This window comes from Comamonas sp. MYb396 (assembly GCF_037479555.1).
In the GTDB taxonomy this organism is placed as follows: Bacteria; Pseudomonadota; Gammaproteobacteria; order Burkholderiales; family Burkholderiaceae_C; genus Comamonas.
The window spans coordinates 485,376-599,657 of the sequence record NZ_JBBGYU010000001.1 but is presented as its reverse complement, the minus strand read 5'-3'; the positions used below and the strand labels follow the sequence as shown (position 1 = coordinate 599,657).

At 63.6% G+C, this 114,282-nt stretch carries 102 protein-coding genes, 2 tRNA genes and 2 riboswitches (1 of these 106 cut by a window edge); of the genes, 58 read left to right on the top strand and 46 right to left on the bottom strand.

Features of this window, described 5'->3' with window-relative positions; genetic code table 11:
* The 14 genes from bamA to WH265_RS02790 form a co-directional block, all read left to right on the top strand.
* On the top strand, positions 1–1,059 hold the 3' end of the coding sequence (gene bamA, locus WH265_RS02855; protein WP_373604917.1) for an outer membrane protein assembly factor BamA. 1,182 nt of this gene lie to the left of the window's left edge; 1,059 of the gene's 2,241 nt are visible here — the last part of the coding sequence; its start codon lies beyond the left edge, outside the window; the stop codon is at positions 1,057–1,059.
* Entirely contained in the window at positions 1,059–1,580 is a 522-nt protein-coding gene (locus tag WH265_RS02850) for an OmpH family outer membrane protein (protein WP_339557251.1), read from the top strand. The genes bamA and WH265_RS02850 overlap by 1 nt, the downstream gene beginning before the upstream one ends.
* A 13-nt stretch (positions 1,581–1,593) precedes the next feature.
* Entirely contained in the window at positions 1,594–2,580 is a 987-nt protein-coding gene (lpxD, locus tag WH265_RS02845; protein WP_339557250.1) for a UDP-3-O-(3-hydroxymyristoyl)glucosamine N-acyltransferase, read from the top strand.
* A 12-nt stretch (positions 2,581–2,592) separates the two neighbouring features.
* Positions 2,593–3,033, top strand: coding sequence for a 3-hydroxyacyl-ACP dehydratase FabZ (gene fabZ / locus WH265_RS02840; RefSeq protein ID WP_021026566.1), 441 nt, complete (start codon positions 2,593–2,595; stop codon positions 3,031–3,033).
* Positions 3,034–3,039: 6 nt separating this feature from the next.
* Complete coding sequence (gene lpxA, locus WH265_RS02835; protein ID WP_021026567.1) at positions 3,040–3,840, top strand: acyl-ACP--UDP-N-acetylglucosamine O-acyltransferase; 801 nt, start codon at positions 3,040–3,042, stop codon at positions 3,838–3,840.
* Positions 3,840–5,021, top strand: a complete 1,182-nt coding sequence (gene lpxB / locus WH265_RS02830) for a lipid-A-disaccharide synthase (protein ID WP_339557249.1) — start codon at positions 3,840–3,842, stop codon at positions 5,019–5,021. Before lpxA ends, lpxB begins: the two co-directional genes overlap by 1 nt.
* The gene (gene rnhB / locus WH265_RS02825; RefSeq protein ID WP_027010822.1) at positions 4,993–5,628 is read left to right on the top strand and encodes a ribonuclease HII; all 636 of its coding nucleotides are present in this window, start codon (positions 4,993–4,995) and stop codon (positions 5,626–5,628) included. The genes lpxB and rnhB overlap by 29 nt, the downstream gene beginning before the upstream one ends.
* Before the next feature lie 51 nt (positions 5,629–5,679).
* On the top strand, positions 5,680–6,468 hold the full coding sequence (locus tag WH265_RS02820) for a TrmH family RNA methyltransferase (protein WP_339557248.1): 789 nt from the start codon (positions 5,680–5,682) through the stop codon (positions 6,466–6,468).
* Positions 6,469–6,775: 307 nt separating this feature from the next.
* Positions 6,776–7,963: a glutamine-hydrolyzing carbamoyl-phosphate synthase small subunit gene (gene carA / locus WH265_RS02815; protein ID WP_021026571.1), complete on the top strand. Its 1,188-nt coding sequence runs from the start codon at positions 6,776–6,778 to the stop codon at positions 7,961–7,963.
* Positions 7,964–8,024: 61 nt separating this feature from the next.
* Positions 8,025–8,384, top strand: a complete 360-nt coding sequence (locus WH265_RS02810) for a hypothetical protein (protein WP_027010823.1) — start codon at positions 8,025–8,027, stop codon at positions 8,382–8,384.
* A 65-nt stretch (positions 8,385–8,449) separates the two neighbouring features.
* Entirely contained in the window at positions 8,450–11,698 is a 3,249-nt protein-coding gene (carB, locus tag WH265_RS02805) for a carbamoyl-phosphate synthase large subunit (protein ID WP_339557247.1), read from the top strand.
* Positions 11,699–11,881: 183 nt separating this feature from the next.
* Positions 11,882–12,358, top strand: coding sequence for a transcription elongation factor GreA (greA, locus tag WH265_RS02800; protein ID WP_027010824.1), 477 nt, complete (start codon positions 11,882–11,884; stop codon positions 12,356–12,358).
* 30 nt (positions 12,359–12,388) lie between these two features.
* Positions 12,389–12,808: a DUF4149 domain-containing protein gene (locus WH265_RS02795; RefSeq protein ID WP_021026575.1), complete on the top strand. Its 420-nt coding sequence runs from the start codon at positions 12,389–12,391 to the stop codon at positions 12,806–12,808.
* Positions 12,809–12,854: 46 nt separating this feature from the next.
* Complete coding sequence (locus WH265_RS02790; protein ID WP_339519897.1) at positions 12,855–13,739, top strand: Kdo hydroxylase family protein; 885 nt, start codon at positions 12,855–12,857, stop codon at positions 13,737–13,739.
* A gap of 87 nt (positions 13,740–13,826) precedes the next feature.
* Here WH265_RS02790 and WH265_RS02785 read toward each other — a convergent pair whose 3' ends face one another.
* Positions 13,827–14,546 carry a glycosyltransferase gene (locus WH265_RS02785; RefSeq protein ID WP_339557246.1) on the bottom strand — a complete coding sequence of 240 codons (720 nt, stop codon included), beginning with the start codon at positions 14,544–14,546 and terminating at the stop codon, positions 13,827–13,829.
* A 25-nt stretch (positions 14,547–14,571) separates the two neighbouring features.
* Entirely contained in the window at positions 14,572–15,045 is a 474-nt protein-coding gene (locus tag WH265_RS02780; protein ID WP_021026578.1) for a YhbY family RNA-binding protein, read from the bottom strand.
* A gap of 32 nt (positions 15,046–15,077) precedes the next feature.
* Here WH265_RS02780 and WH265_RS02775 point away from each other — a divergent pair, with 32 nt between their 5' ends.
* From WH265_RS02775 to WH265_RS02750, 6 genes are all read left to right on the top strand, one after another.
* The gene (locus WH265_RS02775; protein ID WP_339557245.1) at positions 15,078–15,746 is read left to right on the top strand and encodes an RlmE family RNA methyltransferase; all 669 of its coding nucleotides are present in this window, start codon (positions 15,078–15,080) and stop codon (positions 15,744–15,746) included.
* A 196-nt stretch (positions 15,747–15,942) separates the two neighbouring features.
* Positions 15,943–17,865, top strand: coding sequence for an ATP-dependent zinc metalloprotease FtsH (ftsH, locus tag WH265_RS02770; RefSeq protein WP_021026580.1), 1,923 nt, complete (start codon positions 15,943–15,945; stop codon positions 17,863–17,865).
* A gap of 66 nt (positions 17,866–17,931) precedes the next feature.
* The gene (gene folP / locus WH265_RS02765; RefSeq protein ID WP_445228476.1) at positions 17,932–18,789 is read left to right on the top strand and encodes a dihydropteroate synthase; all 858 of its coding nucleotides are present in this window, start codon (positions 17,932–17,934) and stop codon (positions 18,787–18,789) included.
* Between the two features lie 108 nt (positions 18,790–18,897).
* Positions 18,898–20,232, top strand: a complete 1,335-nt coding sequence (gene glmM, locus WH265_RS02760; RefSeq protein WP_339557244.1) for a phosphoglucosamine mutase — start codon at positions 18,898–18,900, stop codon at positions 20,230–20,232.
* A gap of 208 nt (positions 20,233–20,440) precedes the next feature.
* Positions 20,441–21,271 (top strand): GNAT family N-acetyltransferase, encoded by an 831-nt coding sequence (locus WH265_RS02755; RefSeq protein WP_021026583.1) that lies wholly within the window; start codon positions 20,441–20,443, stop codon positions 21,269–21,271.
* Positions 21,272–21,469: 198 nt separating this feature from the next.
* Positions 21,470–22,441, top strand: coding sequence for a 2-hydroxyacid dehydrogenase (locus WH265_RS02750; protein ID WP_445228475.1), 972 nt, complete (start codon positions 21,470–21,472; stop codon positions 22,439–22,441).
* Between the two features lie 52 nt (positions 22,442–22,493).
* Here the strand turns inward: WH265_RS02750 and WH265_RS02745 are convergent, their stop codons facing one another.
* Entirely contained in the window at positions 22,494–24,002 is a 1,509-nt protein-coding gene (locus WH265_RS02745; protein ID WP_445228305.1) for a Ppx/GppA phosphatase family protein, read from the bottom strand.
* Between the two features lie 259 nt (positions 24,003–24,261).
* On the opposite strand from WH265_RS02745, the gene pstS reads away from it, so the two are divergent.
* The 7 genes from pstS to phoR all read left to right on the top strand — a co-directional run bounded on the left by pstS (position 24,262) and on the right by phoR (position 30,993).
* Positions 24,262–25,299 (top strand): phosphate ABC transporter substrate-binding protein PstS, encoded by a 1,038-nt coding sequence (gene pstS, locus WH265_RS02740; protein ID WP_021026586.1) that lies wholly within the window; start codon positions 24,262–24,264, stop codon positions 25,297–25,299.
* 113 nt (positions 25,300–25,412) lie between these two features.
* The gene (gene pstC, locus WH265_RS02735; protein WP_043339725.1) at positions 25,413–26,384 is read left to right on the top strand and encodes a phosphate ABC transporter permease subunit PstC; all 972 of its coding nucleotides are present in this window, start codon (positions 25,413–25,415) and stop codon (positions 26,382–26,384) included.
* Positions 26,381–27,262, top strand: a complete 882-nt coding sequence (gene pstA, locus WH265_RS02730) for a phosphate ABC transporter permease PstA (RefSeq protein ID WP_312986472.1) — start codon at positions 26,381–26,383, stop codon at positions 27,260–27,262. The genes pstC and pstA overlap by 4 nt, the downstream gene beginning before the upstream one ends.
* 19 nt (positions 27,263–27,281) lie before the next feature.
* The gene (gene pstB / locus WH265_RS02725) at positions 27,282–28,073 is read left to right on the top strand and encodes a phosphate ABC transporter ATP-binding protein PstB (protein ID WP_021026589.1); all 792 of its coding nucleotides are present in this window, start codon (positions 27,282–27,284) and stop codon (positions 28,071–28,073) included.
* A gap of 42 nt (positions 28,074–28,115) precedes the next feature.
* Entirely contained in the window at positions 28,116–28,817 is a 702-nt protein-coding gene (gene phoU, locus WH265_RS02720) for a phosphate signaling complex protein PhoU (protein WP_021026590.1), read from the top strand.
* Positions 28,818–28,827: 10 nt separating this feature from the next.
* Positions 28,828–29,535 carry a phosphate regulon transcriptional regulator PhoB gene (phoB, locus tag WH265_RS02715; RefSeq protein WP_021026591.1) on the top strand — a complete coding sequence of 236 codons (708 nt, stop codon included), beginning with the start codon at positions 28,828–28,830 and terminating at the stop codon, positions 29,533–29,535.
* A 108-nt stretch (positions 29,536–29,643) separates the two neighbouring features.
* A complete protein-coding gene (gene phoR, locus WH265_RS02710; RefSeq protein WP_021026592.1) occupies positions 29,644–30,993 on the top strand; it encodes a phosphate regulon sensor histidine kinase PhoR in 1,350 nt (449 codons plus the stop codon).
* On the opposite strand, the gene WH265_RS02705 is transcribed toward phoR, so the two are convergent.
* The 4 genes from WH265_RS02705 to WH265_RS02690 all read right to left on the bottom strand — a co-directional run bounded on the left by WH265_RS02705 (position 30,990) and on the right by WH265_RS02690 (position 35,766).
* Positions 30,990–32,369 carry an MATE family efflux transporter gene (locus WH265_RS02705; RefSeq protein ID WP_339557242.1) on the bottom strand — a complete coding sequence of 460 codons (1,380 nt, stop codon included), beginning with the start codon at positions 32,367–32,369 and terminating at the stop codon, positions 30,990–30,992. The genes phoR and WH265_RS02705 overlap by 4 nt on opposite strands.
* An 8-nt stretch (positions 32,370–32,377) precedes the next feature.
* On the bottom strand, positions 32,378–34,090 hold the full coding sequence (locus tag WH265_RS02700) for a hypothetical protein (protein WP_339557241.1): 1,713 nt from the start codon (positions 34,088–34,090) through the stop codon (positions 32,378–32,380).
* Between the two features lie 195 nt (positions 34,091–34,285).
* A complete protein-coding gene (locus WH265_RS02695; protein WP_021026595.1) occupies positions 34,286–34,531 on the bottom strand; it encodes a type B 50S ribosomal protein L31 in 246 nt (81 codons plus the stop codon).
* A gap of 203 nt (positions 34,532–34,734) precedes the next feature.
* Positions 34,735–35,766, bottom strand: coding sequence for a methyltransferase (locus WH265_RS02690; RefSeq protein ID WP_339557240.1), 1,032 nt, complete (start codon positions 35,764–35,766; stop codon positions 34,735–34,737).
* A gap of 221 nt (positions 35,767–35,987) precedes the next feature.
* On the opposite strand from WH265_RS02690, the gene WH265_RS02685 reads away from it, so the two are divergent.
* Entirely contained in the window at positions 35,988–36,953 is a 966-nt protein-coding gene (locus tag WH265_RS02685) for a helix-turn-helix transcriptional regulator (protein WP_339557239.1), read from the top strand.
* Positions 36,954–37,008: 55 nt separating this feature from the next.
* On the opposite strand, the gene rho is transcribed toward WH265_RS02685, so the two are convergent.
* Positions 37,009–38,271 (bottom strand): transcription termination factor Rho, encoded by a 1,263-nt coding sequence (gene rho / locus WH265_RS02680; RefSeq protein ID WP_021026598.1) that lies wholly within the window; start codon positions 38,269–38,271, stop codon positions 37,009–37,011.
* A gap of 363 nt (positions 38,272–38,634) precedes the next feature.
* Entirely contained in the window at positions 38,635–38,967 is a 333-nt protein-coding gene (gene trxA / locus WH265_RS02675) for a thioredoxin TrxA (RefSeq protein WP_027010832.1), read from the bottom strand.
* Positions 38,968–39,227: 260 nt separating this feature from the next.
* Between trxA and WH265_RS02670 the strand changes: the two genes are divergently transcribed.
* The 9 genes from WH265_RS02670 to WH265_RS02630 all read left to right on the top strand — a co-directional run bounded on the left by WH265_RS02670 (position 39,228) and on the right by WH265_RS02630 (position 48,906).
* The gene (locus tag WH265_RS02670; protein WP_339557238.1) at positions 39,228–39,719 is read left to right on the top strand and encodes a hypothetical protein; all 492 of its coding nucleotides are present in this window, start codon (positions 39,228–39,230) and stop codon (positions 39,717–39,719) included.
* A 171-nt stretch (positions 39,720–39,890) separates the two neighbouring features.
* Positions 39,891–40,340 (top strand): dUTP diphosphatase, encoded by a 450-nt coding sequence (dut, locus tag WH265_RS02665; protein ID WP_021026601.1) that lies wholly within the window; start codon positions 39,891–39,893, stop codon positions 40,338–40,340.
* A gap of 81 nt (positions 40,341–40,421) precedes the next feature.
* Positions 40,422–40,970, top strand: a complete 549-nt coding sequence (locus tag WH265_RS02660) for a glycine zipper 2TM domain-containing protein (protein WP_339557237.1) — start codon at positions 40,422–40,424, stop codon at positions 40,968–40,970.
* 163 nt (positions 40,971–41,133) lie between these two features.
* Entirely contained in the window at positions 41,134–41,922 is a 789-nt protein-coding gene (locus WH265_RS02655) for a transporter substrate-binding domain-containing protein (protein WP_339519879.1), read from the top strand.
* A gap of 509 nt (positions 41,923–42,431) precedes the next feature.
* Positions 42,432–44,636 (top strand): TonB-dependent hemoglobin/transferrin/lactoferrin family receptor, encoded by a 2,205-nt coding sequence (locus tag WH265_RS02650; RefSeq protein WP_339557408.1) that lies wholly within the window; start codon positions 42,432–42,434, stop codon positions 44,634–44,636.
* A gap of 64 nt (positions 44,637–44,700) precedes the next feature.
* Positions 44,701–45,870 (top strand): hemin-degrading factor, encoded by a 1,170-nt coding sequence (locus tag WH265_RS02645; RefSeq protein WP_339557236.1) that lies wholly within the window; start codon positions 44,701–44,703, stop codon positions 45,868–45,870.
* 10 nt (positions 45,871–45,880) lie between these two features.
* Positions 45,881–46,825 (top strand): heme/hemin ABC transporter substrate-binding protein, encoded by a 945-nt coding sequence (locus WH265_RS02640; protein WP_339557235.1) that lies wholly within the window; start codon positions 45,881–45,883, stop codon positions 46,823–46,825.
* Positions 46,822–48,027 (top strand): FecCD family ABC transporter permease, encoded by a 1,206-nt coding sequence (locus tag WH265_RS02635; protein WP_445228474.1) that lies wholly within the window; start codon positions 46,822–46,824, stop codon positions 48,025–48,027. Before WH265_RS02640 ends, WH265_RS02635 begins: the two co-directional genes overlap by 4 nt.
* Positions 48,028–48,039: 12 nt before the next feature.
* Complete coding sequence (locus WH265_RS02630; RefSeq protein ID WP_339557234.1) at positions 48,040–48,906, top strand: heme ABC transporter ATP-binding protein; 867 nt, start codon at positions 48,040–48,042, stop codon at positions 48,904–48,906.
* A gap of 40 nt (positions 48,907–48,946) precedes the next feature.
* Here WH265_RS02630 and WH265_RS02625 read toward each other — a convergent pair whose 3' ends face one another.
* Together WH265_RS02625 and ppsR are read right to left on the bottom strand one after the other, a co-directional pair.
* Entirely contained in the window at positions 48,947–49,402 is a 456-nt protein-coding gene (locus WH265_RS02625) for a hypothetical protein (protein WP_148293148.1), read from the bottom strand.
* A gap of 297 nt (positions 49,403–49,699) precedes the next feature.
* The gene (gene ppsR / locus WH265_RS02620; RefSeq protein ID WP_021026838.1) at positions 49,700–50,512 is read right to left on the bottom strand and encodes a posphoenolpyruvate synthetase regulatory kinase/phosphorylase PpsR; all 813 of its coding nucleotides are present in this window, start codon (positions 50,510–50,512) and stop codon (positions 49,700–49,702) included.
* Between the two features lie 568 nt (positions 50,513–51,080).
* Here ppsR and ppsA point away from each other — a divergent pair.
* Complete coding sequence (gene ppsA / locus WH265_RS02615) at positions 51,081–53,474, top strand: phosphoenolpyruvate synthase (protein WP_021026839.1); 2,394 nt, start codon at positions 51,081–51,083, stop codon at positions 53,472–53,474.
* 415 nt (positions 53,475–53,889) lie between these two features.
* Here ppsA and wrbA read toward each other — a convergent pair whose 3' ends face one another.
* Positions 53,890–54,489, bottom strand: coding sequence for an NAD(P)H:quinone oxidoreductase (gene wrbA / locus WH265_RS02610; protein ID WP_339557233.1), 600 nt, complete (start codon positions 54,487–54,489; stop codon positions 53,890–53,892).
* Positions 54,490–54,674: 185 nt separating this feature from the next.
* Positions 54,675–55,565 carry a LysR family transcriptional regulator gene (locus tag WH265_RS02605; protein ID WP_339557232.1) on the bottom strand — a complete coding sequence of 297 codons (891 nt, stop codon included), beginning with the start codon at positions 55,563–55,565 and terminating at the stop codon, positions 54,675–54,677.
* 163 nt (positions 55,566–55,728) lie between these two features.
* Here WH265_RS02605 and WH265_RS02600 point away from each other — a divergent pair, with 163 nt between their 5' ends.
* Positions 55,729–57,204, top strand: coding sequence for an MFS transporter (locus tag WH265_RS02600; protein WP_339557231.1), 1,476 nt, complete (start codon positions 55,729–55,731; stop codon positions 57,202–57,204).
* Between the two features lie 53 nt (positions 57,205–57,257).
* Here the strand turns inward: WH265_RS02600 and WH265_RS02595 are convergent, their stop codons facing one another.
* Positions 57,258–57,896, bottom strand: coding sequence for a helix-turn-helix transcriptional regulator (locus tag WH265_RS02595; RefSeq protein ID WP_339557230.1), 639 nt, complete (start codon positions 57,894–57,896; stop codon positions 57,258–57,260).
* 88 nt (positions 57,897–57,984) lie between these two features.
* On the opposite strand from WH265_RS02595, the gene WH265_RS02590 reads away from it, so the two are divergent.
* Positions 57,985–59,439 (top strand): MFS transporter, encoded by a 1,455-nt coding sequence (locus tag WH265_RS02590; protein WP_339557229.1) that lies wholly within the window; start codon positions 57,985–57,987, stop codon positions 59,437–59,439.
* A gap of 65 nt (positions 59,440–59,504) precedes the next feature.
* On the opposite strand, the gene WH265_RS02585 is transcribed toward WH265_RS02590, so the two are convergent.
* From WH265_RS02585 to WH265_RS02565, 5 genes are all read right to left on the bottom strand, one after another.
* On the bottom strand, positions 59,505–60,299 hold the full coding sequence (locus tag WH265_RS02585; RefSeq protein WP_339557228.1) for an ABC transporter ATP-binding protein: 795 nt from the start codon (positions 60,297–60,299) through the stop codon (positions 59,505–59,507).
* Between the two features lie 13 nt (positions 60,300–60,312).
* The gene (locus WH265_RS02580) at positions 60,313–61,197 is read right to left on the bottom strand and encodes an ABC transporter permease (protein WP_312986445.1); all 885 of its coding nucleotides are present in this window, start codon (positions 61,195–61,197) and stop codon (positions 60,313–60,315) included.
* Between the two features lie 116 nt (positions 61,198–61,313).
* Positions 61,314–62,282 (bottom strand): ABC transporter substrate-binding protein, encoded by a 969-nt coding sequence (locus WH265_RS02575; protein WP_021025994.1) that lies wholly within the window; start codon positions 62,280–62,282, stop codon positions 61,314–61,316.
* 343 nt (positions 62,283–62,625) lie between these two features.
* Positions 62,626–63,303, bottom strand: coding sequence for a lipocalin family protein (locus tag WH265_RS02570; protein ID WP_339557227.1), 678 nt, complete (start codon positions 63,301–63,303; stop codon positions 62,626–62,628).
* Between the two features lie 211 nt (positions 63,304–63,514).
* Entirely contained in the window at positions 63,515–65,221 is a 1,707-nt protein-coding gene (locus tag WH265_RS02565; protein WP_339557226.1) for an electron transfer flavoprotein-ubiquinone oxidoreductase, read from the bottom strand.
* 244 nt (positions 65,222–65,465) lie between these two features.
* On the opposite strand from WH265_RS02565, the gene WH265_RS02560 reads away from it, so the two are divergent.
* Positions 65,466–65,888 (top strand): acyl-CoA thioesterase, encoded by a 423-nt coding sequence (locus WH265_RS02560; RefSeq protein WP_021025991.1) that lies wholly within the window; start codon positions 65,466–65,468, stop codon positions 65,886–65,888.
* A 242-nt stretch (positions 65,889–66,130) separates the two neighbouring features.
* Here the strand turns inward: WH265_RS02560 and WH265_RS02555 are convergent, their stop codons facing one another.
* Positions 66,131–68,572, bottom strand: a complete 2,442-nt coding sequence (locus WH265_RS02555) for a membrane-bound PQQ-dependent dehydrogenase, glucose/quinate/shikimate family (RefSeq protein ID WP_339557225.1) — start codon at positions 68,570–68,572, stop codon at positions 66,131–66,133.
* 273 nt (positions 68,573–68,845) lie between these two features.
* On the bottom strand, positions 68,846–69,205 hold the full coding sequence (locus WH265_RS02550; RefSeq protein ID WP_021025989.1) for a hypothetical protein: 360 nt from the start codon (positions 69,203–69,205) through the stop codon (positions 68,846–68,848).
* 250 nt (positions 69,206–69,455) lie between these two features.
* Here WH265_RS02550 and WH265_RS02545 point away from each other — a divergent pair, with 250 nt between their 5' ends.
* Together WH265_RS02545 and WH265_RS02540 are read left to right on the top strand one after the other, a co-directional pair.
* Complete coding sequence (locus WH265_RS02545; protein WP_339557224.1) at positions 69,456–70,619, top strand: saccharopine dehydrogenase family protein; 1,164 nt, start codon at positions 69,456–69,458, stop codon at positions 70,617–70,619.
* 494 nt (positions 70,620–71,113) lie between these two features.
* Positions 71,114–72,151, top strand: a complete 1,038-nt coding sequence (locus WH265_RS02540; protein ID WP_339518723.1) for a TRAP transporter substrate-binding protein — start codon at positions 71,114–71,116, stop codon at positions 72,149–72,151.
* A 112-nt stretch (positions 72,152–72,263) separates the two neighbouring features.
* On the opposite strand, the gene WH265_RS02535 is transcribed toward WH265_RS02540, so the two are convergent.
* The gene (locus tag WH265_RS02535) at positions 72,264–74,120 is read right to left on the bottom strand and encodes an AMP-dependent synthetase/ligase (protein WP_339557223.1); all 1,857 of its coding nucleotides are present in this window, start codon (positions 74,118–74,120) and stop codon (positions 72,264–72,266) included.
* A 257-nt stretch (positions 74,121–74,377) separates the two neighbouring features.
* The gene (locus WH265_RS02530; protein WP_339557222.1) at positions 74,378–74,920 is read right to left on the bottom strand and encodes a putative signal transducing protein; all 543 of its coding nucleotides are present in this window, start codon (positions 74,918–74,920) and stop codon (positions 74,378–74,380) included.
* A gap of 405 nt (positions 74,921–75,325) precedes the next feature.
* Between WH265_RS02530 and WH265_RS02525 the strand changes: the two genes are divergently transcribed.
* The 3 genes from WH265_RS02525 (at position 75,326) to WH265_RS02515 (ending at position 78,342) form a co-directional block, all read left to right on the top strand.
* Entirely contained in the window at positions 75,326–76,213 is an 888-nt protein-coding gene (locus WH265_RS02525; RefSeq protein WP_339557221.1) for a 2-keto-4-pentenoate hydratase, read from the top strand.
* 246 nt (positions 76,214–76,459) lie between these two features.
* Entirely contained in the window at positions 76,460–77,374 is a 915-nt protein-coding gene (locus WH265_RS02520) for an alpha/beta hydrolase (protein ID WP_339557406.1), read from the top strand.
* A 59-nt stretch (positions 77,375–77,433) separates the two neighbouring features.
* On the top strand, positions 77,434–78,342 hold the full coding sequence (locus WH265_RS02515; protein WP_339557220.1) for a YbgC/FadM family acyl-CoA thioesterase: 909 nt from the start codon (positions 77,434–77,436) through the stop codon (positions 78,340–78,342).
* Positions 78,343–78,656: 314 nt separating this feature from the next.
* On the opposite strand, the gene ygfZ is transcribed toward WH265_RS02515, so the two are convergent.
* Positions 78,657–79,577, bottom strand: a complete 921-nt coding sequence (gene ygfZ / locus WH265_RS02510) for a CAF17-like 4Fe-4S cluster assembly/insertion protein YgfZ (RefSeq protein ID WP_339557219.1) — start codon at positions 79,575–79,577, stop codon at positions 78,657–78,659.
* Between the two features lie 61 nt (positions 79,578–79,638).
* Between ygfZ and mltG the strand changes: the two genes are divergently transcribed.
* Positions 79,639–80,613: an endolytic transglycosylase MltG gene (gene mltG, locus WH265_RS02505; protein WP_339557218.1), complete on the top strand. Its 975-nt coding sequence runs from the start codon at positions 79,639–79,641 to the stop codon at positions 80,611–80,613.
* A gap of 88 nt (positions 80,614–80,701) precedes the next feature.
* Here the strand turns inward: mltG and WH265_RS02500 are convergent, their stop codons facing one another.
* The 10 genes from WH265_RS02500 to WH265_RS02455 form a co-directional block, all read right to left on the bottom strand.
* Positions 80,702–82,693: a diguanylate cyclase domain-containing protein gene (locus tag WH265_RS02500; protein WP_339557217.1), complete on the bottom strand. Its 1,992-nt coding sequence runs from the start codon at positions 82,691–82,693 to the stop codon at positions 80,702–80,704.
* A gap of 246 nt (positions 82,694–82,939) precedes the next feature.
* Positions 82,940–83,692: a sulfite exporter TauE/SafE family protein gene (locus WH265_RS02495; RefSeq protein ID WP_339557216.1), complete on the bottom strand. Its 753-nt coding sequence runs from the start codon at positions 83,690–83,692 to the stop codon at positions 82,940–82,942.
* A 119-nt stretch (positions 83,693–83,811) separates the two neighbouring features.
* Positions 83,812–86,712, bottom strand: a complete 2,901-nt coding sequence (gene gcvP / locus WH265_RS02490; protein WP_339557215.1) for an aminomethyl-transferring glycine dehydrogenase — start codon at positions 86,710–86,712, stop codon at positions 83,812–83,814.
* Positions 86,713–86,858: 146 nt separating this feature from the next.
* Positions 86,859–87,233 (bottom strand): glycine cleavage system protein GcvH, encoded by a 375-nt coding sequence (gene gcvH / locus WH265_RS02485; protein WP_021028599.1) that lies wholly within the window; start codon positions 87,231–87,233, stop codon positions 86,859–86,861.
* 70 nt (positions 87,234–87,303) lie between these two features.
* Complete coding sequence (gene gcvT, locus WH265_RS02480; protein ID WP_339557214.1) at positions 87,304–88,437, bottom strand: glycine cleavage system aminomethyltransferase GcvT; 1,134 nt, start codon at positions 88,435–88,437, stop codon at positions 87,304–87,306.
* 51 nt (positions 88,438–88,488) lie between these two features.
* A riboswitch (glycine riboswitch) is annotated at positions 88,489–88,600 on the bottom strand.
* A 17-nt stretch (positions 88,601–88,617) separates the two neighbouring features.
* Positions 88,618–88,737, bottom strand: a riboswitch (glycine riboswitch).
* Between the two features lie 97 nt (positions 88,738–88,834).
* The gene (locus tag WH265_RS02475; protein WP_339557213.1) at positions 88,835–90,109 is read right to left on the bottom strand and encodes a TRAP transporter large permease; all 1,275 of its coding nucleotides are present in this window, start codon (positions 90,107–90,109) and stop codon (positions 88,835–88,837) included.
* Positions 90,106–90,600, bottom strand: coding sequence for a TRAP transporter small permease (locus tag WH265_RS02470; protein ID WP_027011305.1), 495 nt, complete (start codon positions 90,598–90,600; stop codon positions 90,106–90,108). Before WH265_RS02470 ends, WH265_RS02475 begins: the two co-directional genes overlap by 4 nt.
* 160 nt (positions 90,601–90,760) lie before the next feature.
* Entirely contained in the window at positions 90,761–91,738 is a 978-nt protein-coding gene (locus WH265_RS02465) for a TRAP transporter substrate-binding protein (protein WP_339557212.1), read from the bottom strand.
* A gap of 311 nt (positions 91,739–92,049) precedes the next feature.
* Complete coding sequence (locus WH265_RS02460) at positions 92,050–92,805, bottom strand: nucleotidyltransferase family protein (RefSeq protein WP_339557211.1); 756 nt, start codon at positions 92,803–92,805, stop codon at positions 92,050–92,052.
* A 48-nt stretch (positions 92,806–92,853) separates the two neighbouring features.
* Positions 92,854–93,978 (bottom strand): sterol desaturase family protein, encoded by a 1,125-nt coding sequence (locus tag WH265_RS02455; protein WP_021028605.1) that lies wholly within the window; start codon positions 93,976–93,978, stop codon positions 92,854–92,856.
* A 479-nt stretch (positions 93,979–94,457) separates the two neighbouring features.
* Between WH265_RS02455 and WH265_RS02450 the strand changes: the two genes are divergently transcribed.
* A complete protein-coding gene (locus WH265_RS02450; RefSeq protein WP_043341700.1) occupies positions 94,458–94,919 on the top strand; it encodes an Lrp/AsnC family transcriptional regulator in 462 nt (153 codons plus the stop codon).
* A gap of 132 nt (positions 94,920–95,051) precedes the next feature.
* Here the strand turns inward: WH265_RS02450 and hemP are convergent, their stop codons facing one another.
* The 8 genes from hemP to WH265_RS02410 form a co-directional block, all read right to left on the bottom strand.
* Positions 95,052–95,252, bottom strand: coding sequence for a hemin uptake protein HemP (gene hemP / locus WH265_RS02445; RefSeq protein ID WP_021028607.1), 201 nt, complete (start codon positions 95,250–95,252; stop codon positions 95,052–95,054).
* Positions 95,253–95,474: 222 nt separating this feature from the next.
* Positions 95,475–96,524 carry a Bug family tripartite tricarboxylate transporter substrate binding protein gene (locus WH265_RS02440; protein WP_339557210.1) on the bottom strand — a complete coding sequence of 350 codons (1,050 nt, stop codon included), beginning with the start codon at positions 96,522–96,524 and terminating at the stop codon, positions 95,475–95,477.
* Between the two features lie 235 nt (positions 96,525–96,759).
* Positions 96,760–97,173, bottom strand: coding sequence for an ExbD/TolR family protein (locus WH265_RS02435; protein ID WP_339557209.1), 414 nt, complete (start codon positions 97,171–97,173; stop codon positions 96,760–96,762).
* A 2-nt stretch (positions 97,174–97,175) separates the two neighbouring features.
* Complete coding sequence (locus tag WH265_RS02430; RefSeq protein WP_021028610.1) at positions 97,176–97,901, bottom strand: MotA/TolQ/ExbB proton channel family protein; 726 nt, start codon at positions 97,899–97,901, stop codon at positions 97,176–97,178.
* A gap of 23 nt (positions 97,902–97,924) precedes the next feature.
* Positions 97,925–98,653 carry an energy transducer TonB gene (locus WH265_RS02425; protein ID WP_312986414.1) on the bottom strand — a complete coding sequence of 243 codons (729 nt, stop codon included), beginning with the start codon at positions 98,651–98,653 and terminating at the stop codon, positions 97,925–97,927.
* Between the two features lie 102 nt (positions 98,654–98,755).
* Positions 98,756–99,028, bottom strand: a complete 273-nt coding sequence (locus WH265_RS02420; RefSeq protein ID WP_021028611.1) for a (2Fe-2S)-binding protein — start codon at positions 99,026–99,028, stop codon at positions 98,756–98,758.
* A 514-nt stretch (positions 99,029–99,542) separates the two neighbouring features.
* Positions 99,543–99,830 (bottom strand): SWIB/MDM2 domain-containing protein, encoded by a 288-nt coding sequence (locus WH265_RS02415; protein ID WP_021028612.1) that lies wholly within the window; start codon positions 99,828–99,830, stop codon positions 99,543–99,545.
* Positions 99,831–100,080: 250 nt separating this feature from the next.
* On the bottom strand, positions 100,081–101,049 hold the full coding sequence (locus tag WH265_RS02410) for a DMT family transporter (protein ID WP_339557208.1): 969 nt from the start codon (positions 101,047–101,049) through the stop codon (positions 100,081–100,083).
* Positions 101,050–101,463: 414 nt separating this feature from the next.
* Here WH265_RS02410 and aceA point away from each other — a divergent pair, with 414 nt between their 5' ends.
* Positions 101,464–102,795 carry an isocitrate lyase gene (gene aceA, locus WH265_RS02405; protein WP_021028615.1) on the top strand — a complete coding sequence of 444 codons (1,332 nt, stop codon included), beginning with the start codon at positions 101,464–101,466 and terminating at the stop codon, positions 102,793–102,795.
* Positions 102,796–102,971: 176 nt separating this feature from the next.
* A complete protein-coding gene (locus WH265_RS02400; RefSeq protein WP_339536506.1) occupies positions 102,972–103,367 on the top strand; it encodes a cupin domain-containing protein in 396 nt (131 codons plus the stop codon).
* 98 nt (positions 103,368–103,465) lie between these two features.
* Here the strand turns inward: WH265_RS02400 and argG are convergent, their stop codons facing one another.
* The 4 genes from argG to WH265_RS02380 form a co-directional block, all read right to left on the bottom strand.
* Positions 103,466–104,803 (bottom strand): argininosuccinate synthase, encoded by a 1,338-nt coding sequence (argG, locus tag WH265_RS02395; protein WP_021028617.1) that lies wholly within the window; start codon positions 104,801–104,803, stop codon positions 103,466–103,468.
* Positions 104,804–104,931: 128 nt separating this feature from the next.
* A complete protein-coding gene (gene ppnP / locus WH265_RS02390) occupies positions 104,932–105,249 on the bottom strand; it encodes a pyrimidine/purine nucleoside phosphorylase (protein ID WP_021028618.1) in 318 nt (105 codons plus the stop codon).
* A 201-nt stretch (positions 105,250–105,450) separates the two neighbouring features.
* On the bottom strand, positions 105,451–106,239 hold the full coding sequence (locus tag WH265_RS02385; RefSeq protein WP_339557207.1) for a glycine zipper 2TM domain-containing protein: 789 nt from the start codon (positions 106,237–106,239) through the stop codon (positions 105,451–105,453).
* A 201-nt stretch (positions 106,240–106,440) separates the two neighbouring features.
* Positions 106,441–106,803 carry an ArsC family reductase gene (locus WH265_RS02380; protein WP_339557206.1) on the bottom strand — a complete coding sequence of 121 codons (363 nt, stop codon included), beginning with the start codon at positions 106,801–106,803 and terminating at the stop codon, positions 106,441–106,443.
* 46 nt (positions 106,804–106,849) lie between these two features.
* On the opposite strand from WH265_RS02380, the gene folC reads away from it, so the two are divergent.
* The 8 genes from folC to WH265_RS02340 all read left to right on the top strand — a co-directional run bounded on the left by folC (position 106,850) and on the right by WH265_RS02340 (position 114,281).
* Positions 106,850–108,169, top strand: coding sequence for a bifunctional tetrahydrofolate synthase/dihydrofolate synthase (gene folC, locus WH265_RS02375; RefSeq protein ID WP_339557205.1), 1,320 nt, complete (start codon positions 106,850–106,852; stop codon positions 108,167–108,169).
* A 62-nt stretch (positions 108,170–108,231) separates the two neighbouring features.
* On the top strand, positions 108,232–109,188 hold the full coding sequence (locus tag WH265_RS02370; protein WP_339557204.1) for an SPOR domain-containing protein: 957 nt from the start codon (positions 108,232–108,234) through the stop codon (positions 109,186–109,188).
* A 127-nt stretch (positions 109,189–109,315) separates the two neighbouring features.
* Positions 109,316–109,855, top strand: a complete 540-nt coding sequence (locus tag WH265_RS02365) for a CvpA family protein (RefSeq protein WP_021028622.1) — start codon at positions 109,316–109,318, stop codon at positions 109,853–109,855.
* 19 nt (positions 109,856–109,874) lie between these two features.
* Entirely contained in the window at positions 109,875–111,386 is a 1,512-nt protein-coding gene (gene purF / locus WH265_RS02360; RefSeq protein ID WP_021028623.1) for an amidophosphoribosyltransferase, read from the top strand.
* 30 nt (positions 111,387–111,416) lie between these two features.
* On the top strand, positions 111,417–112,631 hold the full coding sequence (locus WH265_RS02355; protein ID WP_312986398.1) for an O-succinylhomoserine sulfhydrylase: 1,215 nt from the start codon (positions 111,417–111,419) through the stop codon (positions 112,629–112,631).
* The gene (gltX, locus tag WH265_RS02350) at positions 112,628–114,028 is read left to right on the top strand and encodes a glutamate--tRNA ligase (RefSeq protein ID WP_339557203.1); all 1,401 of its coding nucleotides are present in this window, start codon (positions 112,628–112,630) and stop codon (positions 114,026–114,028) included. Before WH265_RS02355 ends, gltX begins: the two co-directional genes overlap by 4 nt.
* Before the next feature lie 64 nt (positions 114,029–114,092).
* Positions 114,093–114,168, top strand: a tRNA-Ala gene (locus tag WH265_RS02345).
* A 37-nt stretch (positions 114,169–114,205) separates the two neighbouring features.
* Positions 114,206–114,281 (top strand) — tRNA-Glu (locus WH265_RS02340).
* The last annotated feature ends 1 nt before the right edge of the window (position 114,282 follow it).

Genomic DNA, 114,282 nt, shown 5'->3' with positions numbered 1-114,282 from the left:
CCCGGCGCGCCCGACCAGGTTGACGTCAACGTCACCGTGCAGGAAAAGCCCACCGGCTCGCTGCAGCTGGGTGCGGGTTACTCCAGCGCTGAAAAGGTCTCGCTGACCTTTGGTATCAAGCAGGAAAACGTCTTTGGCTCGGGCAACTACCTGGGTATCGATGTCAACACCAGCAAGTACCACCGCACCCTGGTGGTGAGCACGACCGACCCGTACTTCACGCCGGACGGTATCTCGCGTACCTACGACATGTACTACCGTACCGACCGTCCTTATGACGAGCAGGGCGGCAACTACCAGATCGTGACCACCGGTGCCAGCGTGCGCTTTGGTATTCCGTTCAGCGAACTCGACACCATCTATGTCGGCGGCGGCTTGGAAAACACCCGCATCAAGCTGGGTACCAACATGCCGGCGGCCTACCTGGATTACGCCACCCGCTACGGCGACACGAGCCTGAACTTTCCGCTGACCCTGGGTTGGTCGCGCGACAGCCGTGACAGCGCACTGGCGCCCAATTCGGGCCGCTTCCAGAAGCTGAACTCGGAATGGTCGCTGTTTGGTGATGCCCGCTATCTGAAGGGCAACTACCAGATCCAGCAGTACCTGCCGCTGAACAAGCGCTACACCATTGCGCTGAACGGCGAGGCCGGCTGGGGCAAGGGCATGGGCGGCAAGGTCTTCCCCGTGTTCAAGAACTACTTCTCCGGTGGTCTGGGCTCGGTGCGCGGCTTTGAGCAAAACACCCTCGGTCCCCGTGACGTGACCGGCGCGACGCTGGGCGGCTCCAAGAAGGTCACCTTGAACGCCGAGTTCATTGGCCCGATGCCCGGCACCGGCAATGACCGCACCTTCCGCTGGTTTGCCTTTGTGGACGCGGGCAATGTCTGGGGTGACGAGCAGGATTTGAAACTGAATGAAATGCGTGCGTCTGCAGGTATCGGGTTGAGCTGGATTTCCCCACTGGGACCGCTGCGTTTGGCGTATGCTCAGCCATTTCGCAAATTCACAGGCGATAAAATCCAGAAATTGCAATTCCAAATCGGAACATCTTTCTAATGAAAACCGTATCTCGTTCTTTCCCATTGCTGGTATTGGCAGCAGCGCTGTCCTTTGGCGCTGCAGCGCAGGCCCAAGAGTTCAAGGCAGGTTTTGTCAATACAGATCGCATCTTCCGCGAAGCCAACGCCGCCAAGGCTGCGCAAACCAAGCTGGAGTCCGAGTTCTCCAAGCGTGAAAAGGACCTGCTGGACCAGGGCAATGCCCTGAAGACCGCTGGCGAAAAGTTCGAGCGTGACGCGCCAACGCTGTCCGAGAGCCAGCGCGTGACGCGCCAGCGTCAGCTGGTGGACCAGGACCGTGAATTCCAGCGCAAGCGCCGCGAATTCCAGGAAGACCTCAGCGCCCGCAAGAGCGAAGAGCTGTCCCAGGTGCTCGAGCGTGCCAACAAGGTCGTCAAGCAAGTGGCCGAGCAGGAAAAGTACGATGTGGTGCTGCAAGAAGCGGTCTACATCAACCCCAAGTTCGACATCACCGAAAAGGTTCTGAAGGCCCTGAACGCTTCTGCCCCTGCCAAGTAAGACAGAGGTACGCGTGAGCCTGCAGCTAGTTCAGATCATTGAGGTCCTGGGAGGGGCGCTTCGGCAAGGAGATCCAGCGATGGAGATCCAGGCGATTGCCTCGCTCGAAGATGCCGGTCCGCAGGACTTCAGTTTTCTCAGCAACCCCAAGCTGCAGGCCCAGATGCTGGCCTCCAAGGCCGGCTGCATCGCCGTCAGTGCGCAGATGCAGGAGCAGGCGCGCCAGCGTGGCGGCGCCTTCCTGGTGGTGGACAACCCCTACCTCTACTTTGCGCGGCTGACGCAGCTGTGGCGCAAGCACCATGCGATACGCCCGGTGCCCGCCGGTATCCACCCCTCTGCGGTGGTGGAAGAGGGTGCCATCGTGCACCCTTCTGCGTCCATTGGGCCGCTGTGCCATGTGGCCAGCGGGGCCGTCATCGGTGCCGATTCGGTGCTGACCTCGCGCGTGACCGTCGGGGCCGACTGCGTGCTGGGCGAGCGTGTGCTGGTGCAGCCCGGTGCGGTCATCGGCGGCGACGGCTTTGGCTTTGCCAATGAGGGCGGGCGCTGGATCAAGATTGAGCAACTGGGTGGTGTGCAGATCGGCGATGATGTCGAGATCGGCTCGAACACCTGCATTGATCGCGGAGCGCTGCGCGACACGATCATTGCCAATGGCGTGAAGATCGACAACCAGGTGCAGATCGGCCATAACGTCGAGATTGGTGAGCATTCGGCCATGGCCGGCTGCGTCGGCATCGCCGGAAGCGCCAAAATCGGACGCCAATGCACGATTGGAGGGGCTGGAATGATTCTGGGCCACCTGGAAATCGCCGACAATGTACATATTTCGGCGGCCACCGTGGTCAGTCGCTCGATCAGGCAGCCCGGTCAGTACACCGGCTTCTTCCCCATCGACGACAATGGCAGCTGGGAAAAGAACGCCGCTACCCTAAAACATCTCCATGCGTTGAGGGACCGAATCAAGGCCTTGGAGCAAACTCAGAAAAACGGCTAAGCCGAGTTCACAATGATGGATATTCAAGCAATTCTCAAGCAGCTGCCTCACCGCTACCCCTTCTTGCTGGTGGATCGCGTGCAAGAGCTTGAGCGCAACACCCGCATCAAGGCAATCAAGAACGTCACCTTCAATGAGCCGTTCTTTACCGGTCACTTCCCGGGCCGCCCTGTGATGCCTGGTGTGCTGATCCTGGAAGCCCTGGCGCAGGCCGCTGGCCTGCTGGCCTTTGATGCCATGGGCCAGGTGCCCGATGAAAACAATATCTACTACTTCGTCGGTATCGACTCGGCGCGCTTCAAGCGCCCGGTGGTGCCGGGAGACCAGCTGGTGCTGGAGATCACCATTGACCGCGTGCGCGGCGGTATCTGGAAGTTCAATGCCGTGGCCAGCGTGGAAGGCGAAGTCGCCGCAGAAGCACAGCTGATGTGCACCATGCGCCACGTGGAATAACGGTAGATGACGGCGGTCAGTCCCATCCACCCCACGGCGATCGTTGACCCTGCGGCCCAGTTGCACCCCACGGTGTCAGTTGGGCCGTACGCAGTTATTGGCCCCCAGGTTTGCATTGGCGCCCACACCAAGGTGGGGACGCACTGCGTGATCGAGGGTATCACCACGATCGGTGAATCCAATGTGATCCATTCGCATGCTGCTCTGGGCGGCGTGCCGCAGGACAAGAAATACGCAGGCGAGCCGACTCGGCTGGAGATTGGTGACCGCAACACCATTCGCGAGTTCTGCACCTTCAACACCGGCACCGCCCAGGATGGCGGCGTAACCCGTGTCGGCGACGACAACTGGATCATGGCCTATGTGCATATTGCCCATGACTGCCAGGTCGGCAACCAGACCATCCTGGCCAACAATGCCACCTTGGCCGGTCATGTGCATGTGGCCGACTGGGCCATCATCGGCGGTCTGTCGGGCGTGCACCAGTTCACCAAGGTCGGTGCCCATGTGATGGCCGGTTTTGCCAGCCATATCAGCCAGGATGTGCCGCCGTTCTGCATGGTCGACGGCCACCCGCTGGCGGTGCGCGGTCTCAACCTGGAAGGCCTGCGCCGGCGCGGTTTCAGTGCCGAGCGCCTGGCGGTCATCAAGCAGGCCTACCGGCTGCTGTACCGCAGCGGCCTGACCTTGCAGGCGGCCGTTGAAGCGCTGGACAACCTGCAGGGCAGCTGCGAGGCCGAAGCCCAGGCCGATGTGCAGCTGATGCTCGACTTTCTGCAGCAATCCAAGCGCGGCATCGTGCGCTGATGGCTGTGCCTGCCGTCATGGACCCGCAGCAAGAGATGTTTTTGGCCATGGTGGCCGGCGAGACCTCGGGCGACCTGCTCGCTGGCCTGGTGCTGCAGGGCCTGGCTATGGATTTTCCCGGCATGCGCTCGGCCGGTATTGGCGGCCCCCGCATGGCCCAGGCCGGCTTTGAGGCCTGGTGGCCCAGCGAGCGCCTGGCGGTGCATGGCTACAGCGCCGAGCTGGTACGCCGCATCTGGGGTATTTTGCGCATCCGCAAGCAGTTGGTGCAGCGTTTGACGGCAGAGCCGCCCCGGTTGTTTGTCGGCGTCGATGCACCCGATTTCAACCTGGGTGTCGAAGAGCGCCTGCGCGCCCAGGGCATCAAGACCGTGCACTTTGTCTGCCCCTCGATCTGGGCCTGGCGCCCTGAGCGGGTCGAGAAGATCCGCCGCTCGGCCGACCATGTGCTGTGCATTTTCCCGTTTGAGCCCGCGTTGCTGGCCCAGCACGGCATTGCCGGCACCTATGTGGGCCATCCGCTGGCCAATGTGATCCCGCTGCAGCCCAACCGTGCAGCGGCACGCCAGCAGCTGGGCTTGCCGCTGGAGGGCGAAGTGCTGGCCGTGCTGCCGGGCAGCCGCGCCTCGGAAGTCAGCTACATCGCCAAGCCATTCTTTCTGGCCGCCGCGCGCCTTTTGCAGGCGCGACCTTCGCTTACAATCGTCGTCCCTGCCGTTCCGGCTTTGCGCGCACGCATTGATGCGCTGGCTGCTGAATGCGGGATATTGGAGCGCATCCGGGTACTGGATGGCCAGTCGCATCTGGCGCTGGAGGCCTGTGACTGCACCTTGATCGCCAGCGGTACCGCCACCTTGGAGGCGGCGCTGTTCAAGCGGCCCATGGTCATCAGCTACCACATGCATGCCATCAGCTGGCGTTTGATGCGCCGCAAGCAGCTGCAGCCCTGGGTGGGCCTGCCCAATATCCTGTGCCAAGACTTTGTCGTGCCCGAACTCCTGCAAGAGGCGGCGACGCCAGAAGCCTTGGCCGAGGCAGTGGCGCAATGGTTGGACGCGCCACGCCTTGATCCAGCACGCCTGGCCCAGTTGGAGCAGCGTTTTCATGACCTGCACCTGGAACTGCGCAGGGATACCCCAAAGCTTGCTGCCGATGCCATCCAAAAAATTCTCTCTGCCTGACCAGGCCTCCTTGCCTTGGCATCCGCCGGGCTTGGTTGCGGGTGTGGATGAGGCAGGGCGGGGCCCCTTGGCGGGCCCGGTGGTGGCGGCAGCGGTCATTCTGGATGAGCGCTCGCCCATTGCCGGGCTGGCCGATTCGAAGAAGCTCACGGCGCGCGCCCGCGAGCGCCTCTATGACGAGATCTGCGGCAAGGCACTGTGCTGCTCGATTGCACAGGCCTCCGTCGAAGAGGTCGATGGCCTCAATATCCTGCAAGCCACGATGCTGGCCATGCAGCGCGCGGTCAACGGCCTGCGTCTCAAGCCCGTGCGCGTGCTGGTCGATGGCAACCGCATTCCGCGCCTGGAGATGCCGGCTGAGGCCATCGTCAAAGGCGATGCGCTGGTGCAGGCCATCTCGGCGGCATCGATCCTGGCCAAGGTGCACCGGGACCGCTGGTGCCAGGACATCGACCGGCTCTACCCGCAGTACGGCTTTGCCGCGCACAAGGGCTATGGCACCGCCGTGCACCTGGCGGCGCTGCAGAGCTTTGGCGCCTGCCCGGAGCACCGGCGTTCGTTCTCTCCGGTGGCCCAGGCAATGGCCTTGGTCAAGACGGGCGCCTAAACCTCCGCCCTCGCTGTTTGCAGGCGCCAAGCCTGCGCAAAGGAATCATCTGTGTCCCCTGCTGCGCATCCTCCCGTTTTTATCCAGTCGCGTGACAATGCCTTGGTCAAGGATTTGCGCCGTTTGATGGAAGAGGGTGCGGCCTACCGCAAGCAGGGGCGCTACTGGATCGAGGGCGACCACCTCTGCCGCGCAGCGCTGACGCGTGGCGTCAAGCCGGCGGTGGCTGTGTTCTCCGAAAAATTCTGGCAGTCGCCAGAGAACGTCTATGCCCATGCGGCCGCTCGCAACATCGTCATCGACACGGCCTTGTTGGCCAGCCTCAGCCCGCTGCCATCGCCGGCGCCCTTCGGCTTTTTGATGGACCTGCCCACGCAGCAGGCGGGTATCCAGCCCGGCGTGGCGGCGGTGGTGCTTGACCGTGTGCAGGATGCCGGCAATGTGGGCTCCATCTTGCGCAGTGCCTCGGCTTTTGGTTTTGGCCAGGTGATTGCGCTCAAGGGATCGGCTGCGCTGTGGAGCGGCAAGGTGCTGCGTGCCGGCATGGGCGCGCATTTTGCGCTGCACCTGGTCGAGAATGCCTCGCAGGACGATGTGCTGGCCTTGCAGCAGCCGCTGCTGGTCACCAGCTCGCACCAGGGCGACTGGCTGCACCGCGCCGCCTTGCCCTGGCCTTGCACCTGGGTCATGGGCCATGAGGGGCAGGGCGTGTCCGAGCCCTTGCAGGCGGCGGCCCACCAGCACATCCGTATCACCCAGCCTGGAGGGGAGGAGTCGCTCAACGTGGGCGCGGCAGCGGCCATTTGCCTGCATGCCAGCGCGGCAGCGCGCGCCGATTGATGCGGCTGCAGCGGGCACTGGGGTAGGCTCCGCCAGTAATAACGAGTATGCGCATTGCGTAATTTTGCTGTTGCAACTACGCTCTGCGTTGGTATGCTTCTGCGCAGAGTGTGTAATTTTTAGCGATTTGACCCTCAAATCATCCCCTGCCTCCACTCAGATTGCAGCTTGCACGCTACAATGGGTGGCTTTCAAGTAATCACGTCGCCCGGCTGCACTCAAAGCAATCTCTCATACGCACAGTCTTCGCGGTGATCCTCAGGGACACCACAGACTCCGGGCGACCCGTAACCATCCGGAGAACCCAGTGTTTTTGTCTCAACAGAGCGCGTTTCCTCCCGCCATCCTGGCGCTCGCAGACGGCACGGTCTTTATTGGCAACTCAATCGGTGCGCAAGGCACCACGACCGGCGAAGTGGTGTTCAACACCGCGATGACCGGTTACCAGGAAATCCTCACCGACCCCAGCTACTGCCAGCAGATCGTGACACTCACGTATCCGCACATCGGCAACTACGGGATCAATGCGGAAGATATTGAGTCCGACAAAGTCTTTGCTGCTGGCCTGATCATCAAGAATCTGCCACTGCTGGCCAGCAATTTCCGAAGCACGGAAACCTTGTCGGAATACCTGGTCCGGAGCAAGACGGTCTCCATCGCCAACATCGATACCCGCAAGCTCACCCGCCTGCTGCGCGACAAGGGTGCGCAAAACGGCGCCATCGTGGGTCTGGCCGCTGGCGAGCAGGTCTCGCAGGCGCGCATCGACGAAGCCATCGCCGCCGCCCAGGCCGCGCCCAGCATGAAGGGTCTGGACCTGGCCAAGGTGGTCAGCGTCTCGCAGTCCTACGAATGGGTGCAGACCGAGTGGCAACTGGCGCGCGCCGATGGCACGCCCGGCTACGGCAAGCTGCAGGACCATGCCTTCCACGTGGTCGCCTATGACTACGGCGTCAAGAAGAACATCCTGCGCATGCTGGCCGAGCGCGGCTGCCGCGTGACGGTGGTGCCCGCCCAGACGCCTGCGGCCGAAGTGCTCAAGTACCAGCCCGATGGCGTCTTCCTGTCCAACGGCCCTGGCGACCCGGAGCCCTGCGACTACGCGATCGACGCTGCGCGCACCATCATGGACAGTGGCGTGCCGACCTTTGGCATCTGCCTGGGCCACCAGATCATGGCGCTGGCCTGCGGTGCCAAGACCTTCAAGATGCAAAACAGCCACCACGGTGCCAACCATCCGGTCAAGGATCTGGACTCGGGCCGCGTCTGCATCACCAGCCAGAACCATGGCTTTGCCGTGGACCTGGACACCTTGCCGGCCAACACCCGTGCCACGCATGTGAGCCTGTTCGATGGCACCTTGCAGGGCATGGAGCGCACCGACCGCCCGGCCTTCTGCTTCCAGGGCCACCCCGAAGCCTCACCAGGCCCGCATGACGTGTCGTACCTCTTCGACCGTTTTGTGAACCTGATGCGCGAGCACAAGAAGGCCTGATGCCAGGCGCCTGTTGCCCGCGCCCGAACCTGCACACGATGAACCCAAGGAATCTGCTGCCGTGAAACTGTTTTCTTTTCCTGTCGCCACCTTAGAGAAAGCGATCAGCAAACGCATCATGACCTTGCCTGCCGAGCACAAGGAATGGTTCATGGCGCGCTGGCAGCAAAAGCCCTACAAGAAATCGTTCCTCGACAACAAGGCCTTGCCGCTGGTGACCATCGTGTCCAAGTGCAAGACCATGACGGACGAGGAATTCGACCAGGTGATGGCCGAGTGGGACGCCAAGTTCTACGAAGCCGAGGCGCAGGTTCTGCGCCCCATGGTGCAAGGGGATGGCCTGCTGCAGCTGATGCAAAAGAGCCTGCCCGAGGCCCGTGTCCTGGCCATTTTGAACAAATTAGATACCGATCGCGTATAAAACCAGCGCTGGGCGGCTGCCCACCAGGACAGCCAGCCAGCGCGCGCGACTGCAAGGCGAGCCTCATGTCTAAACGCACCGATCTCAAAAGCATTCTCATCATTGGCGCTGGCCCGATCATCATCGGCCAGGCCTGCGAATTCGACTACTCCGGCGTGCAAGCCTGCAAGGCGCTGCGCGAGGAGGGCTACAAGGTCATCCTGATCAACAGCAACCCTGCGACGATCATGACCGACCCGGCCACAGCCGATGTCACCTATATCGAGCCCATCACCTGGCAGACGGTCGAGAAGATCATCGCCAAGGAGCGCCCCGACGCCATCCTGCCGACCATGGGTGGCCAGACCGCGCTGAACTGCGCGCTGGACCTGTGGAAGAACGGCGTGCTCGACAAGTACAAGGTCGAGCTGATCGGCGCCAAGCCCGAAGCCATCGACAAGGCCGAAGACCGTCTCAAGTTCAAGGACGCGATGACCAAGATCGGGCTGGGTTCGGCCCGCTCGGGCATCGCGCACAGCATGGACGAGGCTTGGGATGTGCAGCGCCAGGTGGGCTTCCCCACCGTGATCCGCCCCAGCTTCACGCTGGGCGGCACCGGTGGCGGCATTGCCTACAACCCCGAAGAATTCGAAGTCATCTGCAAGCGCGGTCTGGAGGCATCGCCCACCAACGAGCTGCTGATCGAAGAATCGCTGCTGGGCTGGAAAGAGTACGAGATGGAAGTGGTGCGCGACACCGCCGACAACTGCATCATCGTCTGCTCGATCGAGAACCTGGACCCGATGGGCGTGCACACCGGTGACTCGATCACCGTGGCCCCTGCCCAGACCCTGACCGACAAGGAATACCAGATCCTGCGCAATGCCTCGCTGGCCGTGCTGCGCGAGATCGGTGTGGATACCGGTGGCTCCAATGTGCAGTTCTCGATCAACCCCAAGGACGGCCGCATGGTCGTCATCGAGATGAACCCGCGCGTCTCGCGTTCGTCGGCGCTGGCCTCCAAGGCCACGGGTTTCCCGATTGCCAAGATCGCCGCCAAGCTGGCCGTGGGCTTCACCTTGGACGAGTTGAAGAACGACATCACCGGCGGCAAGACCCCCGCGTCGTTCGAGCCGACCATCGACTACGTGGTCACCAAGATCCCGCGTTTCGCCTTCGAGAAATTCCCGACGGCCGACAACCGCCTGACCACGCAGATGAAGTCCGTGGGTGAAGTGATGGCCATGGGCCGAACCTTCCAGGAGTCCTTCCAGAAAGCGCTGCGCGGCCTGGAAGTGGGCGTGGACGGCATGAACGAAAAGACCCAGGACCGCGAGATCCTGGAAAAGGAGCTGGGCGAGCCCGGTCCCGACCGTATATGGTATGTGGGCGATGCCTTTGCCGCCGGCTGGTCGCTCGATGAAGTGCACAACATCACCAAGATCGACAAATGGTTCCTGGTGCAGATCGAGGAGATCGTCAAGCTCGAGTTGGCACTGGACAAGCACACCGAAGCCCAGGGCGACGACAAGGCGCTGGCCGCACTGTCGGCCGATGATCTGCGCAGCCTCAAGCAAAAGGGCTTCTCCGACCGCCGCCTGGCCAAGCTGCTGCACACGAGCGACAAGGCCGTGCGCGAAGCGCGCCATGCGCTGAATGTGCGCCCCGTGTTCAAGCGGGTGGACACCTGCGCGGCCGAGTTCTCGACCAACACGGCCTATATGTACTCGACCTACGACGAAGAGTGCGAAGCCCAGCCCAGCGACAAGAAAAAGATCATGGTGCTCGGTGGCGGCCCCAACCGCATCGGCCAGGGCATCGAGTTCGACTACTGCTGCGTGCATGCAGCGCTCGCGATGCGCGAGGATGGTTATGAAACCATCATGGTCAACTGCAACCCCGAGACCGTCTCGACCGACTACGACACCTCGGACCGCCTCTATTTCGAGCCCGTGACCCTGGAAGACGTGCTGGAGATCGTGGCCGTTGAAAAGCCCGTGGGCGTGATCGTGCAGTACGGCGGCCAGACGCCGTTGAAGCTGGCCCTGGCGCTGGAAGAGGCCGGTGTGCCCATCGTCGGCACCACGCCGGACATGATCGACGCGGCCGAAGACCGCGAGCGTTTCCAGCAGATGCTGCAGACGCTGAACCTGCGCCAACCGCCCAACGCCACCGCGCGTACCGAGGCGCAGGCGATGGAGCACGCCCGCGAGCTGGGCTACCCGCTGGTGGTGCGTCCCAGCTACGTGCTGGGCGGCCGCGCGATGGAGATCGTGCACGAAGAGCGTGACCTGGAGCGCTACATGCGTGAAGCGGTCAAGGTCTCCAACGACTCGCCCGTGCTGCTGGACCACTTCCTGTCCAACGCCATCGAGTGCGATGTGGACTGCGTGCGTGACCGCACCGGCAAGGTGTTCATCGGCGGCGTGATGGAGCACATCGAGCAAGCGGGCGTGCACTCCGGTGACTCGGCCTGCTCGCTGCCGCCTTACTACCTGAGCAAGGCGACGGTCGACGAGATCAAGCGCCAGACCGCAGCCATGGCCGAAGGCCTGAACGTGGTGGGCCTGATGAACGTGCAGTTCGCGATCCAGGAGCGCGACGGCAAGGACATCATCTATGTGCTGGAAGTGAATCCTCGCGCATCGCGTACCGTGCCTTTTGTCTCCAAGGCCACCGGCATCCAGCTGGCCAAGGTGGCCGCACGCTGCATGGTGGGCGACACGCTCGAAGAGCAGGGCATCACCCAGGAAGTGACGCCACCGTACTTCAGCGTCAAGGAAGCGGTGTTTCCCTTCGTCAAGTTCCCCGGTGTGGACACCATCCTCGGCCCCGAGATGAAGTCCACCGGTGAGGTGATGGGTGTGGGCAAGACCTTCGGCGAAGCCTATGTCAAGAGCCAGCTGGGTGCAGGCACCAAGCTGCCCCGCTCGGGCAAGGTGTTCCTGACCGTGAAGAACGCCGACAAGCCACGCGCCGTGCAGATTGCCAAGGAGCTGGCGAGCATGGGCTTCCAGCTCTGCGCCACCCGTGGCACTGCGGCTGCGATTGCCGATGCCGGTATCGAGGTGCAAACGGTCAACAAGGTGACCGAGGGCCGCCCCCACATCGTGGACATGATCAAGAACAATGAAATTGCGATGGTCATCAACACCGTGGAAGAGCGCCGCAACGCCATTGCCGACTCGCGTGCGATCCGCACCAGTGCTTTGCTCGCCCGCGTGACCACCTTCACGACCATCTTTGGTGCCGAGGCCGCTGTCGAAGGCCTGCGCAACATGGATGACCTGGAGGTGTACTCGGTGCAGGAGCTGCACGCCAGCTTGCAGCACTGATCGCATCGCCGTTGGCCGATTTTTGTTGCAAGGCTCAAAAATCGGCATAATAGAGACTGCCTCGCAACCGCCGCGCTCCCCAGCGCGGCGGTTTGCTTTTGAACCCCCGCCGCATAGCAGGCGGATGATGTCTATCAGATGCCAGCCACAGCGCTGGCATCGCGACTGTTTGTGGAGACCGAGATGGCCACTATCCCCATTACCAAGCGCGGTGCAGAAAAGCTCAAAGAAGAGCTGCAACGCCTCAAGACCGTGGATCGTCCCGGCGTCATCGCGGCCATTGCGGAAGCTCGCTCGCATGGCGATCTGAGCGAAAACGCCGAATACGATGCGGCCAAAGACCGCCAAGGCTTTATCGAAGGCCGTATCCAGGAAGTGGAGGCCAAACTGTCGGCCGCCCAGATCATCGACCCCTCGCAGCTCGACGCGGGCGGCAAGGTGGTGTTTGGTGCGACCGTTGACCTGGCCGATGAGGACAGCGGCGATCCGGTGACCTACCAGATCGTCGGCGAAGACGAGGCCGACCTGAAGCAGGGCCTGATCAATGTCTCCAGCCCGATTGCCCGCGCGCTGATCGGCAAGGAAGAGGGCGACACCGCCGTCGTGCAGGCCCCCGGTGGCGAGCGCCGCTACGAAGTCGTGGCCGTGCGCTACCTCTAAAGCGATCGGCCACTGCGCACCCAGCCCGCGATGAAAAACCGTCTGCCCGTTTTCGCAGCCGCCCTGTGGTGGGGCAGCCTGTCGGCCATCGGCTTCATGGCCGTGCCGATGCTGTTTGCCAACCTGCCGCAGGCATCGATGGCGGGCTTCATGGCCGCCAAGCTGTTTGCAGCGCAGACCTGGGTGTCGCTGGCCTGCGGCCTGGTGCTGCTGGTGCTGGCCAAGGACAAGGCCAGCAACACCATCGAGCCCTGGGCGCGCGCGGCACTGGGCTTTGTGCTGGCCGGCATGCTGATGGCGCTGGTCGTGCAGTACGGCATCTCGCCCAAGATCGTGCAGCGCGAGAACCTCAAGCTCTGGCACGGCCTGGGCACCTTGCTGTATGCGCTGCAGTGGCTGTGCGCGGCCCTTGTGCTGTGGCGGACATCCGCACCCGCACCACGGGCTTGATCTGGCCCAAGGCGATTGCCCGCCGCCGCGCTACACTGGGCGGGCCATGCAATCTCCCATCGTTTCCATCGACGCCAATGACTGGCGCAACACACCGGGCCGTCCGGAATGGACGGCCGCCGTTGAATCGGGCAAGGTGCTGTATTTCCCCCAACTCGCGTTTGCGCTCTCCGAGCAGGAAAAGACGCTGCTGCGCCCCGATGTGCGCGACCCCAAGTCGCGCAACATCAGCCTGAATGTGGATGGCAGCATCAAGGGCGTGGCCGGTGATGCCGCCACGCAGGCTGCCGTGGCGGCCATGGTCACGCGTTTTCGCGCGCAGGCCACCGCGCTGATTGCCGGTCTGTTCCCTGACTACATGCCGCTGGTGCGCATGGCGCCCACGAGCTACCGGCCCTCACAGGTCGAGACCCGTGCCCAGTCCTGGCGTGCCGATGACAAGCGCATGCATGTCGACGCCTTTCCATCGCGGCCCAACTACGGCGAGCGCATCCTGCGCGTGTTCAGCAATGTCAATCCCGATGGCCAGCCCCGGGTCTGGCGCGTGGGTGAGCCTTTCGAGGATGTGGCGCGCAAGTTTTTGCCACGCGCCAAGCCTTATGTGGCCTGGCAGGCCAAGGCCTTGGCGATGCTGCATGTGACCAAGTCGCTTCGCAGCGAGTACGACCATCTGATGCTGCAGCTGCACGATGGCATGAAGGGCGACATGGACTACCAGCGCAACGCGCCGCAGGAGACGGTGCCCTTTGCTGCCGGCTCCAGCTGGGTCTGTTTTTCGGACCAGGCGGTGCATGCAGTGATGTCAGGCCAGTACATGCTGGAGCAGACCTTCTTCCTGCCCCCGGGCAAGGAGTACAACCCCGATGCAAGCCCGCTGGCGATCTTGACGCGCATGCAAGGCCATGCGCTGGTGGCGGCAGACCAGCGCTAAACCTGCTGGGCCCAAGCCCGCTGCGGGCTACAAAAAAGGCGTGGATCGCAGGGATCAACGCCTTTGGTTTTTTATGCGGAAGCTCGCCTAGCCCCAGGCCTTTTCAATCCAGCGGGCCGGCTGGATATGGTGGAAGCGCTTGTTGCGCAGGCCTTGCAGCGCGTCGGGCGGGTTGACCTCGCCGTGGAAGATGACGATGCGCGCATCGGCGGGCGGCACCGGCTCCCTCCAGTAGTTGCTCGGCCAGGTGGGGATGCAGTAGTACTTGAAGCTTGGGCACCAGGCAGCCGGCCAGTAATCGAGCTTGCCCTGCTGGTGCAGAAAATGCGACAGGTACTCCTGCTCATTGCGGTACTGGGCGCGCAGCTGCTCGGTGTTGGCACGGAAGTTGGCCAGCACATCGGCATGGGCGCCCAAGGTGAAGCGGTAGACCGAGGAGTTGCCGACAATGCGCTCGCCAAAGCGCCAAAAACGCGGGTAGTCATGGATGATGCGAAATTCACCCGGCAGGGTGAAGAACTCATCGATGCTGCCGACGATCACCACATCCAGGTCCAGGAACAGCGCCTGGCCTTGCAGACCATACAGATCCTGCTCGAAGGTGGTGAGCTTTTTCCAGGCGCCATCACGCTGGCCGGGGGCCAGATGGATGTTCAGGTCCGGAATCGGGTGGCATTCCACTTCGCTGCGAATCCCTTGCGTGTCATCGGTCAGGCAGACAAAGCGAAAATCGCCACTCAGATGGCGGCGAACCATGGCGTACAGCCGATTGACATAGTCGGGGCCATATTTGGTACCCCATTTCATGCAAAGGATGTGGCGATCGGTCACACTAGCTGCCCTGCTGCTTTTTGATCGACTTTTGCTTGGGCTTGGCGCGCTTGACCTGGCCGCCGGCCGTCAGGCGCTGGTTACCCAGGATGCGGATCTGCTTGACTTCGGGCTTTTGCCAGACGTTCTTGCTGAACTTGAGCACCTTGACTTCGCGCGGACCGGCCTTGCGGTCTTCGTCGAGTTGCTTTTCCTTCTCGGGCATCGGGCGCCACAGGACCAGCAGCTTGCCGATGTGCTGGATAGGCGCTGCATTGAGCGAGTCGGTCAGCTTCAGGAAGATGGCCTCGCGGTTGGCGCGGTCATCGGAGAAAACACGGATTTTGATCAGGCCATGGGCATTCAGGGCCAGATCGACCTCTTTTTCGACGGCTTCGGTCAAGCCGTCACCGCCAATCAGAACCACGGGGTCGAGGTGGTGGGCTTCGGCGCGGTGCTCGCGACGTTGGGCGGGAGTGAGTTGTATTTGGGGCATAGCCCGTATTATCGGGGCTCCGGGGAGAAAACATGAAAGTAAGTACTAAAACCAAGAAGGTCAACAAGACTTGGCTCAATCAGCACATCAACGACCCCTATGTGCGTGCCGCGCAAAAAGACGGCTACCGCGCCCGTGCGGTCTACAAGCTCAAGGAAATCGATGAGCATTTCAAGCTGATCCGGCCGGGCGATGTGGTGGTCGATCTGGGCTCCACGCCGGGCGCCTGGAGCCAGTATGTGCGCCGCCGCCTCTCGCCCGAGGGCGCTGCGGTGGGCGAGCTCAATGGCGCGATTATCGGGCTGGACATGCTGCCGATGGAGCCCATCGAGGGCGTGGACTTCATCCTGGGCGATTTCCGCGAGCAGGAAGTGCTGGACCAGCTGGAGAAAACCTTGGCCAAGCGCCGCGTCGATGTGGTGATCTCGGACATGGCGCCTAACCTGTCAGGGGTGGAGACCGTGGATGCCGCCCGTATTTCGCATCTGATCGAGCTGGCCGTGGACTTTACCTGCCAGCACATGAAGCCCGAGGGAACCTTGGTGGTCAAGCTGTTCCACGGCAGTGGTTACTCGCAACTGGTCGATTTGTTCAGGCAGACCTTCCAGGTGGTCAAGCCTTACAAACCCAAGGCCTCGCGCGATAAATCCTCGGAGACCTATTTGATCGGCATGCGCCTCAAGCCCGAGGCGCAGCGCTGAGCACCCTTGGCAAACTGCCTGCTTTAGTGCGGCATGCACAGAGGGCGCTGAAACACTGAGACAATAGGCTTTACTGAGCAATCCTGCGTGCCACCAAGGGGAAAGCGCAAGCATTGACCCTTGAAAGTCCTAAAATAGTGCATATCTGACATAACAGATTCTGTGTCTTTCCCGATTTCCTACTACTGGAGCCCCCTTGAACAATCAGTGGTTTTCTAAGATCGCCGTATGGCTTGTCATTGCCATGGTGCTGTTCACCGTGTTCAAGCAATTGGACAACCGTGCAGGCGCCAGCGCGAACAAGATCCCGTATTCCGAGTTTTTGCAAGACGTCCGCAATGGCCGCATCAAGACCGCGACCCTGCAGGAAAGCCCTGCCGGCACGGTGATCACGGCGACCACGGGCGACGATCGCAAGCTCCAGACCACGGCGACCTACATGGACCGTGGCCTGATTGGCGACCTGATCAACAACAACGTCAAGTTTGACGTGAAGGAGCGCGAAGAAGGCTCCCTGCTGATGAGCCTGCTGATCAGCTGGGGCCCGATGCTGCTGCTGATCGGCGTCTGGGTCTACTTCATGCGCCAGATGCAAGGCGGCGGCAAGGGCGGTGCGTTCAGCTTTGGCAAGTCCAAGGCGCGCATGCTCGACGAAAACAACAACAGCGTCACCTTTGCCGATGTGGCCGGTTGCGACGAGGCCAAGGAAGAAGTCAAGGAAGTTGTCGACTTCCTCAAAGACCCCAACAAGTTCCAAAAGCTCGGCGGCCGCATCCCCCGTGGTCTGCTGCTGGTCGGCCCTCCCGGTACCGGTAAGACCTTGCTGGCCAAGTCCATTGCCGGCGAAGCCAAGGTGCCGTTCTTCTCGATCTCGGGTTCGGACTTCGTCGAAATGTTTGTCGGCGTGGGCGCGGCCCGCGTGCGCGACATGTTCGAGAACGCCAAGAAGAATGCGCCTTGCATCATCTTCATCGACGAAATCGACGCCGTCGGCCGCCAGCGTGGCGCCGGCATGGGCGGTGGCAACGACGAGCGCGAGCAGACCCTGAACCAGATGCTGGTCGAGATGGACGGTTTCGAGACCAATATGGGCGTGATCGTGGTGGCTGCCACCAACCGCCCCGACATTCTCGATGCCGCCTTGCTGCGCCCCGGCCGCTTTGACCGCCAGGTCTACGTGACCCTGCCCGATGTGCGTGGCCGCGAGCAGATCCTGAACGTGCACATGCGCAAGATCCCGGTGGGCCAGGATGTGAACCCCAACATCATCGCCCGTGGCACGCCCGGCATGTCCGGTGCCGATCTGGCCAACCTCTGCAACGAAGCTGCGCTGATGGCCGCACGCCGCAATGCGCGCACCGTGGAGATGCAGGACTTCGAAAAGGCCAAGGACAAGATCTTCATGGGCCCCGAGCGCAAGTCTGCGGTGATGGACCCCGAAGAGCTGAAGAACACCGCCTACCATGAAGCCGGCCACGCGCTGATCGGCAAGCTGCTGCCCAAGTGCGACCCGGTGCACAAAGTCACCATCGTGCCGCGTGGCCGTGCGCTGGGCGTGACCTTCACGCTGCCCGAGAAGGACCGCTACGGTTACGACAAGGAATGGGCACTGAGCCGTATCGCGATGCTGTTTGGCGGCCGGATTGCCGAAGAAGTCTTCATGAACCAGATGACCACCGGTGCATCGGACGACTTCAACAAGGCCACCCAGCTGGCGCGCGACATGGTGACCCGCTACGGCATGACCGATGCGCTGGGCCCGATGGTCTACGCCGAGCAGGAAGGCGAGCCCTTCCTGGGCCGCTCGATGAGCAAGCCCAGCAACATCAGCGAAGAGACCATGCAGAAGGTGGACGCCGAAGTGCGCCGCATCATCGATGAGCAATATGGTCTGGCACGCCGCCTGATCGAAGAGCACAGCGACAAGATGCATGCGATGGCCAAGGCCATGCTGGAGTGGGAAACCATCGATGCCGAGCAACTGGACGACATCATGGCGGGCAAGGCACCGCGCCCGCCCAAGGACTGGACGCCACGCAACCCACCGTCGAGCAGCAATGACGGCGGCGCAGGCGGCAGCCCCACCGTGGTGACGGAGCCGGCACACACCCCGGTCTGATCACGACAGACCCTGGCGAAAAGCGCTCTGCCCGAGCGCTTTTCTTATTTTTAAAGGACAGCTCTGATGCGCCACTGGCAAACCACCCGCTTTCGTATTGACCTGACCGCGCCGCAAGTGATGGGCATCGTCAATGTCACGCCGGACTCGTTCTCGGACGGCGGCAGCCACGAGGGCGTCTCGGCCGCGATGATCCATGCGGAAAAGCTGCTGGCCGATGGCGCGCATATCCTGGACATTGGCGGTGAGTCCACCCGCCCGGGCAGCCCTGCGGTGCCGCTGGACGAAGAGCTGCGCCGGGTGCTGCCGGTGGTCAAGGCTGCGGTGGCCTTGCAGGTGCCGATCTCGGTCGATACCTACAAGCCCGAGGTGATGCAGGCGGTGCTGGATCTGGGCGCGGACATCATCAACGACATCTGGGCGCTGCGCCAGCCAGGCGCGCAGGCGGTGGTGGCGGCCCACCCGCAATGCGGCGTCTGCCTGATGCACATGCATGCCGATCCGCAGACCATGCACCAGGAGCACATGGCCGCTCGGGGCGATGTGGCGGCCGAGGTGCTGGACTTTTTGCAGGCCCATACCCGCAGCCTGGAGGCGCTGGGCGTGCAGGCCGAGCGCATTGTCTGGGATGCCGGCACCGGCTTTGGTAAAAGCCCGGGCCAGAACTTTGCGCTGCTGCAGCAGCAGCCCCGGCTGGCGGCAGCTGGCTACCCGCTGCTGGCGGGCTGGTCGCGCAAGGGCTCGCTGGGCAAGGTGACAGGGCGGGTGGTGGCCGAGCGCATGCCTGCCAGCATTGCTGCGGCCCTGCTGTCTGTAGAGCATGGCGCGGCCATTGTGCGTGTGCACGATGTGCGCGAGACCTGCGATGCACTGGCCGTGCTGCAGGCGATGCGCGCCCCGCAATCTTTGGATACCCAAGGCTGACGCGGTTTGCGCCTGGCATCGTTGGTCAGGCGCTACACTGCTACTGCGCCATAAACCACCGATGGCGCCTTTTCACTTTCTCTCAGGCCCCCAACAAGCAAGAACACTATGGCACGACAGTATTTTGGAACCGATGGCATTCGTGGCACGGTAGGCAAGCCACCGATCACCCCTGACTTTGTGCTGCGCCTGGGCCATGCCGTGGGCCGGGTGCTACGCCGCGAGCAGGAGCGCCCGACGGTGCTGATCGGCAAGGACACGCGCATCTCGGGCTATATGCTCGAGAGCGCACTGGAGTCGGGTCTCAATTCGGCCGGTGTCGATGTGGTGCTGCTGGGCCCCTTGCCGACCCCGGGTGTGGCATACCTCACGCGCGCCCAGCGCGCCAGCTTGGGCGTGGTCATCAGCGCCAGCCACAACCCCTTTGACGACAACGGCATCAAGTTCTTCAGCGCCGAGGGCGCCAAGCTGCCTGACAGCTGGGAAGAGTCGGTGGAAGCGGCGCTGATGGAGGGCTTTGACTGGGTGCCCTCTGCGGCGCTGGGCAAGGCCCGCCGCCTCGACGATGCTGCAGGCCGCTATATCGAATTTTGCAAGAGCACCTTTGACCACCGGCTGACCTTGCGCGGCCTCAAGATCGTGGTCGATGCGGCCCACGGCGCGGCCTACCATATTGCGCCCAAGGTCTTCCATGAGCTGGGCGCCGAGGTCATCACCATTGGCTGCAATCCGGATGGCCTCAACATCAACCAGGATGTGGGGGCCACCCATCCCGATGCGCTGGTGCGCTCGGTGCGCTCCAATGGCGCCGATCTGGGTGTGGCGCTCGATGGCGATGCCGATCGGCTGCAACTGGTCGATGCCAAGGGCCGGCTCTACAACGGCGATGAGTTGCTCTACCTGATGGCCATGGACCGCCTGCGCCGGGGCAAGAAGCTGCCAGGTGTCGTGGGCACCTTGATGACCAACCTGGCCGTGGAAGCGGCCTTGCAAAAGCAGGGCGTGGAGCTGGTGCGTGCCAAGGTCGGTGACCGCTATGTGCTCGAAGAGCTGCAGCGCCGCAACTGGGTGCTGGGCGGTGAGAGCTCGGGCCACCTGCTGGCGCTGGACAAGCACACCACCGGCGATGGCCTGGTGAGTGCCCTGCAGGTGCTGCAAGCCTGCGTGAGCCGCAACCAGAGCGTGGCCGAGCAGCTCGATGGCGTGGATCTGTGCCCCCAGGTGCTGCTCAATGTGCGGCTGCAGCCGGGCCAGGACTGGCGCAACAACAACAAACTGTTTGAGTTGGAGCGCAGCATCACCGACGACTTTGCCGGCCAGGGCCGGGTGCTGATTCGGCCCAGCGGCACCGAGCCGCTGCTGCGCGTGATGGTCGAGGCCTTTGATGCGGCCCAGGCCAGCCGCTGCGCCGAGCAACTGGCAGAAGTGGCCCGCCAGTCCTGATGGGCAGCGGCCGCCGGGCGGCCGGGCCCACGGGTGGTGAGGGAGGTGTTGCAGGTGCACAGCTTCATGCAACTGTCATGTTTTGCACATGGCGCTGTCATCTTCGGGCAGGACACTGAAAGCGCTCTGTATCAGCCCGTCGAGCAGCCGGGGCCGCACGGCGGTCTGGCACCATGCAAGGGCGGCAGGGCGCTACAGGAGCTCTGCCATGCACAACAAACACAGCTTTTTCAGCGCATCCGAGACCGCCATTGTCACGCCCTCGGCGCCGAAACCGCAGGCGACCCTGCCTGCAACCGCCGCGGCGGCCAACCCGCTGGACATCGAGGTCTCCTGGGCCTGCCACCTTGACGAGGTGCGCGAAGCCCAGCGCCTGCGCCACCAGATTTTTGCCGGCGAGATGGGCGCGCAGCTGCAAACCAGCCTGGAAGGCCATGATGTCGACGGCTTTGATGACTACTGCGAGCACCTGCTGGTGCGCCAGGGCCAGAGCAAGCAGGTGATCGGCACCTACCGCCTGCTGACCCCGGCCCAGGCCTTGCGGGCCGGCCGCACCTATTCTGACGGAGAGTTTGACCTGAGCGCCATTGATGCATTGCGCCCGCGCATGGTGGAACTCGGCCGCAGCTGCGTGCATCCGGACTACCGCCAGGGCGGGGTGATCATGGCGCTGTGGGGCGCGCTGGCCAGCTTCATGCTGCGCAACAAGCTCGATGTGATGATGGGCTGCGCGAGCATCCCCATGTGGCACAACGGGATTGTCAGTGGCGATGCCGCTGCCAGCATCTGGCGCCAGCTGTTGGCCAAGGGCCAGATCTCGCAGGAATACAGCGTCGTGCCCCACCTGCCGCTGCCGCTGGAGCAACTCAACGACCAGGTCGATGTGGAGCCGCCTGCGCTGATCAAAGGCTATCTGCGCGTCGGCACCGAGGTGATCGGTGCGCCGGCCTGGGATCCGGACTTCAATACCGCCGATCTGCCGATGCTGATGCAGCTCGACCGCCTGCCTGCGCGCTACCGCAAGCATTTTCTGGGTTGATGGCGCAAGCCGCTTGCAAGCGCTGCGCATCCCCTTCTGAAGGATGCCGGGCGCAAGTGACGGTTCACCTCCCGAGTCCATTCCAAGGCGGCAACGTAGGCATACAGATGGGATGCATATAGGCCTAGTGGAAAGTCCTCATAATCAAAACACTGCTTGTGCTGCAAGCGGTGTTTTTTGCAATCCAAAGGACCTATGGTGAGCTCTCTCTCGCAATCCCCACAACCGCTGATTACCTTGCTGGTGTTCAACCCCATGGCCGAGCCGCTGCTCGACCAGATCCGCGCACATGCTGAGGTGGTGTATGCCCCCACCCCCGCGCTGCGCGCCAGCGCGGTGGCCTCGCACGGCGCCCAGGCGCAGGCCGTGTTGACCATTGGCTCGATTGGCCTCACGGCCGAAGAAATCGCCCAGATGCCGCAGCTGCGCCTGGCCTGCACCTTGGGCGCGGGCTATGAAGGCTTGGCGCTGGATGCGCTGCGCGCGCGCGGCATTGTGCTGGCGACCGGGGCGGGCACCAATGACACCAGCGTAGCCGACCACAGCTTTGGTCTGATTCTGGCGTCGATGCGCAATTTCCGCACCCTGGACCAGCAGGCCCGCGCTGGTGTCGACCGCTACAGCCTGGCCCATCCGCCCAGCGTGTCGGGCAAGAAGCTGGGCATTCTGGGCCTGGGCCATATCGGCCTGAAGATCGCCAGGCGTGCCGAGGGCTTTGACATGCCCGTGGGCTACCACAACCGCCAGCCCAAGGCAGGGGTGGGCCAGCGCTATTTCGATTCGCTGCATGCGCTGGCCAGCTGGGCCGACATCCTGGTCTGCGCCACGCCGGGCGGCCCGGGCACCAAGCACCTGGTCAATGCCGAGATTCTGCAGGCGCTGGGCCCCCAGGGCTACCTGATCAATATTGCGCGGGGCTCGGTGGTGGATACGCTGGCGCTGGCTGCGGCCTTGAAGGACGGCACCATTGCCGGTGCCGGCATCGATGTCTATGAGAGCGAGCCGCATCGCCCCGAGCCGCTGATCGACCTGCCCAACATCCTCATCACGCCCCATGTGGCGGGCTGGTCGCCAGAGGCCACCCAGGCGAGCCTGACGCAGTTCATCGGCAACCTGACGGGTGTGTTCTCGGGCAAGGGCGCCGTCGCGCCCGTGAATCTGGGCGCTTAAGGCTCGGAAGAAAAAAACACCCAGGCCGTCACCGGCCTGGGTGCGCTGCGCCTTATTTGGCGGTAATGCCCAGCGCCTGCTTGAATTGGAAGGGGTAGGGCGTCTTCTGCCAGGCCAGCACTTCCTCGCCCAGCAGGTAGGCCGATTGCGGAAACTGCTCGGCCCAGCCGGGGGCCACCTTGAGCGACCATTTTTCGGTCTTGTCGCGCAGGCAGATCTGGTCGAGCGCCGGGTCGCGGCGCGCATGGCACAGCAGGGTGGCGAGGCGCAGGCACAGCAGCTCCAGCGCAAAATCGCGGTCCTGCAAGAAGGCATCGACCTTGCGCAGCTTGCCCCTCTGCGCCAGCACCAGGGCTGCCAGGTGGGACAGCTCGGTTTGGGTAAAGCCGGGCACATCGCTGTGGCCCAGCACATAGGCGCCGTGGTGGTGGTGGTCGGTGTGCGAGATAAGGCAGCCGATCTCATGGAGCTGGCTGGCCCAGTCGAGCATGGGCGACTGCAGCTCGGCCGGCGCGGTTGCTCCCGCATAGCGGCGTGCCTGCTCGTACAAGGTGGCGGCAGTGCGCTGCACGCGGCCCGCTTGTGTGCGATCGACCTGGTAGCGCTCCTTGAGCGCGGCGATCGTGCGGTGGCGGATATCGCTGAATTCCTCGTGCTGCACCATGTCGCGCAGCAGGCCTTGGCGCAGCGCGCCGCTGGCAATGCGCAGCTCCTGGATCTGCAGCAGATCAAACACTGCGCACAGCACGGTCACGCCGCCGCCAATCACCGCCCGGCGCTCTTCCTTGAGGCCTTCAAGCCGCAGCTCGCTGGCATTGCCGGCAGCCAGCAATTGGTCGCAGAGCCAGTGCAGCTGCTCGCGCGTCACCACGTCGGGCTGGCCGCCGTGCAGCGCCAGCACATCGGCAATCGCGTTGGCCGTGCCCGAGGTGCCATAGGCGCAGTCCCAGCTGCCGGGCACAAAATGGTGGGCTGCTTCTTCCATCACCGCCTGCGCGGCGATCTGCGCGGTTTTCAGCGCCGATTTGCTGAATTCACCCTGGGGAAAATAACGCAACGACCAGGCCACGCTGCCCACGGGGAAGGAGGCCACGCGCTGCGAGCTGTAGCGCTGGCCCAGGATCAGCTCGGTGGAGCGGCCGCCGATATCGACCACCAGGCGGCGCTCGTCCGACGGGGGCAGCGAGTGGGCCGCGCCCTGGTAGATCAGGCGCGCTTCTTCGGGCCCGGAGATGATGCTGATCGGGTAGCCCAGAATCTGGTTGGCGCGCTGGATGAAGACATCGCTGTTGCGCGCTTCGCGCAAGGTCTGGGTGGCTACGGCGCGCACATGGGCGGCAGGAAAGCCCTGCAGGCGCTCGGCAAAGCGGGCCAGGCAGTCCCAGCCGCGCTGCATGGCCTCGGCCGTCAGCAGGCCTTGCTCATCGAGGCCGGCGCCCTGGCGCACCATCTCCTTGAAATATTGCACGCGTTCAATATGGCCAGCGGCATAGCGGCCAACTTCCAGGCGGAAACTATTGGATCCCAGATCCACCGCGGCAAGCAAGGTGCCATCAAGCATAAGTGTCGTCATCTATCGGTTCTGCAGTCGAGGCAGGCAGCATAGCACCTGACTCTCTAGGTGACTCCGCTATACAGCGGCATGCTGACAAAACTTTAAAAGTAAGTCTTTCGCGTGAATCTAATATGACAATCCTGTGCGCTGTTGTTGTGTGACATCGACCCCCGTACGAGGCAAATTGGGTGAAAAATGTCATGCCAGTGTCATATACATTTTTTACAGTTCACTCCATTGCGTTTCATCACCAACAGGAGTTTTCATGAAAGTGTCCGCGATTCGAGTGCTGGTAGCTGGTCTGGTTGCCGCCGGTGCGTTTGCCCAGGTGCACGCCGAAGAGGCTACCGGTGCCGGTGCAAGCTTCCCAGCTCCACTGTATTCCAAGTGGGCTGCTGACTACAACAAGGCCACTGGCGTCAAGATTAACTACCAATCGGTGGGTTCGAGCGCCGGTATCAAGCAAATCGATGCCAAGACCGTGGACTTCGGTGCCTCCGACATGCCTTTGAAGGACGAAGAGCTGGCACAAAAGGGTCTGGTGCAGTTCCCCACCGTGATCGGCGGCATTGTGCCCGTGGTCAACATCAAGGGCATCACCCCCGGTCAACTCAAGCTCAACGGCCAAGTGCTGGGCGACATCTACCTGGGCAAGATCACCAAGTGGAATGATCCAGCGATCACCAAGCTGAACCCCGGCGTGGCTCTGCCAGACGCCACCATCGCTCCCGTGCGCCGCGCTGACGGCTCGGGCACGACCTTCGGCTTCACCAACTACCTCTCCAAGGTCAACACCGAGTGGAAGGAAAAAGTGGGTGAGGGCGCTGCCGTGAACTGGCCTACCGGTGCCGGTGGCAAGGGCAACGAAGGCGTGGCCGCCTATGTGGGCCGCCTGCCTAACTCCATCGGCTACGTGGAATACGCCTACGTCAAGCAAAACAAGATGGTCTTCGCCCAGCTGCAAAACGCCGATGGCAACTTTGTCAGCCCAGAAAGCGCCAACTTCAAGGCCGCTGCTGCCGGTGCCGACTGGAACAAGAGCTTCTACCAGATCCTGAACAACCAGCCTGGCAAGGATGCATGGCCCATCACCTCGGCTACCTTCATCCTGATGCGCAAGCTGCAGGAAAAGCCAGCCCAGGGCACCACCTCGCTGAAGTTCTTCGAGTGGGCTTACACCTCCGGTGACGGCACTGCTGACGGCCTGGACTATGTGCCAATGCCTGCCAGCGTCAAGGACATCATCTACAAGTCCTGGGGCGAGATCAAGGACGGCAGCGGCAAGGCTGTGTTCGCCAAGTAAGTCGAAAAATGATGGGCCGCTCGGGTAGCGGCCCTTTTCCACACTGAATGGAATCAAACGTGTCGACATCCTTTCCTGTTCAAAACAAAACGGTTGCCGCCGGCAAAGCGCAGATGCAATCCAGCCAACCGCCAACGCGCAAGCCTTGGCTCTCCAACTCCGTCGCTGACGGCTTTTTTGCGTTCCTCGCGCGCGGTGCTGCGGTGCTGACCCTGGCCCTGCTGTTGGCCATCATGGGCTCGCTGATCGTCGGCGCCTGGCCTGCCATCCGTGAATACGGCATCGGATTTTTCTTCAACAGCGAGTGGGATCCTGTCCAGAACCGTTACGGCGGTCTGGTGATGATCTATGGCACCTTGGCCACCTCGTTCATTGCGATGCTGATCGCCGTGCCCGTGAGCTTTGGCATTGCACTGTTCCTGACCGAGCTCTCCCCCGTCTGGCTCAAGCGCCCGCTGGGTACCGCCGTGGAACTGCTCGCTGCCGTGCCATCCATCGTCTACGGTATGTGGGGTTTGATGGTCTTTGGCCCCTTGCTGGCCACCTATGTGCAGCAACCGCTGCAGAACCTGTTTCAAGGCGTTCCTTACATGGAAGCCTTCTTCTCCGGCCCACCTGTCGGTATCGGTATTTTCTCGGCCGGCGTGATCCTGGCCATCATGGTGATCCCCTTTATCGCATCGGTGATGCGTGATGTGTTCGAAGTCACCCCCGCGCTGCTCAAGGAATCGGCCTATGGCCTGGGTTCCACCACCTGGGAAGTGATGTGGAAAGTCGTGCTGCCCTACACCAAGACTGGTGTCTTCGGGGGCGTGATGCTGGGCCTGGGCCGCGCACTGGGCGAGACCATGGCCGTCACCTTCGTGATCGGTAACATGAACCAGCTCAACTCGCTGTCCATCTTTGAAGCGGCCAACAGCATCACCTCGGCGCTGGCCAATGAGTTCGCCGAAGCCGGCGAAGGTCTGCACCAGGCATCGCTGATCTACCTGGGTCTGGCCCTGTTTTTCATCACGTTCATCGTCCTGGCCTGCTCCAAATTTATGCTGAGCCGCCTGCAAAAGAATGAAGGAGCCCGTTCATGACCACCGGAGAAAGCTTGATCCAGGCATCCGATCTGGCCAGCCAGCGCGCTGCCAAGTACCGTGCACGCAACCGCGTCAACCAAGTCGCGATTGCCCTGTCCCTCGCAGCCATGGCCTTTGGCGTGTTTTGGCTGATCTGGATTCTGTGGGAAACCCTGCGCCTGGGCGTGGGCGGTCTGAGCGTGGCCCTGGTCACCCAGATGACCCCGGCTCCCAATGAAATTGGCGGTATCGCCAACGCCATCTGGGGCTCGCTGGTGATGGTGACCCTGGCCACCTTCGTGGGCACGCCCATCGGTGTGATGGCCGGTATCTACCTGGCCGAGTACAACAAGACCGGCTGGCTCGCATCGGTGACCCGCTTTGTCAACGACATTCTGCTGTCGGCTCCGTCGATCGTGATCGGTCTGTTCGTCTACTCGATGATCGTGATCCGCTTCAAGAGCTTCTCGGGCTATGCCGGTGTCATCGCGCTGGCGCTGATCGTGATTCCGGTGGTCATCCGTACCACCGAGAACATGCTGATCCTGGTGCCATCGAGCCTGCGTGAAGCGGCCTACGCACTGGGCACGCCCAAGTGGAAGGTGATCAGCATGGTGACCTTGCGTGCCGCCCGTGCCGGTGTCATCACCGGTGTGCTGCTGGCCGTGGCCCGTATCGCTGGTGAAACCGCTCCGCTGCTGTTCACCGCACTGAACAACCAGTTCTGGAACACCGACTTGTCCAAGCCGATGGCGAGCCTGCCGGTCACCATCTTCAAGTTTGCGATGAGCCCTTATGAAAACTGGCAGCAACTGGCCTGGGCAGGTGTCTTCCTGATCACGCTGGCGGTGCTGGGTCTGAACATTCTTGCGCGCAGCATGGCGCGCCAAAAATAAGTATTCACAGGTGAACCCTATGTTGACAAAAACCAATGCGGCTAACGCCAATGCACTGAACTCCAAGATCTCGGTGCGCGACCTGAACTTCTACTACGGCAAGTTCCACGCGCTCAAGAACATCAACCTGGAAATCCCGGAAAACAAGGTCACCGCCTTCATCGGCCCGTCGGGCTGCGGCAAATCGACCCTGCTGCGTACCTTCAACCGCATGTACGAGCTCTACCCCGAGCAGCGCGCCGAAGGCCATATCGGTCTGGATGGTGAAAACCTGCTGACCAGCAAGCAGGACGTGGCCCTGATTCGCGCCAAGGTCGGCATGGTCTTCCAAAAGCCCACGCCGTTCCCGATGTCCATCTACGACAACATCGCCTTTGGCGTGAAGCTGTTCGAGGACCTGAGCAAGAGCGACATGGAAGAGCGCGTGGAATGGGCGCTGCGCAAGGCCGCGCTGTGGACCGAAGTCAAGGACAAGCTGGGCCAAAGCGGCTCGGGCCTGTCCGGCGGTCAGCAGCAGCGTCTGTGCATTGCCCGCGGTATCGCGATCAAGCCCGAAGTGCTGCTGCTCGATGAGCCTTGCTCGGCGCTGGACCCCATCTCTACGGCCAAGATCGAAGAGCTGATCGCTGAGCTGAAGGACGACTACACGGTGGTGATCGTGACCCACAATATGCAGCAGGCCGCCCGCTGCAGCGATTTCACCGCCTACATGTACCTGGGCAGCCTGATGGAGTTCGGTGCCACCGAACAGATGTTCTTCAAGCCCCAGCGCAAAGAGACCGAAGACTACATCACCGGTCGTTTCGGCTAAGCCGCGCGGTCACGCCAACCACTACAACGAAAAGAGCCTGATATGACAGAAAAACATCTCTCATCACAGTTCGACAGCGAGCTCAACAGCATCTCCTCGCGGGTGATGGAGTTGGGCGGCCTGGTCGAGTCCCAGATCCAGCAGGCCATCTACGCGCTGTCGCAGTTCAGCACCGAGGCCGTCGAGCGCGTTGAAGAGCAGGAAAAGCGCGTCAACCAGCTGGAAGTGGACATCGACTACGAACTCTCGACCATCATTGCGCGCCGCCAGCCCACGGCCCGCGATCTGCGCTTGCTGATAGCTTTTTCCAAGGCCACGGCCAACCTGGAACGCATGGGTGACGAAGCCCACAAGATGGCCCGCATGGTCGGCTCCATCATCGACAGCGGCGCCGCCCGCTCGCTGCCGACCTCGGACCTGCGTGTGGCCGCCGAGCTCGCCTCGGGCCTGCTGCGCAAGACCTTGGATGCCTTTGCCCGCCTGGACACCACGGCGGCCGTGTCGATCCTCAAGGAAGACGACCTGATCGATGCCGAGTTCGACGGTTTTGTGCGCAAGCTCATCACCTACATGATGGAAGATCCGCGCAAGATCTCGCCGAGCCTGGACCTGCTGTTCCTGGCCAAGGCCATCGAGCGCATCGGTGACCACTCGAAGAATGTTGCCGAGCTCATCATCTACCTGGTCAAGGGTATCGATGTGCGCCACACCACCATGCAAGAAATCGAATCGAGTGTTTTGTAGAGTCTGAGTTATGAAAAAACTGCCACGCGTTCTCATTGTCGAAGACGAGCCCGCGATTGCCGAGCTGATCGCGGTGAACCTGCGACACAACGGCTGCCTGCCGATCTGGGCAGAGGATGGTGATGCTGCACAGCGCGAGTTGGACGCGGTGCTGCCCGATGTGATCTTGCTGGACTGGATGCTGCCTGGCCAAAGCGGCCTGTCGCTGGCGCGCAAATGGCGTGCGGATGCCCGCGTCAAGGGCATCCCCATCATCATGCTGACCGCCCGCGGCGATGAGCCCGACAAGATCGCCGGGCTCGATGCCGGTGCCGATGACTACATCACCAAGCCTTTTTCCACGCAGGAGCTGCTGGCCCGCATCCGTGCAGTGCTGCGCCGCCGCATTCCCGAGCAGGTCAACGACAGTGTGACGATTGGCGAGCTGGTGCTGGACGCGGCCACGCACCGCGTGACCTTCCAGGGTGAGCTGCTCAAGCTCGGCCCCACCGAGTTCAAGCTGCTGCACTTTTTGATGAAGCATGCCGAGCGTGTGCACTCGCGCTCGCAGCTGCTCGACAAGGTCTGGGGCGACCATGTCTTCATCGAGGAGCGCACCGTGGACGTCCACGTCAAGCGTCTGCGCGAGGCCTTGGGCGCTGCCAATGTGATGGTGGAGACCGTACGTGGTGCCGGCTACCGCATCACCGGCCAGCCCCAGGCGCTGCAGCGCGCTTAGCTTGCAGCCTGCCTGTGATGCGGGGATACTTCCGCATTCGGGCAGCTTGCTCTTTTTTTGTAGGCTGCGCTGGTCGCAGCTTTTTTTGTTTTTGAGCGTTAGGCCTGCATGCTGTTTCGCATTGTCAGTTTTTTGTTTTTTCAGGCCCTGGGCGCGGCCCTGGGCTGGTGGCTGGGGCAGTTGCCCGGCGCACTGTTGGCGGCCATCATCGGGGCCTGGTGCTGGTTTGTCGTCGATGTCTGGCGCGGCAACAAGGTGGTGGGCTGGCTGCGGCACGGCGACGCGGACAGCGCCCCGCAGCTGATGGGCATGTGGGGCGAGGCGGCCGACCGGGCGCGGCGCCTGGTGCGCCAGCTGCAAAAGAACGAGGCGCAGTCCGATGACCGGCTGCACCAGGTGCTGACGGCCATCCAGGCCTCGCCCAATGGCGTGGTGCTGCTCGACGAGCACAGCCATATCGAGTGGTGCAACCAGACTGCGTGTGACCACTTTGGCTTCAATCTGGAGCGCGACCATATGCAGGTCATCACCAACCTGGTGCGCGCGCCGGAGTTCATCGGCTATTTCAACGCCAACAATTTCAGCAAGGATGTGGTGATGGTCAGCCCGGTGATGCGCGCGGCCAGCCCGATGCGCATGTCGGTGCAGATGTTCCCCTATGGCGGCAACCGCAAGCTGCTGCTCTCGCGCGATGTCACCTCGATGGAGCTGGCCGATGCAATGCGGCGCGACTTTGTCGCCAATGTCTCGCACGAGATCCGCACCCCGCTGACGGTGCTGGCCGGCTTTATCGAAACCTTGCAGACCCTGCCGCTGAGCGCCGAGGAGCGCACCCAGTACCTGGCGCTGATGTCCAACCAGGCCCACCGCATGCAAGGCCTGGTGGTCGATCTGCTGACCTTGTCGCGCCTGGAGGGCAACCCACCGCCCAGCCTCAATGAATGGGTCAGCGTGGGCAGCCTGCTCAAGCGCTGCGAAGAAGATGCGCATGGCCTGGCGCGCATGATTGCCAAGGATGGCGACAAGCCCTTGCAGCTGTTCTTTCCGCAAGAGGATGCCGATGCCGGCCACTACGAGCTGGCCGGTGCCGGCAATGAGCTGCAAAGCGCGCTGTCCAACCTGGTCAACAACGCCGTGCGCTATACGCCAGCGGGCGGCGAGATCCGTGTGCAGTTCATGCGCCAGCCCGATGGCTCGGGGCGCGTCAGCGTCACCGACACCGGGCCGGGCATTGCGCCCGAGCATATCCCGCGCCTGACCGAGCGCTTCTACCGCCTCGACCGCAGCCGCTCGCGCGATACCGGCGGCACGGGCCTGGGTCTGGCCATCGTCAAGCATGTGCTGCAGCGCCACGGCGCGCAGCTGCAGATTCGCAGCACGATCGGCAAGGGGTCGGAGTTCAGCGTGGTGTTTCCACCGTCACGCGTGCGCCAGCAGCTGACGGAAGAACTGGTCTAAGCGCTCATCCGCACCGCGTTTTTGGTGACGCGGTGCAGCAAGACCAAAAAGCAGGCCGCCGCCAGCACCAGCGCATAGGCGGCGCACATCCAAAAAGCGATGGGGGAATCCATCGCCGGGCGGCCGGCGATGCCGTGGTAGGCCAACTGAAAACCACCCCACAGGCCCACACCCCAGAGCAGGCTGCAGTACACCAGCAAGGGCGTGACGGTGATGCGGTAGCTGCGCAGCACAAAGATGGATACGGTCTGGCTGGCATCGGCCAGGTGGTAGAGGCTGACCCAGCCCAGCAGGCCCAGCGCGATGGCCGCCACCTCGGGCGTAGCGGTGTAGATCGGCACAATCCAGCCCTTGGCGAGCCAGACCAGCAGCGACAGTGTGGCAGCCAGGCCCATGGCCGAAAACAGGCCCAGAAACACCACCTGGCGCGCCCGCGTCTCATCACCCGCGCCGCGCCAGTAGCTGGCGCGGGCGCTGGTGGCAATGGCCAGCGACAGCGGCACCATGTACATCAGCGCCGTGACATTGGCCGCAATCTGGTGCGCAGCCGACGAGGCCGTGCCCATGCGTGCCACATAGAGCGCCATCAAGGTAAAGGAGGTGATCTCGACCAGGATCGACAGGCTGGCGGGCACACCCAGCTGCGCAAACTGGGCCAGGGTGGGCCAGTGCGGCCGCTCCATGCGGCGCCAGATATCGGCTGGCGCATAGACGGACTGGCTGCGCAGCAGCCACCAGCCCAGGCCGCAGAGCAGGAAATTGACCACAAAGGTGGCCCAGGCGCAGCCCAACACGCCCATCGGCGCCAGGCCCAGGCCGCCAAAGGTGAACCAGATGGACAGCGGCAGTTTGACCAGCAGGGACATGGCCTGCAGCCAGGTGACCATCTTGGGTTTGCCCAGCGACTGGCTCAAGGTGCTGAAAATGCGGAACAGCAGCGCGGCCGGCAGGCTCCAGCCGATGATGGCCAGGTAGCTTTTGACCAGCGACTGCAGCTCCTGCGGCACCTCGGTCCAGCGCAGGATGGGCGCGGGATTGAACAGCACGGCCCAGCCCAGCAAGGTAGCGGCCAGGCAGATGTAGAGGGACTGGCGCAGCGAGGCGCCAATGTCGGCATGGCGGCGCGCGCCGTGCATCTCCGACCAGATCGGCATCAGCGCCTGCAAGAGGCCCATCAGCGAGACATAGACGGTCACAAAGATGGCCGAGCCCACCGACAGCGCGGCCAGCGAGGCCTCGGCATGGCGGCCGGCGACGATGGTGTCGACCACGCCAAAGCCCATCACGGCAATCTGGCCGACAAACACCGTGCCCGCATGCTTGGCCAGCACCCGCATATCGCGGCCTGCCAGCAGGCGCGTCAACATCTCCCGCATACGCGCCTTCAACCCGGTTGACGACGGTAGATGACGATCTCCGCGTTCTTGTCGGTCGGGCGGGCCACGGCGGCCATGCGCTTCCACTCAGGGCCCAGCACCTCGTTGCTCGGGGTGCGCTGCGATTCGAGCGGCATGGCCAGCCAGTTGCAGGATGCGCTGGTCGGGTCCGTCAAGGTCTTGAGCTGCCAGCCGCCCTGGGCCTGCATGGCCACAATCTGCGAGCGGCTCAGGCCCCAGGCGGCCACGCAGCCGGCCGAGGCGGGGGCGGGCAGCACCTTGGCCAGCGCCTGCACCTGGGCGGTGTAGCTGCGGCCATAGTCCAGCATCGGCATCCAGATGCTCATCAGCAAGATCCAGCTGAGCACGGTGCCGCCCGCTGGCAGCACCAGGCTGCGCCAGATCTCGGGCCGGTTGCGGCGTGCGCGCCAAAAGGCCAGCGCGCACCAGGCCAGGGTGGCCAGTGCGGCAATGACAAACTGCGGCAGCGAAAACTGCGCGACAAAATCAGGCGCGATACGGGCCACATTGGCGGCCGGCTTGGCCGGCGTGCCGGTGTAGACCGCCAGCCAGATCACCCAGATGGTGATGGCCGCTGCGCTGAAAAACAGCAGGGTGAACCAGTCGATCAGCGCCGCCATCGCGCGGCGGAAGGTGGGCAACGCAAAGGCGGCCAGTGCGGCAAATGCGGGCAGGCCCAGCAGCAGCGCACGGTCAGACGGGGTGGTGATGACGGTGTTGACCAGCGCCAGGGCGCCCAGCAGGATAGGCAGCCACAAATGGCGGTGCACAAAGCGCCAGTCGGCTACCTGGCGGCGCCAGATCCACAGCGACCACAGTGCCAGCGGCCAGGCCGGCCACACATACCAGACCACCAGCTCAAACAGCGGGCGCAGCTGGCGGAAATGCTCGGCCGGCAGGATGCGCCATTGCCACTGGTGCAGGTAGACGGCCAGCAGCAAGGCGGCCACGCCCAGGATGGCAAAGGCACCGGCCGCCTGCAGGCTGCGCGCGCGCAGCTTGGCATCGACGGGGGTGAGCGCCAGGATCAGGGCCACGCCCAGACCCAGGCAGACCGCATAGGTGGGCGCGCCGCTCAGCGCCAGCATCACCAAGCCTACCGCGCCTATGCACAGCGGCGTGCCAAAGCGGATGGGGATGCAGGCAGCCGCATAGAACACAAAGCACACGCCCGACAGCTGCACCACATAGCTGCTGGCCTCGTGCGAAGGCTGGGCCAGGCCCAGGCAGGCAATCAGCGCGAGCAGGCCGCCATCGGCCATCGCACGCGCATAGTCAATCTCGTTGGCCTCGCCGCCAAAGGCAAAGGCGACGGGGCCGGCGCCCGGGCTGCGCGCCAGGTAGTACACGGCATACCAGGTGGCCATCAAGGCCAGCCACAGCAGGGCGGCAAACGGCAGGCGGCTGGCCAGCTCGGGCGAGATGAAGTCGCCAAAAGCCTGGATCGCCCAGGCGCCCAGCCAGTAGGGAATCAGGCCCTCGGTGTCCGGGCTCAGGCCCAGGATCTCCGGCGCCAGCCACGGAGTCCGGCCTTCTGCCAGCGCCAGCGCGTAGCCATAGCTGGTGATGTCCAAGGTCTTCCAGGGCGCGCGGGCGATAAAGCCGGGCACCACATAGGCCAGGCACAGCAGCAGCAAAAGTGCACGCGGCAGAGGGCGTACAGCGGCTTGGGAGACGATGGCTGGGGTTGGAAAATTCACACAGGATTACCAGAGGGAGCAAGGCTCAGCAGCTTATCAGGCCCTGCACCAGAAATGTAGGAGAACCGCGCATTGTCTGCGCGTCCACCAGGCGGGTCAATGAAAAAAGGCAGTACGGTGTCGCACTGCCTTTGGGTTGCCAAGACAAAAAGGGCGCCAGGCCTTGCAGCCCGAAGCCCTTTTGCCAAAAGCAAATTACTTCTTGCCGAAACGGTTGCGGAAACGCTCCACACGGCCGCCCATGTTGTCCACCGACTTTTGGGTGCCGGTGTAGAAAGGGTGCGACTCAGACGAGGTATCCAGCTTGAACAGCGGGTATTCCTTGCCTTCGAAGGTTTCGGTTTCCTTGGTGTTCACGCAGGAGCGGGTCACAAACTTGAAGCCGTTGGACAGGTCCACGAACAACACTTCGCGGTAGTCTGGGTGAATGCCTTCTTTCATGATTCTTCCTTAGGTCAAGTGCGGGAGCCGTGCCAAGCCGGATGCAACCTCTGCATCCCAGTAAACTGGGCGTACTTTCCGCAATAAAAGCCCTCCATTATTGCATAGGATGGGTTTGTTTTCAGCAAAACCTCGGGTTTCAGTCGGCTGATGGCCTTGGCAGCCTGAGGCTAAAGCATTGCAATGCTTTGATTTAGCGAGTTTTAAACCGGCTTGCGCCCCGCATGCAGCCAGACCGGCGCCATTGGAAAATCCAGCCGCCCCAGCGCGCGGATCTGGCCAAAGCCAGCTGCTGCCATGTGCTGGGCGATATCGCCCGGGCGCGGCAGGTAATGGCCGCGCAGCACCAGGCCGGCATAAAACGGCCAGACGCAGGCGGCCATCGCCGGGTCATCGGGCCGCTCGGCATGGGCCAGCAGCAGCAGGCCGCCGGGCTTCAAGGCCTGCCACATGCCGCGCACGGCCTGGGCCGGGTCCGGCAGAAAGTGCAGCACCGACGAGCACCAGATCAGGTCATAGCCCTGGCCATAGTCCTGCTGCTGCACATCGCAGCCTTGCGCAGCCATGCGGCCCTGCAGTCCGGCCTTGGCAATGTTCTCGGCGGCCACGGCGGCGGTGGCTGGCTCATCGCAGACCAGCCCCTGCCAGTGGGGTAGCTGCTGGGCCAGTGCCATGCCGATATGGCCGGGGCCGCCGCCCAGATCGAGCAAACGTCCTGTGGCGGGCAGGGGGCCCAGTTGCGCCAGCAGGTGCGCCATCGCTGGCACGGTGATCGCGCGCTGCTCTTGCCCGATCTGCACGCGGGCCGCCTGGGCCCAGCTGCCGGGCGGCGCGGTCATGGCCACGCTGCCTTTTGCCAGCCACTGCGGCCATTGGCTGGCCAGGCCGGACAAGGCCTGTTGCCGGTACTGCCAGGCCTGCGCGCAGTAGTCGGCTGCGTCCGTCAGAAAATAGCGCTGGGCCAGCGCCGAGCTGGCAAACAGGTCATCGCCTTGCGCATGGTTTGCGTGCTGGCGGTCAAGCAGGTCCATGCTCCACAGCAGCTCCAGCCAGACGGCGCAGGCCCCTGCATGCAGCCCCAGGCGTTCTGCCACCGCCTGGGCGCTGGCGGGCTCGCGCAGCTGGTCAAACAGCCGCTGCGCCAGCGCTTGCTCCAGCGCTTGGCTTTGCAGTGGAATCGCAGCCAGGCGCCACAGTGGCTGCAGCGGATGCTCGGTCTGAAAATCCATGCGCATGGTCAGGTCTCCGCTGTGCAGTGAAACGGAGGAGGGTTGTTTGTCGATAAGAGGGGGTGTGCCATGGTTGCGGTCCGGGTGCTTGGAATTGACTACAGAGCCTTCACTATAAATTTCAAATGCAAATAGGTATCATTTGAAATTTAGGCAAAACGGAGCATTGCTTTGGCAGGGCGGATTCATTCGCGATGCTGCCGCGTGCTGCGGCCAGAAAGGCAAACTTGGTCTACCGAATCAGCAGCGCAGATGCCAGCGCACCCCAGCGCCTGGGGCCTTCAGCCTGGTGGCGCTCCAGCCTGCCCGCGCAGCTGGGCCATTGCGCCACCGACCGGCTGCAGATCGAGCCAGGCCTGGCGCTGGTCTATATGGATTACCAGCCCAACCGGCCCTTGCTGGAAGCCAGCCTGCTGGAGCGTGAGAGCCGCTGCCTGACCTTGACGGTGGCGCTGCAAGGGCAGTCCAGCACCACCGGTGTGGATGGCCAGCGTTTTGATTTTGTCGCCGGCCACAGCACCTTGGCCGCTTTTGCCTCCGTGCGGGGCGAGCGCTGCTTTCCGGCCGGGCTTGCCCTGCGTCAGCTGCGGCTGGTGGCCGATGAGGCCTTGCTGCAGCGCTATGGACTGGCCGATCTGCTGGAGGGTGTGCGCTTTGACCAATCGGCACGCGCGCTGCATTTTGGCGCCTATGGTGCGAGCACCGCGCAATGGGCGGCGGCCTTGCTGCCCAGGCATGCGCAAGAGGGGCGGGATGAGCGAGGTGCGTTGCTGGGCATGCAGATCGCCGCGCTCAGCCTGCTGTCCGAGCAGACCCGCCAGCTGCGCCCGCCGCCAGCCACGGCGGCCCCATTGCGGCCCGCAGACCAGGACAAGATTCTCCAGGCGCGCGACATCCTGCTGCGCGACTATGCCCAGCCCTTGACGGTGGCCTACCTGTGCGCAGCGGTGGGCACCAACGCCTTTGCGCTGAAAACCGGCTTTCGCCAGCTCTTGGGCACCAGCCCCCACCGCATGCTGACCCGCATCCGCATGGAGCGCGCCTGGGCATTGCTGGACAGCGGCCAGCGCGTCTCGGCGGTGGCCTACCAGGTGGGCTACCAGCATGTCTCGAGCTTCAGCACGGCCTTTGAGCGCCACTTTGGCCGGTCGCCCAAAACCGTGGCGGGAGAGCGCTGGCGCACGCGGGCATGAAAAAACCCTCCGTGTTGAGTGGAGGGTTGGCAGGCCGGTGGGCGCAGGGCGGGGTTTAGCCGCCGCGGCGCATCATGTCGAAGAACTCGACATTGCTCTTGGTCTGTTTCATGTTCTTGATCATCAGCTCCATGGACTCGATCTCATCCATGTTGTACATGAACTGGCGCAGGATGCGGGTCTTTTGCAGGATCTCGGGAGCGAGCAGCATCTCTTCGCGGCGCGTGCCGCTCTTGTTGAGCTCGATGGCCGGGAAGACGCGCTTTTCGTACAGGCGGCGGCTCAGGTGCAGCTCGCTGTTGCCGGTGCCCTTGAATTCTTCAAAGATCACTTCGTCCATGCGGCTGCCGGTGTCGACCAGCGCGGTGGCGATGATGGTGAGTGAGCCGCCTTCTTCGACATTGCGGGCCGCGCCAAAGAAGCGCTTGGGGCGCTGCAGCGCATTGGCGTCCACACCGCCGGAGAGCACCTTGCCTGACGAGGGCACCACGTTGTTGTAGGCGCGGGCCAGACGGGTGATGGAGTCGAGCATGATGACGACATCCTGGCCCATTTCCACCAGGCGCTTGGCGCGCTCGATGACCATCTCGGCCACGTGCACGTGGCGGGCGGCGGGCTCGTCAAAGGTCGATGCAATGATCTCGCCCTTGACCGAGCGCTGCATTTCCGTCACTTCTTCCGGACGCTCGTCGATCAGCAGCACCATCATGTGCACATCGGGGTAGTTGGCGGTGATGGCGTGTGCAATGCTTTGCATCATCATCGTCTTGCCGCTCTTGGGGGCGGCGACGATCAGTGCGCGCTGGCCACGGCCAATCGGCGCGATGATGTCGATCAGGCGGCCGGTGATGTTTTCCTCGGCCTTGATGTCACGCTCCAGACGCATCTGTTCCTTGGGGAACAGCGGCGTCAGGTTCTCGAACATCATCTTGTGCTTGTTCTGCTCGGGTGGCAGACCATTGACCTTGTCGAGCTTGGTCAGTGCAAAGTAGCGCTCGCCATCCTTGGGCGTGCGCACTTCGCCTTCAATCATGTCGCCGGTGTGCAGGTTGAAGCGGCGCACCTGGCTGGGGGAGATGTAGATGTCATCGGTGCTGGCCGTGAAGCTCGTGTCGAGGCTGCGCAGAAAGCCAAATCCGTCGGGAAGGATTTCGAGAACGCCATCGGCAAAAACCTGTTCACCGGCCTTGGCCCGCTTCTTGATGATCGCAAACATCAACTCCTGTTTGCGCATGCGACCAGTATTTTCAATTTCAAGCTCTTCTGCCAGCTTGAGGACTTCAGACACATGCAGTGCCTTGAGCTCATTTAAGTGCATGGATAGACTCCAGAACGGAGTAACTGTTAGAGGTAGGGGGAATGCAGAGCCGGTGCAATAAGCGGGAGACCGCGAAGCCGGAGACCATGCTTGATCTATTCTTGGTCGGAATACGATCGGTGATCTAAATGTCGATTATAGACAGGTTGCTGCAGGAACATCCTGCCTGAATTATCAACTATATGTATCAGGCGGGACAGTGAGCGGCTAGGTTTTTTGATTTTTTTATAAAAATACAGAAAAATCAAATGCTTGAAAAATGCAAAAAGCACGGCAGAAACCGTGCTTTGTTGGCGATGGCCGCCAGATTGGGCCAGCCATGCCGGGATGCAGACGCGCGGGCCGCGCATCCAGGGGCTGGATTTAGGCCAGTTGCTCGTCCAGGAAAGCCGTCAGTTGGGCCTTGTTCAGCGCGCCCACCTTGGTGGCGGCCAGTTCGCCGTTCTTGAACAGCATCAAGGTGGGGATGCCGCGGATACCGAACTTGGCCGAGATGGCGCGGTTCTCATCGACATTGACCTTGGCGATCTGCAGCTTGTCCTTGTAGCTGACCGACACTTCTTCCAGCACCGGAGCGATCTGCTTGCAAGGGCCGCACCATTCGGCCCAGAAGTCCACCAGAACATTGGTGTTGGGTTGCAGAACATCGCCTTCAAAGCTGGCTTCGTTGGTGTGCTTGATCAGGGATTCCGACATGGCAGGTTCCTCGTTAAATTTTGGGTTTTTTGGCGCCAGGGGTTGCGCCATGGACAAAAGTTGAGGCCATTGTGACAGAAAGCAAGGCCGGGTGCAGGCAGCGCGCGCTGCATCTGACGCGTTGTAGGGGCGCAGGATGTCAAGCACAATGCGCTCTCAGAGGGACAAGAGGGTCCGGGCATGCAGCCTTGCTATGCCGGAGTTTGAAACTATCAATCGCTGCTGCCGCTTGCAAGCGACGGCGGCAAGAGGAGATGCCATTGGCACTGCTGAACAGGGACAGCGCATCTGTCTATGACACACCACCGCACGGCGACTTTGTGCGCTATGTGGACCAGCTCATCGCCCGGCAGAACCCCGGTGCCCCTCATACCATGGGCAGCATGCAGCGCCCGGCGCGGCCAGGCCACGGCCAGTCGCCAGCGGCTCCATCCGGCCAGACGAGCAGCAACCCGATCGCCGACCAGGCCCAGGAGCTGCTCGACCGCATCCGCCAGATGGACCAGGTGCGCAAGGACAGGCGCCAGGGCGCGGCGCAGACGCTGACCACTACAACGCGCAGCAGTGCAGGCGCAGCCACCACCTCGATTTTTACCTCTGCCGGCAGTGGCAGTACAGCCAGCAAGAAGCCGTTCAGCGGTTTCAAGCTCATCGGGGTGCTGATCGCCGCGATCCTGGGCATCATGTTTCCGCCACTGGGCATCGTGATGCTGATTGCGGCCTTCAAAAAGGGCTGGTCGCAAAAGAACTAGGCGGCCACAGAACACGGCCCCAGCCGGATGCCGCAGGGGGACAGGGTGGGGGTGGTGCAGTTCCTTGCATTTGTATGCATACGGTAAATGCCTGTAGGCCGGTGCACCAACTGCGCTGGCGGGCGTTGTGTATATGCTAGCCTTCGCTGCATTGATAGCTGAACCACCACCATGATTGTTGACCTGAAGATTCTCGACCCCCGCATGCAAGAGCAGCTGCCCCAGTACGCCACCCCTGGTAGCGCCGGCCTGGATTTGCGTGCCTGTCTCGATGCCCCTCTGACCCTGGAGCCCAATGCCTGGCAGCTGGTGCCTACCGGTCTGGCCATCCATTTGCGCGACCCTGGCTATGCCGCGATGATCCTGCCGCGCTCGGGCCTGGGCCACAAGCATGGCATCGTGCTGGGCAACCTGGTCGGCCTGATCGACAGCGACTACCAAGGCCAGCTGATGGTCAGCGCCTGGAACCGCAGCAGCCAGCCCTTTGTGCTGCAGCCGATGGAACGCCTCGCGCAAATGGTGATCGTGCCGGTGGTGCAGGCGAGCTTTCAGGTGGTCGAAGATTTTGGCGATGTGTCCGAACGCGGCGCCGGGGGCTATGGCTCCACCGGCACCAAGTAAGCCACCGCAAGCTACTGAACCTGGCGGGCCCTTGGTGGCCCTGACCCCCTCGTCATTTTTGTGATCTGAAAGGAGAGCGCAATGTCTCAAACAAATCCAAGCTCGCGCAGCCTGCTGCAACGTGCAGGCAAGCTGGGCCTGGCCCTGGCGGCCGCCTCGCTACTGGTGGCCTGTGTGCAGGCACCTCCCCGTTATGACAACCGCTACCCGCAAGGCCCGGCGCCCCAGCAACAGGGCAGCTACCCGCAGCAGGGCGGCTATCCGCAGCAGCAAGCACCGTACGGTATGGAATACGGCACCGTGGGCAATATTGAAGAGCTGCGCTCGCAGTCGCGCAGCACCTCCGGCGTAGGCGCCATCTTGGGCGCCGTGGTTGGCGGTGTGCTGGGCAACCAGGTCGGCGGCGGCTTTGGCCGCATGGCCGCCACTGCAGCCGGTGTGGCCGGTGGCGCAGCGGCCGGCAATGCGCTGGAGCAGTCGTCGGGCAGCGGCCGCAGCACCGTCAGCGGCTACCGCATCCATATCAACCTGCAAAACGGCGGCCAGCGCATTTTTGATGTGCCCAACCCCGGCGATCTGCGCCCGGGCGACCGCGTGCAGATCAACCAGGGCCAGATCTCGCGTTATTGATCGGCGCAGCGCCTGCCAGGCTTGGGTGAACCCCGATGGGCAGGCGGCTGGCGCTGGGACACAATGGCGCCGCGTGTCTCAAAAAGCGTGTACACCGCAACGGTGTGCACGCTTTTTTTGCGTGATCTTCCCTCCCGATTGTCGACCACACCAAGGTGCCACCATGTTCCAGAAGAAAACCAACACCCTCGCCGCCATGGCCCTCAGCGCGACGGCGCTTGCAGCGCTGTCTCTGCCTGCCCAGGCGGGCCCCCGGCTCGATGCCATCATGCAGGCCAAGGTGCTGCGCGTGGGCACCCCGGGCGACTACCGCCCCTTTGCGATGAAGGCCGATGGCAAATACGCCGGCCACGATATCGAGGTGGTCGAGGCCATGGCCAAGGAGCTGGGGGTCAAGGTCGAGTATGTGGACACCAGCTGGCCCAAGCTGATGCAGGACCTGCAGGACAACAAGTTTGATGTGGCCGTGGGCGGCATCACGCGCAATGTGGCGCGCCTGAGCAAGGTGCAGATGCTGCCGGGCTACGCGCCGTTTGGCAAGGTAGCCCTGGTGCGTGCGGCCGACAAGGACAAGTTCACCACGCCCGAAAGCCTGAACCAGGCCAGCGTGCGCGTGATCAAGAATCCCGGCGGCACCAACGAGGCCTATGTGCTGCAGAACCTGAAGAATGCCCAGGTCAGCACGCATGACAAGAACGCCGAGATTCCGGGCCTGATCGCCGACGGCAAGGGCGATGCGATGATCACCGAGACCTATGAGGCGCTGCACTACAGCAAGGCCGACCCGCGCCTCTACGCCGCCTACCTGGACAAGCCGCTGACCCCCGTCAACCAGCTGGGCTTTATGCTGCCGGTGGACGATGCCGACTACCAGCGCGTGATGCAGTTCACCTGGGATGTGCTGGCGCTGCGCGGCGTGTTGCAGCAAGAGGCGCAGAAATGGCTGAAATAAGCCGCTAAGCCGCCAGCAAGGCCAGCGCGCAAGCCGCCTGGTCTGCATGCCGTTGCCAAGGTACAGGGCGCCCAGGGGGTGCTCCACCGGTGCAGGCGTTGCAGACCAGGCGGTTTTTTTGTTGGTGCGTGCCGGCTGCAAAAGCTTCGCGGGGGTTGCCGATGACGGCTCGAGCAAGCGCAGATCTTGCGTATTCCGCTGCAACTGTCGCTATTTCGAAGCAGCACCCAGTCGTTGCAGGGCTATTGCCTCGATAAATAAGAACTATTCTCATATAATTGTTACATCGCCAGCCTGTGACCCGCACGCCAGCCGTGCTGCCGCCCCTGCCCTTGCAGCGGGCCGTCATTGCCAGCTTCTTTGTTCAACCCTGTTGTCTGAAAGCTCGGCCCGTGGCTGCTCATCCCCCTTGCGACACGCATCGCGTGTCTTCGTCCCTCCCTGTGTCGCGCCTCTCCAGTGCCGCGCGCCAGCCGTTGGCCTTGCAACCCCTGGCACTGGCTGCACTGATGTGTGTGGCCCAGGCAGCACAGGCCCAAAGCCCTGCAGCGGCCAGCTCCGGTCAGGCGACTGGCGCCGTGCAGGTGGCTGCGGCCGATGCGCCCTTGCTCAAGGAAATGGTGGTCAGTGGCTCGCGCTACGAGCAGGACCCCGATGAGCTGCCGATGAGCATTGATGTCATCAATGCCCGGCAGATGGAAGAGCAGCAGATGCGCGATATCCGCGATATTGCCCGCGACATGCCCAATGTCTCAGTCAAGCGCGCACCGGCGCGCTTCACCCTGGCGTCCAGCCCCACCGGCCGCGACCAGAACGCTGGCTTCAATATCCGGGGCTTGGACGGCAACCGCGTGCTGATGCTGGTCGATGGCATCCGCCTGCCGCGCAGCTATGTGTTCAGCGCCAATGCCTTTGGCCGTGACTACCTGGATGTCGGCATGGTCCAGCGGGTGGAAGTGGTGCGGGGGGCCACCTCGGCGCTGTATGGCTCCGACGGCATGGCAGGCTTGGTCAACTTCATCACCAATGATCCCCGCAACCTGCTCAAGGACGGCCAGACCTTTGGCGGCCGTGCCAGCGTAGGCTATGACAGCGAGAACACCGGCAAGAATCTGGGCCTGACCCTGGCTGGCAAGCCCAATGAGACGGTGGAATGGCTGCTGGGCGTGAATCTGGGCCGCAGCCATGAACTCAAGAACATGGGCGATATCGACACGCTCGATACGCGCCGTACCACACCGAATCCGCAGCGCGACAAGGATGCCTCGGTGCTGGGCAAGGTGGTGGTGCGACCCAATGCGGACCAGAAGCACACCTTCACCGTCGAGCATGTCGACAAGAAAGCCGACTACCAGCTCTACACCGCACGCACGGCGCCGCCGGTCACCGCCGCTACGGCCGTCATCGATTCCGGATCTTCAACAGACATGAAGCGCACGCGCGGCAGCTGGACGGGCGAGTGGCGCAACCTGAGCACGCCCGCGTGGGATGACATCAAGGCCAGCCTGAGCTACCAGAACGCCGATTCGCGCGAGTTCATCTACGAAGACCGCCTGACGGCGGCCGACCGCACGCGCGATGTGACCTACCAGGAAAAGACCTGGCAGGCCAATGTGCAGGCCAGCAAGCTGCTGCGCGGCGATGCGGGCCTGGCGCAGAAGATCACCTACGGCATCGACTATGTGCGCAGCGATGTCGAGAACCTGCAGACGGGTATCACGCCGCCGGTGGGCGAGACCTTCCCGCTCAAGCGCTTTCCCGATACCACCGAATCGAGCTGGGCCCTCTATGCGCAAGATGAGCTGGTGCTGGGCAACTGGACCTTCACGCCCGGGCTGCGTTACGACCACTTCAGCATCAAGGCCGACCAGGCCGGCTTTGGCGCCAATGCGGTGTCACTGTCGGGCAATGCCACCTCGCCCAAGCTGGGTGTGATGTACCGGGTCGATCCGGCGTGGAGTGTGTTCGGTAACTACGCCAAGGGCTTCCGCGCGCCCAACGCCGGCCAGGTCAATGCCTTCTTTGAAAACCCGGTGGCCAACTACAAGACCATCCCCAACCCCGACCTGAAACCGGAATCCAGCCAGAACCTGGAGTTTGGGGTGCGTGGGCGGCTGGGCAATGTGGCGCTGGATGTGGCGGCATTCACCGGCCGCTACAAGGACTTTATTGACGACCTGGTGCAGGTGGGTGGTGTGGGTACCGCTGCGGATCCACTGGTGTTCCAGTCGGTCAACCGAGGCAAAGTCAACATCAGTGGCTTTGAAGTCAAGGGCGATGCCGATTGGGGGCGCTACGCCGGCATCGGCTGGAGTACGCCGTTTTCCTGGGGCCGTACCCAGGGCCGTGACCGTACCAGCGCCGAGCCGCTGTCGTCCATCGATCCGCAGCGCTTTACCGTGGGCCTGCGTGCCGAAGCCGCCGTCTGGACAGCGCAGCTGGGTCTGAACTACACCCAGGGCAAAAAGGCCAAGGACACGACCAACCCTAGCGGTGGCACCCAGTTCCTGAACCCATCGGCCACCTTGGTGGACCTGACAGCGCAATGGCGCATCCGCAAGGACCTGCGCTTGAACGTGGGTATCTACAACCTGACCGACAAGAAGTACTGGCGCTGGTCCGATGTGCGTGGTCTCGCGTCCAGCTCAGGCGTTATCGATAGCTACACCCAGCCGGGCCGCTCGGCCAAGGTCAGCCTGGTCGCCGAGTTCTAAATCTGCCTCTGAGGGCAGCGTGCGCGGTTTGCACGCTGCCGGTTTTTCCATAAGGAGTCCCCCCATGAATCCGTCTCTTTCTCCCGCCGCTGCGCCAGCCGCCTTGAGCGCGGCCCGTGCCGCAGACATCCGCCAGGCCTTTGCCGCAGAACGTGCCAAGGGCCTGCGCGCCAAGGAAGCGGCCGAAGCTGCCGGCACCAGCGAAGGCGAGGCGATTGCCGCCCATGCCCAGCAGTGGCAGCCGGAGGGCAGCAGCTTGCAGGTGCAGGTACTGGCAGCACCCGAGGGCGCTTGGGTAGAGGTGCTCAAGGCGCTGGAAGCCTGCGGCCCGGTGATGGCCTTGACCCGCAATGCCAGCACCGTGCATGAGAAGACCGGCGTATATGCCAACCTCAGCGCGGGCGGTGAGCTGGGGGCCCAGGTGGGTATTGCGCTGAACGAAGACATTGACCTGCGCCTGTTTTTTGCCAGCTGGCATGCCGGATTTGCGGTGACCGAGACCTCGGCCCATGGCGGCAGCACGGTGCTGCGCAGCCTGCAGTTCTACAACCGGGCAGGCCGGGCAGTGCACAAGGTCTATGCCCGCGACGCCAGCGATCTGCAGGCCTGGCAGGCGCTGGTGGAGCGCTTTGCGGTGGCTGCTGGCGGCAGCGTGCCCGGCTTTGATGCGCCAGAGGCACGCAAGCCCGTCAGCGTGCCGGCCGATAGCAGCGTCGATGTGCCCGCCCTGCAGGCCGCCTGGGCCGGCATGAAGGACACGCATGAGTTCTTCAGCATCATCAAGAAGGCCGGGGCCGAGCGCCAGCAGTCCTTCCGCCTGGTGCAGGGCCAGTTTGCCTGGCCCCTGGCCAAGGACAGTGTGACCGCCTTGCTCAACGAGGCCAGCTTCTCGGCCACGCCCATCATGGTGTTTGTCAGCAGCGGCGGCTGCATCCAGATCCACAGCGGCCCGGTGCAGCGCATCGAGCCGATGAGCAGCCCCAATGCCGAGTGGATCAATGTGCTGGACCAGGGCTTTAACCTGCATCTGCGCACCGATCTGATCGCCCATGCCTGGCTGGTGGAGAAGCCGACCAGCGATGGCACCGTCACCTCGGTCGAGCTGTTCGACGCCTATGGCGACCTGATGGCCATGTTCTTTGGTGCCCGCAAGCCCGGCAAGCCGGAACTGGCTGGCTGGCGCGCGCTGGCGACCGGCCTGCCGCGCCTGAACGCCGAGCCGGTAAGTGCTTGAGGAGTGCAAGATGGCTTTATTGAATCGCCGTGATTGCCTGACCTGGGCTGCTGGTGCTGCCGCTGCAACCATGGCGGGCCCGCTCTGGGCACAGCCCGCCCGGCCGGTGGCCGATGCGGGTGCCAAATCGGTGCTGCAGCCCTTTGTCGGCGTGCAGCCCCAGGTGGCGGCCAAGCGCCTGATCAGTTTGAGCGGCGCGCTGACCGAAATCATCTACCTGCTGGGCGCCGAGCAGCTGCTGGTGGGCAGTGACAGCACCAGCAACTACCCGGAGGCCGCCGACAAGACGCCCAAGGTGGGCTATGTGCGTCAGCTGGCCGCCGAGGGCGTGCTCTCGCTCAAGCCCGATACGGTGATCGGCACGACCGAGGCCGGCCCGCCCGTGGTGCTGCAGCAGATTGCGCAGGCCGGGGTGACCGTGGCCCTGGTGCAGTCCGACCATAGCTGGGACGAGGTGCTGCGCAAGATCCGCCTGGTAGGCCAGGCCACCGGCAAGCAGGCCCAGGCCGAGCAGCTGGCGCAGCACTTGCAGACCGACTGGGACCAGACCCAGGCCCAGGTGCGTGCCAGTGTGGCTGCCGGGCGCGCGCCGCGTGCGCTGTTTGTGCTGTCGCACAGCGGATCGCCCCAGGTGGCAGGCCAGGCCACGGCAGCTGATGCGCTGCTGCGCCTGGGCGGCGCGACCAATGTGATGCAGGGCTTCCAAGGCTACCGGCCGTTGACGGCCGAAGCCATGGCGCAGGCGGCGCCGCAGGTGATTGTGACCACCACCCAGGGCCTGGAGGCGGTGGGCGGTGCGGAGAAGTTCTGGGCGCGGCCTGAGCTGGCGCTGACCCCTGCGTTCAAGAACAAGACCATGGTGGCGCTGGAGGCAAGCCAGCTGCTGGGCTATGGCCCGCGCCTGCCGCAGGCCGTGCAGGCGCTGCACCAGGGCTTGCTGGCCATCCAGCCATGAGCGAAGCGGCGCGTGTGCGCGTCAGCGCGGACGCCCCGCACAGCCAGCCGGCAGCAGCGGGTTTGCATGCGGTGGCGCCATCGCCAGCCCCCGCTGCGGGGGCGGCTGGCAGCGCCGCGCGCAAGCCCAGTCGGCGCCCGGCGCAGCGGCGCCTGGGCAAATCCAGCACCCTGGGCCTGATGGCCTTGCTGGTGCTGGCGGCCTTTGTGTTTGCGGCCGGGCAGGGCGCGTTTGCGATCGATGCGGCGCGCCTGCCGGGCATCACCTGGAACGCCTGGCTGCACTGGTGGCAGGGCGCGGGCGCTGCCAGCCCGGGCGCCAGCACCGAGCAACTGGTGTTTGCCACCATCCGCCTGCCGCGTCTCATCCTGGGCCTGGCAGCCGGTGCGGGCCTGGGGCTGGCCGGGGCGCTGATGCAGGGGCTGTTTCGCAATCCGCTGGCCGACCCGGGCCTGATTGGGGTCAGCAGCGGCGCGGCCTTGGCGGCGGCTGCGCTGATTGTGATGGGCGCGCTGTGGTTTCCGGCGCTGCCGCGCAGCCTGGGCAGTTGGCCGCTGATGCTGACCGCGTTTGGCGGCGGCCTGGTTACCACGTTTTTGATCTATGGCCTGTCCCAAACAGGGGGCGGCACGCGCATTGGCGTGATGCTGCTGGCGGGCGTGGCCATCAATGCGCTGGCGATGGCTGGGCTGGGCCTCCTGAGTTTTCTGTCCACCGATGAGCAGCTGCGCAACCTGCAGCTGTGGCTCATGGGCAGCCTGGGCAGCACGCGCTGGCCGGTGGCCTTGGCGACCTGCGCCGTGGTGGCCGTGGCCTTGCTGATCGCCCAGCGCCTGGCCCAGTCTCTCAATGCCATTGCCTTGGGCGAGGCCCAGGCCAGCCTGATGGGCGTAGGGGTGGAGCGCACCAAGCGCCTGGCCGTGGTGCTGGCCGCTCTGGTCGTGGGTTGCATCACCGCCGGCTGCGGCATGGTTGGCTTTATCGGCCTGGTGGCCCCGCACTGGGTGCGCATGCTGGCCGGGCCGGACCACCGGGTGGTGCTGCCCGCATCGGCCTTGCTGGGCGCTGCGATGGTGGTGTTTGCCGATGCCTTTGCGCGCACCGTTGTGGCGCCGGCCGAGCTGCCGCTGGGCGTGCTGACTGCTCTGGTCGGCGTGCCGCTGTTTTTGGCCATGCTGCGCCAGTTCCGGCGCCAGCTCTGAGCGAGGCTGCCGATGTTTTATCCCTTCAAAACCTGGGGCGCTGCCAAGCGGCTTGCGCCGCAGTCCGCATCCTGCGGGCCCGTCAGCAGCTGGCGCCTGGAGCACCTGGCCGTCGGCGTGCCCGGTGGCGATACCCTGCTGAGCCTGCACACCCGCATTGAGGCAGGCCGGGTCACCGCCATCGTCGGGCCCAATGGCGCGGGTAAATCCAGCCTGCTGAGCACGATGACGGGCCAGTGGCAGCCCCATGGTGGTCAGCTGCTTTTTGATGGGCAGCCGCTGGCACGCTGGTCGTCCGAGCAGCTGGCGCTGCGCCGCGCGATGATGATGCAGGACGGTGGCGTGGCCTTTGACTTTACGGTGCAGGAGGTGGTGGAGCTGGGGCGCTATACGCACCGGCTCCAGCCCAGCGCCGATGAGGCCGGCATTGTGGAGCGTGCGATGGCGCTGACCCAGGTCAGCGCCTTTGCCCAGCGCAGCGTGCGCAGCTTGTCAGGTGGGGAGCGGGCGCGCACGCATCTGGCGCGGGTGCTGGCCCAGCTCTGGGAGCCGGCCGCATGCGGCGGCGCGCGCTGGCTGCTGCTTGACGAGCCCACCGCTGCGATGGACCTGGCCTGGCAGCACCAGACCATGGCTTTGCTGCGCGACTGGGCGCATGCGGGGCCGTCTGCCGGGGTGGGGGTGATTGCCGTGGTGCATGACATGAACCTGGCATTGCGCTATGCCGACGATGTGCTGCTGGTGCATGGTGGCGGCTGCCTGCATGGCACCGTACATGAGGTGTTGACACCCGAGACCATTGCCCAGGTCTGGGGCGTGGGCTGCTTTGCCACCCAGGCGCCGGATGGCACGGCCCAGTATCTGTTCGCGCAAACTTAAGCGGGCCTCAGCCCGCCGAGTTGGCTGATTGCGTGCTTGCTTATTCCAGCGGCTCGTCGTCGGGCGTGCACTGGCGCTTCAAGCTCTGCGCCTCATAGTCCAGCGTCTGCTTCATCGCGCCGCCCAGCAGGGCTGCATCGATGTGCAGATGAAAGTTGTCACCGGTATTGGTTTGCTTGGCCTGGGCGGTCAGCATCTTGCCGCAGGTCACCGTCCAGCTCTTGTTGTTCTTGTCCAAGAGCTTGCTGTCCTTGATGCGGCACTGGCTGAAATGCTTGGACAGGATCAGATCGGGGTAGAGAAAGCCTTCCTTGTCCACCAGCTCGGGGCCGATGCAGCGGTCCTTGGTGCGGGGGGCCTTGGCGGGTTTGTTGCCGATGGCCGATTTGGTCTCGGTCACGGAAAAAGCGCCCGGCTGGGCGGCTTGGGCGGGCAGGGCGGCCAGCAGCGCGGCACAGAGGCCGGCGCTGGCGATCCAGGTCAAAGTTGTGTTCATGCTTGAACTCCTGAGCGGCGGCCCATCCACACGGGGCCGTGATCGCTTGGTTATAGCAGGCGCGCATGCGGCCTGCTGTAAAGCTGTGCGAAGCAAGGGTAACGTTGCGCATCCCTACCGCGCAGCGTTAGGGAAAAAGCCAGGGGCCGCGATGGGCAGCCATCAGCAGTCATCAGCAGCCATCAGCAGTCATCAGCAGCCATCAGCAGCCATCAGCAGCCATCAGCAGCCATCAGCAGCCATCAGCAGCCATCAGCAGCCATCAGCAGCAATGGGCAGCGATTGGCTGCGCGCCGCTCACTCGTCCTGCTTGAGGTCCTGCAGCACCACGGCGGCAATCTCTTCGATGGACTTGTGCGTGGTCGACAGCCACTGGATGCCGGCGCGGCGCATCATCGATTCGGCCTCGGCCACTTCCATGCGGCAGTTCTGCAGGCTGGCGTAGCGCGAGTCGGGGCGGCGCTCATTGCGGATCTGGGACAGGCGCTCGGGGGCAATGGTCAGGCCAAAGATCTTCTTCTTATAAGGCAGCAGGGCCGGTGGCAGCTGCTGGCGGTCAAAGTCTTCGGGGATCAGCGGGTAATTGGCCACCTTCAGGCCAAACTGCATCGCCAGGTAGAGGCTGGTAGGCGTCTTGCCGCTGCGGCTCACCCCCACCAGGATCACATCGGCACCGGCCAGGTCATGGTTGGTCTGGCCGTCATCGTGCGCCAGGCTGAAGTTGATCGCCTCCATGCGGTCAAAGTATTCCTTGCTCTCGCTGATATCGGTAAAGCGGCCAATGCGGTGGTGCGACTTGGCGCCCAGCTCGTCTTCCAGCGGCTGGACAAAGGTGGCAAACATGTCCATCACCAGGCCCTTGCAGTGCTCATGCACCACCTTGACCGTCTCGGGTTCGACCAAGGTTGTGAAAACAATGGGCTTTTTGCCTTCCTTGTCGGCCGTGTGGTTGATCTGGTGCACGGCCTGGTGGGCCTTGTCGACCGTGTCCACAAAGGGCAGGCGCACCGCACGGGTGGTGATGTCGAACTGCTTCATGATGGCGCGGCCAAAGGTCTCGGCTGTCACGCCGGTGCCATCAGAGATAAAGAAAATGGTGCGTTGGTGCATGTTGGGCCTAAGAACCTGTTTACGATCTCCTCGCGCCGCGACAGTGTCTTTGCGAGATGGGATGCGAGGCGCAATACCGCAGCAATAGCCATGCTATTGCGAGGATTTGCAACGACGCAGACCGCTCGCAAAGCCACTGTCCCGAAGGGTTGGAGTGAAATCGGGCGATTTCTGCGCGCTGGCTCTTGCTTGCACCCCGGTGCAAGCTGCGAACCAGCCCTTCGAACTCATCCCGATTGCACTCCAACGCGGCTGCGTAGAGATCGTAAACAGGTTCTAGGGCTACATCGGCGGTAACGGGCGAATTCTGTCGCAGGCGGTGGACGGCTGCCTGCGGGGTTTGTCATTGTTGACCACGGTGTTCAGCAAGTCGCAAGCAAAACGGCGGCGGCACGCCTACAATGACGCCCATTATTCACATTTCCCGCATGTACTCCGGCCTACCAGTACAAATACAAAGCCAGATGTCCGAGCCCGCAGCGGCCGGGCAGGAGTCTATGCGTGCGTGCCATTGCCCCCACTGCGGCCATGGGCGCCCGAGCCAGTTTTTAACTTCCGGAGCTTCACCATGTCCAACCTCTACAGCGCGACCGCCCTGGTCGTACCGTTTGAGAACCTGAGAATGACCGACGTCGAGGTCGTAGGCGGCAAGAACGCCTCGCTCGGCGAAATGATCTCGCAACTGCCGCAAGGCGTGCGCGTGCCGACCGGCTTTGCCACGACGGCCCACGCCTTCCGCGAGTTCCTGGCCCACGAAGGCCTGGCTGACAAGATCAGCGCCAAGCTCGCGGCGCTGGATGTGGACGATGTGCGCGCGCTGGCCCAGGTCGGCGCCGAGATCCGGGCCATGGTCGAGGCCCAGCCTTTCCCGCTCGATCTGCAAAAAGCCATTGCCGAGGCCTTTGTGACTCTGCAAGCGGGCAATACCGAGGCCTCCTTTGCCGTGCGCTCGTCAGCTACCGCAGAAGACCTGCCTGACGCCTCTTTCGCCGGCCAGCAAGAAACCTTCCTCAACGTGGTGGGCATCGACGATGTGCTGCACAAGATGAAGGAAGTGTTTGCCTCGCTCTACAACGACCGCGCCATCTCCTACCGCGTGCACAAGGGCTTTGAGCACGACGTGGTGGCCCTGTCGGCCGGTGTGCAGCGCATGGTGCGCTCGGACAAGGGTGCCGCAGGCGTGATGTTCACCATTGACACCGAGTCGGGCTTTGACCAGGTGGTCTTCATCACCTCCAGCTACGGCCTGGGTGAGACCGTGGTGCAGGGCGCCGTGAACCCGGACGAGTTCTATGTGCACAAGCCCATGCTCGAAGCGGGCAAGCAGGCGCTGATCCGCCGCAACCTGGGCTCCAAGCTGCTGCAGATGGTGTTTGCAACGCCTGAAGAAAAAGCCGCCTCCGGCAAGCTGGTGAGCACCACCGATGTCAGCCCCGAGCTGCGCAACCGCTATTCGCTCACCGATGCCGAAGTGCAGGAGCTGGCGCAGTACGCGCTGGTGATCGAGAAGCACTATGCCCGCCCGATGGACATCGAATGGGGCAAGGACGGTACCGACGGCAAGCTCTACATTCTGCAGGCACGCCCTGAGACGGTGAAGAGCCAGTCCAAGGGCCAGGCCGAACAGCGCTACAAGCTCAAGGGCAGCGGCACCGTGCTGGCCGAAGGCCGTGCGATTGGCCAGAAGATCGGCACCGGCCGCGTGCGTCTGGTCTCCGACATCTCGCAGATGGACCAGGTCGAAGCCGGTGATGTGCTGGTGACCGACATGACCGACCCGAACTGGGAGCCGGTGATGAAGAAGGCAGCTGCCATCGTCACCAACCGCGGTGGCCGTACCTGCCACGCCGCGATCATTGCGCGCGAGCTGGGCATCCCTGCCGTCGTGGGCTGCGGCAATGCCACCGAGCTGCTGAAGAACGGCACCCTGGTGACGGTCAGCTGCGCAGAAGGCGATACCGGCCGCATCTATGACGGCCTGCTCGAGACCGAAGTGACCGAGGTCAAGCGCGGCGAGATGCCGCCCATCAAGACCAAGATCATGATGAATGTGGGCAACCCCCAGTTGGCCTTTGACTTTGCCCAGCTGCCCAACGACGGCGTGGGTCTGGCACGTCTGGAATTCATCATCAACAACAACATCGGCGTGCACCCCAAGGCCATCCTGGACTACCCGGCTGTCGATGCTGATTTGAAGAAGGCCGTTGAATCCGTGGCCCGTGGCCATGCCTCGCCACGCGCTTTCTACGTGGACAAGATCACCGAAGGTGTGGCAACGATCGCTGCGGCGTTCTATCCCAAGCCGGTCATCGTGCGCATGTCGGACTTCAAGTCCAACGAGTACCGCAAGCTGATCGGTGGCAGCCGCTACGAGCCCGATGAAGAAAACCCAATGCTGGGCTTCCGTGGTGCAGCGCGCTATATCTCCAAGGATTTTGGCGAAGCCTTCAAGATGGAATGCGAGGCCTTGAAGCGCGTGCGCAACGACATGGGCCTGACCAATGTCAAGATCATGATCCCCTTCGTGCGTACCCTGGACCAGGCCAAGCGCGTGACCGAGCTGCTGGCGGCCAATGGTCTCCAGCGCGGCGAGAACGGCCTGGAAGTCATCATGATGTGCGAAGTGCCCTCGAACGCCATCCTGGCCGATGAGTTCCTGGAGTACTTCGACGGCTTCTCGATCGGCTCGAACGACCTGACCCAGCTGACCCTGGGCCTGGACCGTGACTCCGGTCTGGAGCTGCTGGCTGCCGACTTTGACGAGCGCGACCCTGCCGTCAAGAAGATGCTCGAGCGCGCCATCACCGCCTGCCTGGCCCAGAACAAGTACGTCGGTATCTGTGGCCAGGGCCCTTCGGACCACCCGGACTTTGCCCAGTGGCTGGCGGACAAGGGCATTGCCTCGATCTCGCTGAACCCCGACAGCGTCATCGACACCTGGCAGCGCCTGGCCGCCAAGTAAGCGGCACTGCCCTGCCACCAGCACGGTGGCAGGCACCCCACAAGGCGTCAAAATCAAAAAGCCAAAAAACCTAAAAGCCAGTCAGAACCTCTGACTGGCTTTTTTACGTTCTAAGACGGCTGCAGCCGGCCGGGCCGGCTAAGAACCTGTTCAAAGTCTCTACGCAGCCGCGTTGGAGTGCAATCGGGATGAGTTCGAAGGGCTGGTTCGCAGCTTGCACCGGGGTGCAAGCAAGAGCCAGCGCGCAGAAATCGCCCGATTTCACTCCAACCCATAGGGACTGTGACTTTGCGAGCGGTCTGCGTCGTTGCAAATCCTCGCAATAGCGCGGCTATTACTGCGGTGTTGCGCCTCGCATCCCATCTCGCAAAGACACTGTCGCGGCGCGAGGAGACTTTGAACAGGTTCTAAAGGCTCAGGCGCTCAGCTTGGCGGCCAGTGCGGCGACCTTGGCGCCCTGGGCAAAGGCCAGTTCCAGCTCGGGGGCGGAAGGCTGGCGCGAGCCATCGGCACCGGCCAGCGTGGCGGCGCCGTAGGGCGAGCCGCCCTTGGCCTGCGACAGGTCAAACTGCGAGGGCAGGCCAAAGCCGGCGGGCACGATCACCATGCCGTGGTGGGCCAGGGTGTTCCAGAACGAGGTGACGGTGGTTTCCTGGCCACCCAGGGTGCCGGTGGAGGTGAACACGCTGCCGACCTTGCCCGACAGCGCGCCCTTGGCCCACAGGCCCCCGGTCTGGTCGAGGAAGCTGCGCATCTGGCCGCTCATATTGCCAAAACGGGTGGGGGTGCCAAAGATGATGGCGTCGTACTCTGCCAGCTCGGCGGGCGTAGCCACGGCAGCGGTTTGGTTGACCTTGCCGCCGGCAGCCTGGAAGGCTTCCTGGGGCATGGTCTCGGGCACGCGCTTGATGACGACCTCGGTGCCCGCCACGCTGCCTGCGCCTTCGGCGATTTTGCCGGCCATGGTCTCGATGTGACCGTACATGGAATGGTAGAGAACCAGAACTTTAGCCATGGTGAATATTTCCTCAATCGTTGAATACGGACCGCAACCGCGGTGAAGAGCGCCTGCTTGCCATTGGTTGTTGGCGCTTGTATCCACTGTAGGGCTTGGCTGCTGGTTTGGGGTGCCGCTGGTTTGAACGCAGCGTTGCATGGATTTGAACAATCGCTGCCAGCCCGCCTGGCGGCCGGCCGCCATCACCAGGCGCTGCGCCCCAGCAGCAGCTTGCACAGCGCCTGTACCTTGGGCGAGGCATGGCGTGTGCGCGGGTAGACCAGGGAGAGCTCGCGGCTGCGGCCTTCCAGCGCGGGCAGCAGCCGTTCCAGCCGGCCATCGGCCAGCGCATCGCGCACCGCAAAGCCCATCACCTGGGCCACGCCCAGGCCGGCAATCGCGCCTTCGATCAAGGGGTCGCCACTGTCAAAGCGGATGGCATGGGGCGCGGGCCAGTCGATGGTGCTGCCATCGGGCAGGCGAAACTGCCAGGGCACGGCAAAACCCCGGTAGTGGTTGTAGACCGACAGGCAGCGGTGTGTGGCCAGCTCTTCCAGGTTTTGCGGCCGGCCATGGCGGGCGGTGTAGGCGGGAGAGGCCACTGTCACCCAGTGCAGCGGCGGCAGTGGCCTGCCGATCATGCGGCTGTCGAGCAGGGGGCCAATGCGCACCGCTGCGTCAAAGCCCTCGTCCACCATGTCCACCAGGCGGTCGGTAAAGCTGGCCTCGATCTGCAGGCCCGGGTGCTGCTCTAGTAGCTGGCCGAGCAGGGGCGTCAGCACCACACGGCCCAGCACCGAGGGTGCTGTCATGCGCAGCACGCCGGTGGGCTCGCAGCGCCGGTCCAGCAGCTGCTGCCTGGCATCGTCCAGCCCGGCGATCAACGCGGCACTGCGGTCCACCAGCAGGCAGCCATCGGGAGTCAGCGACACATTGCGGGTATTGCGGTGCAGCAGGCGCGTGCCCAGCTCGGCCTCCAGCTGCGCAATGGCGCGGGAGATGCGCGACTGCGTGGTACCCAGGCAGTGCGCGGCCTGGGTAAAGCTCTTGTGCTCGGCCACCTTGATCAGCATCTGTACCGCGTTCAAATCCATGGGGCTGCTCCTGCCAAACTATTGATTCATTTTTGCATAAGTAAAAGATAGATTTTCTGTTTATCTTCGTTATTGATTTAAATACCATGTCGCCATGACCGGTCATCACCCGCCTGCAGCTGCTGCCCCAGCACTGCAGGTCCGTATGTTTTGGAGTGATGAAGTGACCCTTGAAAAACCTGTGCACCCAACCGTGGTGCTGCGCCATCCGCGTGCCGCGCTGGCCTTGCTGTCGTTTGCGCAGCTGCTGATTGCGCTCGATGCGACGATTGTCTTTGTTGCGCTCGACGCCATCGGCCAGCAGCTGCAGCTCGATGCCCGCCACCTGCAGTGGGTCATCAGCGGCTACAGCGTGGCCTTTGGCGGCTGCCTGCTGCTGGGCGGGCGCTTTGCGGACCTGCTGGGCCAGCGCCGCATGTATGTGGTGGCGATGGCGCTGTTTGGCCTGGCCTCCTTCGCTGGCGGCTTTGCGCATCTGCCCTGGCAATTGGTGGCGGCGCGTGCCGGGCAGGGCGTGGCAGCGGCGCTGCTGTTCCCGGCCACCTTGTCGATGATCAATACCTTGTATGCCGCAGGCGCTGAGCGCAACCGCGCGCTGGCGGTGTGGAGTATGGCCAGTGCCGGCGGGCTGGCGGCCGGTGCCCTGCTGGGTGGCTTGCTGACCCAGACCCTGGGCTGGAACTGGGTGCTCTGGGTGCTGGTGCCGATTGCCTGGCCTTGTGCGATTGCCGCAGGCCGCTACCTGCCGGCGATGCCTGCAGTGCCCGCTGCGCAGCGGCGTTTTGACCTGCTGGGCTGCATCAGCGTGACCGTGGGTGCCAGCGCCTTGGTGGCGCTGCTGGTGCAGGGCCCGCAATGGGGTTGGGCTGACTGGCGCACGGCGGGCCTGCTGCTGCTGGCGCTGGCCGCGCTGGGCCTGTTCTGGCGCACCGAGGCGCGGGTGGCAGCGCCCTTGATGCCACTGGCCATGCTGCGGGTGGGCAGCTTGCAGACCAGCATGCTGCTGGCCATGCTGTTCATGAGCAGCTATGGCGTGCAGTACTACTTTCTGGGCCTGTATTTCCAGCAGGTGCTGGGCTGGAGCCCGCTGCAGGCCGGCCTGGCCTTTGTGCTGCCAACGGCGGTGTGCACCTGGGGCATACGCCTGGCCGAGCGCGGCCTGGCGCAGCACGGTGTGCGTACGGTTCTGCTGCGGGGCTGGGCCGCCGGTGTGCTGGGCATGGTTTGGATGGCAGCGGTGCTGCCGCTGGCCGGCAACTATGCCTGGCTGGTGCCCGGCTTTGTGGTGATGAGCCTGAGCCAGGGCGCCAGCTGGACCGGCATGTGGGTCCTCGTGGGCCAGGGCATTGCACCTGCGCGCCAAGGCGTGGCATCGGGGGTGGCCGCCACCGCGCAGCAGGTGGGCGCGGCGCTGGGCCTGGCCTTGCTGGTAATGCTGGCAGCAGCGCCGCTGGCCGGCCTGGAAGGGGCCAGCGCCGAGACCCTGCGCCAGGCCAATGCCCAGGGCCTGCAGCATGCGCTCTGGGGCGCAGCGGGCCTGGCCTTGCTGGCCTGGTTGGTCTGCCTGCGCATGGCCAAGCCGCAGACCCAAGCCCGCAGCGCATCCCAGGGGGGCGACGAAGCAGCGGCTTGCGCCTGAGCCAGCTGTGCCGCGTCAGGCGGCGGCCTGAGGTGGTGGTGTCGCCGGTGGACTTACAGCGGCTGCACCAGATACACGCAGCGCTGGCCGCCTTCGAGCAGGTATTCGCTGCGCTCCAAGGTCGCGAGGCCTTCGACCACCTCCTGGAACAGCGCTTGTTCCGAACGGCAAAAGCCCCGGCAGCTTTGCGCCGCCGCGCAGATCGGGCAGTGGTGCTCCACCAGCAGCCAGCCTTGCGGGTGGGGCTCGACATGGGCCATATAGCCCTCCTGGGTGCGGACCTCGGCCAGCTGGGCCAGGCGCTCGGGCAGGCCGGGGGCGGTGCAGGCCTGGCGGTAGCGGCAGCGTGATTGCGCTTCGCGCTCGCTGATCATGCCGTCCATGCCCTGCTGGCCAAACAGTTTTTCGATCGCGCCAATCAGCTGCACCGTGAGCTGGGCATGGGCGTCGGGGAAGTAGCGCTGGCCCGCTGCGGTCAAGGTCCACAAATGGCGCGGCCGGCCCGCACCGGCCGGCTTTTGCAGATCGGCCTGCACGAGGCCCTGGTCGGCCAGCTTGTTGATCTGCTGGCGCGCGGCCTCGGCCGTCATCTGCAGCGCGCGCGCCAGGTCGGCGGTGCTGGCGGGGGCCTGGCGCTTGAGGGCCTCGAGCATGCGCATGGTGGACGAGGGATCGATGGGGGTCGATGGCATTTATTTATACAAGTGATAGCTTGTTTTATTGTTTGGGACGGGGAATTATCAAAGACAATGCTTGCATTATTTCATAACCAGGAATGGCATGGCATCGTCCTCTTCATCACCCCTCACCACGGCCGCTGTGCCGGTGCCCGAAGCACCTGCCGGCTGGGCCCAGCTGCTGGGCCGGCCCCATGGTCTCAAGGCGCTGGCGCTGACCGGCGCGGTCGCCATGCATGCGATCAATGTGCATATCGTCACTACCATCCTGCCTTCGGTGGTGCAGGAGATTGGCGGCCTCGCCTGGTATGCCTGGAGCACCACCTTGTTTGTCGTGGCCTCGATCATTGGCGCGGCGCTGGCGGTGCGCATGCTGGCCCGCTGGGGCGCGCGCGGCGCCATGCTGGCAGGCCTGCTGGTGTTTGGCCTGGGCAGCTTGCTGTGCGCGACGGCGCCATCCATGCCGATGCTGCTGCTGGGCCGCGCGGTGCAGGGCCTGGGCGGTGGCGCGGTGGGGGCACTGAGCTATACCTTGATCCGGCTGGTGTTTCCGCCCGCGTTATGGCCGCGTGCCATTGGGCTGATCTCGGCCATGTGGGGCGTGGCCACGCTCAGCGGTCCCGCGGTGGGCGGACTGTTTGCCCAGGCCGGCCAATGGCGCCTGGCCTTTGGCGCCTTGCTGCCCTTGCTCGTGCTGCAGATGCTGCTGGTGCAGCGCCAGCTGGCCCCGCAGCGTCTGCTGCGCAGCACACCCGCGCAGGACGGCGGCATTGCCGGCTTGCAGATTGCGCTGCTGGCGCTGTCGGTGCTCTTGGTGGCTGCCGCCAGTGTGGTGACTGCGCCGCTCTGGCAATGGCTGCTGGGCGCAGCCGGCTTGCTGGCCGGTGCGGCCGCGATCTGGCATGAGCGCCGCGCCCGCCGCCGCTTGCTGCCCCAGGGCGGCACGGCGCTCGGCCAGCCGCTGGGCATGCTGTACGCCGCCGTCGCCTTGCTGCTGGTGGGTACGATGACGGAGGTGTTTGTGCCCTATCTGCTGCAGCACCTGCATGGCCTGCAGCCTTTGACGGCCGGCTATGTGACGGCCTTGCTTGCGGGCGGCTGGTCCGTGGCCTCGGTGCTGTTCTCGGGCAAGAGTGGCCGGGCGGGCCGGGCGCTGATGCTGATCGGACCGGTGCTTTGCACCTTGGCCTTGGTGGCCTTGGCGCTTGCGATGCCCTGGCAGGGGATGGCGGCCCTGGTGGTCTGCGGCATCGCGCTGGCGCTGCTGGGTCTGGGCGTGGGCATGGCCTGGCCCCATGTGCTCAATGCCATCATGCACAGCGCCAGTGCGCAGGAGGCCGACAGCGCCGCATCGGGCATCACGACGGTGCAGCTCTATGGCATGGCGGTTGGCGCGGCGCTGGTGGGCCTGGTGGCCAATGCGCTGGGGCTGACCGCCCTGGCCGAACCGGCAGCGCTGGGCCGCTCGGCGCTCTGGTTGTTTGCGGTGTTTGCGCTGTTCCCAGCGCTGGCGGCCTGGTCGCTGCGGCGGTTTTTGCGCCGTGCTGCAGCGCTCTGAGGCATAAAAAAACAGCGGAGCCACCTGGGTGGTCTCCGCTGTTGTGGCGGTGCCGGAGCGGCTGTTTAGCCCAGCAGCAGCGCATCATCGGCGAGCTTTTCGCCGCGCACCTTCTCGAACATCTGCAGCAGATCGGGCACGTCCATCTGGGCGCGCTCCTCACCGCTGACGTCGAGGACCACCTGGCCCTGGTGCAGCATGACGGTGCGGTCGCCCACGTCGAGCGCCTGGCGCATGCTGTGGGTCACCATCATCGTGGTCAGCTGGCCTTCCTCGACGATGCGGGCGGTGAGCTTGAGCACAAAGTCGGCGGTGCGCGGATCGAGCGCGGCGGTGTGCTCGTCGAGCAGCAGAATGCGCGAAGGCTGGAGCGCTGCCATCAGTAGGCTCACGGCCTGGCGCTGGCCGCCCGAGAGCAGGCCGATGCGGTCGGTCAAACGGTTTTCCAGGCCCAGGCCCAGGGTGGCGAGCTTTTCGCGGTAGAGCGCACGGTTGGCTTGCTTGACGGCCTTGGACAGGCCGCGAAAGTTGCCGCGCTCATGCGCCAGGGCCATGTTCTCTTCGATCGACAGGTCTTCGCAGGTGCCGGCCATCGGGTCCTGGAACACGCGGGCCACCTTGTGCGCGCGGTCCCAGACGGGCTTGCGCGTCATGTTTTCACCGTCGATGACGATGCTGCCCGAGTCGACCATCAGGTCGCCGGAGATGGCGTTCAAAAAGGTCGATTTGCCCGCGCCGTTCGAGCCGATGACGGTGACGAACTGGCCGGCGGGAATATCCAGCGCCATGCCACGCAGCGCGCGGGTTTCGATGGGGGTGCCGGGGTTGAAGGTGATCTTGAGGTCTTTTGCGCTCAGCATGTCTCTCTCCTTGTCAGTGCTTTTTCGCAAAACGACGTTTGAGCTGGGGGATGACCAGCGCGATCGTGACCAGCAAGGCGGTCACCAGGTTCAGATCCTGGGCCTTGAGGCCGATGAAATCGCTGTTGAGTGCCAGTGCAATGAAGAAGCGGTAGACGATGGCGCCGAGGACCACGGCCAGGGTGGCCCAAATCAGCTTGCGCGAAGGCAGGATGGATTCGCCCACGATCACTGCTGCCAGACCGATCACGATGGTGCCGATGCCCATCGAGCTGTCGGCGCCGCCCTGGGTCTGCGCAAACAGTGCACCGGCCAGGCCGACCAGGCCGTTGGAGACCGCCATACCCAGCAAGATCATGCCGCCGGTGTTGACGCCCTGCGCGCGGGCCATGCGGGCATTGGTGCCGGTGGCGCGAATGGCCAGGCCCCGTTCGGTCAGGAAGAACCAGTCCATCGCCAGCTTGGCGAGCACCACAATCACGCACATCAGCAGCGGGCGGAACACATAGTCTTCGATGCCGGCCGGCTGCAGCTGGTTGAAGAGGGTGGGGTCGTTGATCAGCGGCACATTGGGGCCGCCCATGATGCGCAGGTTGATGGAGTAGAGCGCGATCATCATCAGGATCGACGCGAGCAGGTCCATGATCTTGAGCTTGACGTTGAGCCAGCCGGTGATCAGGCCGGCCACTGCGCCGGCCAAGGTGGCGCCGATGGTGGCCAGAAAGGGGCTGTAGCCGCCGGTGATCATCACCGCGCAGACGGCCGCGCCCAAGGGGAAGCTGCCATCGACCGTCAGGTCAGGAAAGCGCAGCAGGCGAAAGGAAATGAACACACCGAGCGCGACCAGCGCAAAGATCAGGCCGATCTCGATGGCTCCCAAAAATGAAAATAAGGTCATGGAGTTTTCTTATCAGAGCTAGTCCGGATAACAAACAAGCCCCGCTTCTGGCGGGGCTGCGTCTTGTCACCCCCTGGGCTGTGCGGGTTGCACAGCCACAGGTGAGGCGGCATCCATCACTGAATGACTTTGGCAGCCGACTTGATCAGCTCGTCGGACAGCTTGATGCCTTGCTTCTCAGCGGCACCGGGGTTCACATGCAGTTCCATCTTGCTGGAGACTTCGGTCTTGATGTCGCCGGGCTTTTCACCCTTGAGGATACGCGCCACCATGCGGCCGGTCTGCTCGCCCAGATCGCGGTAGTTGATACCCAGGGCCGCCACGGCGCCACGGGCGACGGAATCGGTGTCCGAGGCCACCAGCGGCAGCTTGGAATCCTGGCCGACCTTGACCAGGGCTTCATAGGACGACACCACGTTGTTGTCGGTGTTGGTATAGATCACATCGGCCTTGCCCACCAGCGAGCGCGCTGCGCTGGAGACATCGACCGAGCGGGGCGCGGCTGCTTCGACCAGGGTCATGCCCATCTTGGGCAGCAGCTCCTTGAGTTCCTTGACCACCACGGCAGAGTTGGCCTCGCCGGGGTTGTAGACCATGCCCACGCGCTTGGCATTGGGCACCACTTTCTTGAGCAGCTCCATCTGCTTGTCCAGCGCCAGCAGGTCGGAGACACCGGTCACGTTGTTCTTCGATGGCTCCCAGCTGGGCACCAGCTTGGCGGCCACGGGGTCGGTCACCGCAGAGAACACCACCGGCACGGTCTTGGTGGCGGCGACGACGGCTTGGGCCGATGGCGTGGCGATGGCAACGATGGCATCGGGCTTGTCACCGACAAACTTGCGGGCGATCTGCGCGGCGGTGCCAGGGTTGCCCTGGGCGCTTTGGTACTGCCACTTGAGGTTCTTGCCTTCTTCGAAACCCTCGGCCTTGAGTGCCGCCTTGACGCCGTCGCGCACGGCGTCCAGCGCAGGGTGTTCCACGATGGCCGTCACGGCCACCGATTTCTGGTCTGCTGCCTGTGCGGGCGCGATGGCCGCGATTGCCAGTGCCACTGCGCCCAAGGGGGCCCAAGCCAATTTCTTCATGCGTATATCTCCGCCAAATATGTTGAATTGCGTTTGCAGCACTGCTGCTTGATCCGCCACCTGTAACAACAGGTGGCAAACAGGTAGCAGCAGTCTACACCCCACCACCCATGGGATGACACATTTGTGATCTATGGGATTGCCCTAGTTGCAGCCCTGCCTGAAAAGCTGTGTTGGCTTGCGCAAGTGGGCGCATGCTTGCAGCTAAATTTCATTTAATAGTCTTTTGGATCAATAAAAATGTGTTTGGCTGAAAAATATGCAGCGCTCTGGCAATAAAACTGTGTCTGAAATTTGGCCTGCGGCAAGCCTGTGACCTGCCGATTTTGCGCACCCAGGGTATTCACCGAGGCGGGGCTTCCTGGTCGGGCGCGGCCCATTGCAAGGCGGCCTTGAGCAGGTTCTGGCGTGTCGCCAACTGCTCCAGGGCTGTGCGCAACTCCGGCTCCAGCTCGCTGCGGCGGCTGAGGATGGAAAAGGACTTGGGGCCGGGGCCCGCCACCATCGCCCATTGGTAGTGGGGGTCGAGTGCCACGACGTAGTAGCTGACACCAAAGGGCCCGAAGCGGCTGATGCTGAAATGCACCGGCATCGGCAGCTGGTAGTGGCTGCTCAGCGCCGCGCCCTTGGCATCGACCGGGGCCATATAGTCCTGCCGGCGGTCCCAGCGGTTGGAGAGCGGATCGTAGGAAGTGGCGATCACCCGCACGCCGCCGTCGTAGCGTTGCAGGAACTCATAGCGCTCGCGCGTGCGCAGCGCATCTTGCGGCTCCTCGACCTTGGCGACCTTGTACCACAGGCCCATAAAGCGCTCCAGATCGAGGTCGGTGGCCGATACCAGAGGCGCGGGGGCGGGCGCTGCTGCGGGCGCGGATGGCGCTGCGGCCTTGGGCGCTGCGGGTGCTACAGGTGCAGGGGGGCGCTTGGCGCGTTTGCTGGGCGCTGCGGGCGCTGTGCCGACGGCCGCAGGGGCTGCGTGGCTGGCACTGGCCCAGACCAGGCCGGCCAGCAGTGCACACATGAGCTTGCGCAGATGAGGGGTCTGGGCAACACCCGCCAGATCCCGGACCTGGCAGGGCCCGGGTCGGGCTGAACGGCGGGAAAAGCGGGACCAGACAAACATAGGCCATTGTCCGCACGCCCGTCAGGGCGCGCTTGTCGGCCAAATTCGGCAATCCATTGCGGGCCGGCCCGTGTTTGCCCTGCCATGGAAACCCGAGCAAGCCCGGTCTTTACATGCCCGTGTAGTTCGGTCCGCCGCCACCCTCGGGCGTCACCCAGACGATGTTCTGGGTTGGGTCCTTGATATCGCAGGTCTTGCAGTGCACACAGTTTTGCGCATTGATCTGCAGGCGCTGGGCGTTGCCGCCCTGGCTCTCGTCGGCCACGAACTCATAGACACCGGCCGGGCAGTAGCGCTGCTCGGGGCCGGCGTACTTCGCCAGGTTGATCTGCACCGGCACGCTGGCATCTTTCAAGGTCAGGTGGGCGGGCTGGTCTTCGGCATGGTTGGTGCCGCTGATGAAGACGCTCGAGAGCCGGTCAAAGGTCAGCTTGCCATCGGGTTTGGGGTAGACGATGGGCTTGCATTCCGACGCGGGCTTGAGGTAGGCGTGGTCGGGCTTGTCGCGGTGCAGGGTCCAGGGCATGTTGCCGCGCAGCACAAACTGCTCGAGGCCATTCATGATGGAGGCGGTGACCAGGCCCTTCTTGAACCAGCTCTTGAAGTTGCGGCTCTTGTTGAGTTCTTCGTACAGCCAGCTCTTCTCAAACGCAGCGGGGTAGGCGCTCAGCTCATCGCCCTGGCGGCCTGCAGTAATCGCGTCAAAGGCGGCATCAGCCGCCAGCATGCCGGTCTTGATGGCCGCGTGGCTGCCCTTGATGCGGCTTACGTTCAGGAAACCGGCATCGCAGCCCACCAGCGCGCCACCGGGGAACACGGTCTTGGGCAGGCTCATCAGGCCGCCGGCGGTGATGGCGCGGGCGCCATAGCCAATGCGCTTGGCCGGCTTGATGCCCTTGGACTCGTCGCCTTCGAGGTAGTAGCGGATGTTGGGGTGGGTCTTCCAGCGCTGCATCTCCTCGAACGGAGACAGGTAGGGGTTGGAATAGTCCAGACCGGTGATGAAGCCCAGGGTGACCTTGTTGTCATCAAGGTGGTAGAGGAAGGCGCCACCGTAGGTGTCGTTGTTCATCGGCCAGCCGGCGGTGTGCATCACAAAGCCGGGCTGGTGGCGCTGCGGATCGATCTCCCACAATTCCTTGACGCCCAGGCCATAGGTCTGCGGGTCCTTGCCCTCGTCGAGCTTGAACTTGGCGATCAGCTGCTTGCCCAGGTTGCCGCGCGAGCCTTCGGCAAAGATGGTGTATTTGCCATGCAGCTCCATGCCCAGCTGGAACTCGCCGGTGGGCTCGCCATTCTTGCCGACGCCCATGTTGCCGGTAGCCACGCCCTTGACCGAGCCGTCTTCGTTGTAGACCACTTCAGCGGCGGCAAAGCCGGGGAAAATCTCGACGCCCAGGCTCTCGGCCTGCTCGGCCAGCCATTTGACGACAAAGCCCAGCTGCACGATGTAGTTGCCTTCGTTGTGAAAGCAAGGGGGCAGCAGCCAGTTGGGGGTGCGCAGACCGGATTTTTCGCTGAGGAAAATCATCGCATCTTCGGTCACCGGCTGGGTCAAAGGCGCGCCCTTGGCTTTCCAGTCGGGGATCAGCTCGGTCAGCGCGCGCGGGTCCATGATGGCGCCCGACAAGGTGTGCGCGCCAGGCTCGGAGCCTTTTTCCAGCACGACGACGGAGACATCGCTGCCTTTTTCCGCTGCGAGCTGCTTCAAACGGATGGCCGTGGCCAGGCCGCCTGGGCCGCCGCCGACGATGACAACGTCGTACTCCATCGACTCGCGGGGGCCATATTGGGCCAGTATTTCTTCGTTGGTCATCGGGGCTCCGTACAAATTCTTTTCAAGCGGGTGGCAGGCATGCGGCAGATCTGAGCCTGGGTTGCATGCAGTGCCATGGATTTTATGAGGATGTTGCAGTGCGGTAACCGCCCTGATCCTAGGGTTAGCCCTAGATTTAGGCGCTTCTCCGCTCTGATTTCTGAGACAGGGGCTTTGTGCCTGTGAAAGTCGGCGACAAGGCGCTGTCGCCGGCGTTCATGGACGCACCGTAAGATGCGAGTCTATGAAAATCTTGCTGCCTGACCACAAACGCTGGGTTCATGACTCGGTGATGGACGTTCGCTGGGGAGATATGGACAGTCTGGGCCATGTCAACAACACCGTCTATTTTCGCTACATGGAAAGCGCGCGCGTGGAGTGGCTGCGCTCGACACGCGACACGCCCCATGGCGCGGGCCAGGGCCCGGTGGTCGTCAACTGCTTTTGCAATTACCTGCGGCAGATCGAGTACCCGGCCCAGCTGGTGGTGAAGATGTATGTCAGCGATGCGGCGCGCACGGCCTTTGAGACCTGGTACCACATTGAGAGGCAGGATGCGCCCGGCGAGGTCTACGCCAGCGGCGGCGCCACCGTGCTGTGGGTGGACTTTGCGCGCCAGAAGGCGGTGGATCTGCCCGACTGGATGCGTGGCATGGTGGAAGGCTGATAACACCGGATTTTGCTGCGGTTTGCTGATGTGCGATGCGATATTGCGATGCAGTGTTGCTATGCAATGTATAGCAAATTAAAACCTGTGGCAGTTTTGGGGTTGGTCGGCGCTCGGGCGCCATGCCATGCATCCCGCGCAGGCATGAAAAAGCCCGGTGAAGGCCTTCCCTGGCGGGAAGTCTTGCACCGGGCTGTACAGGTCAGCGCCAATCAGCGTGAATCCGCGCGGACCAGCCCCGATCAGTGGCGTGGCAGCGCGTAGGCGATCACATAGTCGCCCCGGTCGGGCGAGTTGCGTGCGCCGCCGGCCGAGACCAGCACAAACTGCTGGCCCGTCACCGGCGACTGGTAGCTGATGGGCGTGCCCTGGCTGCCCACGGGCAGGCGGGCTTTCCACACTTCCTGGCCGGTGCCGGTTTCATAGGCGCGCAGGTAGTAATCCTGCGTGGCAGCGATAAAGACCAGACCGCCTTGCGTGGCCATGGTGCCACCAATGGTGGGCATGCCAATGGGGATGGGCAGGCCCATCTTGATGCCGAAGGGGCCCGTGTCCTTGACAGTGCCGACCGGCACTTGCCAGGCGATCTGCTGGGTCTTCAGGTCCACGGCAGTCAGCGTGCCAAAAGGCGGCTTCTGGCAAGGGATCTCCAGCGGCGACATGAAGCGCACCTTGGCATTGATCGCGTAGGGCGTGCCATCGAGCGGCACGGGCTTGGTGATCGCAGCGGCCTCGTTGCCGTCGGACTTGGCGCCGGCGTCAGCCGGGTCGGCCTTGATCAGCTGCACTTCCAGGCCCACGCGCATGTCGTTGATGAACAGGTAGTTGTTGGTCGGGTCGACCGAGATGCCGCCCCAGTTCATGCCGCCCAGCGAGCCGGGCAGGTTCAGCGAGGCATCGGTGCCCGGTGGCGTGAACAGGCCGGTGTAGCGCTTGGACTTGAACTTCAGGCGGCAGAGCAGCTGGTCAAACGGCGTCGCACCCCACATGTCGGATTCGCGCATGTCGTCGGCGCCGATGTTGGGCATGCCGACCGAGAAGGGCTGCGTGGGCGAATAGGTCTCGCCGTCGATCTTTCCAGCGGGCACGCGGCGCTCTTCCACCTGGGTCAGGGGCTGGCCGGTCGCGCGGTCCAGCACAAAGATCTGGCCGGCCTTGGTGCCGAACACCAGCGCAGGCGTGGTCTTGCCAGCGGCGCCGGGGAAGTCCACAAACGAGGGCTGCATCGGCACATCGAAGTCCCAGAGGTCATCGTGCACGGTCTGGTAGACCCATTTTTCCTTGCCGGTGCTGGCATCGACGGCCAGCATCGAGGCGCCGTACTTGCGGTCCAGCGCGGTGTGCTTCACACCCCAGAGGTCGACTGCCGCGCTGCCCACGGGCATGAACACGGTGTTGGACTGCGGGTCGTAGGACATCGGTGCCCAGACATTCGGGGTCGAGCGCACATAGGTCTTGCCGTCGGCAGGAGCGGCCTGGTCCTCGGGGTTGCCTGGGTCAAAGGCCCAGCGCAGCGCGCCCGTCACCACGTCAAAGCCACGCACCACGCCACCAGGCATGTCGGTGCTGACGTTGTCGGCCACGCGGCCACCAATCACGATGGTGGTGCCGGCCAGGGTGGGGGCGGAGGTGGGGTAGTACTCGCCCTTGTCGGCGCCCTTGCCCATGCCGTTGCGCAGGTCCACGCGGCCATGGGTGCCAAAGTCTTCGCAGAAGGCGCCGGTGTCGGCATCGAGCGCGATCAGCTCAGGCGCCACGCTGTTCATCAGAATGCGGCGCTGGCAGGCGGCGCCAGGCGCCACGCTCACAGCTTGTACCGGGGTTGCTCCGGCCACGCTGGGTTGGCTCAGGGGCTGGCCAGCGTCAAAGTAGGCCAGGCCACGGCAGCGCATCCATTTTTTCTGCTTGGCATTGATCTCGGTCTTCCACAGCTCCTTGCCGGTGGTCGCGTCCAGCGCGATCACATTGTTGTGCGGGGTGCAGACAAAGACCTGGTTGCCGATCTGCAGCGGGGTCAGCTGGTCTTCGGCGCCACCACCGCCAGGGCTCACCGGCACATCGCCGGTCTGGTAGCGCCAGGCTTCTTGCAGATCCTTGACATTGCTGCGCGTGATCTGGTCCAGCGCGGCAAAGCGGGTGCCGCCCGGCGTGCTGCCATAGTGCGCCCAGTCAGCAGGCGCCTGGCCCTTGGCCACCGGTTGCAGCACGGTCGCATCCGACTTGGCCGACACCGAGGCGTGCGGGAGGAACATGCCGCCCACGGTCGCCAGGCAGCCCAGCAGCAGCAGGCCGGCCACCACGGTGGAGCCGGACTTGCCCGCTGCTTGGCCGCGCGCGCGGCGCAGCACGGGCAAGGTCAGCACGACCAGAATACCGATACCGGCAAGCAGCAGCAGGCGCGAGACCAGGGGCCAGAAATCCAGGCCCACATCGGCCAGCGCCCAGACCGCCGTTGCCAGCAAGGTCAGCGCATACAGCCAGGCGCCACCAGGGCGTGCGGCGGCAATCAGCACGCCCGAGACGATCAGCGCAACACCGCTGATCAAAAAGTACCAACTGCCCTGCAGTGCTACCAACTGGTAGCCATAGACAGCAAAGAACAGGCCCGAGGCCAGCAGGCACAGGCCCAGAAAAAGCAGCCAGGCCTTGGAAGCCAAGCCGAGTCGCGTGTTATGTTTATCCATTGTCACTATTGAAGTTATGCGAATCGCTGCATCGCCGTGGGCAGGCAGATGGCGGGCCTGGGCCGCAAGGCCAGGCAGGCCCATCGCATGGGCTGGAGAGAGGCGCGGCTTGATCTATGTCATGTCCGCGACAGCGCATTATCGGCGCGGAACAAAGCCGGGGAAGGCGGTGGGTGCAATTTTTGCCGGCGAGCTAAGCGCCGGCACTTGTAAGCAAGCCCCCGTGCAGCGGGGTGTGACTGCGCTTGCGGTACCCGGTAGGACTGATCGGGCTCAGGAAGCGCTGGCCTTGGGCAGCGGTGCCTGCCAGCGCGCGACAAACCAGAAGTAAAAGCCCGCTGCGGCAAAGATGGCCGCCATCACGCCCAGCAGCAGCTGCATATCGGGGTTGTTGGCATAGGGCCCCCAGATGACCCGGCCGAGCAAAACGGCCACCACCACGGCAGAAATCAGCGCGCAACGCCGGTTGCGGGCCAGCACCCGTTTCTCGGCCTGTGCAATGAACAGCTCGGCGTGCTCGCCGCTAAAGCCCGCCGCATCCAGCTTGGCCAACAAGTCTTCGCGCGACTTGCCTTTGAGGATGTCGCGTGCCAGCAGAAAACGAAGAACTTTGTTGGATGCGGAATCGGCCATGGTGTGAAGAGAAAACAGCAAGAGAGAGCATAGAGCGCCCGCAGGCGCAGGACGCCCATTGTGCCTGCCCTGGCTAAGCCCTGAACAGTGCAGGTGTGAGACTAGGGTAAACCATATAATTCGTCAATGTATCTGCAATTTATGACTAAATGACTAATTAAAACAAATAATATGACGCTTTAATATGTTCATTTTGACAATGCTTGGTTGTAACATTTGTCCATCATCCACCCTGATCAGAGAGCCTGACATGAGCGACAGAACCAGCAAAAAGACCGCCCAAACCTCCCCCGCCAGCGCTGCCAAGGCCGGCGCCGGCGACAAGAAAGTCACCATCCTGGGCGCCGGCAAAATCGGCTTTGCGATGGCCGTGCTGCTGCAGGCTGCGGGCGGCTACCAACTGCGCATTGCCGACCAGTCCAAGGCACAGCTCAAGGCGGCTGCGGCGCTGGGCCTGGAGACCGTTCATATCGGCAAGGGCGGTGATCTGCTGCCGGCGGTGCAAGGCCAGTTTGCCGTGCTCAATGCGCTGCCTTTCCATATGGCGATCGAGGTGGCAGGCGTCGCCGCTGCGCATGGCGTGCACTACTTCGATTTGACCGAGGATGTGCAGTCCACCCATGCGATCCGCAAGATCGCAGCCAAGGCTGGCAGCGTGCTGATGCCCCAGTGTGGCCTGGCTCCCGGCTTTATCGGCATTGTCGGCAATGATGTGGCCAAGCATTTCGACACCTTGCATGACCTGAAAATGCGCGTCGGTGCGCTGCCACGCTACCCCCAGGGCAGCCTGCGCTACAACCTGACCTGGAGCACCGAGGGCCTGATCAACGAGTACATCAACCCCTGTGAGGCCCTGGTGGATGGCCAGCCGCTGACCGTGCATGCGCTCGAAGGTCTGGAGACCTTTGCGCTCGATGGCATTGAGTACGAGGCCTTCAACACCAGCGGCGGTCTGGGCACCTTGACAGAGACCTGGGCCGGCAAGGCGCGCAATGTGGACTACAAGTCCATCCGCTACCCCGGCCACTGCGCCATCTTGAAGATCTTGCTCAACGAGCTCAAGCTGCGTGACAAGCGCGAGCTGCTCAACGAGATCTTCGACAACGCCATTGCCGCCACGCGCCAGGATGTGATCGTGATCTTTGCCAGCGCCAGCGGCTACAAGGGCGAGCGCCTGATGCAGGAGTCCTATTCGGCCCGTATCGTAGGCACCACGGTGGCCGGCCATGCACTCACCGCCATCCAGCTGACAACGGCCGCTGGCATCTGCTGCGCGCTGGACCTGGTGGCCAGCGGTGTGCTGCCGCAAAAGGGCTTTATTGCGCAAGAGTCTATCGGGCTGGCTGATTTTCTGGCCAACCGCTTTGGCCAGTACTACCGCGTGCAGGACCTGAACGCATCGCTGGCGGCCTGAGCCACGCCCCTCGCTGCCCGCCCGGCGAGTGGCTGCCAACTCCTGCCCCAAGGCGCGGCAGCTGGTCTGGCCACCGGGCCAGGGCCGGTGTGGGGTGCATACATCTATCCACTAAAAAATGGCTGCTTTCGTCCCTGGCAGGGGAGGAAAGCAGCTATTATTTTTGTAGTTTCAGAAAGTATGTGCTGTGACTAAATGCTAGTCGTTGCCCACTTCTGTACTGCGCAATAGGTGACTTGTATCAAGCAATGTCTCTGTGGTGATCGATAGCGATTGCTATGTTGCGCAAGCCAAGATAGATTGCGTCGGCTCCTCACACAAGTTGTGACGCTAGTGACCAAATAAATCGAATGGCACGGTTGCTGAAAGCGCCGCATGGCTTGCCATGCGGCTGCGGGCAGCGTTTTGCTCTTTGTGGGGCTTTTCAGTACACATGCGGCCTGCAGCATCCTTGGGAATGGGAATGCCTGGCTCAGATACCAAGGAATCGTCATATGGCAGATCACAACTCCAACGAAACGCTTGCCAGTCCGTCCCGGCGCAAGGCGCTGACCCGCATGGGCCTGGCCGCAGGCTCGGGGATGGTCTGGTCGCTGCCGCATATCGCTAGCGCGGCAGCGACGCCGCTCAAGTGCGCCGGCGCCTATACCGACACGCTGTTCCACACCCGCAATCTGACGCAGTTTGCGCGTGAAGCCAATGGCCTGAGCCAGGGTGGTCTGCAGATCGAGGTGGTCTCCAATGCCAAGCTAATGCCGATGAACCAGGTCATGCCTGCGCTCAGCAAGGGTGATCTGGCGATCGGTGAGATCTTCATGTCGAACTTCAGCGACCAGTACCCCGCCTTTGCCATCGATTCGCTGCCCTTTATCGTGCGCAGCTTTGACGATGCCAAGCGCCTGTGGGTCGCCACGCGCGAGCCGATCGAAGCGCTGCTGAAAAAGCAGGGCATTCGCCTGCTCTACACCGCGCCATGGCCTGGCCAGGGCCTGTTCTCGCGCGCGCCGGTGAACAAGCTCGATGACGTCAAGGGCCAGAAATTCCGCGTCAACAATGTCGCCTCCAAGTACATCGCCGAAGTGGCGGGTGCGACCCCGGTCGACACGCCTGCCAATGACCTGGCCAAGGCCATCCAGGCCGGCAAGGTCGATGTCATGCTGACATCGAGCACCACCGGTGTGGACAGCCAGTCCTGGAACGCGATGGGCATCTTCATCGACATGCGCGCCTGGATTCCGAAGAACCTGATCCTGATGAGCGAGAAGAGCTGGTCGGGCCTTTCCGACGGCGCCAAGACGGCGCTGGACACCGCCGCCAAGCAGGCCGAGGCGCGCGGCTGGCAGCTGGCCAAGGATGCCGACGATGCTGCGCAGAAGGTGCTGGTCGAGCATGGCACCAAGATCAGCCAGCCTTCCTACGAGCTGCGCCGCGCGCTGGACCTGATGGGCGAGAAGTTCGCCCGGGAGTGGTCGTCCAAGGCCGGTGTCGATGGTGCTGGCGCCTTGCTGAACTACTACTTCCCCAAGAAGTAAACCCTTCGCAAGTGCCCGTGGGCCTGCATGGCGGGCCACGCTGCGCCAGAGATCAAAAAACCGCCGATGCCTGCCAAGGGCATCGGCGGTTTTTGCATGCAGGTGCGGCGATTTACTTGGCGTAGATGTTCGCGATTTCGCTGGCGAACTTGTGCATCAGCTGCGGGCGGCGCAGCTTCAAGGTCGGGGTCATCAGGCCGTTGTCGATGGTCCAGGGATCGGTGACCAGGTAGACGGCGCGCGGCACCGCATACTTGGCTAGGCCCTGGCACTGCGCGGCGATGCGCTCCAGCGCGATCTTGCGCACGGCGCTGGCCTGCAGGCTGACGCTGTTGTCCGGGTCCAGGCCCAGGCTGCTGGCCAGCTGCTTCCATTCTTCGCGGTTGACGACGGCGACGCAGGCGATAAAGGGCTGGTGCTCGCCGACGACAAAGCTTTGCTCGAACAGCGGATCGGCGCAGAGCGCCTGCTCGATGTCCGAGGGCGGCACCTTCTCGCCGGTGGCCGTGACGATGATCTCCTTGATGCGGCCCACAATGCGCACTTCACCACCCACCAGCTCGGCCTGGTCGCCGGTGCGCAGCCAGCCGTCGTCGGTAAAGGCCTGGCGCGTGTCCTCCGGGCGGCCCCAGTAACCCATCATGATGTTGGGGCCGCGTGCCTGCAGCTCCTTGTTCTCGCCAATGCGCACTTCCATGCCATCGAGTGGCTTGCCCACGGTCGATGGGTCGTTGTGCTGCAGCGAGTTGGCGGTCAGCACCGGTGAGGTCTCGGTCATGCCAAAGCCCTGCAGTACATTCAGGCCCAGGCCCAAAAAGCTGTGCGACACCACCGAAGGAATGGCCGCGCCGCCGGTCACGGCAATGCGCAGCCGGCCGCCAAACAAATCCAGAATCGGCTGGGCCACTTTTTTCTGCAGTAGCGACCAGGGCAGCCAGCGCGCCCAGCCGCCTTGCGGTGCGTCGGTATTGATGAGGCCATGGGCCTGGCAGTGGCGGGCCCAGCCTTTGGAGACAGCGGCGGCAAACAGCGCGCGCTTGAAGGCCGACCTGGCCAGCTTTTCCTGGATCTTGGCGTAGATGCGCTCGTAGATGCGGGGTACGGACACCAAGATGGTGGGGCGAATGCTGAGCATGTCCTCGGCCAGCAGCGCGACCGAACGGGCATAGACCACCGTGCTGGCCACTGCCATCGGCAGGTAGTAGCCGCAGCTGCGCTCAAAGGTGTGCGAGACCGGCAGAAAGGACAGAAAGACATCGTCCTGCGTCGGCACGACGCGGCCGAGCACGGCCTTGACGTCGCTCAGCACATTGTGGTGGCTCAGCATCACGCCCTTGGGCTTGCCGGTGGTGCCGCTGGTGTAGACGATGGCAGCCATGTCCTGCGCTTCTGGCGCCTGGACCGGCTGTGATGGGGTGCTGTTGCCATCGGTCTCGGCCAGCCAGTCCTGCAAACGGACCAGGCGCGGCAGACCTTCGCTGCCGGCCAATACCGGGATCGCCGCTTGCTGCGGGTCATCGATCACCACGCAGCGCAGCGCGGGCAGCGGCGTGCCAGTCGCCACGATCTGCTCCCAGGTCTCCAGGCGGTTGATGAGCAGCAGCGAGGCGGCCGCATCGGCCAGGATAAAGGCGATATTGCCGGGGTTGTCATTGGCATGCAGCGGCACGGTGGCGCAGGCCTGGGCCATGCCGGCCTGGTCGATGCAGATGGCATGGACACTGTGTGTGAGCAAGGTGGCAATGCGTGCGCCGCGTGCCAGCTGCAGGCCTTGCAGCGCCTGGCCCCAGCGTGCGACCTGGGCCTGCATCTCTGCCCAGCTGAACGATTGCCAGGCATCGGTTGCGGTATCAAACCAGCGGTAGGCTTCGCGCTCAGGGCTGTGGTTGCAGCGGTAGGCAAACAGCGCGGGCAGGGTGGTCAGGGCGCTGAGCTCAGGGGCCAGCGGCGCTGGAAGTTGGGCGTTCATATCTCTCTCATTCTCCTCGGGCGTCATCATCGCATTTGCGCGCCATGGTTGGAGCCATTTGCGGGCCGGATGGCCTGTGCGCTTGCAGCGATTTGCAACGAGGCGATTGTCTGCAGTGCGCGGCGGCAGCTGCAGATATTTGGCGGTGTATGCGATTTTTATACCGCAAGGGTATCAATATTTGATACTTTTATTGCGCGCGCAAAGGCCGAGGTAGGCCGGGGCAGACCAGCCGCTGCAGGTGCTGCAGTCGGCGCTCAGCGGCTGCCCGAGGGCGCTGCTGGCGGGTCTTCGCGCTGGGCGGGCGCGGCACCGGGCGCCTGCTGGGCCTGCCCGGCAGCGCCGCCACTGCCAGCGGCATCGGCCTGGGGCACGCCGCCCAGCAGGTAATGCAGGCACAGCGCCAGCAGTGCGGCGCCGGCGGCCCACCAGCAGGGGTACCAACGCGCGGCGTCGCTGTAGCGACCTGGCGCGCCCGCATCCGCGCCCGGATCACAGGCCAGGTCAAGGCGCGGTTCATGGGCGGGCCCTGGCTGCGGCTGATCGGCCAGGCTGGGATCGGCCTGCGCCAGCTCGGCATCGTCGATCAGCGGTGCGCGCTCCCATTCCTCCAGCGCGCGGCGGGCCGGTGCCCAGTCGGCGTCGTCGACCAGCAGACGCACCAGGCTGCCGGCGGGCAGCTCGCCGATCGCGCCTTGCAGGTGCTCGCCACTGACAAAGCTGCTGATGCCATGCTGGCGCAGCACGTCCTGCAGAACATGGGCTTGCACGGCGCTGGCCGGCTCATAAACAGTGCGCATGTTGGGTCTCCTGTTGTGGCTAGGGATCCTCTGCAAAATCCTCGCCCAATGGGATGGACGCGGATCGGGATGAGGCGCAAGGCGTCTTTTGCAGTCAATAGCGAGCTATTGACAAGGAAGACAACGCAGCGGATCGCCCGAGTCCGCGTTTAGACCACGGCAGGGAGTTTTGCAGAGGGTCCCTTGGTCCTGCAAATACTATAGCGTCTGTTGCTTTGTGGCTATGGCGGCATGACCTGCATCAAGCAAAAGGGGGGCCATTGGCGCCAGGCCGGGCGGGCTGCGCGCTTTCCCTAGTCGGGGCGGGCGAGGCGGGTGGTATGTTGGTGTTCGGGGCGGTCTCTGAGATCGTAGACAGGTTCTCTGGCCGCATTCAGAACAGGTACTTGGAACAGGAGACTTTGGATGATGCACCCTGCTTGGCGTTTTCGTCTCTCCCCCCTCTGGCTGGCCGCTGGCCTGGCTGCCGGCGCTGGCATGGCCCAGGCCGCTTGCCTCGATGACGCCCAGGTCGCGCAGTGGCTGCAGGCCTATGAGGCCAAGCAGCCCGTGGCGCCGGCCGCCGCGATGACCGAGGCCGATGGCAGATGCAGCCGCAACAAGCTCAATGCCGCCTGGCTGGCCCAGGGCAAAAAGCCCATTGGCTACAAGGCGGGGCTGACCAGCGCGGCCATGCAAAAGCGCTTTCAGACCGACAAGCCGGTATGGGGTGTGCTGTACGAGGGCGCCCTGCTGCCCAACCGCAGCACCGTGCCTGCCGCCTTTGGCGCGCGCCCGATGTTTGAGGCGGACATGCTGGTGCGCGTCTCCAGCAGTGCCATCAACCGTGCGACTACGCCGCTGCAGGTGCTCAACAACATCGACCGCATCGTCCCCTTTGTCGAGTTGCCTGACTTGGTGGTGGAGAACCCCGCCCAGCTCGATGGCGCGGCCGTCGAGGCGATGAATGTAGGCGCGCGCATGGGCGTGATGGGCAGTGCGATGCCCGTGCCCCAGTTCCGCGCCGAGCGCTATGCGCTGTTGAATGCGCTGCAGAGCATGCAGGTCGATATCACCGACCAGAGCGGCGCGCGGCTGGGTGGCGGGCGCGGCGGCGACCTGATGGGCCAGCCGCTCAATGCCGTGGTCTGGCTCGCGCAAGCCCTCCAGGCCGAAGGGCAGCGGCTCAAGGTGGGCGACTGGATCAGCCTGGGTTCGTACTCGGCCTTGATGCCGCCCCAGCCCGGCCAGCAGATCCGGGTGGAGTACAAGGGGCTCGACGGTGCACAGCCGGTGGAGCTGCGCTTCGAGTAGCTAAGCTCGGCATCCAGCATCTGTGAAGGAGGGCTCTGTCAAGTTGGCAGGGCCTTTTACATGGGTGACCGACATGCCCCGTTGTGAATGGGCAATGGCTGATAATCAGCCGGCCCTGTTCCCCAATTGCGCCCATGCCGGCTGGCTGGGCAACGATGTATGTCTGACGCCTCACCCCGCTCCAAAGCCCATCTCCCCGCCGAACTGTCCATGCCTGCCGATGTGATCGCCGAGCTGACTCCCACGATGCGCAGCGTGGTCGAGCGCATGGCCCGCGCCCAGCACACCCCCATGTGGGAGATGACGGTGCAAGAGGCGCGCCAGGCCTACGGCATTGGCGCCGGGGTGCTGGAGATTGCCAAGCCCGAGCTGGCGCGCGTTGAGGACTTGCATATCCCTGCGCGCGATGGTTTTCAGATCCCGGCGCGGCTCTACGCCGCCAGCTGGGACCCGCTGCAGCCGGTCTTGCTCTTCACCCATGGCGGGGGCTTTACGATCGGTAGCGTGGACACGCATGACACACTGTGCCGCGAGCTGGCCCACCTGGCTTGCTGCATGGTCGTCTCGGTGGACTACCGCCTGGCGCCCGAACACCGCTTTCCCACCGCCAGCAACGATGCCTGGGATGCCCTGCAGTGGCTGGCAGCCGAAGGCATGGCGCTGGGGGCCGATACCGGCCGCCTGGCAGTGGGCGGCGACAGCGCAGGCGGCACCTTGGCGGCAGTCAATGCGATTCTCGCGCGCGATGCCGGTATCGACCTGGCCTTGCAGCTGCTGATCTACCCCGGTTGCGCGGCGCACCAGGATACGCCCTCGCATGCGCGCTACAGCCAGGGGCCCATTCTAACCAAGCCGATGATCAGCTGGATGTTCAGCAACTACCTGCGCACGCTGACCGACCGCGACGACTGGCGTTTTGCGCCCTTGCTGGCGCCCGATCTGCGCGGCCTGGCCCCTGCCAGCATCCACCTGGCGCAATGCGATTCGCTGGTGGACGAGGGCGTCATGTATGCCGAGCGCTTGCGCGCTGCCGGCGTCGATGTGGAGCTGCACACCTATGCCGGCGTCGCCCATGAGTTTGTGAAAATGGGCCGCGCGCTCAAGGAAGCACGGGCCTGCCATGCGCAGATGGCCCAGGCGCTGCGCGCAGCCTTTGACTGAGCGCGGCGCTGCAGCCAGCCCGTTTCTTGATGGCCAATTTTTAGAATACCGACAACACCATGAGCAACTCCCAGACCCTGTTCGACACCCCCGCCACCAGCCTGGCCGATTTTCGCTGCCGCAGCCGCCAGCGCGTGCGCTGGTCCGAGGTCGATCTGCAGAAAGTGGTCTTCAATGCCCATTACCTGAGCTATGTGGACATTGCGATGTCCGAGTACTGGCGCCAGCTGGCCGTGCCATACGAGGAGGGCATGCAGCGCCTGGGCGGCGAGCTGTTCCTGCGCGCCTCGCAGCTGGAGTTCCATGCCTCGGCGCGCCTGGACGATGTGATCGACATCGGCCTGCGCGTGGCCAAGCTGGGCAACACCTCGGTGCAGTACGAGGCGGCCATCTACTGTGCGGGCAAGTTGCTGGCGACGGCGACGATGGTCTATGTGTTTGCCGACAGCGCGCAGCAGCCCCAGCCGCTGCCCGAGGCCTACCGCCGCATGGTGCAGCGCTTTGAAGCGGGCGAAGAGATGGTGGAGTTGAAGACCGGCAGCTGGAATGTGCTGGGCCAGGAGGCGATGCGCCTGCGCATGCAGGTCTTTGTACGCGAGCAGGGCATCCCTGCCGAGATCGAGGCCGATGCCTTTGATGTGAGCGCGCTGCATGCGGTGGCGCTCAATGGCCTGGGCATGTGCGTGGCCACCGGCCGCATGCTGCCCAGCGCGCAGGAAGAGCACCGAGCCGATGGGATGCGCATTGGCCGCATGGCCGTGGCCAAGCCGCTGCGCGGTGGCAGCCTGGGCCGCCAGGTGCTCGATGCCTTGGTGGACGCTGCCGCGCGCCAGGGCAAGCGGCAGGTGGAGCTGCATGCGCAGCGCACGGCCGAGAACTTCTACCGCCGCGCGGGCTTCACGGTGGTCGGCGAGCCCTACGAGGAAGCGGGCATTGCCCATATCTCGATGCAGAAAACCCTGCGCTGACCGAGGGCGGGCCCCCTGGTCTAGCCAATGGCCCTATGCAGCGATTCGATAATTTGGCCAATAAAAAGCCGGGTCTGGTTTCCCAGACCCGGCAAGTGTGATGGTCAAGATGCGCTTGAGTAGTTGTTCCGTCATGCTTGCAGAGGCTGCTTGGACGGCTCCTGCTTGCAAAGTCCTGCAATTTTAGCAAATTACGGCGCAAATGCCATAAAAATTCTGTAACGGCTGCCGGGGCGCTCTTTTGGCCTGAGAAATTGTCGTATTTGTGATGAAGCAGACAGTTACCACTGTCTTGGGAGATAACAAATACGCGCTCAGATGTCTTCCTTCAGCGCATAGGGCAGGCTGAGCAGCTGCAGGGCCGCGCCGGTGCTGCTGCCCAGGTGCAGCGGCTCGTTGGCGGCCGCAATCTGCATCGAGACCAGGGCTTCGAAACCCGATGCGCTGGCAGCGGCCTGAACCACGGTGCCCACCGGCTGGCTGTCGTCGCTGGCGGCAAAGACCTCCTGGCCCGGCTGGGGCTGCGTGGCCGAGGCGAGCCGGTACATGCGGCGCTTGAGGGTGCCGCGGAACTGGCTGCGTGCCACCACTTCCTGGCCGGGGTAGCAGCCTTTTTTGAAGCTCACGCCGTCGACCGATTCAAAGTTCAGCATCTGGGGCACAAAGGCATCGACCACCGGCGTGGTGATCAACGGCACACCGGCTTGCACCATGGACAGCTGCCAGGCCTGCGCGCTGATCGCGGGGCTGGCCGTGGCCTGCGCGGGCAGGGCGCTGCCCGCAGGGGCGGCGAGCAGCGCGCGGCTCTCGCCGTCTGCGGCATAGAGGCGCACCACGGAAGCATCCTCCAGCGCAAGCACTTGCCAGGGCGCCAGGTTGCGCGCTTCGGCGGGCACGGCATCACCGGCCAGGCCCAGCAGTTGCACGGCCTCGGTGGCATCGCTCAGCTTGCACTTGGCGCGCAGCACAAACATCGACAGGCGTTTGAGCGTGGCGGGCAGCACATCGCGGCTGGTGAGCAGCCAGAACTCGTCTGGGCTGCGCTTGATCACAATAAAGCTGGCCTGCATACGGCCCTTGGCCGACAGAAAGGCCGCCAGCCTGGCCTGGCCGACGGGCAGCAACTGCACATCATGGCTGAGCTGGCCCTGCAAAAAGCTGGCGGCATCGGTGCCCTCGGCGCGGATAACGCCCAAATGCTGGAGCGAAAGGTGTCCCTGTAATGCTTGAGTCATGGGGTGAATTATGATGCTCGCTCCATTGCACGGAGGCGGTAGGGTTGTGAAGCGTTTATTCATGTTGATTGTTGTGCTGGCACTGGCCGCTGCCGGTGCGGGCTATGTCTGGTTGAACCAGCCGCTGGCCCTGGGCAAAGGCGGCACGACCGCAGAGCTGGAGATTGAGCCGGGCACCTCGCCGCGTGCGGTGGCCCAGGCGGTGCAGGCCGTGGGCATCGAGGTGAATCCGGATCTGCTGTACTGGTGGTTCCGCCTCTCGGGCCAGGACCGCAAGATCCGCGCCGGCAACTACGAGATACCTGCCGGCACGACGCCGCGCAGCCTGCTGGCGCGCCTGGTGCGCGGTGAAGACAGCCAGCGCGTGCTGACCATTGTCGAAGGCTGGAACCTGCGCCAGGTGCGTGCGGCCCTGGCCAAGGAAGAGCACCTGCGCCACGACACGGCAGCCATGACGCCCGAGGAGATCATGGCAGCGCTGGGCCGGCCCGATATGCCGGCCGAAGGCCGGTTTTTCCCCGATACCTATGCGTTTTCCAAGGGCAGCAGCGATCTGGCCTTGATGCGCCGCGCGATGCTGGCGATGGACAAGCGGCTCGAAGCGGTCTGGTCGCTCAATCCCTCGGACAGCCCGCTCAAGAGCCCGCAGGATTTGCTGACGCTAGCCAGCATTGTCGAGAAGGAAACCGGGCGAGCCGAGGACCGGGCGATGGTGGCAGGGGTTTTCATCAACCGCCTGCGCATCGGCATGCTGCTGCAGACGGACCCGACCGTCATCTACGGCCTGGGTGAAAAATTCGATGGCAATCTGCGCAAGCGCGACCTGCAGACCGATACGCCCTGGAACACCTATACCCGCGCCGGCTTGCCGCCCACGCCGATCGCCATGCCCGGCAAGGCCTCGCTGATGGCCGCCATCCAGCCCGAGAACACCAAGGCGCTGTACTTTGTCGCCAAGGGCGATGGCAGCAGCCATTTCAGCCAGAGCCTGGACGAGCACAACCGCGCGGTGAACACCTATATCCGTGGCAAGTAGTCGCGGGCACTGGCGCCAGCCGGACCGATGAGAGAAGCCAGCCATAGCGCTGGCTTTTTCGTTTCAGCGCGGGCAGGGGGCCTGCGTGTTATGGGCTGCTGCTGCCCAGCGCCTCGGTGTAGAACGCATAGCGCCCCCGGCCTTGCTGCTTGGCCTGGTAGAGCGCCCTGTCGGCCTTGCGCAGCAGGCCGTCCGGGTCTTGCGTGTCAGAGGGCTGGGTCAGCAGCGCGATGCCCACGGACACACCAATGCTGACCCGCTGGCCTTCGATCACATAGTCGGCACTGAGCTTGTCGATCACCCGCTGGGCCAGGCTGGCAGCGGCTTGTGCCGATGAGGCGTTTTGCACGATGCAAAATTCGTCACCGCCCATGCGCACCACCAGGTCGGTGTCGCGCAGCAGCTCACGCAGGCGCTCGGCCACCGCGCACAGCAGCGCGTCGCCGGTGGCGTGGCCGAGGGTGTCATTGACCTGTTTGAAGCGGTCCAGATCCAGATACAGCAAGGCGCCAGCGGTGCCGCCTGGCGTGCAGATCGGCTTTTGCAGCAGGCTGCGGTTGGGCAGGCCGGTGAGCGGGTCGTGCAGCGCCAGGTAGGCGACCTCGGCCTGCGCACGCTTGCGGTCGTCCACGTCTTCGAGCACGCCCAGCCATTCGCTGATGCGCTGCTGCTCATCCACAATGGCGGCGCCCCGGGCGCGCATCCAGCGCCAGGCGCCGTCCTGGGTGCGCAGGCGCAACTCCACATCCAAGGTGTGGCGGTGGTCGGTCAACAGCGGCACGGCCTGGTTTTGCAGCTGCGCGGCGTCTTCGGGGTGCACATGGCGCAGCCAGCCCAGCTGCAGTGCCTGCGCATCGGGCGCGCCACCCAGGGCCTGCCAACCGACGATGGACAGCGCGCGGCCTTTGGCATCGAGGCTCCACTGCACCGAAGCGCCGGCATGGGCCAAGGTGCGGGCACGCTGCTCGCTGGCGGCCAGCGCAGCGGCCACCTGTTTTTGTGCGGCCAAGGTCGACTCGATGCGCGCGCGTGCACGGCTGAGGCTCTGGCGCAGTATTTCATACTCCTGCACCACCAGCACCTGGCCGTCGCCGGTGGCTGCGGCATAGGACGCGCCGGTGCGCGTGCTGATGGTCAGCTGGCGGATGGGGCGCAGCAACTGGCGTGAGACCCAGGCGCAGAGCAGGCCCGCAATGGCCAGCGCGGACAGGCTGGCCAGCACGATATGGATGACGGGCGTTTGCCAGCGGGCGTTGAAGGCTTGCAATGGTTCGCCGGCAACCACCACCCAGCCGGGCGTCTTGGGCAGTTGGTAGAAGCTGAAGATCACCTGGCCGCCATCGGCACGCAGGGCCTCGAAGCTGCCCCGGTGGGCACCCACGGCCTGCAGCCTGGCCCAGTCGGGCACGGTGGTGCCGATAAAGCGCTCGGCCTGGGCCGAGCGCGCCAGTATCCGGCCCTCGCCATCGGTGATGGCCATCAGCACGCTATCGCTGGTCTGGCTGGGCGCGATGCTCACCACCTCGGCCGGTGGCGTGGTCAGCACCAGCACCTGGGGCGATGCAGCGGCCACGCGCACCGCCATCGCCACTGTCGCCTGGCCGTCCTGGAAGAAAAGCTGTGAAAAAGCCGGCGCACTGCTGCGCAGTGCCTCATCGGCCAGCGCCCGCTGGATCGGCTGCAGCGCGGGCGCTGCCGACGAGGCCATGTCGGGTTGCTCCTGGGCCGGGCGCAGCAGCACCAGGCTGCTGGGCGCCGCCATACCGGTCAGGCGCAGCCAGCGGTCCAGCGCGCGGGGCGAGGAGAAGTTGCCATCTGCCGCAAAGGACTGCAGCATGCTGGCGCGGTTGAGCAGGTCGGACTCGGCTGCCTGGCCCAGGTTGCTGGTGATGTCGAGCATGCGGTTGAGGCTGCTGTCCCGGTAGGACTGGGCCACATGCTGCACCGTGTAGATGCCTGCGGCCAAGATGGGCAGCGCCGCTGCCAGCATCAGCAGCACCAGGTAGGTGCTCAGCGAGCGCGCACCGGCCACCATGGACTCCATGGCTGGGCCATTGGTGTCCATTCCTTCAGCGGGCAAAAGGGTCTGGGGGTGTGGTGAGGGCATGGGTTGGGGTGTGTCCTTTCCCACGGCGCAGGGCCAGATGCGGACACCGGTCTGGCCTGGGCTGGACAGAGGCCGACTGGATTATCGGGGCTGGCCCGGGGCTTTTTCAGCGCCAGCGAGGGACTCTGACAATTGTTATAGGAGTGCTTTGCCCGTCCCTGAGAGGCCGGGCATGGGTGATGCCGGGTCTGTCACTTATTCGCAACAGCCCAAGCCCCGTCAAGCCCAGTTCGAAGCCAGCATGGCCAAGCCCGCGAGGGTCAGCAGGCCCAGCACCACGCGTTTGAAAGTCACATCGCTGATGCGCTCATAGAGCCGCGCGCCCCACAGCGAGGGCAGCACCATGGCCGGCAGCGCCAGCGCCAGCTGCGGCAGCATGCGCTGGCTCACCAGGCCCGTGCCCACATAGCTGGCAAAGGTGACGGCCAGCATCGTGAGGTTGAAGTTCTGGATCACCTGGCGCTGGGTGTCGCGCGCCATGCCGGTGATCTGGCACCACAAGGTGGGCACCACGCCCGAAAAACCACCCAGCGCCGCCATGGCCCCGCCGGCCAGCCCCGCCAGCCCATTGGCCAGCGCACGCCCGGGGCCCTGGCTGAGCCGCCCCGATACGATGCCGCCCAGCCGGTGGGAGAAGGCCATCAGCGGGCAGAAGACGACCAGCAGCGCGCCCAGCACGGTCTTGAACAGCTGGGCATCGAGCATGGGCAGCAGCTGCAGGCCCAGCGGCAGGCCGCACAGCCCGCCCAGCAAGAAGGGCCAGAGCATGCGGCCGTCAAAACCGCGCCGCACCTTGAGCGCCTGGATGATCTGCCCGCACAGACCACCAAACACCGCCAGCACCGCCGCGAGCGAGGGCTCCAGGGTCCAGGCCCACAGAGCCATGGCCGTCATGCTGTAGCCAAAGCCCGAGAGGCCCTGCACAAAGCCGGCGAGCGCTGCACCCATGACGATGATGAGGATGCTGTCCATGCCAAGAAGTCTCCGCGCTCGGGTGCAGTCCCGGGCTGATTTTTGCTGATGGAGGAAGAGACGTAAAAAAGCGACCCGCTGGGGTCGCTTCGGAACAAGCCCGAAGGCTATCTTAAGACTTAAGCCGAGGTGCCGTAGCTGTCCAGCGGCACGCAGCTGCAAAACAGGTTGCGGTCGCCATAGACATTGTCGACACGGCCGACGGGGCTCCAGTACTTGGCGCGGCGCAGCGCGGGCACCGGGTAGGCGGCAGCCTCGCGGCTGTAGCCGTGGCTCCAGTCGCTCGCCAGCAGGGTCTCGGCGGTGTGGGGCGCGTTCTTGAGCAGGTTGTCATCCTGCGCGGCGCGGCCCGCTTCAATGTCGGCGATCTCGCCACGGATGGCGATCATCGCTGCGATGAAGCGGTCCAGCTCGTAGAGGCTCTCGCTCTCGGTGGGCTCGACCATCAAGGTGTTTGGCACCGGGAACGACAAGGTCGGCGCGTGGAAGCCATAGTCGATCAGGCGCTTGGCGACGTCCTCGGCCATCACGCCGCAGCTGTCCTTGAAGTGGCGCAGATCCAGAATGCACTCATGCGCCACATGGCCGTGCTCACCGGCGTACAGGGTCGGGAAGTGGGCTTCCAGGCGCTTGCTGATGTAGTTGGCGTTCAGGATCGCCGTCTCGGTGGCGCGCTTGAGGCCGGGCTCGCCCATCATGCGGATGTACATCCAGCTGATCGGCAGCACGGCGGCATTGCCCAGCGGCGCGGCGCTGACGGCGCCCACCTTGCCAGGGACACCTGCCGTGGCATGGCCGGGCAGGAAGGGCACCAGGTCTTCGACCACGCAGACGGGACCGACGCCCGGGCCGCCACCGCCGTGGGGAATGCAGAAGGTCTTGTGCAGGTTCAGGTGGCTGACATCGCCGCCGAACTCACCCGGTGCGGCCAGGCCGACCTGGGCGTTCATGTTCGCGCCGTCCACATAGACGCGGCCGCCATGGCTGTGCACCAGTTGGCACAGCTCCTTCACCTGGGTCTCGAACACGCCGTGCGTGCTGGGGTAGGTGATCATGATGCAGGCCAGGTTGGCGCTGTGCTTTTCGCAGGCCAGTTGCAGGTCGGCCATGTCCACGTTGCCGTTCTCATCGCACTTGGTGACCACCACCTGCAGACCCACCATCTGCGCGCTGGCCGGGTTGGTGCCGTGGGCGCTGCTGGGGATCAGGCAGATATTGCGGTGCGCCTCGCCCTTGGAGGCGTGGTAGGCCTTGATGGCGAGCAGGCCGGCGTACTCGCCTTGCGAGCCCGCATTGGGCTGCAGGCTGATGCCGGCGTAGCCGGTGGCCTGGCACAGCCATTCGCGCAGCTGGGCATCGAGCAGCGCATAGCCTTGCAGCTGGTCGGCCGGGGCAAAGGGGTGCATGTTGGCAAACTCGGGCCAGGTGATGGGGATCATCTCGCTGGTCGCGTTGAGCTTCATCGTGCAGCTGCCCAGCGGGATCATGCTGCGGTCGAGCGCCAGGTCCTTGTCCGACAGGCTGCGGATGTAGCGCAGCATCGCGGTCTCGGAATGGTGGGTGTTGAACACCGGGTGGGTCAGGTAGGTGCTGGTGCGCTGCAGTGCTTCGGGGATCAGCGAGGTGCTGCCTTCGTCCATGGCCTCGATGTTGGGCAGGGCCTGGCCAGGCTGGGCGAAGATGCTCCAGATCAGTTCCACATCGGCGCGGCTGGAGGTTTCGTCCAGGCTGATGCACAGGTACTCGCCCCAGGCCTTGCGCAGGTTGGCGCCCTGGGCCAGTGCGCGGGCGAGGATGGCGTCCGTGGCGTCCTTGGTGTGCAGCGACAAGGTGTCGAAAGCGCTGTCATGGTGGCGGGCGCTAAAGCCCAGCGCCGCCAGGCCACGGCTCAGGATAGCGGTCAGGCGTGCCACGCGCTGGGCAATGCGCTTGAGGCCGGCCGGGCCGTGGTAGACCGCGTACATGCTGGCGATCACCGCCGGCAGCACCTGGGCGGTACAGATATTGGAGGTGGCCTTTTCGCGGCGGATATGCTGCTCGCGCGTCTGCAGCGCCAGGCGGTAGGCCGGGTTGCCATGCACATCGACGCTGACCCCTACCAGGCGGCCTGGCAGCGAGCGCTTGTAGTCATCGCGGCAGGCCATGAAGGCGGCGTGCGGGCCGCCGGCGCCCATGGGCATGCCAAAGCGCTGGCTGTTGCCCACGACGATGTCGGCACCCCATTCGCCAGGCGGCGTGAGCAGGGTCAGCGCCAGCAGATCGGTGGCCACAATCGCGGCGGCCTGCTTGGCATGGATGGCATCGACGTCGGCCTTCCAGTCCACAATCCAGCCGCTTGAGGCCGGGTACTGGATGACGGCGGCAAACAGCTCGCCGGCCAGAGCCGATTCCCATTCGTCCTTGCTGTTGGCCACCAGCACCTCCAGGCCCAGCGGCGCGGCACGGGTCTGGATGACTTCAATGGTCTGGGGATGCAGATCACCGGCCAGCACGATGCGGTTGCTCTTGGACTTGACCGAGCGCTTGGCCAGCGTCATGGCCTCAGCAGCGGCGGTGGCTTCATCCAGCATCGAGGCATTGGCGATGGGCATGCCGGTCAGGTCGCAGACCATGGTCTGGAAGTTGACCAGCGCTTCCATGCGGCCTTGCGAGATTTCGGCCTGGTAGGGCGTGTAGGCGGTGTACCAGGCGGGGTTCTCGAGGATATTGCGCAAAATCACGCCAGGCGTGAAGGTGCCGTAGTAGCCCTGGCCGATAAAGCTCTTGAGCACCTGGTTCTTGCTGGCCAGGACCTTGAGTTCGGCCAGCGCGGCCGCTTCGGTCACGGGCTCGGGCAGGTCCATCGGCTTGCTGCGCACGATGGAGGCGGGCAGCACCTTCTCGATCAGCGCATCGAGCGAGGGCAGGCCCAAGGCCGCCAGCATGCTGGCCTCGTCGGCGCTGCCGGGGCCAATGTGGCGGGCGATGAATTCACTGGCGTTTTCCAGCGCGGCGAGGGGCTCTTTGGAGGGCATCAGCATGGTCCGAGGCGGTGTAAATGGAGGGGTTGGGGCTGGCGCGGTATCAAAGAGCGCTGGCAGCGAGGAAAAAAGTGGGTCAGCCTGAGGGCTGGTCTGCTGGTGGCCCGCAAAATGTTCAGTGGCAGGCCAGCAGCAGGGCCAGGGCGTCAGGCGTTGGCGGCGAAGTCGTTGTAGGCGGTCTCGTCCAGCAGCGCGTCGAGCTGGGACACATCGCTCAGCTTGACCTTGAAGAACCAGCCGCTGTTGAGCGGGTCGGAGTTGGCGAGCGACGGGTCGTTGCGCAGCGCTTCGTTGACTTCGACGATCTCGCCGGTCACCGGCATGAAGACGTCAGCGGCGGCCTTGACGGACTCGACCACACCGGCGACATCGCCCTGGTTGAAGGAGGCGCCGACTTCAGGCAGATCGACAAACACCACATCGCCCAGCGCGTCTTGCGCATGGACGGTGATGCCGACGATGGCGGCATTGGTGTCGGCGCTGTTGATCCATTCGTGGTCGCGGGAGAACTTGATCGTCATAGGAATACTCCAGTTTTGTAGGCTTGAATTGTGCTCAGGCGGGTGCGGGCAGCCGCACCCAGCAGCTACTTTAGCCGCGGAAATAGCGGGGAGGGACAAAAGGCATGGCCACCACCTCAACGGGCACCGCTTTGCCGCGCACCATCGCATGCAGCTGGGTGCCGATGGCCGCCAAAGCGGGTTCCACATAGGCCATGGCAATCGGCTTGTCGATGGTCGGGGCCAGCAGGCCGCTGGTGGTCACGCCGACCACTTGGCCAGCCAGGTTGCGAATCTCGACCTGCTCGCGCACGGGAATGCGCTCTTGCGCCACCAGGCCGACGCGCTTGCGGGTCAGGCTGGCGGGGGTGTCTATCTGCGCGAGTACCTTGTCCGCACCGGGAAAGCCGCCAGCGCGCGCACCGCCGCTGCGGCGTACCTTCTGGATCGCCCAGTTCAGGCCCGCCTCGGGTGGGGTGGTGCTGGCATCGAGGTCGCTGCCGTAGAGGCACAGGCCTGCTTCCAGGCGCAGCGAGTTGCGCGCGCCCAGGCCGATGGGCTGCACTTCTGGCTGGGCCAGCAGCTTGCGCGCCAGCGCCTCGGCCTCGTGGCCGGCCACCGAAATCTCGAAGCCGTCCTCGCCGGTGTAGCCACTGCGGGTGATAAAGCAGGCAATGCCGTCCACATCAAAATCGCCACCGGTCATGAACACCAGTTGCTCGACACCGGGTGCCAGACGGGCCAGCGCGGTGGCCGCCTGGGGGCCTTGCAAGGCCAGCAGGCCCTGGTCGGGCAGGGGCAGCACCTGGCAGCGCTGGCCGATGCGTTCGCGGATCAGTGCCATATCTGCCACCTTGCAGGCGCCGTTGACGATGACAAACAGCTCCTGCTCCGAGACGCGGAAGAACATCAGGTCATCGACGATACCGCCCTCGTCATTGAGCAGCAGGCCGTAGCGCTGCTTGCCAATGGCCAGGTCGATCACATCGACGGGCACCAGGGTTTCAAAGGCAGCGGCCGCGTCGGGGCCGATCAGGCGCAGCTGGCCCATGTGGGAGACATCAAACAGGCCTGCTGCCGTGCGGGTGTGCTTGTGTTCGGCGATCAGGCCTTGCGGGTACTGCACGGGCATGGAGTAGCCGGCAAAGGGCACCATGCGGGCGCCCAGCTCGATGTGCAGGGCGTTCAAAGGGGTGGACAGCAGGGCGGATGCGTTGGCGGACATGGACTCTCCAGGGCAAATAACAAGGCATGCAGCCGTTGCCGGTTGCACGCTGTTTGCCCTGCTGTCCGCTTTACCTGAGAGATTCACCCGCCGCCTTGAGGCCTGGGGGCTTGCTCCTTCGGTGGATGGCGTCCAGGCGCCACCTCTCTCCAGCTGGGAACGCCGGCAGGCATAAGCTGCGCGGCGGGGCCAGTCCTTTTGCCTGAGCGTTCAGCAGCTGCATCTGCAGTAGCCTGCGCCTTCGGCGGCCGCGCTGCGCGTTGGGGTCCAACGGGGGCGACTCTCTCCTGACTGCGGCGATTTTAGCGGCAACTGGCCGCTTGCGCCTGCAAAAGGGTCGGCCAACACACAAAAAAGCCACCGGCGGGCGGTGGCTCAGCGATGCAAGCGGGCCAGATCAGCGGTAGACCAAGTCGCGCAGGGCCAGCGAGATGCCCGGCACATAGGTAATCACCATCAGACACAGCAAGATCACCCCGACAAAGGGCAGCAGGTGTTTGATGATCTGGTCCAGTGATATTCGGGCCACCGTGCAGGCGGCAAACAGGTTGACACCAAAGGGCGGCGTGATCATGCCCAGCGCCAGGTTCACCACCATGATGAGGCCAAAGTGCACCGGGTCGATGCCAAAGTGCATGGCCACGGGTGCCAGGATCGGGGCCAGCACGATGATGGCGGCACTGGTCTCGATGAACATGCCGATGATGAACAACGCCGCGTTCACGCCCAGCAGGAACATGGCCGGGCTTTGCAGCACCTCTTCGAGCCAGCGGCCAATCGCATCGGGCACACCGGCGCGGGTGATCAGGAACGCGAACAGGCCGGCATTGGCGATGATGAACATGATGATCGACGAGGAGATCGCCGATTTGCGGAAGATCGCATACAGGTCGCGGATCTTGATTTCGCGGTAGATCAGCATGCCCACGACCAGCGCATAGAACACGGCCACGGCCGAGGCCTCGGTGGGGGTGAAGATACCGCCATAGATGCCGCCCAGAATGATCACCGGCATCAACAGCGCCCAGCCCGCCTGCAGCGTAGCCTTGCCAAAGCCCAGCCGGCCCTCGCCATCGTTCTTGCCCCAGCCCTTGTATTTGCAATAGGCCCAGACAAAGAACATCAGTGCGGCGCTGATCAGCAGCCCGGGTCCAAAGCCGGCGATGAACAGCTCACCGATGGACACCTCGGCGCTCACGCCATAGAGAATCATCGGAATCGATGGCGGGATGATCACCCCCAGCTCGGCACTGGTGGCTTGCAGCGCGGCGGCATAGGTCTTGGGGTAGCCGTGCTTGATCAGCGCGGGGATCAGGATGGCGCCAATCGCAAAGGTAGTGGCGACCGAGGAGCCCGAGACGGCAGCAAAGATCATGCAGGTGAGCACGCAGGTCATCGGCAGGCCGCCCTGGATGCCGCCGACAATGCTCTTGGCAAACTCCACCAGCCGGCGCGAGATGCCACCGGTCTCCATCAGGTTGCCGGCCAGAATAAAGAACGGGATCGCAGCCAGCGGGAATTTGTTGATCGCGCCAAACATCTCCTTGACGGAGATAAGCATGTTGGCATTGCTGACCTGGATGCCCAGGATGGCGGCCAGGCCGATGGAGACGGCCACGGAGACGGTGAGTGCAAAGCACAGCACCATGGTGGTAAGCATCACGGCGGTCATTGCGCGTTCTCCAGTTCGGTATTTTGGGGTTCGAGCAGGTTGCCGATGACGCCGAGCACGGCAAACAGCGCGCCGACCGGCACAGCCAGGTAGGCCCAGAACATGGACAGCGATTCGAGACCGGCCATGGTTTGCACGCCGCCTCGGCGCGCATAGTCCCAGCCCCACCAGATCAGCACGGCCAGCAGCGCCAAGGTGGCGATGCAGACCAAGCCGCTGAGCACGCGGCGCATCGCCGGTGGTGCCCAGCGCTTCAAGACATCGACGCTGACCATCGCGCCTTGGCGAAAGGCCATCGGGATCGCGAGAAACACCATCCAGATCAGGCTGAAGCGGATCAGCACTTCGGTCCATTCGGCGGGCTCTTCGAGCACAAAGCGGGTGATGATCTGGAACATGCCCAGCGTGGATGCGATGGCCAGCATCAGGCAGGCGCCAGCCATGGCGATGCCTGATGTCCAGCGCTCAAAAGCAAGAAAAGCGTTTTTCATGGTGACCGGGGTGGGCAGGCGCATGCAAAGCCGCCTGGCGCCACCCTCCTTGCGCGAGTTGACACAGCAACTGCTGGCGCCTTGCGGGCGTCAGCAGCGGTGGGGGGACCAAGGGAGGCGCTGCGATGGAGAGGTGCAGGCACCTGTCCCAGCGCAGGGCTTATTGGAAGTTGCGGATGCGGTCGAGGTTAGCCTTGCCGAACTGCTTTTCGAAGTCGGCATTGGTCTTTGTCAAGGTGGCGACAAACTTGGCTTTGTCGACGTTCTCGACCACCTGCATGCCCTTGGCGCGCAGCTCGGCCACGCCGTTGGTGTCGTCTAGGTCCACACGGGCGCGGTTGGCCTTGGTGGCAGCCTGGGCGGCTTGCACAAAGGCAGTCTTGTCGTCGGCGCTGAGCTTATCGTAGGCGGCCTTGTTCATCACCAGGATGCAGGGCGAGTAGACATGGCCGGTGAGGCTCAGGTGCTTTTGCACCTGGTCAAACTTGGCCGAGGTGATGACCGGCAGCGGGTTCTCCTGGCCATCGACCGTGCCCTGCTGCAGTGCGGTGAACACCTCGGGGAAGGCCATCGGCGTGGTGATGATGCCCAGCGCCTTGTAAGCCTGGATGTGGACCGGGTTCTCCATCGTGCGCATCTTCAGGCCCTTGGTGTCGTCGGGGCTGTTGATCGCGCGCTTGGAGTTGGTCATGTGGCGAAAGCCGTTCTCGGCCCAGGCCAGGGCCTTGAAGCCCTTGCTGTCGAACTTGGCCAGCAGCTCGTTGCCGATGGGGCCGTCGAGCACCGCGCGGGCATGGGCCTTGTCGCGGAACAGGAAGGGCACGTCGAGGATCTTGGTCTCGGGCACAAAATTGGGCACCGGGCCGCTGGAGCTGAAGGCCAGCTCCTGCGTGCCCAGCTGCACCGCTTCGATCGACTCGCGCTCACCGCCCAGCGCGCCGTTGTAGAAGGTCTGCACCTTGTAACGGCCACCGGTGCGCTGCTCCACTTCCTTGGCAAAGGTATCGATGGCCACACCCTGGTGCGAGTTCTGGGCCACCGAGATGCTGATGCGCATCGTCGTCTGCGCCAATGCGGGGCCTGCGGCCATCAGACCCATTGCGATACCGATACCCCAGGCCAATTTTTTCATCTGCATGACGTGTCTCCCCGGCTGTGCCGAATGGTTTTGTAGGAGCCTGCGGATGCCCGCACGCGCTTTGCATTGTGGGCAAGCCGGGGCTATTCGGTATTGGGGTTTTTATGATGTCGAACGTCTGGGCCTTGCCGTTATTGGTGGATTTATATCTAAGTGATTGATAAATAAACAAGGTGGGCGATTAATCTGGCCGGTAAATGTCGTCGCCTCTGTCTCCGTGTGGACAGAGTGGTAGGCTTTGCCGCAATTCCCGCAACCCTGCCAGGGCATCGCATCGGGGCCGATCTGGACCCTGGTGCTGCTTGGGCGGCTCAGGGGTTGAGCGCCTGCAGGCGCTCCACCGTGCCCACATCCACCCAGGTGCCGTCGTAGCGGCTGGCACTGCAGCGGCCCGCCTGCATCGCTGCGCGCAACTGCTGCACCAGCGGCATCTTGGTGCCCTGCGGATTGCCGGCAGGGATATCGCAGTAGGGCGCGCTGAACAGGGCTTTTTTCAGCAGCGCCACCGAGCAGTAGGTCAGGCGCGGGCGCGGGTCGCCTGCAGCGGGGTTCTCGGCCCGGCCCTCGGCTGTCAGCACAAAGTCGCCCTGGGGGTGGTGGGGCGCATTGGGCACCAGCCACAGATGGGCCAGGTCATCGCTGTGCGCAAAGCGCTGGCGCAGGGCCTCGTCAAAGGGGAAGCCGGGGATAAAGACATCGCCCGAGACCAGCCAGAAGGCATCGTCGAGCAGCGGCAGCGCGCGGCTGATGCCGCCGCTGGTCTCGATGCCGCCACCAAAATCCAGATCCTCGCGGGAGTAGGCAATCTGCAGCCGTTCTGCACCTAGCTGCGCCTCAGCGGGGGCGGCGGGCCAGGCATCGGCCACCTGCTGGCCCAGCCAGCCGGTGTTGATGACCAGGCGTTGCACGCCGGCGCGGGCGAGCTGCTCCATGCTGTACTGCATCAGCGGCTTGCCTTGCACGGGGAGCAGGGGCTTGGGCCTGTGGTCGGTCAGCGGGCGCATGCGCTCGCCCCGGCCGGCGGCCAGCACCATGGCCTGGGCGCGAAAATCGGGAGGAAATGACATGGGTGATGGAGGCAAAGGGGTCGGGCGTCCAAGCGCAGCGGGCCGTGCTCAGCCCTTCCAGGTGAAGGGAAACTTCAGCTGCTTGAAAAAGCCGTTGGGCACATAGTCGCCGAGCACGCCGTAATCGGTAGGCCAGACTTTATCGCTCTTGACGGCGGTGCCAAACACATAGTCCAAAAAGGCGAAATGGGCGGCGTAGTTCTTGTCCAGCGCCTCGGCATCCTGGCTGTGGTGCCAGTGGTGGAAGTTGGGCGTGACGATGATATAGCGCAGCGGGCCCAGCCGCACGCTGACATTGGCGTGGTTGAACACCGCCTGGAAGCCGACGATGATGATGTAGGCATCGATCACCTCCTTGCTAAAGCCCAGCACATAGATGGGCGCGAGCACCAGGGTGCGGGTGATCAGCAGCTCCAGAATGTGCTGGCGCGAGCCGGCCAGCCAGTCCATGCTTTTGACGCTGTGGTGCACCGCGTGGATGCGCCAGAGCAAGGGCACCTCATGGTAGGCGCGGTGCGTCCAGTACTGCACCAGATCGGCCACCAGGATGATCAGGAACAGCGCAACCCAGAAGTTCAGATTGGCGACCCAGCCCCGGATGCCGTCATGGGCGGCCCAGCCAAAGAACTGGTGCACCATCAGGTTGGTGGCCAGCAGCACAAAGCCGACCACCATGTGGTTGACCAGAAAGTGGTGGAAATCGGTTTGCCACTCGGGGCGGAAGACGGGCTGGTCCTTGCGCAGCGCAAACAGCTTTTCGATGAAGATGAAGATCAGCGCGCTGCCCAGCAGGTCCAGAATGAACCAGTCCAGGCCGATATAGGGCGTGTTGGTGGCAAAGCTGCCCACGGGCACCTTGTGGCCGCCCAAGAGCGCCGACAGCACCACCAGGCCAAAAGCCGAGGCGGCCAGCCAGCGCACCCGGCCCAGCACGATCAGCGCGACCGACAGGCCCCCGGCAATCACCATGCTCCAGAACAGCAGCTGGCGCATCACATCGACGTTGTAGCTGCGGCGCAGCTCAGGCGTGGTGAGGTACTGCGGGAAGTGAAAGGCCAGCACGCCCAAAAAGCACAGTGCTGCCAAGATCAGCGCAATGACGCCGGCCACCATGCCCCGGCCCGCGCGCAAGGCGCCATGGCTTTCAGACAGTTCGTTGAGTCGCTTAAACATAGCTGCTTATTGACCGTTCGTATGCGCTGATCTCCAAACTCTTAGGCGCATAGAGGGCGGTCTGTTGTCGTTGTTCCAGGGCGCCACTATGCCATGGCACAGGCGCAAGCTGCGCAGGGAAACGGGGACGCAAATGCAATAGTTTTGTTACATAAGAAGCGAGCGAGGGGGCCTCTGCGTCACCGTTGCCAAGTGGCATGGATGTGGATCTGCTGGGACCGCGTTCAGACGATAGCAGCGGCGTTTGCAGAAGGCGCCAGTTGCGCCGCAATGCAACAGCCCCCATGGCAGCGGTAACCGCCTGGGGGCTGGTGGAGAGAGGGGCTGCCGGTAAGCAGGCTCTGCCAGAAAGAGACTTCGGTAAAAGTGTTTCGATGCAGAAAGTATGCAGGTCTGTGCACCAAAAAATATTTTGTTTTTCTGGGTTTATGCCATTAATATAGAAAAATATTCTAAATTCTTGACTGCTGCAGAAAATCATGCTTCTCGATACGTTGGACCGCAAAATACTCCGCCAGCTGCAACACAACAGCCGCGCCAGCCTGCAGGAGATTGGCCAGGCGGTGGGCTTGAGCGCCTCGCCCTGCTGGGGCCGCATCAAGAAGATGGAAGAGGCCGGCGTGATCCAGGGCTATTCGGTGCGGCTGTCGCCCCAGGCGCTGGGCCTGGGCGATACGGTGCTGGTGATGGTGACCCTCGACAGCCACAGCGACAACACCTTGGAAAAGTTTGGCGAGCTGCTGGCCACCATCCCCGAGGTGGTGGAGGCGCACCTGGTCTCCGGCGAGTACGACTACCTGCTGCGCGTGGTCGTCAAGGACACCCGCGACTACGAGCGCCTGCTGCGTGAGAAGCTCTACAAGATCAAGGGCATACGCCACAGCCAGTCAAGCTTTGTGCTGCGCACGCTCAAGCACGCGGATTTGCCGCTGGGTGTGTAGTGAGCCTCCTGCATCGCAAACCCGGCGCGCATAAAAAAGCCAACTTCCAGGAGTTGGCTTTTTGCTGTGCACGAAGCTGGGCGCTTGCCCCGGCCTTTGGGGGAGGGGGAAGCAATCCGGTACCGGGCTTGCTTACTTGGTCAGGATCAGCTTGCCCAGCTTGGTGGTCTGCAAACGGTAGATGGCGCCGTTGTGCACGATGGATACCGCTTTGGCGCCTTGGAGCAGCTCACTGCTCTCCAGCGCGGCCGATTGCGTGGCATGGCCTTGGGACGCGCTGGCACTCTTGCTGGCAGCGGCAAGCGGGGTGGCGGGTAGGGCGATGGTTTGCATGGCAGTGCTCACAGGGATAAAACTGAAGCAAATGATAACGATTCGTATTCGTGAAGTCCAGTGTTTATTTGAAATTTGCCACGGTAAAAGGCAAAAAGCCACGGTCGCGGCGTGGGCGACCGTGGCGGGGGCAGGCTGGTGCGGCCTTTGCGGCGCGAATCCAGGTGCTAATCGAGGTGCCTATCAAGGTGCCAGCAGGCATGACGAGGCGCCAACAGGCGCTCAGGTCGGCTGCACACCGGCATCGGCCAGCAGCTTTTTCCAGATCGGCAGCTCACGCTTCCAGTCGTCCTGAAAGCGCGCCGGGCTGTCATCGGTCAAAGGCACAAAGCCGGCCACCAGCACGCGGGCATTGACATCGCGCGTCTGCAGGGCCTTGCGCACTTCGGCGCCGAGCTGCTCGAGCACGGGCGCCGGCGTGCCGCCAGTGGCCGCCATGCCCAGCCAGCCGGAGATCGTGAACGCGTCTTGCTTGTGGCCTTGTTCGGCAAAGGTGGGCACGTCGGGCAGCGCGGGCACGCGGTTGGGGCCGGTGAAGCTGATGGCACGCAGCTTGCCGCTGTCGATATGCTGCTTGAGCGAGAGGATGCTGCCGATGCCCATCATCAGCTGGCCGCCCACGAGGTCTTGCACCATCGGCGCCTCGCCCTTGTAGGCGATGTGGCTCATGTCGGCGCCCGTCATGTTGCTCAGACTCGCCAGCACCAGATGGCCTTGCGAGCCAATGCCATAGCTGCCGTAGGAGAGTTTGCCCTTGTTGGCGCTGATGTAGGCGATGAGCTCTTGCAGATTGCGCGCGGGCAGCTGACTGTTGGTCACCAGCACAATCGGCGCCCAGCAGATGCGCACCACCGGCACCATGTCCTTTTGCGGGTCATAGGCCATTTTCTTGAACATGAACTGGTTCGACAGCATCGTGCTGGTCGTCCCCAGGGTCAAGGTATGGCCATCGGCCGCTGCCTTGGCCACGGCATCACAGGCGAGCAGGCCCGCCGCGCCGGGGCGGTTGTCGACGATGGCCGGTTGGCCCATTTGCTGGCCCAGCCGGTCGCTGACGCTGCGCGCCAGCACATCGGTGGCGCCACCTGGGGCAAACGGAACGATCACGCGCAGGGGCTTGGTCGGGAAGCTGGCCTTGTCGCTGGCTGCGCGCGCGACCGTGGCGAGCGGCAGGCCACTGGCAGCGGCTGCGTTGGCCAGCGCTAGGCGCAGCACCTGGCGCCGGCGCAAAGGTTTTGGGAATAGGGATGGCTGGGTGCGGGACGTCTTCATCAATCGGTGTCTCCTCAATCTAGTGATAGTTGGGGGAGGCGCTGGTGATGGTCGGTTTGCCCGCCGCTGCTTCGGCCAGTACAGGTCGCCACGGCGCTTGTCCTGCGGCCCAGTTTAGGCAGGGCAGGCGGGCGGCTGGCGTCGCTTGGGCGTCACTGCGGGTAAACCTGATCCGGTCTGCATCCGCCATGAAAAAAGGGCTCCTGCTGGAGCCCTTGCCGGGAGGGTGGGCGGTTTACTCGCCCACCTGGTCGGTGATGAAGCCGATCTTCTTCAGGTTGCTGCGCTGGGCGGCAGCCATGGCCTGGGCCACTTTCTCGTACTTCACATCGCGGGCACCGCGGATGTGCAGCTCGGGCTGGGGCTCCTTGCTGGCCTCGGTCTGCATATTGGATTCCAGCTCGGCGTCGGTCACGGCCTTGCCGTTCCAGTTGTAGGTGCCATCGGGCAGGATGGCCAGCTGGATGGTGTCGGGCTTGGCGTCTTCCGGCGTGTTGACGGCACGCGGCAGGTCGATGTTGACCGAGTGCTTCATCACCGGTACGGTGATGATGAAGATGATGAGCAGCACCAACATGACGTCGACCAAGGGCGTCATGTTGATCTCGTTCATGACCTCATCGGCATCGTCTTGCGTTCCAAAAGCCATGATCAGGCACCTTTCTTGAGCGGCGTGACCACGGCGCCGGGCTTGCTGGAGTCCACATTCAGACGGGTGCCGGTCACGAAGAAGGCATGCAGGTCATGGGCAAAGCTGTTGAGGCGGTTGAGCACCGACTTGTTGCCACGCACCAGCGCGTTGTAGCCCAGCACGGCAGGGATGGCCACAGCCAGACCCAAGGCGGTCATGATCAGCGCTTCACCGATGGGGCCGGCGACCTTGTCGATCGAGGACTGGCCCGACATGCCGATGGCCACCAGCGCGTGGTAGATGCCCCAGACGGTGCCGAACAGGCCGATGAAGGGGGCGGTGGAGCCCACCGATGCGAGCACGGCCAGACCCGATTGGGCGCGCGCGGTGAACTCATCGATGCCATTGCGCAGGCAGCGCGTGATCCAGTCGCTGACGTCCAGCGAGTCATGCAGGTGCTCGGCCGTCTTGCGGTGGTGGGCGGTGGCTTCGCGGCCTTCGATGGCCAACTGGCGGAACGGGTTGTCGCCTTGCTCGCCCAGCTTGCTCAGGCCGGCTGCGAAGTCAGCGCTGTGCCAGAAGTCCTGGGCATTGCGGGCGTACTTCTTGAAACGCATGATGTCGAGCGCCTTGATGACGATCACGATCCAGGAAGCGAGAGACATGGCCACCAGAATGACTGCGACCGTCTTGGTCACGAAATCTCCCTGAGCCCAGACGTGGGCGATGCCGAATTGCGAGTCCATAACTGATCCTATTTCCGTTCGATTTAATTGAGTTCCCACTTGATGGGCACGTTGACCCACATGGGCCGGGGAGTTCCGTTGGAGGTGCCTGCCTTGAAGCGCCATTTGCGCACCGTATCCATGGCGGCCTGGTCCAGACGGTCATAGCCACTGGACTTCTTGAGCTGCAGCTCCTGGGGCTTGCCTTCTTCGTCGATGTAGGCGCGCACGATGGTGGTCCCGGTCTCGCCCATACGGCGGCTGATGGCCGGGTACTGCGGAGCGGGGTTGTTCAGGTAGGCGGCATTGCTCGACGGCAGCTGGATCACCGGTGGCGGTGGAGGCGCTGGCGGTGCGGGCGGAGCCGGTGGAGGAGACGGCGGAGCGGGCGGCGGCGCCTCGATGGGCGGTGCCGGTGGCTGGGCCTCGGTGGTGCCGGTCACTGCGTTGGGCGCAGGCGTCGGGTCCTTGATCGCCTGGGGCTTGGGCGCAGGTTTGGGGACGGGCTTGGGCGTGGGCTTTGGCGGCGGCGTCGGTGCGGGCGGTGGCGGCTTGGGAGTCGGAGGCGGGGGCGGCGCAACCACGGGCATCGGCTCGGGCGCAATCAGCTGCACCATGACCGGTTCGGGCTTGGGCATCTCGACTGCTGCACTTTTGAGCAGGCCCGCCTGCAAGGCCCAAAGACCTGCGACGTGCGCTGCCAGCACCGAACCCGTAACCACGATATTGCGCCCCATTTTTTTGGAGGGGCTGTAAGGGTCTGGTGAGAGCATAAGGGCAATAAAAAATGCTGCAGCCTGAAGCCGCAGCACGGCATATCAATGCGTTGGTGGCTTATTTCTGAAAGACCCACCAGAGAGAGGCAGCGACCAGAATCAGGCTACCGAGGACAGCGGCGAAGAGTTCCATGCTTTGCTTTCCATGATGGTGGTGGCAAGCTGGACCGGGTGCACTGCTGCTTCATTGCGCAAGGCAGCAACCGGACGCGACGCGCTGCATTGCTCGACCACATCGCGGGCGCAACCTTCGCAGCAGCCGCATTGCAGTCCAACACCCAGTTCGAACTGGATCTCATCGAACGACATACCCGCATGCGCGTGGCGAGCGATCTCTTTGTCCGAGACTCGGCGGCAAACACAAACGATCATGGTCAGATGAACAGCGTGGTGGCTGGCTAGTGAATAACTGAAGGGAATTATAAATAAGAATTTGTCGCATTCGCAATAATCTCCTGAGCGCAATAGGGGTGCTGTGGCCCATAGCTAGGCGATAGCCTGTGTATCTGGACCAGATTGTTAGTATTTATTGTTATAAATCAATAGTCTGTGCAATCAGCTGTTGGAAGCATGCTTACACAAAAAATAGCAGGCCTTGGCGGCTTCACACAGATCTGCCGGGCCGCGTGATTGCGCAAAGGGCGGTTGAATGCTGCATGAGGAGGGTGAATGTGGGCAGAAATGGCGTCCATCGCTGCCCAAGGAAAGGTCTCCTTGCACGCTTTGCACGGCCCTTGCCATCCATCGATAAAGGCCATGGCGTGCTGGCGCAGCGCTTGGAGGGACGGCGCCTGCCTGTGAAGAGCAGGCGTAAAAAAACCAGCATGCCTGATGCTGGTTTTTGGACGGCAGCGCAAAGGACTGCGCTGCGCAAGGTCGGCAGGACTTACTTGACGTGCTTGCCGATCAGGCCAGCCATCTCGAACATCGACACCTGGGGCTTGCCAAACACCTTCTTGAGCTTGTCATCGGCGTTGATCATGCGCTTGTTGGCGGCGTCTTGCAGGTTGTGGGCCTTGATGTAGACCCACAGCTTGCTGATGATTTCCGTGCGTGGCAGTGGAGCGGTGCCCACAACAGCGCCCAGTTCTGGGCTTGGGGTCAGCGGCTTCATGAAGGCTGCGTTGGGGGTGCGCTTCTTTGCAGGCGCTGCGGTCTTAGATGCGGTTGCCATGTTTTGGTTTCCTTGTGTCAATATCTCTATCGCCAGCCAGAGTTTCCCTCCGCTGGTTACGGCCATGCTAACGGCAAAAAAACCGCTTTCCAAGGGAGCGCCGCATTTTTTTGCCTCGAAATGTTGCTTGTTTTAGCTTTGCTAACCTTTGTTGATGGATCAAAGCTATCAACAAGCAGCTTAGGGCGTTGATTCTTGTCAGATTGGGGCCTTTTCCCCTCGGAGCATGGTACTGGCTCCCAAGGCGGTGTCAATCGGGGTCGCGTTGCAAAACTGTCTGCCCTCTGCCACGCAGGGGCATTGGCAACGTGGTCAGTGCCAGGCTGGAGACGGCAATCGCAAAGGCCAGCATCTGCAGGCCGCCCAGTGTTTCGCCCAGAAACACCACACCCACCAGCGCGGTGGACAGCGGCAGCATCACCGTGAACACTGCGCTTTGCGAGGCGGGCACGACCTGCAGCCCGGTCATCCACAGCCAGACCGTGACCATGCAGGCCGCCAACGCATAGCCGACCAGCAGCAGCCAGGTGGCGGTGCCCACCTGGCCAAAGTCAAAATGCCAGGCCAGGTACAGGCCAAAAGGCAGGGTCAGCATAAAGCCCCAGAGGTTGATCAGCGCCGCAATGCGCTTGGGGCTCAGGCTGCTGGTGAGCTTTTTGCCGATGACGGCGTAGCAGGCCTCGCACAACACCGCGCCCACCAAGAGCAGCTGTCCGAGCCAGTGCTTGCCGGGGTCTGCGTCGGCGGTAGAGGCTGCAGCCGCGCCCGCATGTGCGCCGGCAGCGGGCTTGGCCAAGGCCAGCAGCACAATGCCCAGCACGGCCAGGCTGATGGCGACCATCACGCGCCCGCTGATGCGCTCCTTGAGCACCAGCCAGCTGAGCAGCGCAATGGCTGCCGGGATCGTCGCCATCGTGACACTGGCGGTGACGGCACTGGTCATCGACACGCCGGTGATCATGCACAGCGTAAAGAGAAAGTTGCCAAAAAAGGATTCGAGAAACAGCAGCCCCTTGGCCTTGGCGGGCAATGGCGCCTCATGGGCCGGGCGTTTGAGCCAGCCGAGCATGGCCACCCCGCCAATGCCAAAACGCAGCCAGGCCAGCAGCAAGACCGGAAAAGTGGCGGCCAGCGGCTTGGAGAGCGCGACATAGGCGCCCACCAGCGACATGCTGAGTGCCAGGTAGAAATAAGCCAAGGGCTTGCTATGGATGCGCATGGGTGCAAAGACTAAAAGGGGAGCGGGGCGATCGGGGCAGGCGGGGCCAGGCGCAAGCAAGCTGTCATATCCGCTTTGCACAATGGGCCATGCGCATCATGCCGCAATTGGCCAGCCTCTGGCAGGCAGCGCTGCTGCAGCCTGGACAGCAGTGGTTCTGAAAACGGATTCTCATATTGTGAAATATGCTGATATTGCAGTGCGTCAATATTTCTCAATACGAGAAATCGCATTTCTCAATGCGAAATAGTATTAATAGCATGTTGATTTTTAATGATTAAAAATTAGTCTTATATAAGACATAAGACGAAAATATGCGGCGGGGCAGGCGTACAGTATGAGCCATGGACAGACGGTATCTGTCCACCAGTTTTCAATCCGTTAGTTCAACCCACTTGACCACAGGAGTTCCCCATGTCTCAGAAACTGAACCAGCAACTCAGCCGCGAACAGCAAATTGCCGCCCTTGAATTGGATTGGGCGCAAAACCCCCGCTGGAAGGGCGTCAAGCGCGGCTACTCGGCTGCGGACGTGGTGCGTCTGCGCGGCAGCGTGCAGCCGGAGTACACCTTGGCCCAGCGCGGCGCCCAGGTGCTGTGGGACAAGATCAATGGCGGTGCCAAGAAGGGCTATGTGAATGCCTTTGGCGCGATCACCGCAGGCCAGGCCATGCAGCAGGCCAAGGCGGGTCTGGAAGCGGTCTACCTGTCGGGCTGGCAGGTGGCAGCGGACGGCAATACCTCGGAGACCATGTACCCCGACCAGTCGCTCTACGCCTATGACTCGGTGCCCACCATGGTGCGCCGCATCAACAACACCTTCAAGCGCGCTGACGAGATCCAGTGGGCCAAGGGCGTGAACCCGGGCGACAAGGAGTTCATCGACTACTTCCTGCCGATCGTGGCCGATGCCGAAGCGGGCTTTGGCGGCGTGCTCAATGCCTTCGAGCTGATGAAGAACATGATTGCCTCGGGCGCTGCCGGCGTGCACTTTGAAGACCAGCTCGCTGCCGTCAAGAAGTGCGGCCACATGGGCGGCAAGGTGCTGGTGCCCACGCATGAAGCCTGCGAGAAGCTGATCGCTGCGCGTTTTGCCGCCGACGTGATGGGTGTGCCCACCATCGTGCTGGCCCGCACCGATGCCGAAGCGGCCAACCTGATCACCAGCGACCACGACGCCAATGACAAGCCTTTCCTGGTGGGCGAGCGCACGCAAGAAGGCTTCTACCGCGTCAAGAACGGTCTGGAGCAGGCGATCAGCCGTGGCGTGGCCTACGCGCCCTATGCCGATCTGGTGTGGTGCGAGACCGGCACGCCGGACCTGGGCTTTGCCCGCGAATTTGCCCAGGCCGTGCATGCCTCCAGCCCCGGCAAGCTGCTGAGCTACAACTGCTCGCCATCGTTCAACTGGAAGAAGAACCTCGACGACGCGACGATTGCCAAGTTCCAGGACGAGCTGGCGGCGCTGGGCTACAAGTACCAGTTCATCACCTTGGCCGGTATCCACAGCAACTGGTACAACACCTTCAAGTTTGCCCACGCCTATGCCCGTGGCGAAGGCATGAAGCACTATGTGGAGATGATCCAGGAGCCCGAATTCGCTGCCCGCGAGCAAGGCTACACCTTTGTCTCGCACCAGCAGGAAGTGGGCGCAGGCTACTTCGACGATGTGACCACGGTGATCCAGGGCGGCTCGTCCAGCGTCAAGGCGCTGACCGGCTCGACCGAGGAAGAGCAGTTCCACTGATCTGCGACGCCTGTATGCGCTGCAGGCGAGACGGCCTGCAGGCGCAGCAGATGCAGCAAGGCGGCACCATCGGTGCCGCCTTTTCTTTGGCTTTTCGTCCCAGCGCTGAGGCGCAGCGCACCAGCGCTGCCAGATAATCGCTGCTTGCGCATTTGCAACGCTTATTGATCACTGCCATGTCCACTGCCGCCGCTGCCACCTCTGCCACGCCCGCTGCCCCCAAGATCTCCATCATCCATTGGCCCGCCAAGACCCTGGTCAATCCCGTCATCGGCAAGCCCAGCCGCCCGATCAGCGGCGATACCGAGTACCAGACCATGAATGTGTTCGAGGGTCTGGGCGGCAAGGTGAGCTCGGGCACCTGGCAGTCCACCGCCGGCCACTTCAGCTCCAATGTGCAGGGCTATATCGAGTTTTGCGTCATTGTCGAAGGCGACTGCCGCCTGGTCGACCCCGATGGCACCGTGCACCGTTTTGGCGTGGGCGACCATTTCATCATGCCCGAGGGCTGGACCGGCCACTGGGAGGTGGACAGCTTTGTGAAGAAGGTCTACCTGGTGGCCGAGGCCTGAGCACCGTTCTTCCCCAGCGTATTCAGACGATAAAAAAACCGCCGTGGCCTTGGCAGGCACACAGCGGTTTTGCTGAGTGGAAGGATTCCGCTGGGGAATTACTTCTTGTCGTTGCCCAACTGGGGCAGCGCGTGGCTGCCGCTGGCGGTCAGCAGGCCGGTCTGGGTGTAGATGGCCAGCTTGTCGCGGGTGTCCATCAGGTCCAGGTTGCGCATGGTCAGCTGGCCAATGCGGTCGGCGGGGCTGAATGGCGCGTCTTCCACCTTTTCCATCGACAGGCGCTCGGGCTTGTAGGTCAGGTTGGCCGATTCGGTGTTCAAGAGCGAGTAGTCGTTGCCACGGCGCAGCTCCAGGGTCACGGTGCCGGTGATGGCACGGGCCACCCAGCGCTGGGCGGTTTCGCGCAGCATGATGGCCTGTGGGTCAAACCAGCGGCCTTGGTACAGCAGACGGCCCAGGCGCAGACCGTTGATGCGGTACTGCTCGATGGTGTCTTCGTTGTGGATGCCGGTCACCAGGCGCTCGTAGGCGATGTGCAGCAGCGCCATGCCGGGGGCTTCGTAGATGCCGCGGCTCTTGGCTTCGATGATGCGGTTCTCGATCTGGTCGCTCATGCCCAGGCCGTGGCGGCCGCCGATGCGGTTGGCTTCCAGGAAGAAGGCGACCGGGTCTTCGATGCGCTGGCCGTTCAGGGCCACAGGGCGGCCTTCTTCAAAGGTGACGGAGACTTCCTCGGCCTTGACGTCGACCTCGGGCTTCCAGAACGCCACGCCCATGATGGGGTTGACGATGCGGATGCCGCTGTTCAAGAACTCCAGGTCCTTGGCTTCGTGGGTGGCACCCAGCATGTTGGAGTCGGTCGAGTAGGCCTTCTCCGCGCTCATCTTGTAGCCAAAACCTTCCTTGGTCATGAAGGCTGACATCTCGGCGCGGCCGCCCAGCTCGTCGATGAAGGTCTGGTCCAGCCAGGGCTTGTAGATCTTCAGCGCAGGGTTGGTCAAGAGGCCGTAGCGGTAGAAACGCTCGATGTCATTGCCCTTGAAGGTCGAGCCATCGCCCCAGATGTTGACGTCGTCTTCCTTCATTGCGGCCACCAGCATGGTGCCGGTCACGGCGCGGCCCAGCGGCGTGGTGTTGAAGTAGGTGATGCCACCGGTGGAGATGTGGAAGGCGCCGGCCTGGATGGCGGCAATACCTTCGTTGGCCAGCTGGCTGCGGCAGTCGATCAGGCGGGCCTTCTCGGCACCGTATTCCATGGCCTTGCGCGGGATCTCGTCGTAATCGGACTCATCGGGCTGGCCCAGGTTGGCCGTGTAGGCGTAGGGCAGCGCGCCCTTGTTCTTCATCCAACGCAGGGCTGCGCTGGTGTCGAGGCCGCCGGAGAAGGCGATGCCGACCTTCTGGCCGACGGGAACATGTTGCAGGATGGTTTCCATGGTGTGGCTTTTCTCTAAAAACAGGCGCTGCTGCGGTGCTGTCGGGTGTGGGCTGGTTCAGCGATCGGCCCGAGCAGCTTTGTGCAGCGGGAGGTATGCGCCAGCTGGCCCGGCGCAGGTCCCAAAAATCAGGCGTAGTGGCAGATGTAGTGGTAGGCCTCGGCCACGCGGATATCGAACTTGCTGTTGGCCGGAACGCTGAACTTGTCGCCAGGGCCGGACTTTTTCCATTCGTCGCTGCCGTCAAGCTTGTACTCGCAGGCGCCGGCAACGCACTCCATGATCTCGGCGGCGGCCGTGCCAAAGGTCAAGGTGGCTGCAAGTACCACACCAACCGATTGCTTGGTGCCGTCAGCCAGCTGGTAGCTGTGGCTGACGCACTTGCCATCAAAATAAACATTGGCCTTGGTGGTGAGGCGTACGCCGTCGATGCTCTCAGTGATCATGGAAGACAACAGGTAAAAGGAGGAAAACCACCATTGTAGGCGAGGCCTTTGCCCGTCTCTGGAACATGGTGGGGCAGTTGAGCGGCATGGCAGGCATAAAAAAGCAGCAGTACCGGAGTACTGCTGCTGGTGGCCGGGCCACACCTGGCTGGGCCACACCTGGCCGGGACGCGCCACCGCAATGGCGCGTCGCTCTTTGGCTTAACGCCAGTGGCCGCGGTGGCCGCCCCAGTAACCGCCCACGCCAATCTGCACCGAGGGCTGCAGCATGACGGGCGGCGGCGCATAGTACACAGGCGCCGGCGCGACATAGACCGGGGGCGGCGCCATATAGACGGGCTGCTGGTAGACCGGCTGGCTGCTGACGACAACGCCGGGCTCCGGTGCCGTGTAGGCATAGTCCTGCGCAGCAGGGTTGTCGTAGGCCGAAGCGGCAGGCTGCACGCTCAGCGGCAGCCATTCGCCCGGCGCCGTGGCCGTGCGGGTGCTGTAGCGGCGGCCCGCGTATTCATACTCCACGTTGTAGCCATCGGGCTGGTTTTGCGTGGTGTACTGGTTGGCGCATTGCCGCACCGTCTGGTAGCTGGGGGTGCCGCCTTCGAGCTGGTTGCCAATGGCCGACCCGGCAATGACGCCAGCGCCGGTGGCCGCTGCGCGGCCAAACCCATGGCCAATGCCATTGCCGAGCAAGCCGCCGACCACGGCGCCGGTAATCGCGCCCACGCCGGAGGTGCGCTGGCCGGCATACACCTGCTGGTCATTGCAGACGGTTTGCGGCGTGTTCACCTGGCGGTAGGCCGGCGTGACCGACAGCACCCGGCCATAGGGTTGCTCGCCCGCAGGCAGAGGCGGCTGCGCGCCAGGCGCTTGCTGCGGCAAGAAGGGATCGGACGAGGGCGAATAATTTTGGGCCCAGACCGAGGGGCTGGCTGCCGCCAAGGTGGACAGCGCAGCCAGCACGATCAGGCGGGCTGAGGGCAGATGTGGCATGAATGCCTCCAAAAAAGCGATAAGTTGCTGGTGCTCAACGCGCCAGTACCGAGACTGGGCGACACGCTTTACACCGCCTGCACAAATATCTAAGACTTTGCTCAAAGCATAAAGTTCAGCATGCACCCATGCTGCCGCTGGCGTGTATCTATGCCATGTCGCAGCGTAAAGCACCGGTCAACACCGCCCAGCCGTATCCGCTCAGGCGATCTTGCTGTTCCAAACCGCTTCATCAAAGCCCACGGTGACGGAGCCATCGGACCATTCGACCACCGGGCGCTTGATCACGCTGGGGTTGGCAATCATCAGCGCGCTGGCGCTGTCGGCGTCCGTCACGGCTTGTTGCACGTTGGGATCCAGCTTGCGCCAGGTGGTGCCTTGGCGGTTGACCAGCTTTTCCCAGCTGGCCTTGGCGATCCAGTCGGTCAGATGGCTGGCGGGCACACCCGCTTTCTTGAAATCATGGAATTGGTGGTCGACGCCCTGCGCCTCCAGCCAGGTGCGGGCTTTTTTGACGGTGCTGCAGTTGGGGATGCCGTAGACGGCGATGGTGTGGTTACTCATGGACAGCAATGATGACACAGCCGCAATTACGCGACAATCTGACCCCATGCAAACCCGTTTCGATACCTTGGAGCAGTGGCTCGCCCACTGCGAGCAGATTCATCCCAAAACCATTGACATGGGGCTGACCCGCGTCAAGGCCGTGGCCGAGCGCCTGGCGCTGCGCTTTGCCTGCCCGGTGATCACGGTGGCGGGCACCAATGGCAAGGGTTCGACCTGCGCCATGCTGGAGGCCGTGGCGCTGGAAGCTGGCTACCGCCCCGGGGTGTTCACCTCGCCCCACCTGGTGCATTTTGAAGAGCGCTGCCGCGTGCATGGCGAGATTGTCTCGGCCGCCGATCTGCTGCCGCATTTCGAAGCGGTGGAAGCAGCCCGCCTGCAGGCGCCCGAGATTTCGCTCAGCTATTTCGAGTTCACCACCTTGGCGATCCTGCGCCTGTTGAGCCAGGCCAGGCTGGATGTGGCGATTCTGGAAGTGGGCCTGGGCGGCCGGCTGGACGCCACCAATATCATCGACACGGACTGCGCGGTCATCACCAGCATCGACCTGGACCATATGGACCTGCTGGGCCCGGACCGCGAATCGATCGGCCGGGAAAAGGCCGGCATCATGCGCCCGGGAAAACCGGCCGTTGTCAGCGACCCGGTGCCGCCGCAAAGCGTGATCGATTACGCGCAGAGCATTGGCGCCGACCTGTGGCGCTTTGGCCGCGATTTCAACTATGAAGGCGACAAGCAGCAGTGGAGCTGGGCAGGGCGCGGCCGGCGCTATGCCGGCATGGCCTACCCGGCGCTGCGCGGTGCCAACCAGCTGGTCAATGCGTCTGGCGTGCTGGCCGCCTACGAGGCCTTGCGCCAGGTGCTGCCGGTCACGGCCCAGGCCGTGCGCAATGGCCTGGCGATGGTGGAGCTGCCAGGCCGCTTCCAGATCGTGCCTGGCCAGCCGGCGGTGGTGCTGGATGTGGCGCACAACCCGCATGCGATTGCCGCACTGACGGCCAACCTGGATGCGATGGGCTACTTTCCCACCACCCATGCCGTCTTTGGTGCCATGCACGACAAGGACCTGACGCCGATGCTGCGCAAGCTGGGCCCCCTGGTGGACCGCTGGTATTTCTGCGACCTGCCCACGGACCGGGCCGAGAAGGCGGTGGACCTGCAGTCCAAATGGAATGCCGTGCACCTGCTGTCCGAACAGCGGCGCGAAGTGGCTACAGCTTGTTACCCGGACCCGATGGCCGCATTCCAGGCGGCCGTCGAAGCGGCAGGGCCCGCTGATAGAATCGTCGTTTTCGGCTCGTTCTTTACGGTGGGCGGGGTGTTGAAGCACGGTGTGCCACGGCTCGATGCCAAGCACCTGAACTAAAAGCAGCCCCACGATGGGGCCGCTCCCAGCGACCTGTTTTCAAGCTCCACCTCCAATCGTCCATGGCAATTTTCAATCTTCGATGGCCCGGTAAAAAGCAACAGGAAGCGGAGAGCCCGCGCGTGATTCGCGCGCCGCGCAGCAATCCTGCCGAGAGTGTGGATGCCATGCGCCGCCGCGCGCGCCACCGCCTGATCGGTGCCACCGTGCTGGTGCTGGCGGCCATCATCGGTTTTCCGATGCTGTTCGACACCCAGCCGCGCCCGGTGCCAGTCAATGCCTCGATTGAGATCCCGGACCGCGAGCGCGTGGCCGCCCTGGCCGTGCCGCCTGCGTCCAACGCCGCAGCGCCGCACGGCAGCCATTCGGGCAATGACAATGGCCTGGATGCAGGCGAAGAGATTGTTGGCGCAAGAAGCAATGCAGCCACGGCCCCAGCGGCCGCTGGCGCTACCGCAGCAGCGGCCGCCGCAGCTACCGCTGCTGCCAGCAAACCCGCGGACAAGCCTGCGACCCCCACCGCCAAGCCCGAGCCAGCGGCCAAACCAGAGCCCGCTGCCAAGCCAGAGCCGAAACCTGAGCCCAAGCCAGCGCCTAAACCCGAACCCAAGCCCGAGCCCAAACCGGAGGCCAAGCCCAAGGAAGAGCCCAAGCCCAAGCCCGCAGAACCCGCCAAGCCCAAGCGCGATGACGAGGCCGACCGGGTCCGCGCGATGATGGAAGGCCGCACGGCCACTGCGCCTGCAGCAGCACCAGCCGCTGCCCCCGCTGCCAAGCCGGCGGCCGCTGCCAGCCGCTATGCGATCCAGGTGGGTGCGTTTGCCGAGGAGAGCAAGGCGGCCGAGGTGCGTGCCAAGCTGCAGATCGCCGGTGTCCCGGCCTATACGCAATCGGTCAAGACGGCGTCGGGCAACCGCATCCGTGTGCGGGTGGGGCCTTTCAACAGCAAGGAAGAGGCCGACAGCGCCGCAGCCAAGGTGCGCGCCCAGGGCCTGCCCGCTGCGCTGCTGCCGATGTAGGACGGGCGCCGCAGCCATGTGCCTGAAGTTGTGACACCTATCTACCGCGCCTTGTCATCGCCATGTACCCATTGTCGGGTGCGGGCGCTGGCAGGCGCTCCCTGGCCCCTGCGGGCGGAGCATTGACATGTCGGCCCTGGACTGGGTATTTATCTTGATCCTGCTGGGGTCGGTGCTGATCGGCGCCATGCGCGGTCTGGTGTTCGAGGTGCTGTCGCTGATCAGCTGGGTGCTGGCCTTTTTTGCGGCCCGACTGTGGGGCGCTGAGATCGGCATGTGGTTGCCGATGCAGGAGATGGACGAGGGTGTGCGGATCGCCGCAGGCCTTGTGATCGTCTTTGTTGTCGCCATCTTTGCCTTGGGCCTGGTGATTCGCATCATCGGCAAACTGGTTCAGATCGTGGGTTTGCGGCCCTTTGACCGCACGCTGGGCGCGCTGTTTGGCGCCCTGCGTGGGGTGTTACTACTTGTGTTGATCGCTCTGGTTTTTATGCTGACATCGATGCGGGAATCGCAAATCTGGAACACTTCAGTCTTCGCACCGCATCTGGTGTCGGCAGTGTCAGTGTTGCGGCCATGGATGCCGCAAGAAATGGGAAGACATTGGTCTTCACTGGTGGATCAGCTCACCGAGGCTGGTTCACGCATCGCGGCAGAGCCGCGTTAACGTTTTTGGAACGCTCAATATGTGTGGAATCGTCGGAGTCGTCAGTAGCACGCCGGTCAATCAATTGATCTATGACGCGCTGTTGCTGCTGCAACACCGTGGACAGGATGCAGCAGGCATTGCAACCCAGCAGGGGCGCAAGTTCTTCATGCACAAGGCCAAAGGCATGGTCAAGGATGTGTTCCGTACCCGCAATATGCGGGCTTTGCCGGGCAATGTCGGCCTGGGTCAGGTGCGCTATCCCACGGCAGGCAATGCCTACAGTGAAGAGGAAGCCCAGCCTTTCTACGTCAATGCGCCTTTTGGCATCGTGCTGGTGCACAACGGCAACCTGACCAATGCCGTGCAGCTGCGCAAGGAGCTGTTCTCCACCGACCACCGCCACACCAACACCGAGAGCGACTCGGAAGTGCTGCTCAACGTGTTCGCCCATGAGCTCGAGCGCGCCACGCACGGCATCCCGCTGCAAAAGCAGGATGTGTTCAACGCCATCCGCGCGGTGCACAAGCGCGTGCAGGGCTCCTACGCGGTGATCGCGCTGATCGCCGGCCACGGTGTGGTGGCGTTCCGCGATCCGAACGGCATCCGCCCGCTGTGCATTGGCCGTGGTGCCGATGGCACCGTGATGGTGGCCAGCGAATCGGTGGCGCTCGAAGGCACGATGCAGCAGCTCGAGCGCGATATTGCACCGGGCGAAGCGGTGTTCATCGGCGATGACGGCTCGCTCACGTTTGAGCAATGCGCCGAAAGCCCCAGCCTGCACCCCTGCATTTTCGAGTTCGTCTACCTGGCCCGTCCCGATTCGGTGCTCGATGGCATGTCGGTCTACCAGGCGCGGCTGAACCTGGGTGAGTCGCTGGCCACGCGCGTGATCTCGATGGTGCCGCCCAACGAGATCGATGCGGTGATCCCGATCCCCGAATCGAGCCGCCCCAGTGCGATGCAACTGGCCCAGCTGCTGGGCAAGCCCTACCGCGAAGGCTTCGTCAAGAACCGCTATGTGGGCCGTACCTTCATCATGCCGGGCCAGGGCGCACGCAAGAAATCGGTGCGCCAGAAGCTCAATGCCATCGGCAGCGAGTTCCAGGGCCGCAATGTGCTGCTGGTCGATGACTCCATCGTGCGCGGCACCACGTCCAAGGAAATCGTGCAGATGGCGCGCGACGCTGGCGCCAACAAGGTCTACCTGGCCAGCGCGGCGCCACCGGTGCGTTACCCCAATGTCTACGGCATCGACATGCCCACCGCCAAGGAGCTGGTGGCCCATGGCCGCAGTCTCGAAGAGATTCGCCAGTACATCGGCTGCGACGCGCTGATCTACCAGGACGTCGACGGCATGAAGAACGCTGTGGGCAAATTGAACACCGGCGTGCATGGCTTTGAGGCCTCGTGCTTTGACGGTGTCTATGTCACCGGCATCACGCCCGAAGGCATCTCGCAGGTCAATGAAGGCCGTGTGTCCGCCGAAGAGGACGATCTCGATACCTCGCGTCTGTCACTGCGCAACGCAGATGTGACGGATGCGGCTTGATAGTGGTCTGCGTACTGCTTGGGAAGAAGAATGACTGATAAGAAATTGCCGCCGGGCCTGCATCCCGATACCTTGGCGGTCCGTGAGGCGGTGGAGCGCAGCCAATGGGGCGAGCACAGCGAAGCCCTGTACCTGGCCAGCAGCTTTGTGCAGCCCAATGCCGAGACGGCCGCGCGCCGCTTTGCCGCGCTGGAAGAGGGCTACACCTACACCCGCACCGGCAACCCGACGGTGACCAGCTTTGAGCGCCGCCTGGCCGCGATGGAGGGCACCGAGTGCGCCATCGCCACCTCGACGGGCATGTCCGCCATCTTGCTGGTGGCCCTGACCGTGCTGAAGACCGGCGACCATGTGATCTGCTCGCAGTCCATGTTCGGCTCGACGATCAAGCTGCTGGGCACCGAGATGGCGCGCTTTGGCGTGGAAACCAGCTTTGTGTCGCAAACCGATGTGGAGGCCTGGAAGGCCGCCATCCGGCCCAACACGCGCATGCTGTTTGCCGAGACGCCGACCAACCCGCTCACCGACCTGTGCGACATTGCTGCGCTCGCCGAGATCGCCCATGCGCATGGCGCCTTGCTGGCCGTCGACAACAGCTTTGCCACGCCGGTGCTGCAGCAACCGGCCAAGCTCGGCGCCGATCTGGTCGTGCATTCGGGCACCAAGTTCCTCGATGGACAGGGCCGCGTGATGGCGGGCGCCGTCTGCGGCACCGTCGCGCTGGTCGACAAGGTCATGGGCACCTTCTTGCGCAGCGGGGGGCTGAACCTCTCGCCCTTCAACGCCTGGGTGGTGATGAAGGGCATGGAGACCCTGTCCCTGCGTGTGAAGGCCGAAAGCGCCGCCGCGCTGGAGTTGGCACGCTGGCTGGAGTCGCATCCCAAGGTGGCCCGGGTGTACTATCCTGGCCTGGAAAGCCACCCGCAGCATGCGCTGGCGATGCGCCAGCAAAACGGCATGGGCGGCGCCGTGCTGGCCTTTGATGTGGTGGGTGAGGGCGCGGAACAGCTGCGCGCCAATGCCTTCCATGTGGTTGACAGCACCTTGCTGTGCTCGATCACGGCCAATCTGGGGGATGTGAAGACCACGATCACCCACCCGGCCAGCACTTCGCACGGCCGCCTGACTGAAGAGCAGCGCCAGTCCGCTGGCGTGGGCCAGGGCCTGATCCGCATCTCCGTCGGCCTGGAACACCTGGATGATTTGAAAGCCGACCTGTTGCGCGGCCTGGATACCCTGACATGAGCACCAAAGTACGTACCCGTTTTGCCCCGTCGCCTACCGGCTTTATCCATCTGGGCAACATCCGCTCGGCCCTCTACCCCTGGGCCTTTGCACGCGCCAACCAGGGCGATTTCATCCTGCGCATCGAAGACACCGACCTGGAGCGCTCCAACCAGGCCTCCGTCGATGTAATTCTGGAAGGCATGGCCTGGCTGCAACTGGACCCCAACGAAGGCCCGTTCTACCAGATGCAGCGCATGGACCGCTACAAGGAAGTGCTGGCCACGCTGCAAGAAAAGGGCGCCGTCTACCCCTGCTACATGAGCATGGAAGAGCTGGACGCGCTGCGTGAAAAGCAGATGGCCAACAAGGAAAAGCCACGTTACGACGGCACCTGGCGCCCCGAAGCAGGCAAGGTGCTGCCGCCGGTGCCCGAAGGCGTCAAGCCCGTGCTGCGCTTCAAGACCCCGCTCACTGGCGTCGTGGCCTGGGAAGACAAGTGCAAGGGACGCATCGAGTTCCAGAACTCCGAGCTCGATGACCTGGTCATTGCCCGCCCTGATGGCACGCCGACCTACAACTTCTGCGTCTGCGTCGATGACATGGACATGGCGATCACCCACGTGATCCGTGGTGACGACCATGTGAACAACACGCCGCGCCAGATCCACATCTTTGAAGCGCTGGGCGCCGATGTGCCCGTGTTTGCCCACCTGCCCACCGTGCTCAATGAGCAGGGCGAGAAGATGAGCAAGCGCAATGGCGCCAAGGCCGTCACCCAGTACCGTGATGAAGGCTACCTGCCCGATGCGATGGTGAACTACCTCGCGCGCCTGGGCTGGAGCCACGGCGATGACGAGATTTTCTCGCGCCAGCAGTTTCTGGAGTGGTTCAACCTGGACCACCTGGGCCGCAGCGCAGGCCAGTTCGACGAGGCCAAGCTGCGCTGGGTCAATGCCCAGCACATGAAGCTGACGCCCGATGACGAGCTGGCTGCCATGCTGACCCCGTTCATGAAGAACCTGGGTCTGGACAGCATCACCGTGGGCGACGGCCGCCTGCCGCGCATCTGCGCACTGTTCAAGGACCGCTGCGACACCTTGGCGGACCTGGCGCAATGGGCCAGCGTCTTCTACCAGGACGTGCAGCCCAGCGCGGAAGACCTCCGCGCCCATGTGACGCCCGAGATCATTCCGGTGATCGACGAGCTGCTGCAGGTGCTGCAAGAGGGCGATTGGAGCAAGGAGGCGATCAGCGCCGCCTTCAAGCAGGTGCTCAAGGCGCACGGTATCAAGATGCCGCAGCTGGCGATGCCAGTGCGTGTTTTGGCCGTCGGCACAGCCCATACGCCCTCGGTGGACGCGGTGCTTGCATTACTCGGTCGTGAAAAAATTATCGAAAGACTGCAAAAGCGCTGAAATACGCCCTATAATTCGAGTCTTCGGTGAGCAGCAACAAGTAAATTGTAAAACTTGCCGATACGGGGGTATAGCTCAGCTGGGAGAGCGCTTGCATGGCATGCAAGAGGTCATCGGTTCGATCCCGTTTACCTCCACCAAAGATTATCGGAAGCGAGAAATCGGTTCTTAGGTTTTGACCCTATCGTCTAGAGGCCTAGGACATCACCCTTTCACGGTGAGTACCGGGGTTCGAATCCCCGTAGGGTCGCCAA

Coding starts and splice junctions, on each gene's coding strand:
- WH265_RS02850 (WP_339557251.1), top strand. CDS start 1,059: ATGAAAACCGTATCTCGTTCTTTCCCATTGCTGGTATTGGCAGCAGCG.
- fabZ (WP_021026566.1), top strand. CDS start 2,593: ATGATGGATATTCAAGCAATTCTCAAGCAGCTGCCTCACCGCTACCCC.
- lpxA (WP_021026567.1), top strand. CDS start 3,040: ATGACGGCGGTCAGTCCCATCCACCCCACGGCGATCGTTGACCCTGCG.
- lpxB (WP_339557249.1), top strand. CDS start 3,840: ATGGCTGTGCCTGCCGTCATGGACCCGCAGCAAGAGATGTTTTTGGCC.
- rnhB (WP_027010822.1), top strand. CDS start 4,993: ATGCCATCCAAAAAATTCTCTCTGCCTGACCAGGCCTCCTTGCCTTGG.
- carB (WP_339557247.1), top strand. CDS start 8,450: ATGTCTAAACGCACCGATCTCAAAAGCATTCTCATCATTGGCGCTGGC.
- greA (WP_027010824.1), top strand. CDS start 11,882: ATGGCCACTATCCCCATTACCAAGCGCGGTGCAGAAAAGCTCAAAGAA.
- WH265_RS02795 (WP_021026575.1), top strand. CDS start 12,389: ATGAAAAACCGTCTGCCCGTTTTCGCAGCCGCCCTGTGGTGGGGCAGC.
- WH265_RS02790 (WP_339519897.1), top strand. CDS start 12,855: ATGCAATCTCCCATCGTTTCCATCGACGCCAATGACTGGCGCAACACA.
- WH265_RS02785 (WP_339557246.1), bottom strand. CDS start 14,546: ATGAAATGGGGTACCAAATATGGCCCCGACTATGTCAATCGGCTGTAC.
- WH265_RS02780 (WP_021026578.1), bottom strand. CDS start 15,045: ATGCCCCAAATACAACTCACTCCCGCCCAACGTCGCGAGCACCGCGCC.
- WH265_RS02775 (WP_339557245.1), top strand. CDS start 15,078: ATGAAAGTAAGTACTAAAACCAAGAAGGTCAACAAGACTTGGCTCAAT.
- folP (WP_445228476.1), top strand. CDS start 17,932: ATGCGCCACTGGCAAACCACCCGCTTTCGTATTGACCTGACCGCGCCG.
- glmM (WP_339557244.1), top strand. CDS start 18,898: ATGGCACGACAGTATTTTGGAACCGATGGCATTCGTGGCACGGTAGGC.
- WH265_RS02755 (WP_021026583.1), top strand. CDS start 20,441: ATGCACAACAAACACAGCTTTTTCAGCGCATCCGAGACCGCCATTGTC.
- WH265_RS02745 (WP_445228305.1), bottom strand. CDS start 24,002: ATGCTTGATGGCACCTTGCTTGCCGCGGTGGATCTGGGATCCAATAGT.
- pstS (WP_021026586.1), top strand. CDS start 24,262: ATGAAAGTGTCCGCGATTCGAGTGCTGGTAGCTGGTCTGGTTGCCGCC.
- pstC (WP_043339725.1), top strand. CDS start 25,413: ATGCAATCCAGCCAACCGCCAACGCGCAAGCCTTGGCTCTCCAACTCC.
- pstA (WP_312986472.1), top strand. CDS start 26,381: ATGACCACCGGAGAAAGCTTGATCCAGGCATCCGATCTGGCCAGCCAG.
- pstB (WP_021026589.1), top strand. CDS start 27,282: ATGTTGACAAAAACCAATGCGGCTAACGCCAATGCACTGAACTCCAAG.
- phoU (WP_021026590.1), top strand. CDS start 28,116: ATGACAGAAAAACATCTCTCATCACAGTTCGACAGCGAGCTCAACAGC.
- phoB (WP_021026591.1), top strand. CDS start 28,828: ATGAAAAAACTGCCACGCGTTCTCATTGTCGAAGACGAGCCCGCGATT.
- phoR (WP_021026592.1), top strand. CDS start 29,644: ATGCTGTTTCGCATTGTCAGTTTTTTGTTTTTTCAGGCCCTGGGCGCG.
- WH265_RS02705 (WP_339557242.1), bottom strand. CDS start 32,369: ATGCGGGAGATGTTGACGCGCCTGCTGGCAGGCCGCGATATGCGGGTG.
- WH265_RS02695 (WP_021026595.1), bottom strand. CDS start 34,531: ATGAAAGAAGGCATTCACCCAGACTACCGCGAAGTGTTGTTCGTGGAC.
- WH265_RS02690 (WP_339557240.1), bottom strand. CDS start 35,766: ATGCGCATGGATTTTCAGACCGAGCATCCGCTGCAGCCACTGTGGCGC.
- rho (WP_021026598.1), bottom strand. CDS start 38,271: ATGCACTTAAATGAGCTCAAGGCACTGCATGTGTCTGAAGTCCTCAAG.
- trxA (WP_027010832.1), bottom strand. CDS start 38,967: ATGTCGGAATCCCTGATCAAGCACACCAACGAAGCCAGCTTTGAAGGC.
- dut (WP_021026601.1), top strand. CDS start 39,891: ATGATTGTTGACCTGAAGATTCTCGACCCCCGCATGCAAGAGCAGCTG.
- WH265_RS02660 (WP_339557237.1), top strand. CDS start 40,422: ATGTCTCAAACAAATCCAAGCTCGCGCAGCCTGCTGCAACGTGCAGGC.
- WH265_RS02655 (WP_339519879.1), top strand. CDS start 41,134: ATGTTCCAGAAGAAAACCAACACCCTCGCCGCCATGGCCCTCAGCGCG.
- WH265_RS02650 (WP_339557408.1), top strand. CDS start 42,432: ATGTGTGTGGCCCAGGCAGCACAGGCCCAAAGCCCTGCAGCGGCCAGC.
- WH265_RS02645 (WP_339557236.1), top strand. CDS start 44,701: ATGAATCCGTCTCTTTCTCCCGCCGCTGCGCCAGCCGCCTTGAGCGCG.
- WH265_RS02640 (WP_339557235.1), top strand. CDS start 45,881: ATGGCTTTATTGAATCGCCGTGATTGCCTGACCTGGGCTGCTGGTGCT.
- WH265_RS02635 (WP_445228474.1), top strand. CDS start 46,822: ATGAGCGAAGCGGCGCGTGTGCGCGTCAGCGCGGACGCCCCGCACAGC.
- WH265_RS02630 (WP_339557234.1), top strand. CDS start 48,040: ATGTTTTATCCCTTCAAAACCTGGGGCGCTGCCAAGCGGCTTGCGCCG.
- WH265_RS02625 (WP_148293148.1), bottom strand. CDS start 49,402: ATGAACACAACTTTGACCTGGATCGCCAGCGCCGGCCTCTGTGCCGCG.
- ppsR (WP_021026838.1), bottom strand. CDS start 50,512: ATGCACCAACGCACCATTTTCTTTATCTCTGATGGCACCGGCGTGACA.
- ppsA (WP_021026839.1), top strand. CDS start 51,081: ATGTCCAACCTCTACAGCGCGACCGCCCTGGTCGTACCGTTTGAGAAC.
- wrbA (WP_339557233.1), bottom strand. CDS start 54,489: ATGGCTAAAGTTCTGGTTCTCTACCATTCCATGTACGGTCACATCGAG.
- WH265_RS02605 (WP_339557232.1), bottom strand. CDS start 55,565: ATGGATTTGAACGCGGTACAGATGCTGATCAAGGTGGCCGAGCACAAG.
- WH265_RS02595 (WP_339557230.1), bottom strand. CDS start 57,896: ATGCCATCGACCCCCATCGATCCCTCGTCCACCATGCGCATGCTCGAG.
- WH265_RS02590 (WP_339557229.1), top strand. CDS start 57,985: ATGGCATCGTCCTCTTCATCACCCCTCACCACGGCCGCTGTGCCGGTG.
- WH265_RS02585 (WP_339557228.1), bottom strand. CDS start 60,299: ATGCTGAGCGCAAAAGACCTCAAGATCACCTTCAACCCCGGCACCCCC.
- WH265_RS02580 (WP_312986445.1), bottom strand. CDS start 61,197: ATGACCTTATTTTCATTTTTGGGAGCCATCGAGATCGGCCTGATCTTT.
- WH265_RS02575 (WP_021025994.1), bottom strand. CDS start 62,282: ATGAAGAAATTGGCTTGGGCCCCCTTGGGCGCAGTGGCACTGGCAATC.
- WH265_RS02570 (WP_339557227.1), bottom strand. CDS start 63,303: ATGTGTGCACTGCTGGCCGGCCTGGTCTGGGCCAGTGCCAGCCACGCA.
- WH265_RS02565 (WP_339557226.1), bottom strand. CDS start 65,221: ATGACCAACGAAGAAATACTGGCCCAATATGGCCCCCGCGAGTCGATG.
- WH265_RS02560 (WP_021025991.1), top strand. CDS start 65,466: ATGAAAATCTTGCTGCCTGACCACAAACGCTGGGTTCATGACTCGGTG.
- WH265_RS02555 (WP_339557225.1), bottom strand. CDS start 68,572: ATGGATAAACATAACACGCGACTCGGCTTGGCTTCCAAGGCCTGGCTG.
- WH265_RS02550 (WP_021025989.1), bottom strand. CDS start 69,205: ATGGCCGATTCCGCATCCAACAAAGTTCTTCGTTTTCTGCTGGCACGC.
- WH265_RS02545 (WP_339557224.1), top strand. CDS start 69,456: ATGAGCGACAGAACCAGCAAAAAGACCGCCCAAACCTCCCCCGCCAGC.
- WH265_RS02540 (WP_339518723.1), top strand. CDS start 71,114: ATGGCAGATCACAACTCCAACGAAACGCTTGCCAGTCCGTCCCGGCGC.
- WH265_RS02535 (WP_339557223.1), bottom strand. CDS start 74,120: ATGAACGCCCAACTTCCAGCGCCGCTGGCCCCTGAGCTCAGCGCCCTG.
- WH265_RS02530 (WP_339557222.1), bottom strand. CDS start 74,920: ATGCGCACTGTTTATGAGCCGGCCAGCGCCGTGCAAGCCCATGTTCTG.
- WH265_RS02525 (WP_339557221.1), top strand. CDS start 75,326: ATGATGCACCCTGCTTGGCGTTTTCGTCTCTCCCCCCTCTGGCTGGCC.
- WH265_RS02520 (WP_339557406.1), top strand. CDS start 76,460: ATGCGCAGCGTGGTCGAGCGCATGGCCCGCGCCCAGCACACCCCCATG.
- WH265_RS02515 (WP_339557220.1), top strand. CDS start 77,434: ATGAGCAACTCCCAGACCCTGTTCGACACCCCCGCCACCAGCCTGGCC.
- ygfZ (WP_339557219.1), bottom strand. CDS start 79,577: ATGACTCAAGCATTACAGGGACACCTTTCGCTCCAGCATTTGGGCGTT.
- mltG (WP_339557218.1), top strand. CDS start 79,639: ATGTTGATTGTTGTGCTGGCACTGGCCGCTGCCGGTGCGGGCTATGTC.
- WH265_RS02495 (WP_339557216.1), bottom strand. CDS start 83,692: ATGGACAGCATCCTCATCATCGTCATGGGTGCAGCGCTCGCCGGCTTT.
- gcvP (WP_339557215.1), bottom strand. CDS start 86,712: ATGCTGATGCCCTCCAAAGAGCCCCTCGCCGCGCTGGAAAACGCCAGT.
- gcvH (WP_021028599.1), bottom strand. CDS start 87,233: ATGACGATCAAGTTCTCCCGCGACCACGAATGGATCAACAGCGCCGAC.
- gcvT (WP_339557214.1), bottom strand. CDS start 88,437: ATGTCCGCCAACGCATCCGCCCTGCTGTCCACCCCTTTGAACGCCCTG.
- WH265_RS02475 (WP_339557213.1), bottom strand. CDS start 90,109: ATGACCGCCGTGATGCTTACCACCATGGTGCTGTGCTTTGCACTCACC.
- WH265_RS02470 (WP_027011305.1), bottom strand. CDS start 90,600: ATGAAAAACGCTTTTCTTGCTTTTGAGCGCTGGACATCAGGCATCGCC.
- WH265_RS02465 (WP_339557212.1), bottom strand. CDS start 91,738: ATGCAGATGAAAAAATTGGCCTGGGGTATCGGTATCGCAATGGGTCTG.
- WH265_RS02460 (WP_339557211.1), bottom strand. CDS start 92,805: ATGTCATTTCCTCCCGATTTTCGCGCCCAGGCCATGGTGCTGGCCGCC.
- WH265_RS02455 (WP_021028605.1), bottom strand. CDS start 93,978: ATGTTTAAGCGACTCAACGAACTGTCTGAAAGCCATGGCGCCTTGCGC.
- WH265_RS02450 (WP_043341700.1), top strand. CDS start 94,458: ATGCTTCTCGATACGTTGGACCGCAAAATACTCCGCCAGCTGCAACAC.
- hemP (WP_021028607.1), bottom strand. CDS start 95,252: ATGCAAACCATCGCCCTACCCGCCACCCCGCTTGCCGCTGCCAGCAAG.
- WH265_RS02440 (WP_339557210.1), bottom strand. CDS start 96,524: ATGAAGACGTCCCGCACCCAGCCATCCCTATTCCCAAAACCTTTGCGC.
- WH265_RS02435 (WP_339557209.1), bottom strand. CDS start 97,173: ATGGCTTTTGGAACGCAAGACGATGCCGATGAGGTCATGAACGAGATC.
- WH265_RS02430 (WP_021028610.1), bottom strand. CDS start 97,901: ATGGACTCGCAATTCGGCATCGCCCACGTCTGGGCTCAGGGAGATTTC.
- WH265_RS02425 (WP_312986414.1), bottom strand. CDS start 98,653: ATGCTCTCACCAGACCCTTACAGCCCCTCCAAAAAAATGGGGCGCAAT.
- WH265_RS02420 (WP_021028611.1), bottom strand. CDS start 99,028: ATGATCGTTTGTGTTTGCCGCCGAGTCTCGGACAAAGAGATCGCTCGC.
- WH265_RS02415 (WP_021028612.1), bottom strand. CDS start 99,830: ATGGCAACCGCATCTAAGACCGCAGCGCCTGCAAAGAAGCGCACCCCC.
- WH265_RS02410 (WP_339557208.1), bottom strand. CDS start 101,049: ATGCGCATCCATAGCAAGCCCTTGGCTTATTTCTACCTGGCACTCAGC.
- aceA (WP_021028615.1), top strand. CDS start 101,464: ATGTCTCAGAAACTGAACCAGCAACTCAGCCGCGAACAGCAAATTGCC.
- WH265_RS02400 (WP_339536506.1), top strand. CDS start 102,972: ATGTCCACTGCCGCCGCTGCCACCTCTGCCACGCCCGCTGCCCCCAAG.
- argG (WP_021028617.1), bottom strand. CDS start 104,803: ATGGAAACCATCCTGCAACATGTTCCCGTCGGCCAGAAGGTCGGCATC.
- ppnP (WP_021028618.1), bottom strand. CDS start 105,249: ATGATCACTGAGAGCATCGACGGCGTACGCCTCACCACCAAGGCCAAT.
- WH265_RS02385 (WP_339557207.1), bottom strand. CDS start 106,239: ATGCCACATCTGCCCTCAGCCCGCCTGATCGTGCTGGCTGCGCTGTCC.
- WH265_RS02380 (WP_339557206.1), bottom strand. CDS start 106,803: ATGAGTAACCACACCATCGCCGTCTACGGCATCCCCAACTGCAGCACC.
- folC (WP_339557205.1), top strand. CDS start 106,850: ATGCAAACCCGTTTCGATACCTTGGAGCAGTGGCTCGCCCACTGCGAG.
- WH265_RS02370 (WP_339557204.1), top strand. CDS start 108,232: ATGGCAATTTTCAATCTTCGATGGCCCGGTAAAAAGCAACAGGAAGCG.
- WH265_RS02365 (WP_021028622.1), top strand. CDS start 109,316: ATGTCGGCCCTGGACTGGGTATTTATCTTGATCCTGCTGGGGTCGGTG.
- purF (WP_021028623.1), top strand. CDS start 109,875: ATGTGTGGAATCGTCGGAGTCGTCAGTAGCACGCCGGTCAATCAATTG.
- WH265_RS02355 (WP_312986398.1), top strand. CDS start 111,417: ATGACTGATAAGAAATTGCCGCCGGGCCTGCATCCCGATACCTTGGCG.
- gltX (WP_339557203.1), top strand. CDS start 112,628: ATGAGCACCAAAGTACGTACCCGTTTTGCCCCGTCGCCTACCGGCTTT.